The organism is Pseudomonas sp. Q12-87 (genome assembly GCF_001269755.1).
In the GTDB taxonomy this organism is placed as follows: domain Bacteria; phylum Pseudomonadota; class Gammaproteobacteria; order Pseudomonadales; family Pseudomonadaceae; genus Aquipseudomonas; species Aquipseudomonas fluorescens_S.
In genome coordinates, this window is record NZ_LHVI01000036.1 from 1 (window position 1) to 115,343 (window position 115,343).

A 115,343-nucleotide genomic window follows, 5' to 3' on the forward strand; every position below is an offset into this window, starting at 1 on the left:
ATTGAATGACCCACCGCATTCGCGAGCAAGCCCGCTCCCACATGGATATGTGACGCCTTGAGATATCCCTCAAACAAAAACGCCCGACCTTCACAGGCCGGGCGTTTTTGCGTGTCCTGCTGTATCAGGACTGGGTGCTTGGCGTCGATGGAGCCGGCGCGATAGTCGGGGTGGCCACTGGGGTCGGAGCCGAGGCGGAGTTCGCTGTGCTCGTCGGAGTAGCCGGTTTGGCGGCCGCGGTCGGCGCCTTGGGGGCGGCAGTTTTCGGTGCGGCCGCTTTTTTCACGGCAGGCTTTTTCGCTGCGGCGGGTTTGGCCGCTGCCTTTGCCGCAGGTTTGGCGGCGGGCTTAGCGGCGGGTTTAGCAGCCGGTTTGGCCGCTGCGGTTTTAGCAGCGGGTTTGGCGGCAGGCTTGGCTGCTGCTTTGACCGCTGGCTTGGCCGCTACCGGTTTGGCTGCTGCCTTGGCTGCAGGCTTGGCCGCTGCGGTTTTAGCCGCTGGCTTGGCCGCCGCTTTTGCCGCGGGCTTGGCGACGGTTTTTGCCGCAGCCTTGACCAATGGCTTGGCCGCCTTGGTGGCCGGTTTAGCCGCTGCAGTCTTGCTGGCCACCGGTGCGACTTTCGCCCCGGTAAGCTTTTCGATTTGCTTGGTCAGGGTATCGACCTTGCTGTGCAGCGCCTTCACTTCGTTACGGCTCGGCACGCCCAGGCGAGAGATCGCACTGTTCAGGCGCTTGTCGAAAGCCCCTTCCAGTTCACTCCACTTGACCAATGCCTGATCCTTCACACCGCCGATTCGCGACTTGGCGGACTCGGCAGAGCCCTTGGCGGCATCGACTTGTTTGCCAACTGCTGTCTTGGTGAGTTTTTCGGCTTTTTCGCCGTCCTTTACCAGGGACTCGAAGAGCTTGTTGCCGTCAGTGTCGATCTTCGAGTACACGCCTAAACCGGCAAGCCAGATTTTGCGGGAATATTTTTCAATCTTCCCGGCCCACGAGCTGCCTTCTTTTTCGGTGATTTTTTTACCAGCCATCCCGTTCTCCTTAATGTTTACGCGCGACACGTTCGAGCAATGCTGTCAGCTCATCGAGCTTAGCAGAGAGTGTCTCAACGTCATGTTTAGACGGAATGCCGATACGATTCAAGGCACTTGCAACACGGGCATCAAATACTTTCTCGACCTTATCGAGTTGTACTTCAACCCGAGCCTTGAAAGTACTGACATCGGTCTTGGCTTCAATCAATTCGCTGTTGGCCGCTTCAAGTTTTCCGGCAATCTTCTTTTTACCTTTGGTTTCAACAACTTCGCCGGCTTTTACCAACTCCTGGAAATACCCGCTGCCTTCCTGGCCGACCTTGGTGTAGGCGCCCAGGCCAGCCAGCCAGATCTTGCGCGCGTACGTTTTCACGTCGCCCAGCGTGGAAGATTCAACGTCGGTTTTTTTCTTCAGAATAACTTTGGCCATGGTGCACCTCACTGGAAGACAGGTTTGAGGAACTGCCCGCACATGGACGGGCTCAGGCACAAAGTAGTGACAATAATTAGAAAGGGCACCCTAACAACTGATACACATCCTGAGGGTGACAGACTTCATGTGGGAGCGGGCTTGCTCGCGAATGCGGTGGACCACTCACTATTGATGTCGACGGATCCACCGCTTTCGCGAGCAAGCTCGCTCCCACAGAGGTTGGTGGTGAACTTTAATTCTGCATTCGCCGCCCTTCCGATAAATCAGGCCAACGCTTTATCCAGCGCCTTCTCGATTTCCGCCTTGATCGTGCCGCTCATGGCTGACATCAACAGGCCCAGTTCCACATCGACGCGGATCGAGTCTTCGCCCACGTGCACTTCGCCCTTGACCCCGGAACGCTTGAGTTTCAAGGTGTCGCCCGCCCACTGCGGCTCCAGGCCATAGCTGTCGGACAGCTTCTGTGCCAGCTTGTCGGCTTTCTCTCGTGCCACTTCCTTGCCCAGGCCATGGGCACGTTCAACCGTTATACGGGCCATCGGGTGACTCCTGTTTGATCGGGACTTGCCGGTACGTTTCGGACACTGGCTGCGTCAAAACGTCCCGGCGGTAGCCCATCTTACCTTCAGCCTTGCCAAGACAAAGCCCTCTACCGGGATTAGAATGTCCCGCATTCTTTTTTGGTGACCGCGATATGACTGATCAGCGCAAAGGCAGCGATGCCGAACCCACCACTCACTTCGGCTTCAAGAACGTGCCGGAAAGCCAGAAGGCGGAAAAAGTCGCTGAGGTTTTCCACTCGGTAGCCGCCAAGTATGACCTGATGAACGACCTGCTCTCCGGTGGCATGCACCGCCTGTGGAAGCGTTTCGCGATCGAACTGTCAGGCGTGCGCAGCGGCAATCGCGTACTGGACATCGCTGGCGGCACGGGCGACTTGACCAAGAAGTTCTCCCACATCGTCGGGCCGACCGGCCAGGTGGTGCTCGCCGATATCAACGAATCCATGCTCAAGGTCGGTCGCGATCGCCTGCTGGATCTCGGTGTGGCCGGCAACGTCGAGTTCGTCCAGGCCGACGCTGAAAAACTGCCGTTCCCCGATAACCACTTCGACTGCGTGACCATCGCCTTCGGCCTGCGCAACGTCACCCACAAGGAAGACGCCCTGCGCTCGATGCTGCGGGTGCTCAAGCCCGGTGGCCGCCTGCTGGTGCTGGAGTTCTCCAAGCCGACCAACGCGCTGATGTCCAAGGCCTACGACGCCTACTCGTTCGCCTTCATGCCGCTGATGGGCAAGCTGATCACCAACGACTCGGAAAGCTATCGCTACCTGGCCGAATCGATCCGCATGCACCCGAACCAGGAGACGCTGAAGTCGATGATGGTCGACGCCGGTTTCGACCGGGTGACCTACCACAACATGACCGCAGGCATCGTCGCCCTGCACCGCGGCATCAAGCCCTGATGCTGCTCACCGGCCTGCTCGCCAGCGTGGAACTCGGTATCAACCGCGTGCTGCGCCTGGACGGCACGGCGCTCCCGCGCCTGGCGCACTTGAGCGGCAAGGTGATTGCCGTCGATTGTCGCAGCCCGGCGTTGCGGCTGTTCATCCTGCCCAGCGACGAAGGCCTGATGCTCGCCGCGCACTGGGAGGCCGATGCGGACTGCACCCTGCGCGCCCCGGCGTCGAGCCTGCTGAACCTGGCCCTGAACAAGGACAAGACCGCGGTGCTACACAGCCCCGAGGTGGCGCTGGACGGCGACAGCGGCGTGCTGCTGGAACTGGCAGCCATTCTCCAGGACCTGGAGCTGGACTGGGAATATGAAGTGTCGCGCTGGCTCGGTCCGGTGGCCACCCAGTTGCTCAGCGGCCACCTGCGCAGCCGCACCCGCTGGTACCGTCAAGGGTTCGCCAGCCTGGGACAGAATCTGAGTGAATACCTGGCCGAAGAATCGCGTACTCTCGTAGGCCAACGCGAAGCCGAAGCCCGCTTCAATGAACTGGACCAGATCAAACTCGACCTGGAACGTCTCGAGGCGCGCTTCGAGCGCCTTTCCCGATCCCTTGAAACCAAGCGATAACGCATGAAGCTGCTTGCCGTCCGCCGTTTGTTGCGCATCCAGCGCGTCGTGATCCGTTACCGCCTCGATGACTTGCTGTTCGCCCTGCCTTTGCCCTGGTTTCTGCTGGCACTGCGCTTCGTATTGCCGTGGCGCTGGTTTCCCCGCCGCACGCTGGACCTGAGTCGCGGCGCGCGCCTGCGTCTGGCCTTGCAGGACCTGGGCCCCATTTTCATCAAGTTCGGGCAGATCCTCTCGACCCGTCGCGACCTGCTGCCCGAAGACATCGCCGATGAATTGATGCTGCTCCAGGACCGCGTGCCGCCGTTCGACTCCAAGCTGTCCGTGGCGTTGATCGAAGCGCAACTGGGCAAGAAAATCAGCGAAGTCTTCAGCCGTTTCGATGTCGAGCCGCTGGCTTCGGCCTCCGTGGCCCAGGTTCACGCCGCGCAACTGAAAAGCGGCGAAGAAGTGGTGGTCAAGGTCATCCGCCCGGGCCTCAAGCCGATCATTGCCCAGGACCTCGCCTGGCTGTTCATCCTCGCCCGCGCAGCCGAGCGATTGTCCGCCGATGCACGCCTTCTGCACCCGGTGGATGTGGTCCAGGACTACGAAAAAACCATCTACGACGAGCTCGATCTGCTGCGCGAGGCCGCCAACGCCAGCCAGTTGCGCCGCAACTTCGAAGGCTCGCCGCTGCTCTATGTGCCGCAAGTCTATTGGGACTGGTGCCGCCCGAAAGTGCTGGTGATGGAGCGCATCTACGGCATCCAGGTCACCGACCTGGCGACCCTGGCCGACCAGCGCACCGACATGAAAATGCTCGCCGAGCGCGGTGTGGAGATCTTCTTCACCCAGGTGTTCCGCGACAGCTTCTTCCATGCCGACATGCACCCGGGCAACATTTTCGTCAGTACCGTGCAGCCGTGGAGCCCGCAGTACATCGCCATCGACTGCGGCATCGTCGGCAGCCTGACCCCGGAGGACCAGGATTACCTGGCCCGCAACCTGTTCGCCTTTTTCAAGCGCGACTACCGTCGTGTGGCACAGCTGCACATCGATTCGGGCTGGGTACCGGCAGAGACCAAGCTCAACGAATTCGAAGCGGCGATCCGTACCGTGTGCGAACCGATCTTCGAAAAACCGTTAAAGGATATTTCCTTCGGTCAGGTTCTGATGCGCCTGTTCCAGACCGCCCGGCGCTTCAACATGGAAGTCCAGCCGCAATTGGTGCTGTTGCAGAAAACCCTGTTGAATATCGAAGGCCTGGGTCGCCAGCTATACCCGGACCTGGACCTGTGGAACACCGCGCAGCCCTTCCTCGAACGCTGGATGCGCGAACGCGTCAGCCCACGCACCTTGCTAGGCAATGTGCAGAGCCAGTTCGAGCAGATCCCGCACCTGGCCAACATGACCCGCGACCTGCTCGAACGCATGTCCCAGCCCCACGCCCACGACCCGGCACCGCCCTGGCATCGACGCAAGGATGATTGGATCCTGCGCCTGCTTGGCGCGGCTCACCTGGGCGGCGGCGCGGTGTTGGCGACTGGCGGGCCGTTGAGCCAATTGGGCCACTGGCCGGCCGGTGTCATGATTGTGGTGGGTTTGTATCTGGTCGTTCGCCGATAGCACGAATCAGTTGCAAGCGATAAGCTGCAAGCCGCAAGTTCATGGGTTGAGCCTATCAACGCAAGCACGACACAGAATTGTTTTTACTTGCAGCTCGAAGCTAAAAGCTTGCCGCTGCCGTCAGGACTCAAAATGAAAAACTGGCAGGACGAGATCAAATGGGACGCTGACGGCCTGGTGCCGGCCATCGCCCAGGATCACAAGACCGGGCGCGTATTGATGATGGCCTGGATGAACCGCGAAGCGCTGGCCCTGACCGCCGCCGAGAACCGCGCCATCTATTGGTCACGTTCCCGTGGCAAGCTATGGCGCAAAGGTGAAGAGTCCGGGCATGTGCAGCATCTGCATGAGATGCGCCTGGATTGCGACGGCGACGTCATCATCCTGATGGTCGAACAAGTCGGTGAGATTGCTTGCCACACGGGCCGTCAAAGCTGCTTCTATCGCGTCTTCGAAAACGGTGACTGGAAAACCGTCGACCCGGTGCTCAAGGACCCGCACGCCATTTATTCAGGACATTCCCATGAGTGACACCCTGACCCGCCTGGCCCAGGTGCTGGAAGAGCGCAAGGGCGCCGCCGCCGACAGCTCCTATGTCGCCAGCCTGTACCACAAGGGTTTGAACAAGATTCTGGAAAAAGTCGGCGAAGAGTCCGTCGAGACCATCATCGCCGCCAAGGACGCCGCCATCAGCGGCGATTGCAGCGACGTGATCTACGAGACCGCCGACCTGTGGTTCCACAGCCTGGTCATGCTCGCCCAACTGGGGCAGCATCCGCAGGCCGTACTGGATGAACTGGACCGTCGTTTCGGTCTGTCCGGGCATGTCGAGAAAGCCTCACGCCCGTCCGCCTGATCAACTTTTGAGAGGAATAGCCCCATGGGTATTTTTGACTGGAAACACTGGATCGTCATCCTGGTAGTCGTGGTCCTGGTGTTCGGCACCAAGAAACTGAAAAACCTCGGCACCGATGTCGGCGAGTCGATCAAGGGCTTTCGCAAGGCTATGAACGATGATGAAAAACCGGCCGACCCGGCGACAACACAGGCTCAGCCCGTACAACCAGCCCAACCGGTACACCCACAGGCCACCCAGCCGGTGAACGCGCCGAACACCATCGACGTGCAGGCCCAGAAAGTCGAAGAGCCAATCCGCAAAGACTCGTGAGCACTGACTAATGTTTGGGATCAGCTTCACTGAACTGCTGCTCGTCGGCCTCGTCGCCCTGCTGGTATTGGGCCCCGAACGGCTACCGGGTGCTGCGCGCACCGCAGGTCTCTGGATCGGGCGGCTGAAGCGCAGCTTCAATGCGATCAAACAGGAAGTTGAACGTGAAATCGGTGCCGACGACATCCGTCGGCAACTGCATAACGAACACATCCTCTCCCTGGAGCAGGAAGCCCGGAAGATATTAAACCCGACCCAGCAGGAACCGACGCCAGTCGCGCCTGCAGTCGAGCCGACGATCGCGCCGCAAGCGCCAGTGGCCGAGCCGGCACCGGGGCTTGCAACCGAGCCCGTCAAAGCGGTGGACTCAGCCTCCACGGTGACGACGCCTGCCGCTCCCAACGACCCTACATTGCCGCCGCGAGCCCCATGAGCGATATTCCGGAACACGACCAGCCCATGCCGCTGGTATCGCACCTCACCGAGTTGCGCACCCGCCTGCTGCGTTGCGTCGCGGCGGTCTTCATCATTTTCGCCGGGCTGTTCTCGTTCACCCAGCAGATCTATACCTTCGTCTCCACACCGCTGCGCCAGTACCTGCCGGCGGGTGCGACGATGATTGCCACCGACGTCTCCTCGCCGTTCCTGACGCCGTTGAAGCTGACGATGATGGTCTCGCTGTTCCTGGCGATCCCGGTGATCCTGCACCAGATCTGGGGCTTCATCGCACCGGGCCTGTACAAGCATGAAAAACGTGTCGCCGTGCCGCTGCTGATCTCCAGCATCCTGCTGTTCTATACCGGCATGGCCTTCGCCTATTTCTTCGTGTTCCCCCTGATCTTCAAGTTCTTCGCCGCAGCCACGCCGGCGGGCGTGGAAATGATGACCGACATCACCAGTTACCTGGACTTCGTCATGACGCTGTTCTTCGCCTTCGGCGTGGCGTTCGAGATTCCCGTGGCCGTGGTGCTGCTGGTGTGGATCGGCGTGGTCGACGTCAAGTACCTGAAGAAGATCCGCCCCTACGTGATCATCGGTTGCTTCGTCGTCGGCATGATCCTGACCCCGCCGGATATCTTCTCCCAGACCCTGCTGGCCGTGCCGATGTGGCTGCTGTTCGAGATCGGCATCCTGTTCGGCGCCCTGGTGCGCAAGCGCAGTGAAGAGCCCGATGAGCAGCCCGCCGACGATCACAACGACCAGCCGCCAGCGACCCAAGCGTGAACCTGCTGCTGCTCGAAGAGGCCGATTTCATCGGCCCGGACCGAGTCGTGTTGAGCGATCGCCGGCTGACCCACATGCAGGACGTCCACCGCAGCGCCGTCGGCGACAGCCTGCGGGTCGGGCGTATTGGCGGCTTGATGGGCACCGCCCAGGTGCTGCGCCTGGAAGCCCGCGAGGCCGAGCTGCAGGTGAGCCTCGACCAACCGTCACCGGCCAAGCTGCCGTTGACGCTGGTATTGGCCCTGCCACGCCCGAAAATGCTCCGTCGAGTGTTCCAGACCATCGCCACCATGGGCGTGCCGCGCGTCGTGCTGGTCAACAGCTATCGCGTGGAAAAGAGCTTTTGGCAGACGCCATTCCTGGAGCCCGAGGCGATTCGTGAACAGTTGATCCTGGGCCTGGAGCAAGCCCGGGACAGCGTGCTGCCGGAAATCATCATCGAAAAACGCTTCAAGCCCTTCGTCGAGGACCGCCTGCCGGCCCTGGCAGAGGGCACCCTGGGGCTGGTCGGCCATCCTGGCAACTATCCGCCCTGCCCTCGCGCACTGACGGAGCCGGTTACGTTGGCCATCGGCCCGGAAGGCGGCTGGATTCCCTACGAGATCGACCTGCTGGCAAAGGCCGGCCTGCAACCGGTGCAGCTTGGCGAACGCATCCTGCGGGTCGAGACTGCGGTCACCGCGTTGCTCGCCCGCCTGTTCTGATTTCACTGGCTTATCAGCTTATTCCAAGCTGGCTCCCTCCGGTTTTTCCCTTTGGGCCTATAGTGCTTATACAAAAAGCAGTTTCGCCCTTCGAGGGAGTACCAGCATGTCCCGATGGCTAGGTAACGTAGGCGTCAATCGCAAACTCGGCTTCGGCTTCGGTCTTGTACTGGTCTTGACCTTGATGATCGCCTTCACCGGATGGATCGGCCTGGGCAAAGTGACTGCACGCGGCGATACGCTGGGGCTCATCGCCAGCCTGAACGATTTGACCAAGGACCTGCGCTCCGCGCGCATGGACTACTACGCGAACCGCGGTGAAAAGGGCCCCGGGGAAATCAACGATCTGCTCGGCAAATTGGAGCCCGGGCTCCAGGCCGCCCGCAAATCGATCGAGCAGCCAGCCGATGTGGCGATCGTCGACAAGCAACTGGCCGCGGTCGCTGATTACAAAGTGGCCTTCGCCGCATTGACCCGCGCCATGGCCACTCGCGAAGACGCACGCGGCAAACTGGGCGCCAGCGCCGACAACGCCGTGACCCGCGTCGCCAACGTTGAAAACGCCACGCGGCAAAGCGACAACCTGGCTCAATTCGACAGCGTGGTCAGCTTGAGCAAGGCGATTCAGCAAGCCCGCTATCAGGTTCGAGGCTACACCTACAGCGTCCAAGCCGATGCCGAGCAACCGGCCTTGGATGCCATCGACAATGCCTTGAAAACCCTCGGCAGCCTGCCGGCCCAACTGCCCGGTGAACACGCCGCCAACCTGCAACAGGCCAGCGAATCGTTCAAAAGCTATCGTGCCGCGGTCAGCCAATTCCAAGACGCCCAGACCGCCAGCGCGGCCGCCATCCAGCGCATGTCCGATTTGGGGGTTGTGCTACGTGGCGCCAGCCGGGATCTCACCCTGTCCCAGACGGCCGTGCGTGACCATGACGCCGCCGAGGCCGAGATCATCCTGGTCTCGGCCGCCACGCTGGCGTTTCTGTTAGGCGTGATTGCCGCCCTGGCGATTACCCGGCAGATCGTCGGGCCGCTGGAGCAGACCCTCAAGGTCGCCGAGCATATAGCGGCAGGCGACCTGACCCATAACCTCAGCTCCGAGCGGCGCGACGAGCTGGGCCAACTGCAACGTGCCATGCAGGGCATGACCGTGGGGCTGCGGCAGTTGATCGGCGGCATCAGCGAAGGCGTCACGCAAATCGCCAGCGCCGCCGAACAACTCTCCGCCGTTACCGAACAGACCAGCGCCGGGGTCAACAGCCAGAAAGTGGAAACCGACCAGGTCGCCACCGCCATGCATGAAATGACCGCCACGGTGCAGGAAGTGGCGCGCAATGCCGAGCAAGCGAGCGAAGCCACTACCGCCGCGGACCAACAGGCGCGCGAGGGCGAAAAGGTGGTCGGCGAAGCCATCGCCCAGATCGAGCGCCTCTCCAACGCGGTGGGCGATTCCACCGAAGCCATGGGCCACCTCAAGCGCGAAAGCGACAAGATCGGCAGCGTGCTGGACGTGATCAAGTCCGTCGCCCAGCAAACCAACCTGTTGGCCCTCAACGCCGCCATCGAAGCAGCCCGGGCCGGTGAAGCCGGGCGTGGGTTTGCGGTGGTGGCCGACGAAGTCCGCAGCCTGGCCCAGCGCACCCAGAAGTCCACCGAAGAGATCGAGCAACTGGTCCTAAGCTTGCAGACCGGTACCGAACAGGTCGCGACCAGCCTGGACAACAGCCGCAACCTGACCGACAGCAGCGTAGAGCTGACCCGCCGCGCCGGTGGCTCGTTGGGAAACATCACCCGCACCGTCTCGGCCATCCAGTCGATGAACCAACAGATCGCCGCCGCGGCCGAGCAGCAGAGCGCCGTGGCCGAAGAGATCAACCGCAGCGTCGTGAACGTGCGCGATGTGTCGGAACAAACCGCCGCCTCCAGCGAAGAAACCGCCGCCTCCAGTGCTGAACTGGCGCGTTTGGGGGCGCATTTGCAGACGCTGGTGGGTCGCTTCAGGGTCTAGAGACCCGTAGAGCAAGTCAATCCCCGTGGCGAGGGGAGCTTGCTCCCGCTTGGGCGCGCAGCGGCCACCCGTCGCGCCGGATTGCAACCCATTCGCAGCCACGCAATAACAGGCTCGCCAAGGAAGTCCTGCCGACCAACGCCCTACAGATCACAGCCAAATGGTCGATACGTTTTCTACAAAACCTATAAAAAGGCTCGAGGGACATATCATGTTCAGTTGGCTGACCGAAAAGCTGGGAAACGTAAGCGTCAATCGCAAACTGGGCTTTGGTTTTGGCCTCGTCTTGCTCCTCACCCTCCTGAGCACCTTCGCCGGCTGGAACAGCCTGAGCAGCGTGATCAGCCGCGCCGACAAACAGGCTTCCATCGCCAGTCTCAATGAGTTGGCCAAGGACCTGCGAGTCGCCAGTCTCGACTATGAAATGCGGCGCGGCGAACAAGGGCCGACAGCCGTCAACGAGTTCATGGGCAAGCTTCAGGAGAGCATCCAAGCTGCCCTCAAACGGTTTGTGCGTCCGGCGGATCAGGAGTTGCTGAATCAGCAACTGGCTAACCTCGATGAATACAAACGCGCCTTTACCGACCTGACACAAGCGACGCAGAACCGCGAATCGGCCCGATCCAAGCTTGGCGCCAACGCCGACAACGCCGTCGCCAAAGTGGCAAGCGTCGAAAATGCCTTGCGACAAGGCGACAGCGTCCCGCAATTCGACAGCGTGGTCGAGCTGAGCAAATTGCTCCAGCAAGCGCGCTACCAAGTTCGTGGCTACACCTATAGCGGCAAGGCCGATGCCGAGCAGCCAGCGCTGGATGCCATCGATAATGTCTTGAAAAACCTCGAAAGCCTGCCGGGCAAGCTCCCGGAACACACTTCCAACCTGCAACAAGCCACCGAATCGATGAAGGCTTATCGCGCGGCCGTCAGTCAGTTCCGCGAGTCGCAGGTTGCCAGCACCTCAGCCCTCAAGAAAATGCTCGATCAGGATGCCCGCCTCAATGAGCTGAACAGTAATTTGACTGCCTCACAGATTGAGAAACGCAACGAGGAGACGGATCAAGCGAAACAAACACTGATCGTCGTCACCGTCCTGGCGCTGGCGTTTGGCCTGATGGCCGCATGGATTATTACCCGGCAGATCGTTGTTCCCCTGCAACAGACCCTGGTTGCCGTCGAACGTGTCGCCTCCGGGGACCTGAGCCACAACCTGGTGGTCACCCGTCGTGACGAAATGGGCCAATTGCAAGGCAGCCTGCAGCGAATGGTGATCAGCCTGCGGCAACTGATCGGAGGTATCAGCGACGGCGTCACGCAAATCGCCAGCGCCGCCGAACAGCTTTCGACCGTCACCGAGCAGACCAGTGCCGGGGTCAACAGCCAGAAAGTGGAGACCGACCAGGTTGCCACGGCCATGCACGAAATGACCGCCACGGTGCAGGAAGTGGCGCGTAACGCCGAGGAAGCCTCCGAAGCCGCCGTCGCGGCGGACCAGCAGGCGCGTGAAGGCGAAAAAGTAGTCGGCGAAGCCATCGTCCAGATCGAGCGCCTGTCCAAGGAAGTGGGCAATTCCACCGAAGCCATGGGCCATCTCAAACGCGAGAGCGACAAGATTGGTAGCGTGCTGGACGTGATCAAGTCCGTCGCCCAGCAAACCAACCTGCTGGCCCTCAACGCCGCCATCGAAGCGGCCCGGGCCGGTGAGGCCGGGCGTGGTTTCGCGGTGGTGGCCGACGAAGTTCGCAGCCTGGCCCAGCGTACCCAGAAGTCCACCGAAGAGATCGAGGAGCTGATCCTCGGCCTGCAATCGGGCACCGAACAGGTGGCGACCACCCTGGACAACAGCCGCAACCTGACCGACAGCAGCGTCGAACTGACCCGCCGCGCCGGCGGCTCGCTGGAAAATATCACCCGTACCGTCTCGGCGATCCAGGCGATGAACCAACAGATCGCCGCCGCCGCCGAGCAGCAGAGTGCCGTGGCCGAAGAGATCAACCGCAGCGTGGTAAACGTGCGCGATGTGTCCGAACAGACTGCCGCCTCCAGTGAGGAAACGGCTGCGTCCAGTGCTGAACTGGCGCGACTGGGGGTGCATTTGCAAACGCTGGTAGGACGCTTCAAGGTCTAACTTTAAAAACACGCATACTTGGCCCAACGGTGCATCTGACGCCTATTTCCTTTAGATCCGTACCAACCGGCCGATATAACTCCCAGCATATAAATTCAACGCTGCAGGAGTAACGGTATGTTCCGATGGCTGGGTAACGTTGGCGTCAACCGCAAACTAGGTTTCGGCTTCGGCCTGGTGCTCTTCCTGACCGTGATGATCGCCTTCACCGGTTGGAGCGGCTTGGGTAACGTGATCAGCCGTGGCGACAAGCTGGGCTTCATTGCCAGCCTGAACGATTTGAGCAAGGACCTGCTCCAGGCCAGCGACGACTACAACACCACCCGTGGTGAAAAAGGACCGCAACAGGTCAATGACCTGTTGGGCAAGCTCGACGCCGGGCTGAAGACCGCTCGCCAGTTGATCGAACAACCGGCCGATGTGGCCCTGATCGACCAGGAACTGGCCGCAGTCGCTGAATACAAGAGCGCTTTCGCCATGATGGCCCAGGCCACCGTCAACCGCGAAGATGCCCGCAGCAAACTCGGCGCCAGCGCCGACAACGCCGTGGCCCGCGTTGGCGATGTGGAACAGGCACTGCTGCAAGGCGGCGATATCGCGCTGTTCAATAGCGTGGTGACCCTGAGCAAGGCTGTTCAGCAGGCGCGCTATCAGGTCCGCGGCTACACCTACAGCGGTAAGAGCGAAGCGCAGCAACCGGCGATCGTGGCCATCGACACGGTCCTCAAGCTGCTCGCACGCCTACCGGACCAATTGCCCGAGGAGCACGCCGCCAACCTGCAACAGGCTAGCGACTCGTTCAATCTCTATCGCGCGGCGGTCGCCCAGTTCCGTGACTCGCAGATCGAGAATGGTGCCGCACTCCAACGCATGACCGAGCAAGGCCAGGTGCTGATTGACGCCAGCCAGAAGCTGACCGTGTCGCAGACGGCTGTGCGTGATCATGATGCTGCCCAGGCCAAGACTGTCTTGATCACAGCCGCCGCGCTGGCCCTGTTGTTCGGCGTCATCGCGGCCCTGCTCATCACCGGACAGATCGTCGGCCCGCTCGGCGAGACCTTGAAGGTGGCTGAACGCGTAGCCGCAGGCGACCTGACCCACAACCTCACCTCCGACCGCCGCGACGAGCTTGGCCAGCTACAACGCGCCATGCAGAGCATGACCGTGGGTCTGCGGCAATTGATCGGCGGCATCAGCGAAGGCGTCACGCAAATCGCCAGCGCGGCCGAACAACTCTCCGCCGTTACCGAACAGACCAGCGCCGGGGTCAACAGCCAGAAGGTGGAAACCGACCAAGTCGCCACCGCCATGCACGAGATGACCGCCACGGTGCAAGAAGTGGCGCGCAATGCCGAGGAGGCTTCCGAAGCGGCCGTCGCGGCAGACCAGCAGGCCCGCGAAGGCGAAAAAGTGGTCGGCGAAGCCATTGCCCAAATCGAACGCCTGGCCCTCGAAGTGGGTAATTCCACCGCAGCAATGGGCGACCTGAAGCGCGAAAGCGACAAGATCGGCAGCGTGCTGGACGTGATCAAGTCCGTGGCCCAGCAAACCAACCTGCTGGCCCTCAACGCCGCCATCGAAGCAGCCCGGGCCGGTGAAGCCGGGCGAGGTTTCGCGGTAGTGGCCGACGAGGTCCGGAGCCTGGCCCAACGCACCCAGAAGTCCACCGAAGAAATCGAAGAACTGATTGTCGGCCTGCAGTCGGGCACTGAGCAGGTCGCGGCCATCATGGATAACAGCCGTAGCCTGACTGACAACAGTGTCGAACTGACCCGTCGGGCGGGTGGTTCACTGGAAAACATCACCCGCACGGTCTCGGCCATTCAGTCGATGAACCAACAGATCGCCGCGGCGGCCGAGCAGCAGAGTTCGGTGGCTGAGGAGATCAATCGTAGTGTGCTGAATGTGCGTGATGTGTCGGAGCAGACGGCGTCGTCCAGCGAGGAAACGGCCGCTTCGAGTGCTGAGCTGGCGCGGTTGGGGGGGCATTTGCAGGCGTTGGTGGGGCGGTTTCGGGTTTGATGCCTGAGGGGGCGGCTCACACCGTGGCGAGGGAGCTTGCTCCCGCTGGGTGACGCAGTCGCCCTTTTGGTATTGTGTGTATATCCGTTTCTGCGGTGACGGCGAACTTGGTTTCGCCCTTACGGCGACTCACTTTCGAAAAGCGCGAAAGTAAGCAAAGCGCTTCTGCCCCACCACTCGGTGCCTCGCCTAGGCTCGGCATGCCCTCACTCCGGCATTGCTCCGTGGGCCCGCCGCGAAGGGCCATCCATGGCCCAGCGCGGCTAACCCGGCATCCATGCCGGGTTGCCCACTGCGCAATGCCTGCGTTCGGCCAGCGTGGTTAACGGGGCGCCCGAGATCAACGTCCACCGCGAGGCGGCCTAGTAGCCGACCTGGTTCTTGATGGGGACCGCATTCCTCCTGTGGGAGCGGGCTTGCCCGCGAAGAGGCCGGCACATCCAACATCATCGCAAACTGACACACCGCCATCGCGAGCGAGCTTGCTCCCACATTCAACCTCCAGGGAAAACAAAATTCATGTCCAACACAGCCCCCCTGTGGGAGCGAGCTTGCTCGCGATGAGGCCGGCAGCCCAACATCTATGTGACTGAACCACCGCCTTCGCGAGCAAGCCCGCTCCCACAGTTGGATCGGGGTACACCCGCAAGAGACAGGCCGGCTACTGGCGCCTTCGCGGGCAAGCCCGCTCCACAGGAGAAACACAGTCCCACCCAAACCAGGTCGGCTACTAGGCCGCCTCGCGGCGGACGTTGATTTCGGCGCCCCGTTAACCACGCTGGCCGAACGCAGGCATTGTGGAGTGGGCATCCCGGCATGGATGCCGGGATAGCCGCGCTGGGCCATGGATGGCCCTTCGCGGCGGCCCACGGAGCAATGCCGGAGTGAGGGCATGCCGAGCCTAGGCGAGGCACCGAGTGGTGGGGCAAAAAGCGCTTTGGTTACTTTCGCGCTTTTCGAAAGTGACCCGCTGTAAGAGCCAGCCCTTTCAAGGTCTTTTGATTTTAGCTGCCTTGAGCACCCGATCCGTTGACACGTGGGCATTCGCGGCTTTGCCTTCCAGCCACTCCTTTGACTTGGGCACTTTCGGGCCTCGTTTGCTCTTGGCGACCGCTTTGGGCTGGATATTTCGAGCGAGTGCAAGCAGGTACTGAGTCAGTCCTGCAGCGGGGATCGGGATGCATAGATATTCTGGCAAGGCTATTTGCATCCCCTCGTAACCGCTGCGTACCTGTACCGTTAGGTGATAAATCGATGCTTCCCAATCGTCGGGCAGGGTCTGGCGATGAGCCTGCTCGACGCTGCGTTTGAGCACGGCCAGAACGTTGTAAGCCAACACGGCCGACGCAAATCCCAGCAGGGCTGCTTTAGGGTTGCCCAAGGTTTCGATTTCACTGTCCAACACCGCTTCCAGGCGCTGGAACATCCCTTCGATGCTCCAGCGACGGCGGTACAAATCGGCGATTTGCTCAGCACTGATAGAGTCGGGCAAGTTGCTCCAGAACAGCAGCGTGGTATCGCCGGATTCGGTGGGTTTTTGCAGGTTCAGTTCGACTCGTCGCCACTGGCGTCCACCTTTTACTTCGATGATTTGCTCGCGCACGCTGCCTGCCGCGACCGCGACAGGCACCTGCCAGACGCTTTCCTTAAGCAGGCGTGGATGTTTGCTCTGTTCGCGAATGATGAACGAGGCCCCGGTATCTTCGCAGGCCTCCATGACCGGGAGCGTGCAGTAGAGTCGGTCAGCCATCCACAGTTGTCCCGTACAGGCCTTTTCCAGCAAGGGCAGCACGCTGACGCGCTCGCTGGCATAGGCATCTTCACAAGGCTGAAGATCAACGACCTGATCCAGGTCGGGGTCGTAAACCACAACGGAAAAACCAGGCCGGGCGGCGCCGCGTTCACGGCGCAAAGCGCCCAGACGCTTTTCGCTGGAAGGCAGGTGGTTACCGTCAACGACCCGTAGTTGCCAGCCAGGCAAAATGGCTGAGTGCCCCAGTTCTTTTACCGTCGGTGCCAAACGCTCTGCGCTGCCGGTGACTAGGGCGCGCAGTAGCGCAGGCTCTGTGCGGCTGACCTTGTCATATAGCGCCGCCAAGCTGACAGGAAGGTCTTCCATCTGCCGCGCGGCGGCATGCAGCGAGGGTCGCAAGCCCAATGAAACAAGGGACATCAGTTCAACGATGGTTGAAAACAAAAGCTCACGTGGGTACTGCCGCTGACGGTGTTCTTCGAACACCTGATCGACCCATTCAGCAGGAACAGCCTGCTCCAATATCACTCTGGTCATGACACTGGCCGGTGCTTTTTTCTCAAACCGTGCTAGAACCTCTGCCCACATCGCTTTCGTCCACCCTGACTGGAGTTTTGCGGGATTTTATCAAAGACCTTGAAAGGGCTGGCTGTAAGAGCGGAACCCTAAGTAGCCGTTACCTAAATAACGGATATACACACGAAATTTGCCCTTCAGCACAGGGCTACACAGCCTTGCGCCATTGCCTACAACTACGCCAGAATCCGCCGGCTTGTGCGCCTTGGGCCTGGGCTCTAACGTTTGCGGGTCGCTGTCAGTTCAGCGATCGGGTTTAGCAGCCTGGACAATCCTAGACGCACGCTCTCCACATACGTGAGCAGGCTTTCGAGCCTTGCACAGTTATGTCATGGCGGTTGTGCGTGGGAGACCTACGGGTCTGCCGGGTTCTAGGGTCCCGGTCTGCTAACCCGCGTACAGTCGCCACCCTTCTCGTTTAGCAGCGAAATCTGGCGGCTCCACTACCCTAGGAGCGTCAACCATGTTCAAGGCCACACCCAACCCACCAGAACCCGAAACCGACCCCAAGAAACTCCAGGAAGCCACCGACCGCGCGCTCGATTTCTACCTCAAACCCAAACAGCCCCAATCCGAGAACGAACAGCCGCAGGGGCCGCTCTTTACCGTCGTGAACGGCATCGACACCGAAAGCCTCCTAGCCAACCTCAGCGAAACCCTGGCCTCAGCCGATGCCATGGTCAGCGACCTGGCATTCGACCTGGAAGGCTCACGACGCCATGTAGCCCTTGGCATCCAGCAACTGATCGAGCTAAGCGGCTTGCTGGCGAACCGGGTGCTGGATAACGTCAACACACCAGCCTGACCGCACCACACAATGTGGCGAGGGAGCTTGCTCCCGCTCGGCCGCGCAGCGGACGCCAAAAAGCGAGGGCGGCTGCGCCCCCCAGCGGGAGCAAGCTCCCTCGCCACAGGTCGTGTTCACAACAGCGCCCAACAAAAAGCCCCGCTTCCTTTCAGAAGCGGGGCTTTTTGTGTATCAGGCCAGTTGAGGCTGTACGCCCACGGGCTGAAGCGGTAGCAATGGCGCGTGAGGGTCAGCCTTTACCGACTCACGCCACGCCGCCAGCCACTCCGGATGTGCCTCGGCCCAGACCTGCTCATGCAGGCGGGACAGGGCCACCGGATCGCTCAGCAGCGCCAGGCGCTCGGCATTGTTGAGACCGGCAGGGCCAGCCTTCAAGGCGTGACGAACACGTTCGACCCGCAGCCATTCAATCGGCTCGGCCTTGCCGTGACGCGAAGTGGCCAATGCGTATGCCAAGGCGTTCTGTTGTGGATCGACCACCGCCCGGATGAAGCCGTCATTCAGCGCGTGCCAACGGTTTTCATGGGTGTACTGGTCCGTCGACAACAATTCCTGTGGCGGTGCGTATTCCTCGGGAATCAGGAACAGGCTTTCATCACGGGACTTCAAGCCCAGGCCAACGCGGCTGGAGATGACCGACACCGGGATCGACAGTATCAGCGACCCGACGATCGGCACCAGCCACCACAGGAAGCTGGGGTTCAGCCAGATCACCAGCAAGGCCCAGAAGAAGCCCAGCAGGGTTTGCGGACCGTGGCGCTTGGCCGCTTCGCTCCATGGTGTGGAATCGTCATCGCGTTTCGGCGAGTTCCAGGTCGCGGCCCAGCCCAGGAACGCGGCGAGCACGAAACGGGTGTGGAAGATCATCCGCACCGGCGCCAGCAACATGGAGAACAACATCTCCAGCAGCATCGACAGCGTCACCTTGAACTTGCCGCCAAACTCCTTCGCACCCTTGGCCCAGATCAGCACGATGCTCAACAGCTTGGGCAGGAACAGCAGGACAATGGTGGTCGAGAACAGGGCGATGGCCTTGTCCGGATGCCATTGCGGCCACAACGGATAAAGCTGGCGCGGTTCAAGGAAGTACTGCGGCTCCATCAGCGTATTCACCGCCAGCAGCGCGGTGGACAGCACCAGGAAGAAGAACCACAACGGTGCCGACAGATAAGACATCACGCCCGTCAGGAACACTGCACGGTGCACCGGGTGCATGCCCTTGACCAGGAACAGGCGGAAGTTCATCAGGTTACCGTGGCACCAGCGACGGTCACGTTTGAGTTCGTCCAGCAGGTTTGGCGGCAGTTCTTCGTAGCTGCCCGGCAGGTCGTAGGCAATCCAGACGCCCCAGCCAGCCCGACGCATCAACGCCGCCTCGACGAAGTCGTGGGACAGGATTGCCCCGGAGAACGCTCCTTTACCCGGCAACGGCGCCAAGGCGCAGTGGTCGATGAACGGCTTCATGCGAATGATTGCGTTGTGGCCCCAGTAGTGGGATTCGCCCAACTGCCAGAAGTGCAGGCCCGCAGTAAACAGCGGACCGTATACCCGTGTGGCGAACTGCTGCATGCGTGCATACAGCGTGTCCATGCCCGAGGCACGTGGCGCGGTCTGGATGATGCCGGCGTCCGGCGTGGCTTCCATCAGGCGCACCAGGCTGGTCAGGCATGTACCGCTCATGACGCTGTCGGCGTCGAGCACGACCATGTACTTGTAGTCGCTGCCCCAGCGACGGCAGAAGTCGTCGAGGTTACCGCTCTTGCGTTTCACACGGCGGCGACGGCGGCGATAGAAGATCTTGCCGAAGCCCCCGGTTTCCCGGCAGACATCCAGCCAGGCCTGCTGTTCGGCGACGCAGATATCGGTTTCGTTACTGTCGCTGAGGACAAAGAAGTCGAAGCGATCCAGGTCGCCAGTGGCGGCCACCGACTCGAAGGTCGCGCGCAGGCCGGCGAAAACCCGCGGCACGTCTTCGTTGCAGATCGGCATCACCAACGCGGTGCGGGCCTCTTTGGGAATCGGCTCGTTACCGGCGCTGGCACCGGAAATGCGGTATTTGTCATGACCGGTGAGCAGTTCCAGGAAGCCCATCAGCGCGGTCCAGAAACCCGCCGACACCCAGCAGAACAGGATCCCGAACAGAATCAGGATGCTGGTTTGCAAGGCATAGGGCAGCACTTGGGTGGCGGTTTGCAGCAGCGGCTGATGCAGGACTTCGTCCAGGTCGACGAACGACCAGCCCTGGTACGGCATTATGCCTTTCATGTACCAGCCGGCGACGATGGTCTGGCCGAGCATCAGGATCAGCAGGATGTAGCGACGGGTCGAACCGACGGTACGCCAGCGTGCATGGGGCAGCACGCGTTCATCCTTGGGCGGTTTCGGCGGGTTGGTGCGACCGGTCAGGCGCCGCCAGGCGCGCACCAGGATATTGGTGCGCCAGGGCTCCGGCACGACCTTGGTCCGGCGAATCGGCGGAGTCGCCTTCAGGCACACGCGGCCATTGGCATCGACCGCCAGCATTTCGGCGTCCTCGAGCTCTTCGGCAGTGCTCAGGGTCAAGCGACGACCCACCGAGGCTTGTGCCGCCTCGGCAGGAGCGTCGAAAGTCGAAGACGAAAGGCGCTCGTGCAACTCACTGAAGGACGAGCAGCCCGCCAGTTCGGCGCGCTGCTGGTCGGTCATGGGCAAATGGGCCAGGTACTCGCTGAGCGTCTCTGGCTGTACTGGAGTATTACTCATCGGCTGGCAACTGATAGCTCCAGGTCTCGGTCAGGACTTGTTCAGTCGGTTCCGGTTCCTGCTGGGTTGGGGTCGGTTCAACAGCGGCGTCCGCCGCCTTGACGGCCTTGGCGTCGTCTTTCGCTTTTTCGTTCGCGAGTTCTTTTTCGGTCTGCTGCCGGGCGACTTTATCGGCCTTGGCCAGGGTCGTGGTCACGGAGTGCGAGGCGGCCGGGGCTTCGACAGGCGTCAATGGGCGGACCAGCGCCGCGCGCATTTCAGTGGCCTGTTTCGAGTCCTTGATCTTCAGGCGCAGGGTCAGGCGCCAGCCCTTGGTTTCAGGGTTGTAGCGCACACTATTCTCGACGATCTCGCCGTTTTCGCCGATGCTCACCTGGCTACGCACATCGGCGTCTTCCGGCAGGGCTTGCAGCGAAGGTCCTTCGAAATCCACCAGGTAGGCGACGCTGCCGTCCGGCTGGCGAATCAGGTTGGACTGCTTCACGTCGCCAGTGGAACGCAGGGTCTGCTTGACCCAGGCACTGTCCGGCGAATGCAGGCTGGCTTCGTCGAGGGTCCAGTGCAGGCGGTAGCTGAAGTCCAGCGGCTGGCCTGGCTCAGGCAGTTTTTCCGGGCTCCAGAACGCAACGATGTTGTCGTTGGTTTCGTCAGCGGTCGGAATTTCTACCAGGTCGACGGTGCCCTTGCCCCAATCGCCTTTCGGTTCGATCCAGGCACTTGGACGCTTGTCGTAGCGGTCGTCGAGGTCTTCGTAGTGGCTGAAATCGCGGCCGCGTTGCAGCAGGCCGAAACCGCGCGGGTTTTCCACCGAGAAGTTGCTCACGGCCAGGTGTTTTGGATTGTTCAGCGGACGCCAGATCCATTCGCCATTGCCGGCATGGATCGACAGGCCGCTGGAATCATGCAGTTCGCGACGGTAGTTCAGCACCTTGGATGGTTGGTTGGCGCCGAACAGGTACATGCTGGTCAACGGGGCAACGCCGAGCTTGGTGACGCGATCACGCAGGAACATGCGCGACTTCACGTCGACAACGGTATCGGTACCCGGACGCAGGGTCAGGCGATAGGCGCCGGTGGCCCGTGGCGAATCCAGCAGGGCGAAGATCACCAGATGCTTGTCGGTCGGTTTCGGGCGCTGGATCCAGAATTCGCGGAAACGTGGGAATTCTTCACCGGATGGCAACGCGGTATCGATGGCCATGCCACGGGCGGACAAACCGTAGGTCTGGCCCTTGCCGATGACGCGGAAGTAGCTCGCGCCCAGCATGGTCATGATTTCGTCCTGTTTGTCGGCCTTGTTGATCGGGTACAACACGCGGAAACCCGCGTAGCCCAACTGCTCAGTGGCCTTTGGATCGAATTTCACATCGTCGAAATCAAAGCGCGAAGGGTCGTACTTGATCTCTTCGACGGTCGTCGCGGTGATTTCGTTGATTTTCACCGGCGTGTCGAAATGCATGCCCTGGTGATAGAAGGACAGCCTGAAAGGCGTCTTCTGGTCGGCCCATTCGGCTTTTTCGGTGCGGAAACGGATTTTTTGATAGTCAGCGAATTTCATTTCGCGGAATTCGTTCGGCAGATTGCTGCGCGGGGCTTCGTATTTTTGCCCGGCCAGTTCTTGAGCCTTCGCCGATACATCATCCAGGCTGAATGCCCACAGTTGGCCCGCGCCGAACAGGCAAAACAGGGCCGAGCCCGCTACCAGAGCGTTTCTAAACCGTTTGGCAGTCATTTTTGGTGCATTACAGGGACTAACAATCACGAGCAACCCTCGCCGAAAACAGATCAAAAAACCAACGGCCAGATAAAGTATCTGCAAGGTATCGGCATTGAAAAACCGATCTTGCGGAACACTCTTGCCAAGTTGGCGAGCATTGTTCCGACTCCTATGGGACAAAATGATTCCCCAAAGGGTCCAGGACAAGTCTCTACCTAAGTCAAATGGACCAGCGGACGCTGATCCCCCGTAGCGCGCGATTATCTAGTAGGCCGCGTGACAACGCATCAGGCGTAGCAAAGTATTTATCGAGAAAACTCCCTGTTTAGCCTCGAAACAGAACCGAAAAGTTGTTTCAAACGCTTTCAGGCCTGTAACAGGAAGGTTACCGGGCCGTCGTTGACCAGATGCACTTGCATGTTGGCGCCGAATCTACCTGATGCCACAGTGCCATGCACCTGTTTCGCCTGGTTTACGAGATAGTCGAACAACTCCTCGCCCAAGGCCGGAGGTGCGGCCGTCGAAAAGCTGGGGCGCAAACCGCTTTTGGTGTCCGCCGCCAGGGTGAACTGCGACACCAGCAGCAACCCACCGCCTACATCCGCCAAGGACAGGTTCATCTTGTCGTCGGCGTCACTGAATACCCGATAGTTAAGCAGTTTATGCAGGAGTTTGTCGGCGATGGCCCGGGTATCCCCAGGCTCGACTGCCACCAGCACCAGCAGGCCCTGGTCTATGGCGCCGACGATTTCGCCCGACACTTCGACCCGGGCGCCACTGACCCGTTGCAGCAGCCCCTTCATGCTTCTTCGGGCGGCAGGTCGAGCAGGCGCCGGGCCATTTGCGCTGCGGCGCGCACCAGTGCATCGGTAATGCCTGGCTCCGAGGCGGCGTGGCCGGCGTCGCGGATCACTTGCAGTTCACTGTTGGGCCAGTTCTGGTGCAATTCCCAGGCATTGTCCAGCGGACAGATAACGTCGTAGCGACCGTGCACGATGACGCCCGGCAGATGGGCGATCTTGCCCATGTCGCGAATCAGCTGGTTCGGCTGGAGGAAAGCGTTGTTGGTGAAGTAGTGGCATTCGATCCGGGCGATCGACAACGCGCGCTGCGGCTCGGAGAAGCGGTCGACCACCAGCGGGTTCGGGCGCAGGGTCGCGGTCCGGCCTTCCCAGGTGGACCAGGCCTTGGCCGCGTGCATCTGGGCGATCTGGTCGTTACCGGTCAGGCGCTTGTGGAAGGCGCTGAGCAGGTCGTCGCGTTCGTCCAGCGGGATCGGCGCGATATAGTCCTGCCAGTAGTCGGGAAACAGGCGACTGGCACCGGCCTGGTAGAACCACTCGATTTCCTGCGGGCGGCAAAGAAAGATCCCCCGCAGGATCAGGCCGTGTACCCGCTCCGGGTGGGTCTGGGCGTAGGCCAGGGCCAGGGTCGAACCCCAGGAACCGCCAAACAGCACCCATTTCTCGATGCCAAGGTGCTTGCGGATACGCTCCAGGTCTTCGACCAGATCCCAGGTGGTGTTGTTTTCCAGGCTGGCATGGGGGGTGGAGCGACCACAGCCACGCTGGTCGAAGGTGACGATGCGGTACAGGTTCGGATCGAAGTAGCGACGACTCTGCGCATCGCAGCCGGCACCCGGGCCGCCGTGAATGAACACCACCGGCAAGCCTTCCGGGGAGCCGCTTTCATCGACATAGAGCGTGTGGGTGTCATCGACAGCCAGATCGTGCCGGGCATGGGGTTTGATCTGCGGGTACAAAGTCTGCATTGCGCGCTCCGTAAGGGGTCGAGTCATCCCTGTGGGGACTTCTATTTAGTCTGCCGTCCGGCATCATAAACCCGAACGACATCAATGAGCATGTCCCCTGCGCAGTCAAAGCGTGTCAGCCAGGTACGCCAGCAGTGTGCGATACATCTGATCGACCTCGCGCACCTGGCCCCGCGCCCGTAGACAACCGTGGACCAGGCCTTCGCCAACATACAACACAGCGCCTGCTCCTGCGGCGTTCAGCCGCTCGCTGTAGAGCACGCCGTCATCGCGCAACGGATCCCATTGCGCCACGCCAATCCATGCCGGCGGCAGGCCGCTCAGGTTATCGGCCAGCAGCGGCATGGCGCCGGGCGACAAGGGGGCGTCGCCCAGATATAGCCGGTGATAGTCGTCAAGGTCGCGGCTGCTTAATAGAGGCGCATCGGCGCATTCACGGCGCGACGGCAGATGGGCCGGGCCACCAAGGGCTGGATAAATCAGCACCTGGGCCCGAGGCAACGTTTGCCCGGCATCGCGCAAGGCCAGGCATAACGCGGCAGCAAGATTGCCACCGGCACTGTCCCCCGCCACCAGCCGACGACGCGGGTCGATGGCAAAGGGCAAACTTGCCAGATGCCGCCACACCGCGAGGCAATCGTCCAGAGCGGCCGGAAACGGATGCTCCGGGGCCAGCCGATAATCCACCGCCACGACCAGCGCACCAAGAGTGGCGGCCAGTTCCATGCAGATGAAGTCGTGGGAGTCCAGGTCCCCCACCACCCAGCCGCCACCGTGCAAGTAGAGGATGCACGGCCAGCCTGGGAGCGGTGCCGCCGTTCGCGGGTGATAGGCCCGCACCGCCACAGCGGCCAGCTCGAAGTCCTCGACCACCAGCGTCTGCGGACGAGGCGGCGTGAACGCCCGGCACATCTGGCTGTAGGCCTGGCGCATGCCGGCGAGGCTGTCGTCCGGGCTGCTGAAGCTCAGGGTTTTGGCGATGAAGGCTGACATTGCCTGGGAGAGTGGATAAGCCATTGTGGTTTTGCCCATGGGCTTAAAGGAAACGGCTCAGAAGCTTTTGTGGCGAGGGAGCTTGCTCCCGCTGGGCTGCGCAGCGGCCCCAAAATTTTGCGAGCGCTACGCACTCGAGCGGGAGCAAGCTCCCTCGCCACATAGATCTGCGATGCCACTAAGCTGCATCAAGGCTTGAGGCTGGCCTGGACCGCCGCTACGCCATCCTTGCCATCGAAGCTGGTCACACCGGCCAGCCAACGCTGGAGATCTTCGGGGTGGTCGCGCAGCCATTGCCGGGCGACGTCCTGAGGCGTCTTGCGCTCCATGATCGGCACCATCAACTGGCTTTCCTGGGCTGCGGTGAAGGTCAGGTTTTCCAGCAACCGGTTTACGTTCGGGCAACGCTGGGCGTAGTCCGGCGCGGTCACGGTGGAGACGGTTGCGGCGCCTTCGTTCGGACCGTAGACGTCTTCGCTGCCGGTCAGGTAGCTGATGTTCATGTTGATGTTCATCGGGTGTGGGGTCCAGCCGACGAAAACCACGAACTCCTTGCGATTCACCGCCCGCTGCACCGCGGCGAGCATGCCCGCCTCACCGGATTCGATCAGCTTGAAGTCCTTGAGGCCGAAGTGGTTGGTCTCGATCATGGTCTTGATGGTGGTATTGGCCCCACTCCCAGGCTCAATGCCGTAGATCTTGCCACCCAGCTGATCCTTGAACCGCGCGATGTCGGCAAAGGTCTTGAGCCCTGCGGCAGCCACATAGTCGGGTACCGCCAATGTCGCCTGGGCATCGGCCAGGCTTGGCTTGTCCAATACCTTCACTTGGTTGGCGGCCAGGAATGGCGCGATGTTCTTGTCCATCGCCGGTTTCCAGTAGCCCAGGAAGATGTCGAGGCGCTTGTCGCGGATGCCGGCAAAGATGATCTGCTGCACGGCGCTGGTCTGCTTGCTGTCGTAGCCCAGCCCGGTGAGCAGCACATCGGCCATGCCGCTGGTGGCGATCACGTCAGTCCAGTTGACCACGCCCATGCGCACGGCCTGGCAGGACGCCGGCTCAGCGGCCATAGCCCCGGCGCTCATTAATGCAGTACCACAGAGGAACGACAGACAGCGTTTGAACAGTCTTTTCATCGCGAGGGTCTCGTGCGGCAGCGGATTATTGTGAGCCGGTGTCTTGGTGCACCGTGCCACAGACATTACGCAGCGCCGAGGGAGTGGAAGTGACCTGTGGCGACCCGGTTTTGCACGGTGGCGACAGGTTGATTGCGGTGAAGGCTGTTGTGGCGAGGGCGCTTGCTCCCGCTGGGCTGCGCAGCGGCCCCAAGATTTTGCGAGCGCTACGCACTCGAGCGGGAGCAAGCTCCCTCGCCACAACAGCTGCCTCGCCACAAATTAGTGTTTGTAGGTCTGCCGCCCCCACGCCAACAAGCCTTCGAGCAACGCCTTGAGTACCACCTGCGTCGGTTCCGCCAGGTCGGCGCGGTAGTTGAACGGTTCGAACTCTTCCATATAGGTGCTCTGGCACAGTTCCAGCTGCACGGCGTGGATGTCTTCAGCCGGATTGCCATAGTGCCGCGTGATGTGCCCGCCTTTGAAGCGCCCGTTGAGCACATGGGTGTACGCGCCGTGACGCGCACAAATGGCTTCGAGCTGGCTGGCCAGCGCCGGGTCGCAACTGGCGCCGTTGAATGTACCGAGGTTGAAGTCCGGCAGCTTGCCGTCGAACAGGTGCGGGATCACCGAGCGGATCGAATGCGCATCGAACAGCAAGGCATAGCCGAACTCAGCCTTGAGCCGCGCCAGTTCCTGCTGCAAGGCTTGGTGGTACGGCATCCAGACCTGTTGTAGATAAGTCGCCCGCTCCTCAACCGACGGCTCCAGCCCTTCGCGAAACAACGGCACGCCATCGAACAAGGTCGCCGGGTACAAGCCGGTGGTGGCGCCGACGTACATTGGTTTGTCATCGGCGGGACGGTTCAGATCGACGACGAACCGTGAATACTCGGCAGCCAAGGTGCTGGCGCCCAGTTCAGCAGCGAACTCATAAAGCCTGGGGATGTGCCAGTCGGTGTCCGGCAGGCTCTGGGCCTCGGGGATCAGCCCGGCCTGCACCGCCGGCGTCAGGCGCAGCCCGGCGTGGGGCATGCTGATCAGCATCGGCACGCGCCCTTGCTTGAAATTCAGGACCTTTTCCACAAGTGTTCTCCTCAATCGACTTCAACGCCGTGACGCACGACGCGTTTTTCCAGGTCACCACCGAGCCAGTAAGACAGGTCGGCCGGCCGGTCGATGTGCCAGGCGACAAAATCCGCCACCTTGCCGGCCTCCAGCGAACCGTGGGTAGCCGCCATGCCCAAGGCCTGGGCCGCGTGGATTGTCGCACCGGCCAAGGCTTCTTCAGGCGTCATCCGGAAACACGTGCAAGCCATGTTCAACATCAAGCGCAGCGACAACGCCGGCGACGTCCCGGGGTTGAGGTCGCTGGCCACGGCGATTTTCACGCCGTGCTTGCGCAAGGCGTCCATGGGCGGCAGTTGGGTTTCACGCAGGAAATAGAACGCGCCCGGCAGCAACACCGCCACCGTGCCGGATTCGGCCATGGCCCTGGCATCGTCCTCGGTCATGAATTCCAAGTGATCGGCCGACAGCGCCTGGTACCGCGCCGCCAGGCTTGAGCCGTGCAGCGACGACAGTTGCTCGGCGTGCAGCTTCACCGGCAGCCCCAATCGTTGCGCGGTGATGAACACCCGCTCGACCTGCGCCGGAGAAAACGCCAGGTATTCGCAAAAGGCATCTACCGCGTCCACCAAGCCTTCGGCCGCCAGGGCCGGGAGCATCTCGCAGCAGATATGCTCAATGTAGTCATCAGCGCGATCAGCGTATTCCGGCGGCAAGGCGTGGGCTGCCAGGCAGGTGCTGCGCACGCTGACCGGCAACTCGGCGCCGAGGCGACGGATGACACGCAGGATCTTGCGCTCGCTTGTCAGGTCCAGGCCGTAGCCGGACTTGATTTCAACCGTGGTTACGCCGTCACGCATCAGGCTTTTCAGGCGCTTGGCGGCGCTGGCGAACAACTCGTCTTCACTGGCAGCGCGGGTGGCGCGCACGGTACTGGCGATGCCGCCGCCGGCTGCGGCGATTTCGGCGTAGCTGGCGCCTTGCAGGCGCTGTTCGAATTCACCGCTGCGGTTACCGCCAAACACGCTGTGGGTGTGACAATCGATCAGCCCCGGCGTGACCCAGGCGCCCTTGAGATCGTTGACCGCCGGGTAGTCGCCCGTCGGCAGCTCGGTACGCGGACCGATCCATTGAATGTGCTCGCCTTGGGTGACGATGGCGGCGTCTTCGATGATCGAGTAGACGCCCTGGGCCATGGTGGCGGCGTGGCAGTTTTGCCAGAGGGTTTTCATCCCGGTTTCCTCGAATTATTCATGTTCGTATCGCGAGCAGGCTCGCTCCCACATGGAACGCGCAAGACTTGTGGGAGCGGGCTTGCTCGCGAAGACGGTGGCAGATTTTGCATTGATGCAAGCTGATCCACCGCTTTCGCGAGCAGGCTCGCTCCCACAGGGGTTTTGAGTACAGCAGAAAACCTTGTGGGAGCGAGCTTGCTCGCGATGAGGCCCTTACAGGCTCGGCAACAATTGCGCCGTGACCAGCTCGTTCAGGCAACGACTGGCCAACAGTTCAGTGGCTGCGTTGATGTCCGGCGCAAAGAACCGGTCCTTTTCATAAAACGGCACTTCTGCCCGCAAGAGAGCACGGACCTGTTCCAGCTTCGAGGAAGTCTTCAAGCCGCCCCGCAGGTCCAAGCCTTGGCAAGCCGCCAGCCATTCAACCGCCAGGATCCCACGGGTGTTCTCGGCCATTTCCCACAGGCGCTTGCCAGCGGCTGGGGCCATGGAGACGTGGTCCTCCTGGTTGGCGGACGTTGGCAGGCTGTCCACCGAATGAGGATGGGACAGCGCCTTGTTTTCGCTGGCCAGTGCGGCGGCAGTGACCTGAGCGATCATGAAGCCGGAGTTCACCCCGCCATTGGCCACCAGGAACGGCGGCAGTTGCGACATGTGCTTGTCCATCATTAACGAAATCCGGCGTTCGCTCAGGGAGCCGATCTCGGCAATCGCCAACGCCATGTTGTCGGCGGCCATGGCCACCGGTTCGGCGTGGAAGTTGCCGCCGGAGATCACGTCGCCCTCGGCGGCGAATACCAGCGGGTTATCCGACACCGCGTTGGCTTCGATCACCAGCACTTCGGCGGCCTGGCGGAACTGGGTCAGGCAGGCGCCCATCACTTGCGGCTGGCAGCGCAGGGAGTACGGGTCTTGGACTTTGTCGCAGTTCTGGTGCGAATCGGACACTTCGCTGCGCTCGCCCAGCAGCTCGCGGTAAGCGGCGGCGGCATCGATCTGGCCTTTCTGGCCGCGTGCGGCATGGATGCGTGCATCGAACGGCGAGCGCGAACCGAGCACCGCTTCCACCGTCAGGCTGCCCAGGGCCAGGGCGCCGGCGAACAGGTCTTCGCCTTCAAACAGGCCACGCAAGGCAAACGCGGTGGATACCTGGGTGCCGTTGAGCAGCGCCAGGCCTTCTTTCGCCGCCAGGGTCAGCGGCGCGAGGCCGGCCACTTTCAGTGCGTCGACCGCCGGCAGCCATTCGCCTTTGTAGCGGGCCTTGCCTTCGCCCAGCAGCACCAGGGACATGTGGGCCAGCGGCGCGAGGTCGCCGGAAGCGCCGACCGAACCTTTCAGCGGGATATGCGGGTAGACCTCGGCATTGATCAGCGCGATCAGCGCATCGATCACCTGCCGACGGATGCCGGAAAATCCGCGGCTCAGGCTGTTGACCTTGAGCACCATGACCAGGCGCACCAATGCATCGCTGATCGGTTCGCCCACGCCGGCGGCATGGGACAACACCAGGGAGCGCTGCAGGTTTTCCAAGTCTTCGCTGGCGATGCGGGTCGAGGCCAGCAGGCCGAAACCGGTGTTGATGCCGTAGGCGGTGCGGTTCTCGGCGAGAATCTGTTCCACGCAGGCGACGCTGGCTTCGATCTGCGCCGAGGCGCTGGCGTCGAGACTGAGGGTCACCGGCTGTTGGTAGATGTCACGCAATTGAGCCAGGCTCAGTTGGCCGGGGATCAGGTTCAAGGCAGTCATTTATTGCTCCTTTTGAGAGTTTTGTTGTTTAACCCGTCAGTCGCTCCGGAATGTTCCGTTATCCGTCACCCGCGCTTTTTGAGCGATGGCGCCTTGGCACGCTGACGCTTTTTTGATCAATTCAAATTCGGTAACACGCTGCGCAGCAGATTGGGGTCCTTGAGGACTTCGGCGGCACTGGCAATATCCGGCGCCAACCAGCGATCCTGGTCATAAGCCGGAACGCGCTGACGCAATAGTTTCCAGGCGATATCGGTGCCGGCGCCGAAGCGCTGCGTTTTAAGAAATTCAAACGCCTGGGCCGCCAGCAGATATTCGATGGCGAGGATCTGCGTGCAGTTTTCCAATGCCCTGTGCAGCTTGAGCGCGGCGTTGGTGCCCATGCTCAGATGATCTTCCTGCAGGCCCGAGGTGACGAAGTTGTCGAGCACGGCCGGTTGCGCCAGCTGGCGATTTTCTGCACACAACGACGCCGCCACGTATTGCACGATCATCATCCCCGAATTCACCCCAGGATTGGCCACCAGGAAGGCCGGCAAGCCGCTGACATGAGGATTGATCAGGCGATCGAGACGGCGCTCGGCGATGGAGCCGATCTCGGCCATGGCAATCGCCAGCAGATCAGCCGCCATCGCCACCGATTGGCCGTGGGGATTGGCCTGGGACATGACACGGAAATTTTCCGGCGTACCCAGCAACAGCGGGTTATCGGTGGCGGCGTTGAGTTCGGTTTCGATCTGCTGCCGCGCGTGGGCCAGCTGATCGCGAGCGGCGCCATGCACCTGGGGAATCGAGCGAATGCTCAAGGCATCCTGGGTGCGAATGCCCAGGCTTGAAGCGATGACTTCGCTGCCGTCCAGCAGGGCCCGCAAGTTGACCCCGACCTGTTGCATGCCCGGATGCGGCTTGAGGGCGATGATCTCGGCATCGAACGCGGCGATCTGCCCGCGCTGGGCTTCGAAACTCATGGCGCCGATTACATCGGCCCATTGGAGCAGTCGCGTGGCATCGGCCAGGGCCAGGCAGCTGAGACCGGTCATGCACGGCGTACCGTTGACCAGGCACAAACCGTCCTTGGCACCCAGCTGTACCGCTTGCAGGCCTTCGGCGGCCAGGGCCTGTTGTGCCGACACGATTTGCCCACGATAGCTGACGTTGCCCACGCCCAGCAGCGCGATGCTGATGTGGGCCATGTGGGTCAGGTAACCCACCGATCCCTGGGACGGCACTTGTGGCGTGATGCCCTGGTTGAGCAGCGCCAACAGGGCTTCCACTACCCGGCGATGAATGCCGGACTTGCCCTGGCTGTAGTTGAGGATGGCGGCGCAGAGAATCGCCCGGACCTGCTCATCGGCCAGCGGCGCGCCGACGCCACAGGCATGGCTGAGTAAGGTGTTGCGCGACAGTTGGCTGAGCTGTTCGTCCTTGAGCGAGACATTGCACAGGGCCCCCAGGCCGGTGTTGACGCCATAGGCGCGCTCGCCGCTTTCGACGATGCGCTGCACGATGGCCTGGGCATTGTCGATCCGCGCCCAGGCCTGGGCCGACAGCTCGAGCACCGCGCCGAAGCGGGCGACGGCGACCACATCCTGCCAACGTAACGGGGCGTCGGCGATTACGATTTTTTCAGCCTGGGACATCTTCAACCTCATGCTTGCAACCTGAACATAGATGCAGCTTTGCCGACGCCTTCGCGAGCAAGCCCGCTCCCACAGGGGTACGCATTCCAATGTGGGAGCGGGCTTGCTCGCGAAGAGGCCAGTCCAGTCACCCAAAAAACCTCAAACCACCGCTGCCCTTCGCTGCACAAACCGATCAACATATTCATCCGCCGGCGAGTGCAGGATTTCCCGGGGGGTGCCGACCTGGATCAGCTTGCCGTCCTTGAGAATCGCGATGCGGTTGCCGATGCGCACGGCCTCGTCGAGGTCGTGGGTGATGAAGACGATGGTCTTGTGCAAGGTCTTTTGCAGCTCCAGCAACTGATCCTGCATTTCGGCGCGGATCAGCGGGTCGAGGGCGCTGAAGGCTTCGTCCATCAGGATGATGTCGGTGTCCGCCGCCAGGGCACGGGCCAGGCCCACACGCTGACGCATGCCGCCGGAAAGTTGGTGCGGATATTTATTCTCGTAGCCTTTCAACCCCACGGTGTTGATCCAGTGCAGCGCTCGTTCGGCGCACACCTGCTTGCTCTCACCGCGCACTTTCAAGCCGTAGGCGACGTTGTCCAGCACGCTTTTATGCGGCAGCAGGCCGAAGCTCTGGAACACCATGCTGATCTTGTGCCGGCGAAATTCGCGCAACGCGTCCATGTCCAGTTTCAGGATGTCTTCACCGTCCACCAGGATCGCGCCGCTGGTAGGGTCGATCAGTCGGTTGAAATGGCGCACCAGGGTGGACTTGCCGGAACCGGACAAGCCCATGATCACGAAAATCTCGCCGGTGCCGATGCTCAGCGACAAATCGTTTACGCCGACCACGCAGCCGGTTTCGGCCAGCACCTGATCCTTGGTCTTGTTCTGGTGGATCAGCGCCAAGGCTTCCTTGGAGCGATTGCCGAAAATCTTGAAGACGTTCTTCACTTCGATCTTGCTGATGGCTGCGTTGCTCATTTGCTCACCTCATGCCGAGGACGACCATAGGCCTGGGTAATGCGGTCGATGACCACGGCGAGGATCACGATGGCCAGGCCGGCTTCCAGGCCGCGTCCGACGTTGAGGGTCTGGATGCCCACCAGCACGTCCTCGCCCAGGCCACGGGCGCCGATCATCGAGGCGATCACCACCATCGACAGGGCCATCATGGTGGTCTGGTTGATCCCGGCCATGATGCTCGGCAGGGCCAGCGGCAGTTGCACGCCGAACAGCTGTTGCCAGCGGTTGGCGCCGAAGGCGTTGATGGCTTCCATCACTTCGCCGTCCACTTGGCGAATGCCCAGGTCGGTCAGGCGAATCAAGGGTGGCGCGGCGTAGATCACCGTGGCGAAAATCGCCGGGACCTTGCCCAGGCCGAACAGCATCAACACCGGAATCAGGTACACGAAGCTTGGCATGGTCTGCATGATGTCCAGCAACGGCATCAGCACCGAACGCAGGCGATTGCTGCGCGCCGAAAGAATGCCCAGGGGAATGCCGATCAACACTGAAATCAGCGTCGCGACCAGCATCAGCGCGAGGGTCTGCATCAGTTTGTCCCACAGGCCCACCGCGCCCACCAGAAACAGCAGGCCGACGATCACCGCCGTGGCCACGACCTTGCGGGTGGCATGCCAGGCGATGCCGCCGACGATGGCCAGCATCAACCACCAGGGGGCCATGCGCAGCAGGCCTTCGAGGTTGACGATGGCCCACAGCAGCGTGTCGGATATCTGCCGGAACACATCGCCATAGTTGGTCACCAGAGCGTCGACCCAACCGTTGACCCAGTCGGCGATGGAGAAGGTAAAACTTTCGGGAAACATAAGAGACTCTCGATCAAGTGGATGCGGTGAACGTCCCGACCAGCCCCACGGTTGGCCGGGAAATATTCGACCTACAGAGCCGCGTCGATTTTCTTGGCAGCGTCGTCGCTTACCCAGGCGTGCCAGACTTCAGGATGTTCCTTCAGGAAGATCTTCGCCAGTTTCGGCGACTCGATCCGCTCCTTGGCCATGCGTCCAAGGTTCTGGTTCAAGATATCGATGGGCAGGTTGACCTTTTCCAGCACCGCTACCAGCTCCGGGGCTTGTTCGTGGAAGGTCTTGGACAGGCCGACCTTGATGTTCACGCTTTTATCCACGCCGGGTTTTTCTTCCAGTTTAACCAGGTCCACCTGGCCCATCAGCGGCGTTGGCGACCAGTAGTAGAACAGGATCGGCTCGCCACGCTTGTAGCTCGACAGCACTGCGGCATCCAGGGCCGGGCCGGTGCCTGGACGGAAGTTGGTGTAGGTTTTTTCCAGGCCATAGCTTTTCAGCATTTCGCTGTTGTCCAGCTCACAGGTCCAACCGGCCGGGCAATTATAGAAACGGCCCTTGGACGGTTCTTCCGGGTCCTTGAACACGGCAGCGTACTGGCCCAGGTCGGCAATGTTCTTCAGGCCCGGCGCCTTGGCTTCGAGCTTGCGCTTGGCGTCACCTTCAACCACGTAGCGCGGCACGTACCAGCCTTCGATGGCGCCCACGACCGGGGCGCCGACGCCAACCACTTTGCCGGCCTTCTCGGCCTTGTTCCAGACTTCGCTGCGGCCGACCCATTCTTCGGCAAATACCTGGATGTCGTTGCTGCTCAGGGCGTTCTCCATGGTGATGGAGTTGCCCGGCAGGCTGTCGGTCTTGCAGTCGTAGCCTTTTTCCAGCACCACTTGCAGGACATCGGTCAGCAGCATGGCGCTTTCCCAGTTCAGGCCGGCGAACTTCACCGGTTTACCCGACTCGCACCAACCCGCCGCTTGCGTGGCGCCGGCACTGGCCAGCAGGCCCATGGAAAGCAACGTGGTCAGCAGGGTCTTGTTCGTTTTCATTGTGTGACGCTCCTAATCAGTGAATTGGCTTACGGCAGTCAAGAGGCATCCAGCCCTGTCAACGTCCCATCAGACCGCTTGGATGCGGCCCGCCCTGCTCGGTTGTGCGTCAACCGCGTCCTGCTCGACCGGCAGGATCAATTGATCAGGTACAGCGCTGTGCCATTTCTTGGCGCAGACGTAATAGAGCGCCGCCGGAACCACCAGGCCGATGATCCAGGAAATATCCACGCCACCCATGGCTTCCACCAGCGGACCGGTATAGAACTTGGTGGCGATGAACGGCAATTGAACCAGGACACCGAAGACATAGATGCTGATGCCAAGGGGATTCCAACGACCGTAGCGACCGCTCGGGTCGGCCAGCGCCGGCACGTCATAGTGCTCGCGAGTGATGCAGTAGTAGTCCACCAGGTTGATCGCGCTCCAGGGCGTAAAGAATGCGAGCAAGAACAGGATGAAAGACTTGAACGCGCCGAGGAAAGAATGCTGGCCGAGCAGCGCGATCAGGGTCGCGGTACCGACGATGACCAGCACGAAGACCAGACGTTGCAAGCGCGTTACGTTCAGGTGGCCACGAAAACCGCTGATGATGGTCGCGATGCACATGAAGCTGCCGTAGGAGTTCAGCGTCGAGATGGTGACCTTGCCGAACGCGATGCTGAAATACAGCAACGCAGCGGTGGCGCCGGTACCCCCCAGGCCAACGATGTAGGCCACTTCATGACCGGCGAACTGCCCGTTGGCCGAAGCGGCGGCAAACACACCGAGGATCATCGCCACCTGTGCACCGATGACCGAACCGGCGCCAGCGGCAAAGAAAGTCTTTACCGAGGAAGTCTTGCTCGGCAGGTAACGCGAATAATCCGCCACGTAGGGGCCGAACGCGATCTGCCAAGAGGCCGCGAGCGACACCGCCAGCAGGAAACTGCTCCAGCTGAAATGGCGGATTTGCAGGAGTGCGCCAACGTCCGTCTGGCTGATCAGGCGAGCGAACAGGTAAACAAAGGCAATCACACCAATCACACTGGCGACACGGCCAATGAAGTGAATCACCCGATACCCGAGCACCGTGACCAGCACGATGACGCTGGCAAAAATGAGGATGCCAACACTGTCGCTGACGCTAAACAACTGGCCCAGCGCCTGGCCGGAAAGCACGGTTCCGGTTGCGGTGAAACCCAGGTACATCAGGCACACCAACACGATCGGGATCGCCGCGCCATAAACACCAAACTGCACCCGGCTGGAGATCATCTGCGGCAGGCCAAGCTTGGGCCCTTGGGCGGCATGCAACGCCATGACGCCACCGCCGAGCAGTTGGCCGATCAGCAAACCGATCAACGACCAGAACACATCACCGCCCAGCACCACCGCCAAGGCACCGGTGACAATTGCCGTGATCTGCAGGTTGGCCCCCATCCAGAGGGTGGACTGGCTCAACAGACGACCATGTCTCTCCGCTTCCGGGATGTAGTCGATCGAACGTTTTTCGATCAACGGCTTGCTGCTTGCGCGTGTGCTGGTGACAGCCATGGTTCAACCTCTGTGGATTGTTCTGGAATTCGTTTGCGCCGCGTCCCTGTGGGAGCGGGCTTGCTCGCGAATGCGGTGTGTCATTCAACACATGTGTCGGATGTAAAACCGCCTTCGCGAGCAAGCCCGCTCCCACAGAGGGATTGGGTTATTTGCCAGTGATCATCGGCAAGTTCAGCCCCTGTTCCTTGGCGCAATCAATGGCGATCTGGTAACCGGCATCGGCATGGCGCATCACGCCAGTGCCCGGGTCGTTGTGCAGCACGCGGGCAATGCGCTCGGCCGCTTCGTCGGTACCGTCGCAAACAATCACCATCCCCGAATGCTGGGAGAAGCCCATGCCGACGCCGCCACCGTGGTGCAGCGAAACCCAGGTCGCGCCGCTGGCGGTGTTGAGCAAGGCGTTGAGCAACGGCCAGTCGGAGACGGCATCGGAACCGTCCTGCATGGATTCGGTTTCACGGTTCGGGCTCGATACAGAGCCGGAGTCCAGGTGGTCACGGCCGATCACGATCGGTGCGGACAGCTCGCCGCTGCGCACCATTTCGTTGAAGGCCAGGCCCAGCTTGGCGCGCTGGCCCAGGCCGACCCAGCAGATACGCGCTGGCAAGCCCTGGAAACTGATGCGCTCGCGAGCCATGTCCAGCCAGTTGTGCAGGTGAGCATCGTCCGGGATCAGTTCCTTGACCTTGGCGTCGGTCTTGTAGATGTCTTGCGGGTCGCCCGACAGCGCGGCCCAGCGGAACGGACCAATACCGCGGCAGAACAGCGGACGAATGTAGGCCGGGACGAACCCTGGGAAATCGAAGGCATTTTCGACGCCCTCTTCCTGGGCCATCTGGCGGATGTTGTTGCCGTAGTCGAAGGTCGGCACGCCCATTTTCTGGAAGGCCAGCATGGCTTTGACGTGGACGGCCATCGATTGCTTGGCGGCCTTCACCACGGCAGCCGGTTCGGTCTTGGCCCGGGCACGGTACTCGTCCCAGGTCCAGCCGGCCGGCAGGTAACCGTTGAGCGGGTCGTGGGCGCTGGTCTGGTCGGTGACCATGTCGGGGCGTACACCGCGACGGACCATTTCCGGCAGGATTTCAGCGGCGTTGCCGCACAGCGCGATGGAAATCGCCTTGCCTTCGGCAGTGTATTTCTCGATACGGGCCAGGGCGTCGTCCAGGTCGGTGGCCTGCTCGTCGACGTAGCGGGTCTTGAGGCGGAAATCGATGCTCACCTGTTGGCATTCGATGTTCAGCGAGCAAGCACCGGCCAAAGTGGCGGCCAAGGGTTGCGCACCGCCCATGCCGCCCAGACCGGCGGTCAGGACCCAGCGACCCTTGAGGTTGTTGTCGTAGTGCTGGCGACCGGCTTCGACGAAGGTTTCATAGGTGCCTTGGACAATGCCCTGGCTGCCGATGTAGATCCAGCTGCCGGCGGTCATCTGGCCGTACATGGCCAGGCCCTTGGCATCCAGTTCGTTGAAGTGTTCCCAGGTGGCCCAGTGCGGCACCAGGTTGGAGTTGGCGATCAGTACGCGTGGCGCGTTGGAGTGGGTCTTGAACACGCCGACCGGCTTGCCGGATTGCACCAGCAGGGTTTCGTCGTCATTCAGGTTGGTCAGGCTTTCCACGATTTTGTCGTAGCACTCCCAGTTGCGCGCCGCGCGGCCGATGCCACCGTAGACCACCAGCTCCTTGGGGTTCTCTGCCACTTCCGGGTCGAGGTTGTTCATCAACATGCGCAGCGGTGCTTCAGTCAGCCAGCTCTTGGCGGTCAGCGTGTTACCGCGTGGGGCGCGAATTTCAACGTCACGGTATTTTTCGGGTTTGCGGGTAGCGTCGGTCACAGCAAAAACTCCTCAGCGATCAATCCAGACCAGCCCGGGCAGTGGGCAGCGATTTAGCGAACGTTGCGTAGAAGATCGGTGACTCATACGCATACGTCTTTACTTGTATGTACAAGCATATGCAATCAAGCGGCCAACTTGTTGGTGAGGTGTTCAAGAATAATTCGAGGCGTGGCTGTAAGGCGCTGACTAGAGGGGTCTAGCAGGCGGATGAAATTTCTGGAGGGTTTTTTACGAAGGCGTCGGGGCGGGCAGGAATGCGTGATATTGCGTCACGCTGGGGCATTCGGTAACAAGTTGGTGCGCTTGGAGGGAACAATGAGGTGGGCTTTTTGTGGCGAGGGAGCTTGCTCCCGCTGGGTGGCGAAGCCGCCCCAAGCATTTGTGCTGAAACAAAGAACTTGGGCCTGCTGCGCAGTCCAGCGGGAGCAAGCTCCCTCGCCACAGGGGATCCAGGCTGAAGTTAGCGAGCCGTCAGTTCGATCACGCAACATTGGCCATGGGTGGAGATATCCAGCAGCCCGGTGTTACCACTCAATTGCAAACAGTCGTAGAGGCCCAGGTTCACGTCGGACTCACCGAGCCTGACCGCCAACCCCGGAGCCGCGCTGAACACCAGCACCGTCCCCGCTTCGCTGAAGAACCGCTGCTGGCCTCCCAGCCATTGCAACCGTGCGCGGTAACGCTGCGGCGCGTAAATCAGGTTGAAGTCGCGAATCGGCCCGCCCAGCAGCGAGCATTGGACATGGCTTTCGCCGCTGAACGCGAAGGGGTCCAGTGGACGCAACGGCCGGGTGGCCTGGCCATCGACATTCAGGGTCATGCCGTCACCCTGCAAGACGCTGATGATCCGCTCGTAACCGGCGAAGGTGGAGAAGCCCCCCGACTCAGCGATGTCGGCAATCGACAGACGCCAGCCGAAACCCTCCAGGCCGGTACCGGCATCGCGGGTGATTTCTTCGGTGCTGCCGCCACCGTTTTTCCACGGCATGCGTGGGTAATCCGCAGCGCGTAAAACCTTCAAGTCGCTCATTTATGAAAACGCCCTTCCAGACGATGACGGGAACCGGGGTGGATCAGGCGCGCGGCAGTCACTGGCTGACGACCGGACCAGGTGCGGCGGCGGATCAGCAGGCATGGCTCGCCCTTTTCGATCTGCAGCAGCTTGCATTCGCTCGGCTCGGCCAGGATTGCCTCAACCACATGCTCGCCTTCGGTCAGCGGCGCGACCTGGTTCAGATACGCGTAGGGCGTTTGCAGGGTGAAGTCCTGCTTGAGGTATTCGGGGGCCACCAGCGCGTTGACGAAACGGTCCTCGATTTGCACGGGAATGTCGTTTTCAAAATGCACGATCAGCGAGTGGAACACCTTCTGGCCTTCGCGCATATCCAGGGCCAGGGCCCGTTCGGAACCGGCGGCCTCTTCTTCCAGGGTGATGACCTGGCAAGTATGGCGATGACCACGGGAGGCGATTTCGTCGGCGATGTTATGCACTTCGAACAACGCGGACTGGCTCTTGGGCTCGGCCACGAACGTGCCGACACCTTGCATGCGCACCAGCAGGCCATCGGCGGTCATTTCCCGCAGGGCACGGTTGATGGTCATGCGGCTGAAACCCAACTGGCTGACCAGCTCGCTTTCCGACGGCACGCGGTAATGCGGCGGCCAGTTTCCACTGTCGATCTGCTGGGTGATCATCTGTTTGACGCGGGCGTACAAGGGCGCCGGAGTGTCGCCCATGTTTGCGGCCAGCGGCGGTTTGGCAGGCGGAGTCGGCACGGCGGTTCCCTGTTCTGCGAATAAGGTTGCTAGCTTGCCGGAGTTTACCGGCCAGGCAAACGTCTGTATATGTATATACAAATTACGCACGATGAGGTTGAACCATGTCCGCCTTCTTTGCCGAACGCGCGCTGCTGCCTAGTGGATGGGCCAATGATGTACGCCTTGAAGTCAACGCCCAGGGCGTCCTGACTCATATCCAGGCCGACTCCCTTGCAGACGGCGCCGAACGGCTGGGCGGTCCGCTGCTGCCGGGCATGCCGAACCTGCACTCCCACGCCTTCCAGCGGGCCATGGCCGGGCTGGCGGAAGTGGCAGGCAATCCCAACGACAGCTTCTGGACCTGGCGCGACCTGATGTACCGTCTCGTCGGAAAAATCAGTCCCGATCAACTCGGCGTTATCGCCCGGCAGCTGTACATCGAAATGCTCAAGGCCGGTTACACCTCGGTCGCCGAATTCCATTATGTGCATCACGACACCGATGGCGCGCCCTACGCCGATCCGGCGGAACTGGCCTTGCGCATCAGTCACGCCGCCAGCGCCGCCGGCATCGGCCTGACCTTGCTGCCGGTGCTCTATAGCCACTCCGGTTTTGGCGGCCAGGCGCCCAATGCCGGGCAGCGGCGCTTCATCAACAGCACTGAAAACTATCTGAAGCTTCAGGCGCGCTTGCAACCGATCCTGGCCGGGCAACCGGCCCAGGAATTGGGTTTGTGTTTTCACTCGTTGCGTGCAGTAACTCCTGGGCAGATCCAAGAGGTCCTGGCGGCGAGCGACCGCGATTGCCCGGTGCATATCCACATCGCGGAGCAGCAAAAGGAAGTCGATGACTGCCTGGGCTGGAGCGGTGCCCGCCCGCTGCAATGGCTGTACGAAAACGTAGACGTCGACCAACGCTGGTGCCTGGTCCACGCCACCCACGCCAACGCCCAGGAAGTCAGCCTCATGGCCAAGAGCCGGGCGATTGCCGGCCTGTGCCTGACCACCGAAGCCAACCTGGGCGATGGGATTTTCCCGGCGGTGGATTTCCTCGCCCAGGGCGGCCGCCTGGGGATCGGTTCCGACAGCCATGTGTCATTGAGCGTGGTGGAAGAGTTGCGATGGCTTGAGTACGGCCAGCGGTTGCGGGACCAGCGGCGCAACCGGTTGTACCGCACGGATCAGCCGATGGTCGGACGCACCTTGTTCGATGCCGCGTTGGACGGTGGCGCCCAGGCTTTGGGACAACCGGTCGGCGCCCTGGAAATCGGCAAGCGCGCCGACTGGCTGGTACTCGACGGCAACGATCCGTACCTGGCGACGGCCCAGGGCGACGGGATCCTCAATCGCTGGCTATTTGCCGGTGGCGATCGCCAGGTGCGCGATGTAATGGTCAGCGGACGGTGGGTTGTACGTGAGGGGGGCCATGCCGGCGAAGAGGAAAGCGGCCGGGCGTTCACCCAGGTTTTGCGCGAACTGTTGGGCTGACACCGATAGTGAAGAGCGCCCCCGCAAACGACAACGGGGGCGCTACCTCAACGACTGACGACCGCCGGGGATTTATCGGCAATCCGGGCTTGCCTCAGCGAGTGTTCAATGATGACCGCTTCGATGTTACGAACGCTGATGCCCAGCCGCTTCTTCGCCACGACCAGCCCATAGGCCGCCAACTCGTCAGTGGCGATGTCGCTTGCCGCAGGAGGAACCTTCACCATAAGCACTCCGCCACTCAGCAGGTTCACCTGCAAATTGAGACGTTGCCCACTGGCCATTGCGACTGAACCTTCGACCGAGCCGCCACCGGAGCCTTGCAGCACAGGCGTTTGGTGGCTCCCCCCGTCGATCAGTTCCAGCGTAAGGCTATTGCCCAAGTCGGTCGCCGAATACTGCCCTTCCCCACTAAGCGGTTCGCCGGCACGGGTGCGGTAAAGCGCCAGGCTTTTTTGCACCGCAGGCTCGGAGACACCATCGGCCAGGGCCAAGCTCATCCTGCCATTGCCGTTGAGTACAGCATCCTGCAGAGCCAGCTCGTTAACACCGACAAAATTAGCAGCAACATTCGTCAGGTCCGGAGTATCGCTGAACAAGGCTGTAGACGGGATCGACTGCGCAGGGGACTGTACCTCTACAGCCACCCAGTCTCCGGGGCGATTGATAGCGACTTGGGTGCCATTCGCTCCCGGCGCAACGTTGATCAGCCCAACCGGGGTGTGAAAAGACGGCTCGATACTGGCCGTGGCCACTTGCAGTTGGTCAGCCAATTGATAATTGGCCGCATCGTCGCCGTGCAACAGCAGGTTAATCACACTCACCGTCTTTCCCTGACCGACCTGCGGCGTGTCAAAGAGCGCCTTGCCTGTGGCCCCGACGCCATCGCCAGCAATCACACCATCAAGAGCGACGGCCCGAATGGTCGCGGTATTTGCACCGTCGGAAAGTTTATCGGCGATATCTACCGTCGCATTCAATAGCTTGCGGCCGATATCAGCTGTGCCGATCCGGGCAGCGGTGTCGAATGCATAGTTGTTCGCCTCGACACCGGTCAAGGCAACGCCCGAGCCACTGACCGCTTTGTTCTGGCCGGCGTTTTTGTCGACAAAAGTGCCGGTGGTGCCACTGGCATTCACGTTGCCGGCATCACCGCTCACGACGCCGATCAGCGCTAAGTTGCTCAGGCTGGCCGTGGTGCCGCCGTCGTAGGTTTTGTCGGCCACGTTGGCCGTGGCGGTCAAGACTTTGCGGTTGATATCGGCCGAGCCGATCTGCGCAGCGGTGTCGAACGCGTAGTTGTTCGCCTCGACACCGGTCAAGGCAACGCCCGAGCCACTGACCGCTTTGTTCTGACCGGCGTTTTTGTCGACAAAGGTGCCGGTGGTACCACTGGCATTTACCTTGTCGGCATCACCGCTCACGACGCCGATCAGCGAGAGGTTGCTCAGGCTGGCCGTGGTGCCGCCGTCATAGGTTTTGTCGGCCACGTTGGCCGTTGCGGTCAAGACTTTGCGGTCAATATCGGCTGTGCCTATCTGTGCGCTGGTGTCGAACGCATAGTTGCTCGCCTCGACACCGGTCAAGGCAACGCCCGAGCCACTGACCGCTTTGTTCTGGCCGGCGTTTTTGTCGACAAAGGTGCCGGTGGTACCACTGGCATTTACCTTGCCGGCATCACCGCTCACGACGCCGATCAGCGCGAGATTGCTCAGGCTGGCCGTGGTGCCGCCGTCATAGGTTTTGTCGGCCACGTTGGCCGTGGCGGTCAAGACTTTGCGGTCAATATCGGCTGTGCCGATCTGTGCGCTGGTGTCGAACGCATAGTTGCTCGCCTCGACACCGGTCAAGGCAACGCCCGAGCCGCTGACCGCTTTGTTCTGGCCGGCGTTTTTATCGGCAAAGGTGCCGGTGGTGCCACTGGCACTCACGTTGCCGGCATCACCGCTCACGACGCCGATCAGCGTGAAGTTGCTCAGGCTGGCCGTGGTGCTGCCGTCATAGGTTTTGTCGGCCACGTTGGCCGTTGCGGTCAAGACTTTGCGGTTGATATCGGCTGTGCCGATCTGTGCGCTGGTGTCGAACGCATAGTTGCTCGCCTCGACACCGGTCAAGGCAACGCCCGAGCCGCTGACCGCTTTGTTCTGGCCGGCGTTTTTGTCGACAAAGGCGCCGGTGGTGCCACTGGCATTCACCTTGCCGGCATCGCCACCGACGATGCCGATCAGCGCGAGGTTGCTCAGGCTGGCCGTGGTGCTGCCGTCATAGGTTTTGTCGGCCACGTTGGCAGTAGCAGTCAAGACTTTGCGGTCGATATCGGCCGAGCCGATCTGCGCGCTGGTGTCGAACGCGTAGTTGTTCGCCTCGACACCGGTCAAGGCAACGCCCGAGCCGCTGACCGCTTTGTTCTGGCCGGCGTTTTTGTCGACAAAGGTGCCGGTTGTGCCACTGGCATTCACGTTGCCGGCGTCACCGCTCACGACGCCGATCAGCGCGAGGTTGCTCAGGCTGGCCGTGGTGCTGCCGTCGTAGGTTTTGTCCGCCACGTTGGCCGTTGCGGTCAAGACTTTGCGGTCGATATCGGCTGTGCCGATCTGCGCGCTGGTATCGAACGCGTAGTTGTTCGCCTCGACACCGGTCAAGGCAACGCCCGAGCCGCTGACCGCTTTGTTCTGGCCGGCGTTTTTGTCGACAAAGGTGCCGGTTGTGCCACTGGCATTCACGTTGCCGGCGTCACCGCTCACGACGCCGATCAGCGCGAGGTTGCTCAGGCTGGCCGTGGTGCCGCCGTCGTAGGTTTTGTCGGCCACGTTGGCCGTGGCGGTCAAGACTTTGCGGTCGATATCGGCCGAGCCGATCTGCGCGCTGGTGTCGAACGCATAGTTGCTCGCCTCGACACCGGTCAAGGCAACGCCCGAGCCACTGACCGCTTTGTTCTGGCCGGCGTTTTTGTCGACAAAGGTGCCGGTGGTGCCACTGGCACTCACGTTACCGGCGTCACCGCTCACGACGCCGATCAGCGCGAGGTTGCTCAGGCTGGCCGTGGTGCTGCCATCGTAGGTCTTGTCGGCCACGTTGGCAGTGGCGGTCAGAACCTTACGGTCGATCTGGCCAACATTTCCGCTGACACTGGAGGCATCGACTTGATAGCCGAATATCCTGACAGCACCATTGGTCGCTTCGGACACTTCGACGTTGTCCACCGTCACCCGCTTGCCCGCACCCGCATTCTTATCCGCGTAAGAGGCACTGCCGAACGAAAGGACGTCGATGGTATCCCCATCGATTGCCCCGGTCATAGCAAAGTTGGGGTTCGTCACCGCCGCGGTGGCGTTTGCATCATAGGTCTTGCTCACCTGACCCTGCAGTTCGACATGGACCTTGGGCGCAAAACTGTAGAGGTGGCCATTGCCCGTACCCAGCACCGCGTCGCCAAATTGCGCTGCGTACTGTTTGAACGCGGCAGCCAGCGCTCCGCGGATATCATCCAGCGGGCTGGTGGAATAGGTCAGCCATCGACCGTTGTTGGCAGTCAATGCGCCGGCACCGGCCTGGTTGACGAAATTGCGCGCGGCGACCAATACGACGGCATCGCCAGTGCCCTGTGCGCTCACGGTGCCGCCGTTGCCGATGACCACGTCCCCGGTGCCCGCTTGAGCAAGGATGTGCCCGTTCGCATGGGTGTTGCGCAATTGTCCATCGATCTGGATGTCGCCATTGAGCAGACTCAGGTTACTGCCGGCACTAAAGCCGAAGCCAGAGGCATCCACCGAGGTGGTGCCGGTGCCATCAGCACGGCCGATAGTGAGGTTATTGGCCCCCTGCAGCTTGCTGATATCCGTAGCCGGCCCGTTCGCGTCCAGCAGAATGCCGACACCGGCATTGCCGCTGATGCTTTTCAACTGGATATCCGTGGTCGCGTTGAAGGGTTCCAGGCGGATGCTGGCAGTACTCAGGTTTTGCAGCGTCGCCTGGGTGAAGTCGATGTTTTTGGCACGCAGCGTTAGCTGGCCGGTGCCGGTGTCCAGCTTGAGCAGGTTGGTGAAGTTGATCGCCCCGTCTGTATAGATCGAGGCCCCGGAAAGCATGGTCATGGGCGTACTGAAATTGACGTCGCCGCTCAGGCTGAGCAAGCCTGCCAAACGTTTCTCTCCGGTGGAGGCGCCTAGCGCTTTGCTGCCCATCGCGTCGCCGAAATACAGCCGACCTGCGCCGAGCGTGACATTGCTGTTAAGTGTGGCGATGCTGTCAGCGTTTGCGGCAGTTCCGAACGACATGTAGAGGTTGCCGCCGTGGGTGGTGATAGGCGTATTGATGGTCAATGCGCCACCGCCGCCGCTATCGGAATCGCTGGACAGCCTGACGTAACCGCCTTCGGTGGTCAGCGCGCCGGCAATGGTCAACCCGTCGGCGCCGAGTAAGGTGATGCTACCCGCTCCAGGCGTACCGCTACCGATCGACGCGACATTGTGAGTGGGCAGACTGGCCACCGCGGGGTTTACGCCCGCTCCCGACGCAGAAAGTTTGAACACATTGATAATAGAGCCGGTGGCAGTGCCGCCCGCTTGCATGTAGATACTGCCCGTACCGGAAACCGCAAGCGTGTTGTTCGGGTTGGCGAAGGTAATGGTTGAGTTGCTGCCACCGAGCGCCTCGGCACGGAAGCTGACGTTGTTTTGCATGGAGATGACGCCGTCTCCACCATTGAGATTCAGATCGGCAAAGTTGATGTTGCTGGTTGCCTGCATCAGCACGTTAGCCAACTGAGCTTCAAGCGTCTGTTCGAATACCGTCACGTTACCGGTGCCGGAGGACCAGTTGCCACTGACACCATTCCCGCCGGAAACGGTGATGTTGGTCGGGTCGAGCAACAGATCACCCGTGCGCCCCTTGGCTGCACGGGCATCGGTCGTGCCGGCATACTGCAGTGTCTGCTTGCCGGACACTTCGGCCTTGCCGCCGTTGCCGCCCTGGGCACCACCACGGACAGAGATATCGCCAGCAAAACGGTTTTCCCCGTCAGCCCAGAACACGGCGGTACCGCCGTCGCCGCCCAGGGTCGCATCCGCGTTCACCTTGACGTTACGCCCCACCGTCACCTGCCTGGCGTTGGCCACGCCGGCATCCTGGCCTTGCCAGCCGCCACCGACCTTGATCGTACCGCCACCGCTCGTCCCGCTGGCCTTGAGGGTTGCATCGGCAATGGCGATACGCTCACCCGTCACCACGACATCGCCGCCCCGGCCGTGCTCGGAGGACGCATCGAGCGTACCGGCAACCTGGGTCAGACCGCCCTCGCTATCACCGTCAAGCAGGATGCGGCCACCGCGCGTCACCAGACCTTTGGCCTCGATGAGGCCGGTGTTGTTGACCACGCTGTTCAATGCGGCATCGGCGGAGCGTGCGCTCAATGCAACCATGCCGCCATCGGCGCTGATATGACCTTCGTTCCGGACCAAGGCATCGAGCACACCCCGGTCGATGTTGACGCTCACCAGGCCGTCGCCCTGGAAATCGAGGCTGACTTTATCGCCTGCGGCCAGCACGGTGCTCCCGCCTGGGGTACGGATTGTTCCGCTGTTGCCAACCTGTGGGCCAATCAATGCGACCACACCACCCGGCGCCGCATTGACCGTGCCTTGGTTGAGCACCGTCCCTGCACCGGCACCACCACTCAAAGCGGTTTTGCCGGCAAGAAAATCCTGATCACTGGTCTTCAGGGAGGACGCCACCAGACCGCCAACATTGACTTGGGCGCCTTTGCCAATCACCACCCCATTAGGGTTGAGCAGCCACACCTGGCCATTGGCGTCGAGCTTACCCAGGATCTGACTGGCGTTACCGCCGCCTATGACGCGGTTGAGCGCGACACTCTGCGCACTTGGCTGACGGAACGTGACGCTGGCATCGGCAGCAATATCGAAACTGTTCCACTGGGTGATGAGTTTGCCGGTGTGTTGGTCGATGACCATATGGCTGCCGTTCTGCGAGATCGCTCCACTGCCACCGACTATGGACCCGCCAGTGGGTAGCTCGGCCGCTTGAACCACCCCGCTACCGAGCAGGCCAACGACGGCGAGCACACCGACTACTCCAGCGCGTTTGCCCCTTGAGGTGGAATGCTCCGCGACGGCAACAAATACCTGATCGGCATCGCTCCAGACAAGGCGATAAAGATGGTTCAACGAAGCGCGCTTCATGGGAGCTCCTAAACTCATGGAGGCCGTACCAGGCCTGATCAGAACGCGTATGAGACCTGGACCCAGGCGCGCCATCGACTGTCGCGGCCGTCCGCGTCCAGCCCGGACTCTCCCCGTCCCGGGTTGTTGCCTAGCGTGCGCGCCACAGCGGTACGGACACTGAAATCGTTCGCCCATACATTGGCGCCCAGGCCGACGGCGTGCAGGTCATAGCGATTGGTCTCGCCAGCGTTGTTGATCGAGCCCGGCCAAGGGTTCTCGTTCAGCCAGACACGGCCAGTGTCGAAAAAACCAAGGCCCTGCATCGTGACGCTTGGCAGACCCAGATCGATGTTGCGGCGCAGCTCGAGGGTGGCCAGCCAGCCCTGATCGGCGGAGGCTTCGCCGACCGGATAGGCGCGAACACCAGCAGGGCCACCCAGCAGGAATTTTTCCGAGGAGTCGAGGTTGTCACCGGCCCATTGCGCCGAAACACCGCCGAACAACGTCCATGGACTAGCGACCCCTAGGCTCTGCAAGCGGGAAACGCGCAGGTTGAACTTACGGAAGCTCCCGTCGCTTTGGGCACTTACGCTGTCGACAAACTGATCATCGCGGTTACCGGACAGATCCAGTTCGCCAAGGGTCAACGCCACCATGGCATCCGTCACACCGCCACCTGCGAAACTGTCGAAGCGGTTACCGCTCAGGGCAACGATAAAATTATTCAGCTCACGATCACGCAGGTTGGTACCCAGGCCACGGTCCTCGAGCGCCTTATATTCATAGGTCGCGGACAGATTGAGATTCTGCAGGCGTGAGCGAATCAACGGATAGCTGAGCCCCAGCGAACCGCTACGGGCAGTGCCACGCAGATCCAGCGGACGGAATTGCTCCTGGTCCACCTCATACCGCAGATAAGAGGCCGAGGCATTGAGGCGCAGACCAGAGGCCGTCAGCGGCACATTGTAAGAGCCGCCAACGATGTCGCTGCCGGTACTTTTGCTCAAGCCGATGCCCAGTTGGTCACCGATACCCAGTGGGTCGTTGACGTTTACTTGTGCGTTGGCACGAGCAGTACCGGTACTGCGATTGCCGTAGTTATCCATCGAAACCCCGCCGTCGAACAGGGCGCCCTGCTTGGTGTTGATCAACAGACGGCTGGTGCCGGGCTCGGTGCCGCGCTCAAGCGCAGACTGGGCGTTAACGCCGGGCTGATCATTGATCAGCAGCAAGGCCCGCTCCAGATCTTCGACTTGCAGCACCTTGCCTTCCGGGAGCGCAGCATCGGCGATTTGCCGCAAGCGATCGTTGCTGCTGCGGGTATTGCCGTTCAGTTCGATGCGTGAGGTGCCCGACTGCAGCCGCCCCTTGACCAAGGCGATCTGCAACTTACCCTCAGTCAGATCCTGACGGGGCAGATAGGCGCGGGCCAGCACATAGCCGCGCCCGCGAAGGTAGCGGGTGAGATCGTCGGCCAACTGCTGCAGACCTGCATGATCGAATGTCTTCCCCAAGACCGGCCTGACCAGCGCTTGAAGACTCTCCGCTTGCGCCAGCTCAGTATCACCACTGAAGTAAATCTCTTTGAGCTGCACGCGAAGCCCGGAAGCTGCGGGACGGCTCCTGTCGGAGGGGAGTTCCAACGCCGGCGTTGGTTCGGTAGAGCGAGGCTCGGACGGCAGTGTTTGCCGATGCTCGTTCAGTAACTGTCCTGCATCGGGAATACTCAGCGCGAACACGAACGGCGCAGCACTGGCCCCAACCAGCGCCACGGCGTAACACAGCAGACGCTTGCCCAGGCGAGCGGAACCCTTGTAAGGAACGGGCATCGTACAACTCCGTGGAAATAGGGATACCAGCCACCGTGCCTCAGCCCGACAGGGGTAAAACGCGTAGAGTTCAATACATTGCCAACGTCCCGACTCTGCCTGACCGGACCGATGCTTTGGCGGAGCGCAAAAAAACGCTCATCCACGCAACAGCGACGAACATGACGCGCGCAACCGAAGCGCGCAGGTGGCCTGCGATATATCCAGGAAGGGTTATTGAAGACTCTGCGCAATTTATCGGCACAGTCGAGCAGATCTTGAAATTCAGAATCGGGGCGCCCGCAGAGCGCCCTATCGATACGTGCAAATCATCAGGCCGGTTCAAGACCGCCCAGGCACGTTTGATTCAAGACGGTAGTTTATTCCGACGTCTTGGCCATCTGCCGATCGGAGGCGCGCCAGATCAACCGTGAGGTGTCATATCCCTGCTGGCGCGCCTTGCTCAGCAGTTCTTCACGCACATCGACCTTGACCGTTGGCGTGCGGGACAGCAGCCACAGGTAGCGACGGCTCGGATCGCCGACGATGGCGGTCTTGTAGTCATCGCTGACGTACAACACCCAATATTGCCCCTTCGCCACGCCCGGCACGATCCGAGAGAACCAATTGTCGAACTCGACCCAGAGCTTGTCGGTTTTGCCCGGCACTTGTGGTGTGGCGGTGCCCCTGGCTTCTTCCCATTGCCAGTCCGACGTCAGGCAGCGGTTGAACACATCCACATTGCCGTCAGGCTTGAGGGTGTAGTGGGCTTCGGATTGCGCGCAGTTGCGCTGGAAGTACATCGGCAGGCGGGCCAACTCATACCAAGTCCCTTGGTACCGCTTGAGATTGACACTGTTTACAGTCTTGGGCGCCAACGGATCTTCGCCAGAAGTGGCACAGCCGGCCAATATCAGGCCAGCCAGAAGCACAAAAACTAACCGCATCATTATTTTATTCTCCCGTGGGCACTTGGCCCCGGTTTACTTCAGGCCTTGGCCGGAAAACATCAACACTTTGTCACCGGCGTACTGGACGCTGATAAAGCTTTTCTGGTCGCCCCAGGTGCAGCTGGACATGCCGAGCGCGCCCGAACAGTCAGTCGGTTTCCCCAGCAACGTCTCGACTTCGGCCTTGGGCATCCCGGCCGACAGCTTCGAATAATTTTCCTGGTTGACCTTGCTGCATGCGGTCAACACGACGCACATAAAGAGCAGGGCGATAGATCGCAGCGACATGGTGTAACTCCTGGAGCGGAAGGGAGGTGGCAGGGTGCCAACCTGATCCTTAGAAGAGAAAACCCCTATCTGGTTCCCTGACGAATCCAGTATTTATCGGCGGTGCAGAGGTGTTTCACGGATGAATCACAGAGTTTGTGACACGGTCGTGCCTTTCGTCGGGAACGGGGGCCGGGAACCTGATGAGCCGGGCTTGTGCGCCGATAAAAAGTAACAGCGTAAAAACCAATGCTATGGCAAATTGACACCCCTTTCCTGACCCGTCCCTCCGCGGTAGCGTTCTTAATGACCAGAAACATGAAATTCAGCCACAAAATTCTGTTGGCTGCCGCCCTTGTGGTGGCCGTCGCGTTCGCCTGTTTCATCCTGTTCAACGACTATCGCCAACGGCAAAGCCTGAACATCAGTACCGAGACGTCCATGCAGGAACTCGGCAGCCTGACCAGCCGCAATATCCAAACCTGGGTTGATGGTCGCATTCAGTTGGTGCAATCGCTGGCCCAGCAAATCGCGGCAGACGGCAGCAGTGCCGACAGCCTCAAGAGCGCCGTGGGTCTGCCGGCGTATACCGGCAACTTCCAGCTCAGCTACTTTGGCGGTACGGACGGTGTGATGTTCTCGGTCCCTGCCGGTAACCGTGCAGCCGATTACGACCCTCGTGCCCGTGGCTGGTACAAAGCTGCCAACAATGCACAACAGGCTATCGTTACCGAACCTTACATTGCCGCCTCGTCGGGCAAGCTGGTGGTCACCGTGGCGACTCCGGTGCAGCACCAAAACCAGATGATTGGCGTGGCCGGTGCAGACATCGACTTGTCGAGCATCAGCGCCATCATCAACTCCCTGAATTTCGGCGGCCACGGCTACGCCTTCATCGTCAGTGCCGAAGGGAAGATCCTGATCCATCCTGACAGCAAGCGCGTGCTCAAGACACTGGCCGAGGCCTACCCCAACGGAGCGCCGCAAGTCAGCCCGGGCATGAAGGAAGTCGAACTCGACGGCAAAGCCCAATTCATCTCCTTCACCCATGTAAATGGCGTACCGGGCGCCGACTGGTACGTGGCTCTGGTGCTCGACAAAGACACTGCCCTGGCCATGCTCAGCGAATTCCGCACCTCGGCGCTGATCGCTATGACCATCGCCGTGGTATTCATCATCGCCCTGCTGGGCATGCTGATCCGTGTATTGATGCAACCGCTGCTGACCATGGGTCGCGCCATGCATGACATTGCCGAAGGCGAAGGCGACCTGACACGGCGCCTGACCATCCACGGCCAGGACGAATTCGGCGCACTGGGCACCTCGTTCAACCGCTTCGTCGAGCGTATCCATACATCGATCCGCGAAGTCGCCTCGGCCACCGGCCAGGTCAATGAAGTCGCCTTGCGCGTGGTCAGCGCCTCCAATTCCTCGATGTTCAATTCCGATCAGCAAGCGTCGCGCACCAGCAGCGTGGCCGCGGCGATCAATGAGTTGGGCGCCGCCGCCCAGGAAATCGCCCAGAACGCAGCCCTCGCCTCGCAACATTCCAGCGATGCCCGCAGCCTGGCCGAAGAAGGTCAACAGGTGGTGGATAAAACCATCACAGCCATGCAGCAGCTGTCGGCCAAGATCAGCGACTCGTGCGGCAATATCGAAACCCTGAACAGCAACACAGTGAACATCGGCCAGATCCTGGAAGTGATCACCAGCATTTCCCAGCAAACCAACCTGCTGGCCCTGAACGCTGCAATCGAGGCCGCCCGCGCCGGTGAAGCCGGACGCGGCTTCGCGGTGGTGGCCGATGAAGTGCGCAACCTGGCGCACCGCACTCAGGATTCGGCGCAGCAAGTGAAGAAGATGATCGAAGAGTTGCAAGTCGGCGCACGGGAAGCGGTGGTGACCATGACCGACAGCCAGCGCCAGAGCGAAAGCAGCGTCGGCATCGCCAACCAGGCCGGCGAACGCCTGGGCAGCGTGACCCAGCGCATCGGTGAAATCGATGGCATGAACCAGTCCGTCGCCACCGCCACCGAAGAACAGACCGCTGTGGTGGAGTCGATCAACGTCGACATCACCGAGATCAACACCCTGAACCAGGAAGGCGTGGAAAACCTGCAAGCCACCTTGCGCGCCTGTGCCGACCTCGAACAGCAAGCGGCGCGGTTGAAGCAGTTGGTGGGTAGTTTCAGGATCTAATACCTGGACTGGCCCCATCGCGAGCAAGCTCGCTCCCACCCACAAGATTCTTTGTACGATAAAGATCCACTGTGGGAGCGAGCCTGCTCGTGATGACGACGTGTACGCTCAGCAGGGAAAACATTTGGTCAGCTTGCCCAGACGAAAAGACTGAATTAAGACTAAACTCAGTCCACTCAACTTTTCGGGGGCTTACGTTATGAAGCTGTCATCCCAGATCAAACCCATCAGCTATTTGAAAAGCCACGCCGCTGAAATCGTAAAGACCATCACCGAGAGCCGGGAGCCTTTAGTCATTACCCAAAACGGTGAAGCCAAGCTGGTCGTCATGGATGTCAAAAGCTTTGAAGAGCAAGAAGAGACCATGGCGTTACTAAAGCTGCTGGCTATCGGCAACCGGGAAATCGAAGAGGGTAATTTTCGGGATGCTGAGGACGTTTTCGCTGAGCTAGACCGGGCTGACCTCAAGTGAGTTTGAAGATTGTCATTCTTCAATCGGCTGAAACCGATCTCACAGAGCTTCGCACCTATTTGATCGGGCGCTTCTCCCCTCAAACATGGCAAAGCACCTATACCGGCCTGAAAGCAGCTATCCGTCATCTGGCAACCCTGCCCTATTCAGGATCCATTCCTGAAGAGATAGAAAGGCTCAATCTCGGTCAGTATCGGCAGGCCCTTTCAGGAATGAACAGGATAATCTATGAAGTGCGAGGCCAAACGATCTACATCCATATCATCTGTGACAGCCGCAGGAGCTTGCCCGCACTGCTGATGAAACGCCTGCTTCGAAGCAGCGCTTGAAACTTCGCTAAAAACGGGACCCAGGTTTACCCAGGAACTCCATCTCCTCAGCCGTGGACTCGCGCCTCAGCATCGCATTGCGATGGGGAAAGCGTCCAAACCGGGCAATGATTTTCTGATGCCGCTCGGCATAATCCAGGTTGTCTTCAAACACCGCACGATCCGCCTCGGGCTGTTCCCGGACCAGGTCGATGAACCGCGACACGGCCTCGTTCTGCACCGCCAGGTTTTCGCAGTGCTCGAGCACTAGGTAGATGAAAACCCGCTGGATGGGTTTGAGTTGCCGGTCGAAACCCGCCGCCAAGCCTTGGGCGACCAACGCTTGGGCACGCAGGTCACCGGAAAAGGCCTTGGGGGTGTCGCGAAAGATCATTCGCGGAAATTGATCGAGCAGCAGCACCAGGGCCAGCCAACCTTCCGGGTGTTGCGCCCAGTCGGTCAATCCGCCGGCCAAGGCCTGCTCGACCTGATCGCCAAAGCGCTCGCGCGCCTGGCGATCATGGCGCTTGCCAAACCACAGCTTGCCCTTGTCAGCGGCTATTTCGTCCGGTGTGCTGGCTGAACCAAACCACCATTCGAGCAACGGCTGCCAGGGCTGGGCCATGATTTATTCCTTGTGGTAAGCCGTTGCGCGTGCCACTTCTTCCTTCGAGCCGAGGAACACGGCGACACGCTGGTGCAGGCCTTCGGGCTGGATGTCGAGGATGCGCTGGTGACCGTCGGTGGAAGCACCGCCGGCCTGTTCAACCAGGAACGACATCGGGTTGGCTTCGTACATCAGGCGCAGCTTGCCTGGCTTGGATGGCTCGCGGCTGTCGCGTGGGTACATGAACAACCCACCACGGGTCAGGATACGGTGCACATCGGCAACCATCGCCGCAACCCAGCGCATGTTGTAGTTCTTCTTCAGCGGACCTTCTTCGCCCGCCAGCAATTCTTCGACGTAGCGTTTTACCGGAGCTTCCCAGTGACGCTGGTTGGACATGTTGATGGCGAATTCCTGAGTGGTTTCAGGAATGGTGATGTCTTCGTGGGTCAATACGAAGCTGCCCATTTCGCGGTCCAGGGTAAAACCCTTGACGCCGTGGCCCAAGGTCAACACCAGCATGGTTTGAGGGCCGTAGATGGCGTAACCGGCAGCGACCTGCTCGGTGCCTGGCTGCAAAAAGGCCTTTTCATTCAAGGCTTCGTTCTGGCTCAGGTATTCGTTCGGGCAACGCAGTACCGAGAAGATGGTGCCGACCGGCGCGTTGATGTCGATGTTCGACGAACCGTCCAATGGGTCGAATACCAGCAGGTAGGCACCTTTAGGGTATTTGCCTGGGATCTGGTACGCGTTGTCCATTTCCTCGGACGCCATGCCGGCCAGGTGACCGCCCCATTCGTTGGCTTCGAGCAGGATTTCGTTGGAAAGCACGTCGAGCTTCTTCTGCACTTCGCCCTGCACGTTCTCGGTGCCCATGCTGCCCAGGACGCCACCCAATGCGCCTTTGGATACGGCGTGGCTGATCTCCTTGCATGCACGCGCCACCACTTCGATCAGAAAGCGCAGATCGGCAGGGGTGTTGTTGCTACGGGTCTGCTCAATCAAATAGCGACTCAAGGTAACGCGGGACATGGACGGCTCCGAAGAATAGGGGGCGGAAAAACCAGCGCAGTTTAGCGCGAGTCGGGACTTAATTCCTCCTATGAGACGGGGAATGGAGGATTGAGTTCACGGGGTGGCGGTTCGCCTGTGGATTTTAGGTGGTCGGCGGACCGCTTTCGCGAGCAAGCCCGCTCCCACATTGGAATGCGGGTTTCTGTGGGAGCGGGCTTGCTCGCGAAAGAGACGACTCGGTTTGTCTATTGTCCCGAACTTAGGATTTGACCGGCGGCTTGCGCAGCAAGCTGAACGCCATTGCCGCAAGAAACAGCACGCTGAGCAGCAGCACGGCCCACAAACCGATCTTCTTCCAGTTGGTATCCACCGTGGCAGGCGTGGTTACGGCTGCCGTCGCCGGTGTCGAAGTGGCCGTGCCGCTCACCGTCGCCGTGCCCAGCGTCGCCAGGCGCGACGGTTTGTAGTCGGGCACCAGGGTTGTCAGCGGCAAGCTCGCCGCTTTCACCGTTGCACTGCCCAAGGCGAGGCTGAAAGGCCCTTCGCCGCGCGCCAGGAACACCACCTGGGTCGGACGCACGGCAAAGCGCAGGGCTGGGGCTTCGGCACCGAGGCCGCCGCCACGCTCGTCTACCGTGAGCTTCAATTGCTGGACGGTCTGGCCGGACAACTGCAACTGGTTTTGCAGCACGTCTTGGCCGTTCTGGGTCAGGCGATACAGCAAGCCACTGCCCATCGGCTGCCAGGGAAGGCTGCTTTCACGGCGTCCGGCCAGGGTCACCGGCGCGAGGCTGTTGGCCTGGCTCAACTCGACTTGCACCTGCTCGATATTCAGGCCCATGGGCAACTGCCAGGCGTATTCACCCCCCTTCACCGTACTGCCCGCCAACGGCTGCGACCAGACCAACGGCAACGGCAGGCTTTCGCGGCTGGCGCTGTGCAACTGGGCCGAAGTCAGCACCGGCGCGGAGGCCGGAGAATCCCACAACAACCGCAGATAACGCGCCGATTGCCCTGGCAGCTCCACCTCATGCTGTTCGACCCGCTCGTCGGCGAAGGTCAAGCGCGCCACCTGTCCTTCGCCCCACGACTGCCAGTGTTGCAAGTCGTCGCTGGCCTCGATGGTGAAGCGCTGGAAGCCGTCGCGTTCGCTGGTCCAGTCCAGGACCAATTGCTGCAACGGTGCCTTGATCGCGCTGGCGTCCAGCAACCAGCCACGCAACTCTTCCTCCCCCGCCTCGAGCCGGCTGGAGGGCTGGACTTCCACCAAGGTGCCATTGGCATTCGATTGCACCCGGACGCTGGGGGCGCGCTCGTTGTCATCGGCGGCGTTGTACAACGGAAACCACTTCACGTTTGTAAGGGTACGGTTTTCCCGGCTCTGGGCCGACTCGCGAACCAAGGCGTAGGCCTGGGCCTGCCCAGCGGCGTTGAAAACCCGCAAGTCGCTCAGGTCGGTCTGCCGCGCTTGCAACTGAACGTCCAGCGGCAATGGCAGGCGATACCACGGCCCCTCGCCGCTCAAGGACAACGGCACCTGATGGGTGAAATCCGCCGGCTGCTCCTGGGCCGTAGCCGTCATTGTCACCCACAACCCGACCACTCCCAGCCCGATGCGACTCAACATACGACTCAAGATGACACTCCCTCACTGACAGGCATTGGCGGTTCGGCCGGGACGGCCGTTTCTGGGCGCTTGGGCGGCAGCGGCGCGAAGTAGCCCACCACCAGCAGCAATACACCTACGCCGATAAACGACACGATCCGCGCCAGACCGCCACGGTTGCTCAATTCGACAAAGAACAGCTTCGCCACGACCACGGCGATCAGCGCCGCGCCAACCAGCCACACCTCACGGCGGTGCCGCAGATGCCCGCCAATCATCAGGCCCAGGGCTATCAGCGTCCAGACGATGGACAGCCCGGCCTGCACGAACATCGACTCGAGCAACGCGTCCAGCTCGTATGGCACCCCCATCCACTGGTGGGCAGTGCGCATCACCAGCGCGGTGAAGAACGCGAACAGCGACACACCGGCGATCAACTGGGCGATGTGCCCGACACGATTCCAACGGTTCGTCGATTGCTCCACGGCGTTGCGAGCCCACACATAGATACCGAACAAGGCGAACAGCAGGCCCAGCTCCAAAGGATTGAGCAACGGCACGTAAGGCAGTGGCTCTGAGTTGCCATCACTGAAGGTGTTGGTCAGCCAGAACCAACCGAGCATCAACAGCGCCATGGGCGCCGCCGCATAGACGCGATATTCCCTTGGTTGTGCCGAAACCGGCCACGGCAAACTACGCGGCGCGGCCATCAGCACCAGATAAAGGCCTGGCAGGATCGCCCAGGCCAGCCAGCGCCAAGCGTTGTACTGCTCAGACAGCAACAGCAGGCCGTAACGCAACTCCAGCATCAATACCGCCATCAGCAACCAGCAACCGAGTACGTGAGCCGTACTGCGCGCCTGGGTGGGCAGCGTTGGCGCCAGGCGCTTGAGAGAGAGGAAATGCACGGCAAATACCGCCAACCAGGCCAGCCAGCCGAAATTCGCGGCCGGGTGATAGTGGCTGTGCCCCGTCGCCACCAGCACGCAGCCCGCCGCCGGGATCAACAGGGTGCACAGCAGCCCCATCGCCGGCCATTTCAACCGCAGGGACAGGACCGTCCACAGCGCCACGCTGATCGCCGCGACCAGCAGCAGCAAGCTGCCCTGCAGGTTCGCCGGGGCAAAGCGCAGCACTTCACTGACCCACGCCAGCGCCCACCAACCGCCGCCCCAGACCAACAGCAACTGGGACAAGCGTTGCAGGTTCAAGGCATCGAATACCGTCGCCGAATGGCCGCGCTGCAGTCGCCATGCGCCCACCAGCGCCGCCAGCCCCAGCACCAGCGGCGTCCAGAATCCGCCATGGGCCAGGGGCCGCAGACCTTCGGCATTGAGCGGCCCCAACAGGGCCGGTCCGGCGGTAAGGAACGCTGCGCCGCCCAACAATTGCAGCAACAGGCCGAACATGAAGCTCATGCGCTGTTTCAGGTACAGGCTCAGCCAGATGATCAGCAAACCGCTGGCCGCCCACACACCGCTGGCTGTTTGCCAAGGCAGGACGAACAGCACAGCGAGGTTGATCAGCACCAGCCCCGCCAGCAACACCACGGACAAACCGCGCAGCAATCGAGCATCGTTGCGCACCATGTCGTCGCGCGCCGCCAACAGCATGCCGCCGATCAGCGCCAGGCCGATCAGCGAGGCACTGAGCAAGCCGCTCCAGCCGGCGCTGAACACCGCAGCCGAGTCTCCCTCGGCGCCTTGCAGGCGCAGCAGGAACAACGCGCCGCCCAACAGTTGCACCGCGAACGCGGTAAACAGGAAGGTCCGCGATTGCAGGCGCAGGCCGACAAACAAAGTCACCAGCCCAGCCAAGGCCCAGGCAATGGCGGTGCCGTGGGTGAAGAAAAACATCGGGGCCAGTAGATAGAGGAAACCCAGCCCCAACACGGCCAGCACCGGCTGGCCTCGGCGCTCCCAAGCCGCCGCTTGTTCAGGCGACGCCTTGCGCAGTTGGAAGAAGGTGAACAACAAGGCGCCGCCGAGCATCAATGCCCCCAACGGTGAGCCGTCGAGCAGGCTGCTTTCGCCGGAGCGCAATTCGCTGAGGAAGGCCAGCGCCGAGCCCAGTTGCAAGAGCAAGGCAAAGGCTCGCGCCAGAGGCCGTTGCTGGCGAAGGCCCAGCCAGAAGATCCCCGCGCCCTCAACGGCCCAGGCCGCTGCGGTCCAACGGGCATCGAGCCCCAAGGGGATCGCCAGGCTGGAAAAAATCACCCCCAGGGCCAGGCAGGTTTCGGCCAGCAGCAAGGCGCGGCCACCCATCAGCACACGGGCCAGGCCCATGTAGATCATGCCCAGGGCCAGGGCGCTGAAGGCGGCGGCAAATTCCAGATGCTGCACCAGCGCGAACTGCAACCCGAAGCCCACCAGCGGCGGGCCGAACAGCATCGTGCCGTCCACGTAATCGCCCTTGCGCGCCGACCAGCGCAGCACGGCGTCGCGACTGCCGTCTTCGGGTGCGTCGTTCATTTCCAACAGTTTGCGGCGCGTGAACAACAAGCCAATCGCCAGGTACATCAGGAAAAACAGGACCAGGAACGGCTCGGTGCTCCAAAGGAGTTGCGGCGCGTAGGAGCGCAGGCCCCAGGCGAAACCGATGCCGAAGGTGCCGATGAAGCCAATCAGGTTGAGCAAGCGCCAGGCCTTGAACCAGGCGATGGCGAGGATGCCGGCATTGAGCAGGATGAAATAGCTGAACAGCGCGACGTGATTACCGCTGCCGGTGGAGGTCAGGATCGGTGCGGCGAACCCGCCCAGCGCCGCGGCCGCCGCCAAGCCCAGGGCGTTTTGGGTGACCGCCAGGATCGCCGAGAACACCGTGACGGCGACCAGCAAGCCCAGGGCAGCTTTTGAATCGAGCAGCGGGTGCAGGCGCATGGCGGCGAATACCGTCAGGTACAACACCGCGATGCCCGTGCCTTGCAGCATCAACGCGTAGTCATTCTTGCGCTGGCGCAACCACCAGCCCAGACCCAGCAGGCCCAGCGCGCAGGCCGCAACGCCGGCGTAACGCAGCTCGATCGGCACCACCATGCCTTCGGTGGCATAACGCAGCAGGAACGCCAGGCCGAGGAACAACAACACCACGCCGACTCGCAGCACGGTGTTGCCGCCGAACAGCCAGTTGCGCGCACCCAACATGGCGCGGTCGAGCAGGTTCGGGCCACGGGGCGCCGCTGGTTCCAAGACTTGCGGTTTAACGGGCGCAGGGCCGAATTCACGGGCGGCGGGCCTGGAGGTCGCGGGCGCAGGGGTCCAGATATCGTCGGGCAACGGCTGGCTGGCTTGGGTGGCCATCGCAGGCGCAGGTTCAAGCTCGGGCGGCAATTCCCAAAGCAGCGCTGGCTCAGGCTCCGCCTCTTGTGCAGGCTTGGCTGGCGCTTCGGGGCTGGTGGCCCGGGCCGCGACGGGTCGCGACACAGGCTCACTCGAGCCAGGGACCGCTGCGCGTTCGAGGACCAGCAGGCGCGCCTCGAGCGTGATCAAGCTACGCTGAGCTCCTTGCAACAAATCCTGTTGTTTGGCGAACTGGGCCCCAAGACGCCCCAGCCGATACGCCTGGGCGATGCCAAGCCCCACCAATGCGCCTATCAGCGCATCGGCGAACGACTCGTCCACCACCCAGCCGAGTGCCAGGCCCAACAGCATCAAGATCCATTGCATGGTCGATATCCCTAAGCGGCCCGTTGCGGGCATGACCGGGCTAGTGCCTGGCTCAGCTTAGTGGAAGAGCACAACCCTTGTGGGAGCGGGCTTGCTCGCGAATACGGTGTGTCAATCGCCGAAACTTTAAATGACACATCGCATTCGCGGGCAAGCCCGCTCCCACATTTGGTTTATTGACTTCTCCAGTACTGAGTCCGGCCACACCCCCCGGCGAAACTGGCGCTTAGTATATCGACGAAGCCCAACCGCCGTTGGGCTTCGCTCACATTTCTTGCAGCAAAGGCTACTCCAGGGCCTTCCAGATGTCGGTGGCGTATTCACGAATGGTCCGGTCCGAAGAGAACCAGCCCATGCGCGCAGTGTTGAGCACCGCCGAACGCCACCATTGCTTGGAGTCGTGCCAGCGCTCTTCGACCTTGGCCTGGGCGCTCCAGTACGAGTCGAAGTCGGCGCAAACCAGGAACCGGTCATAGTCCACCAGCGAGTCCACCAGCCCGGTATAGCGCATCGGATCGTCCGGCGAAAACACACCGCCGCGAATCGCTTGCAACACGTCGCTCAAGCGATGGGAGGCGGCAATGTCCGGTGCGGCGCTGAATTCACCGTTGCGCTTGCGGGCCTCGACCTGCTCGGCGGTCAGGCCGAAGATGAACATGTGCTCTCCGCCCACCCGGTCGTGCATCTCGACGTTGGCGCCGTCCATGGTGCCGATAGTCAGCGCACCGTTGAGGCCAAACTTCATGTTGCTGGTACCCGACGCTTCGAAACCAGCGGTGGAGATTTGCTCCGACAAGTCCGCTGCCGGGATGATGCTCTCGGCCAGGCTAACGTTGTAGTTGGGCAGGAACACCACTTTGAGCAAGCCACGCACGGTCGGGTCGTTGTTCACCACGCGGGCGATGTCGTTGGTCAGCTTGATGATCAGCTTGGCCTGGTGATAGCTGGCAGCGGCCTTGCCGGCGAAGATCTTCACCCGCGGCACCCAGTCCACTTCCGGCTCGGCGCGAATCGCCTGGTACAGCGCCACGGTGTGCAACAGGTTGAGCAGTTGGCGTTTGTATTCGTGGATCCGCTTGACCTGTACGTCGAACATCGCCGCCGGGTTCACCGCGATGCCCAGACGCTCATGGATCAGGTAGGCCAGGGCTTTCTTGCTGTGCAGCCGCTGTTCGGCGAACTGTTTGCGGAACGCCGGTTTGTCGGCGAACGGCTCCAGCTCGATCAGGCGCTCCTCGGGGTTGTCGAGCACGCTCGGGCCGAGGGCATCGACCATCATTGACGTCAGTTCGGCGTTGGCCTGGAACAACCAGCGGCGGAAGGTGATGCCGTTGGTCTTGTTGTTGATCCGCTCCGGATAGAGTTTGTGCAGCTCGGAGAACACCGTGCTGCGCATCAGTTGGGTGTGCAGCCCGGACACACCGTTGACGCTGTGGGAGCCGAGGAACGCCAGGTTACCCATACGCACCCGACGCCCGTTGTCTTCTTCGATCAGCGACACCGAGCGCAGCACGTCGAAATCATGCACGCCCTTGGCCCGCAGCGAATCGATGTGCTGGGCGTTGATCAGGTAAATGATCTGCATGTGCCGGGGCAACATGCGCTCCATCAATCCTACCGGCCAGGTTTCCAGCGCTTCGGGCAGCAGCGTGTGGTTGGTGTAGGACAGCGTGTCCTGGGTGATCTGCCAGGCGGCGTCCCACGCCACGTCGTAAACGTCCACCAATTGACGCATCAGCTCGGCCACGGCAATCGACGGGTGCGTGTCGTTGAGCTGGATTGCTGCGTGGTCGCCCAGGGTCAGCACCGAGGTGTGCATGTTGCGATGGCGGCGCAGCAGGTCTTGCAACGAGGCGGCGACGAAGAAATATTCCTGGCGCAGGCGCAGTTCCTGGCCAGCTTCGGTGCTGTCGGCCGGGTATAGCACGCGGGAAATACTTTCGGCACGAGCGACTTCGGCCACCGCGCCCAAGTGGTCGCCGGCGTTGAATCGCTCCAGGTGCAGGTCTTCCACGGCCCGGGCACGCCACAAGCGCAGGGTGTTGACGCTGGCACCACGCCAGCCCACCACTGGGGTGTCATAGGCAATGGCCCGCACGGTTTCGGCCGGGGACCAGACTTGCCGGGTCTTGCCGGCCTCATCGGTCACGGTTTCGACGCTACCGCCAAAGCCGATCGGGTAGACCACCTCCGGCCGCTCGAACTCCCACGGGTTGCCGAAGTCCAGCCAATGCTCGGTTTGTTCCTGCTGCCAGCCGTCGACGATGGCCTGGCGGAACAAGCCATGCTCGTAACGAATGCCGTAGCCATGGCCGGCGATACCCAGGGTGGACATGCTCTCCATGAAGCACGCCGCCAAGCGGCCGAGGCCGCCGTTGCCCAACGCCGCATCCGGCTCCAGCAGGCGAATGCGCTCCAGGTCCACGCCCAGCTCGGTCAAGGCTTCGCGGGCGGTGTCCAGCAGGCCGAGGTTGCTCAGGCTGTCATAGAGCAGGCGCCCGATAAGAAATTCCAGGGAAAGGTAATACACCCGCTTCTGACCCTTGCGATAGATCTGTCGCGTGTGATCCATCCAGTGTTCGACCATGTGGTCGCGGGCGGCGAGAGCAATGGCTTCGAACCAATCGTGATCAAACGCATGATCGGGGTCCTTGCCGACGGCATAAGTGAGTTTGGTCAACACGGCGTCGCGAAATGCCGCAACTTCAGCTTCGCGAACAAGTGGTTCTTGAGTCATTGGTGAGACCTCGAACGAGCATGGAATTGTCTGAGCCTAGTCGGTCTGACAGACGGTACAGCCTCTTGGTTCGGTGGATTTGCACAGGTAACGGGGAATCGCCGCCAGGCAATTGCCGCTTGAGCGAATGAATGCAGGGGCCGTGCCGCTCCCGCAGGATTTTGCCGTAACGAGAAAAAAACCGGCGGAAGGTCGTTCAAAATTTCACCAGTCCCGGTATGATCGCGCGCCCTGATGCACGCTGGTACACCTTGATGATGAAGCCCAACCTGATCGCCGCCGCGGAGATCGACCGACTCGATACCTGGGCCAAGTACTCCGCCCCGATGTGCGGTTCCTGCGTGTCGAGCTGCTGCACGCTGCCGGTGGAGGTCAAGATCAAGGACCTGATCCGGATCGGCATCGTCGATGAGTTCGAACTGGGCGACCCGCCAAAGAACATCGCCAAGCGCCTGCAAAAGGAAGGCATCGTCGAGCGCTATAACCAGAAGTCGGAAATCTTCACCCTCCAGCGCATGAGCAACAATGACTGCCTTTATCTGGACCGCAAGAGCCGGCTGTGCACCATTTACGAGAAGCGCCCGGACACCTGCCGCAATCACCCGCGGGTGGGGCCACGGCCGGGGTATTGCGCGTACAAGCCCAAGGAAGTGGAGCGCGAGCGTAATCCGCGGACGCTGGACAAGTTCTAATCTGTTGCTGATTTTTTTAGCGCCTGATCCATCGCCTTCGCGAGCAAACCCGCTCCCACAGTTGGTTGATGCCGGATACAAAATCTGTGTCCGCTGAAGATCCACTGTGGGAGCGGGCTTGCTCGCGAAGGGGCCCTGACAAGCACCGCACAAATTCCAGGCATAAAAAAACGCCCCCGATCTCACGACCGGGGGCGTTTTTTCAAGCGTTAACTAAGTCGAAACTCAGTTGCCGCTTTTCTTGGCAGCGCGGGTACGCTCGCTTTCGCCCAGGATCTTCTTGCGAAGACGGATGGACTTCGGCGTCACTTCGCACAGTTCGTCTTCCTGCACGAACTCCAGCGCCTGCTCCAGGGTGAACTTGACCGGCGGAACCAGGGCGATGGTTTCGTCCTTGCCCGAAGCACGCATGTTGTCGAGCTTCTTGCCTTTGGTCGGGTTCACGCCCAGGTCGTTGTCGCGGCTGTTGAGGCCGACGATCTGACCTTCGTAGATGTCCTGGCCGTGTTCAACGAACAGCTTGCCACGGGCTTGCAGGGTTTCCAGCGAGTAGGTCAGTGCCTTGCCGGTCGCAACCGATACCAGCACGCCGTTCTGACGGCCGGACATGTCGCCGGACTTCATCACGTCGTAACGATCGAAGATCGAAGTCAGGATGCCGCCACCGGAGGTCAGGGTCAGGAACTCGTTACGGAAACCGATCAGGCCACGGGCCGGGATGTTGTACTCAAGGCGCACACGGCCCTTGCCATCCGGAACCATGTTGGTCAGGTCGCCTTTACGCAGGCCCATTTGCTCCATGATCGCGCCCTGGGATTCTTCCGGCAGGTCGATGGTCACGTTTTCGTACGGTTCGTGCTTGACGCCGTCGACCATGCGGATGATCACTTCAGGACGGCCAACGCCCATTTCGAAGCCTTCGCGACGCATGGTTTCGATCAGTACCGAGAGGTGCAGCTCACCACGGCCGGAAACCTTGAACTTGTCGGCCGAGTCGCCTTCTTCAACGCGCAGGGCAACGTTGTAGAGCAGCTCCTTGTCCAGACGCTCCTTGATGTTACGGCTGGTCACGAACTTGCCTTCTTTACCGCAGAATGGCGAGTCGTTGACCTGGAAAGTCATGGAAACGGTTGGCTCGTCAACGGTCAACGGCTTCATCGCTTCGACGTTCAGTGGGTCGCACAGGGTGTCAGAGATGAACAGTTGCTCGAAGCCGCTGATGCAGACGATGTCGCCGGCCGCTGCTTCTTCAACGTCGATACGGTGCAGGCCGTGGTGACCCATCAGCTTGAGGATACGACCGTTGCGCTTCTTGCCGTCGGCGTCGATAGCCACCACCGGGGTGTTCGGCTTGATGCGACCACGGGCGATACGGCCAACGCCGATCACACCCAGGAAGCTGTTGTAGTCCAGTGCCGAGATTTGCATCTGGAACGGGCCGTCACGGTCGACTTTCGGTGCTGGTACGTCGTCGACGATCGACTGGTACAGCGGGGTCATGTCTTCAGCCATGGCGGTGTGGTCCAGACCGGCAATACCGTTCAGGGCCGAGGCGTAGACGACTTTGAAGTCCAGCTGTTCTTCGGTGGCACCCAGGTTGTCGAACAGGTCGAAGATCTGGTCCAGAACCCAGTCCGGACGTGCGCCTGGACGGTCAACCTTGTTGATGACCACGATCGGACGCAGGCCGGCTTCGAAAGCCTTCTTGGTCACGAAACGGGTTTGCGGCATAGGGCCGTCCTGGGCGTCGACCAGCAGCAGCACGGAGTCGACCATCGACATCACGCGCTCTACTTCACCACCGAAGTCAGCGTGGCCCGGGGTGTCCACGATGTTGATGTGGTAGCCGTTCCAGTTGATGGCGGTGTTTTTCGCCAGGATGGTAATACCACGCTCTTTTTCCTGGTCGTTGGAGTCCATCACGCGCTCGTCGTTGAGCTCGTTGCGCTCCAGGGTGCCGGATTGACGCAAGAGTTTGTCTACCAGGGTGGTCTTACCATGGTCAACGTGAGCAATGATGGCGATGTTGCGTAGATTTTCGATCACTTGTGTATCTCGATCAGAGGATTCGGTGTGCTGACAAGTCTTGGCAGCGATTAACAGTAGCGTCCGCGAAAGCCGTTACAGCTTCACGGCGGCGTCGGGGGGCCGGTGACGCAGGCCACAGGCAAACAGCCCCGGGCACTTAGCTCGGTCGATAAACGCGCACATTGGCATGCCCCTCACTGAGCAAATGGTGGGCATGCAGGCGACTCATCACGCCTTTGTCGCAATACAACAGGTACTGGCGAGTAGGGTCCAGTTCCTTGAAACGCGCGTTCACTGCATAGAACGGCATCGTTTGTACCTCGATGCCAGCGATGCTCAGCGGGTCGTCTTCAGCGTCGTCCGGGTGACGGATGTCGATAATGATCTGACCGGCCAGCGCCTCGCTGACTTCTTCAATTTGTATGTCCTGGCCCAATTCGTCGATGACCCGATCGATCGGCACCAGCCTGGCGTTTTCGAGCGCACGCTCGAGCACCGCCATGTCGAACTCTTTCTCTTCGTGCTCCACCCGCCCGCGCTTGGCTGCCGTCTTCGGGTTGACCGAGATGACGCCGCAGTACTCGGGCATGTGCCTGGCGAAATCGGCAGTGCCGATTTCAATGGCCGTGTCGATGATGTCCTGCTTGTGGCTGGCGATCAGTGGACGCAAGACCAACTTCTCGGTCACGCAGTCGATCACCGACAGGTTCGGCAACGTCTGGCTCGACACCTGGGAGATCGCCTCGCCGGTCACCAGCGCATCGATCTGCAGGCGGTCGGCGATTCGCGAAGCGGCGCGCAACATCATACGCTTCAAAATGACGCCCATATGACTGTTATCGACTTTGCCGAGAATCTCGCCCAGGACTTCTTCGAATGGCACACTCACAAATAACACGCGTTGGGAGCTGCCGTACTTCTTCCAGATGAAGTGCGCCACTTCCATCACGCCCAGTTCATGGGCGCGCCCGCCGAGGTTGAAGAAGCAGAAATGGCTCATCAACCCGCGCCGCATGATCTGATAGGCCGCCACGGTGGAGTCGAAGCCGCCGGACATCAGCACCAGGGTCTGCTCCAGCGAACCCAGCGGATATCCGCCGATGCTGTCGTGCTGGCTGTGAATCACGAACAGCCGCTGGTCGCGGATTTCGATGCGAACTTCGATTTCCGGGTCTTTCAGCGAAATACCGGCGGCGCCGCACTGTCGGCGCAACTGGCTGCCGACGTACTTCTCCACGTCCATCGAACTGAACGGGTGTTTGCCGGCACGCTTGCAACGCACCGAAAAAATCTTGCCGGCCAGGGCGTCACCATAATGCAGCATGCATTTGGCGAGAATGTCATCGAAATCCCCCAGCGGATATTCATCGACCTGCAGGAAATGCGCGATACCCGGCATGCAGCTCAGGCGCTCGGTCATTTCCTTCAGGATCTTCGGCTCGCTGACGCGGGTTTCCAGCTCGAGGTTGTCCCACACGCCGTTCACCACCACAGCCGGGTCCAGGTCTCGGAGCACGGCACGGATGTTCTTGGCCAACTGGCGGATGAAACGCATCCGTACCGGGCGGCTCTTGATGGTGATCTCGGGGAAGACTTTTACGATTAGTTTCATGAAAACAGCGCGCGAACGGCCAGCCGAAAAAGGGGGGCGCGGATTATAGCGGAAATTGCTCAAGGTTTAACCAGTTTCTGTACAGATGGTTTTGCACGCACCAAAACAGGTCATTAACGCCGAGACACGCCACATTGCAGTGCGTAATTGTTCGACGATCCCGGTTTTCGCCCTTCAAAAGCGTGGATTTGGTGCAAAAAACCCATGCTGGGGCACTGGCATGCAAATTGCTCCCTTGTGAGGCAGGTTGCCTTGGCAGAGTATTCGCGCCGGCATCACCCATATCTAAGGGCACTCCACTACCCGCCCGAAGCCACCCGGAGGACATATGTCGAAGTCGGTTCAACTCATCAAAGATCATGACGTCAAGTGGATTGATCTGCGCTTCACTGACACCAAAGGTACTCAACATCACGTGACCATGCCGGCCCGTGATGCGCTGGACGACGAATTCTTTGAAATCGGCAAAATGTTCGACGGCTCCTCCATCTCCGGCTGGAAAGGCATCGAAGCTTCCGACATGATCCTGATGCCGGACGACGAAACCGCGGTCCTGGACCCGTTCACCGAAGAGCCGACCCTGATCCTGGTCTGCGACATCATCGAACCTTCGACCATGCAAGGCTATGACCGCGACCCACGCGCCATCGCCCACCGTGCCGAGGAATACCTGAAGTCCACCGGTATCGGCGACACCGCTTTCTTCGGCCCGGAGCCTGAGTTCTTCATCTTCGACGAAGTGAAATTCAAGTCCGATATTTCCGGCTCGATGTTCAAGATTTTCTCCGAGCAAGGTTCGTGGATGTCCGACCAGGACGTGGAAGGCGGCAACAAAGGCCACCGTCCAGGCGTGAAAGGCGGCTACTTCCCAGTTCCACCGTTCGACCACGACCACGAAATCCGTACCTCCATGTGCAACGCACTGGAAGAGATGGGCCAGACTGTCGAAGTTCACCACCACGAAGTGGCAACTGCCGGCCAGAACGAAATCGGCGTGAAATTCAACACGCTGGTCAAGAAGGCTGACGAAGTCCAGACCCTGAAGTACTGCGTACACAACGTTGCCGATGCATACGGTCGTACCGCAACCTTCATGCCTAAGCCTCTGTACGGCGACAACGGTTCGGGCATGCACGTCCACATGTCGATTTCCAAAGACGGCAAGAACACCTTCGCCGGCGAAGGCTATGCCGGTCTGTCGGACACCGCCCTGTACTTCATCGGCGGTATCATCAAGCACGGTAAGGCCCTGAACGGCTTCACCAACCCGTCGACCAACTCCTACAAGCGTCTGGTACCAGGTTTCGAAGCTCCGGTCATGCTGGCCTACTCGGCTCGCAACCGTTCCGCCTCGATCCGTATTCCTTACGTGAACAGCCCTAAGGCACGCCGTATCGAAGCGCGCTTCCCGGATCCGGCTGCCAACCCATACCTGGCCTTCGCTGCACTGATGATGGCCGGCCTGGACGGTATCCAGAACAAGATCCACCCTGGCGATGCTGCCGACAAAAACCTGTATGACCTGCCGCCTGAAGAGGCCAAGGAAATTCCACAGGTGTGTGGCAGCCTGAAAGAAGCCCTGGAAGAGCTGGACAAGGGCCGTGCGTTCCTGACCAAGGGCGGCGTATTCAGCGATGACTTCATCGACGCTTACATCGCACTGAAAAGCGAAGAAGAAATCAAGGTTCGTACCTTCGTACACCCACTGGAATACGAGCTGTACTACAGCTGCTGATCCGGTAGCGTCGCAACACGCGGCGTGAATAAAGAGAGGCCTCCTTCGGGAGGCCTTTTTTATGGGTGCAGGTTACGTGCATGATGGCTAGTCGCTCCCCCATCGAAGACGAGACTGCCCATGACTTTGCGCTTCAAACTCGGCCTTGCGCTCTGCGCCACGCTGTCGGCCGCCACCGCCCAAGCCTCCCCAGCCCCCGCCGACCTGACTCCGCTGCTTAACGCCATCGGCGAACGCCTGGCCATCGCCGATCAAGTGGCGCTGAGCAAATGGGACAGCCATAAACCGGTGGAAGATCGTCAGCGCGAGCGTGAGGTCATTGCCGCCGCCGTCGCCCAGGCGCCGAACTACAAGCTGAGCGGCGAAACGGTGGAAGCGTTTTTCAGCGCCCAGATAGAAGCGAACAAATTGGTGCAATACATCAACTTGTCCGACTGGAGCCTGGAAGGAAAGGCCCCGGACCTTCCGCGTCCGGACTTGGTGAAAGAGATTCGGCCGAAACTCGACCTGTTGCAAAAACGCCTGTTGCAGCAACTGGCCGACTTCGCCCCCTACCGCACCGACCCACAATGCCCGCAGTGGCTGGCCCAGGCCACCCACCATAACAAGCAGCACCCCGTGCACCGGCTCGCGCTTATCCGGGCGACCGCAGAGCTGTGCATCGCGCCAAAAGCCTGAGCCAAGCGACGCATATCCCGTGTGGGAGCGGGCTTGCTCGCGAAGGGGCCAGTACCGCCAACATCCAAGTGACTGACACACCGCTTTCGCGAGCAAGCCCGCTCCCACAGAGGTTGCGCGCAACAACTTGGGCCAATGCCCCTCCCTGACCTATGCTGAAACCCAACACTTTTAGTTTTCGGTCGATTTTATGGGTCGTGGTTTTACAGCATTGTTGCTGCTGTTGGCGCTGCCTGCCGGCGCGCAGATCTACAAGTACACCGACGCCGACGGCAACACCGCCTACAGTAACCAACCTCCCCAGGGCGTACCGGCCCAGGCGGTGGAACTGCCGCCGCTCAATAGCATTGAGCGCCAGGCTCCCGCCGGACCGGGCGCTCCGCCAGCCCCTGCGGACAGGGACGAGCCGGGCAACGCCTACAAGACACTGGAACTGACGGACATCCCGACCGACGAGGCGCTACGCGCCAACAACGGCACCTTCACCGTAGGTGTCCGGACCCAACCGCGCCTGCAAAGCCCTCACCAATTCCGGCTGCTCCTGGACGGGCAACCCTACGGCCAGCCGACCAATGTCCCACGCCTGCAACTGGTGAATGTCGATCGGGGCGAGCACAGCCTGGCGGTCCAGGTCATAGATGGGGATAACCTCGTGCAACAGAGCGAGACCGTTATGTTCACCGTCCAACGGGTGCACCAGCCATGATTCGCTGGCTGTTAGCGCTGGCGCTGTCGCTGGCCGCGCTGCCTGGGGTGGCGCAGGTCTATACCTACATCGACGCCCAGGGCAATCGCGTCTTCACCGACCAGCCGCGCCCCGGCAATGCGAAAAAAATACAACTTTCACCCGGCAACCGAATGCCGACGCCGCGCACCAGCACAAACTCGGCACCCACCGCCCAAGCCCAACCCGAGCCGCTGTTTCATTACGAAATGCTCCGGCTATTGATTCCGGAGCCGGACGCGACGATACGCAGCACCGAAGGACAGCTGATTGTCACGGCAACCAGCGAACCCAGCCTGAAGAAGGGCCACCGCTATCGCCTGCTGCTCGACGGCCAGCCGACCGGCGCGCCGGGGCCGAGCCCGGTATTTGCCCTGAGCAATGTCGACCGGGGCACTCATCATCTGGCGGTGGAAATCCTCGATGAGCAAGACCGCATCGTCGAACGTACCGCCAACCAGCCGTTTCACATGCAGCGCATGTCCCTGGCGCAAAAGCGCCGCGTCAAACCCTGCGCCTTGGCCGATTACGGCCAGCGCCCGGAATGCCCCCTCGCCGAAAAACCTGAAGAAGAAAAAAGCAGCATCCTGCCCTTCTTTTAAGACCGTTCAGGTTGGCGCACTATATTGGTGCGCCTAATCGCACCCTTCCCAGTTTACCCACCCATTTTGGTTCGAAAATACCCGTAAAAACTGGCAAAACGCCACGCAAACGGGCGAATAACGCCTTTTTGAGGCTCTAAACGCTTCTTTTCGGAGCCTTGGTTTGGTTTTTGCATTTTCCTCGCATCAGCGCATTAATCGCGCGCGCAATTGGGGATCCGTCCCCCGTTGTTACGCTCCAAAAGAGGTCCTGATGACCATTAGCGACGCACTACACCGCTTGCTACTCGACAATCTCACCACCGCGACCATCCTGCTCGATGCCGAACTGCGCCTCGAGTACATGAACCCGGCGGCGGAGATGCTCCTGGCCGTCAGCGGCCAGCGCAGCCACGGACAGTTCATCAGCGAGTTGTTCACCGAATCCGCCGAAGCGCTCAATTCCTTGCGCCAGGCCGTTGAACAGGCCCATCCGTTCACCAAGCGCGAAGCGATGTTGACCGCCCTGACCGGTCAGACCCTGACCGTGGACTATGCGGTCACGCCGATCCTGAACAACGGCGCAACCTTGCTGCTACTGGAGGTTCATCCGCGTGATCGCCTGCTGCGTATCACCAAGGAAGAAGCCCAGTTATCCAAGCAGGAAACCAGCAAGATGCTGGTGCGTGGCCTGGCCCACGAGATCAAGAACCCCCTTGGCGGGATTCGCGGTGCAGCGCAACTGTTGGCCCGCGAGCTGCCGGAAGAGAGCCTCAAGGACTACACCAACGTCATCATCGAGGAAGCCGACCGCTTGCGAAACCTGGTGGATCGCATGCTCGGTTCGAACAAGCTGCCGTCGCTGGCGATGTGCAATGTCCATGAAGTGCTGGAGCGCGTCGGCAGCCTGGTGGAAGCGGAAAGCCAGGGTTGCATCACCCTGGTGCGCGACTATGACCCGAGCATTCCAGACGTGCTGATCGACCGCGAGCAAATGATCCAGGCCGTGCTGAACATCGTGCGCAACGCGATGCAAGCCATCAGCAGCCAGAACGAGCTGCGCCTGGGCCGCATCAGCCTGCGCACCCGCGCCATGCGCCAATTCACTATCGGCCATGTGCGCCATCGCTTGGTGACCAAGATCGAGATCATCGACAACGGCCCGGGCATCCCTGCCGAGCTGCAGGAAACCATTTTCTTTCCCATGGTCAGTGGCCGCCCGGACGGTACCGGGCTCGGCCTTGCCATTACCCAGAACATCATCAGTCAGCACCAGGGCTTGATCGAATGTGAAAGCCACCCCGGCCACACCACTTTCTCGATCTTCCTGCCACTGGAACAAGGAGCCACATCGACATGAGCCGTAGTGAAACCGTGTGGATCGTCGATGACGACCGTTCAATCCGATGGGTCTTGGAAAAAGCCTTGCAACAGGAAGGCATGACCACCCAGAGCTTCGACAGCGCCGATGGGGTGATGAGTCGCCTGGCCCGTCAGCAGCCCGACGTCATCATCTCTGACATCCGCATGCCTGGCGCCAGCGGCCTGGACCTGCTCGCGCGGATTCGCGAACAGCATCCGCGTTTGCCGGTGATCATCATGACCGCCCATTCCGACCTGGACAGTGCCGTGGCGTCGTACCAGGGCGGCGCCTTCGAATACCTGCCCAAGCCGTTCGATGTCGATGAGGCGGTCTCGCTGGTCAAGCGCGCCAACCAGCACGCCCAGGAACAACAGGGTCTGGAGGAAGTGCCCGCCCTGGCCCGCACCCCGGAAATCATCGGCGAAGCGCCGGCGATGCAGGAAGTGTTTCGCGCCATCGGCCGCCTGAGTCATTCCAACATCACCGTGCTGATCAACGGCGAGTCAGGCACCGGTAAGGAATTGGTGGCCCATGCGCTGCACCGCCACAGCCCACGGGCGGCATCGCCGTTCATTGCGCTGAACATGGCGGCGATTCCCAAGGATCTGATGGAGTCCGAGCTGTTCGGTCACGAAAAAGGCGCGTTCACCGGCGCGGCCAATCTGCGGCGCGGGCGTTTTGAACAGGCCGACGGCGGCACGTTGTTCCTTGATGAAATCGGCGACATGCCGGCCGACACCCAGACCCGCTTGCTGCGCGTGCTGGCGGACGGCGAGTTTTACCGCGTGGGCGGGCATACACCGGTCAAGGTCGACGTGCGCATCATCGCGGCAACCCACCAGAATCTGGAAACCCTGGTTCACGCCGGCAAGTTCCGTGAAGACTTGTTCCACCGCCTTAACGTGATCCGCATCCATATCCCGCGCCTGGCGGACCGTCGCGAAGACATCCCGACCCTGGCCCGTCACTTCCTCAGCCGCGCGGCCCAGGAACTGGCGGTAGAGCCCAAGCTGCTCAAGAGCGAAACCGAGGAATACCTCAAGAACCTGCCGTGGCCGGGCAACGTGCGTCAGCTGGAAAACACCTGCCGCTGGATCACGGTGATGGCTTCGGGTCGTGAAGTGCACATCAGCGACCTGCCGCCGGAGTTGTTGAGCCTGCCCCAGGATTCGGCACCGGTGACCAACTGGGAACAAGCCCTGCGCCAGTGGGCCGACCAAGCCTTGGCCCGCGGTCAATCGAGCCTGCTCGACAGCGCCGTGCCGAGTTTCGAGCGGATCATGATCGAAACCGCCCTCAAGCACACCGCCGGCCGCCGCCGCGACGCCGCCGTGTTGCTGGGCTGGGGCCGCAATACCTTGACTCGCAAGATCAAGGAATTGGGGATGAAGGTTGATGGTGGGGATGATGACGACAGCGAAGAGGGCTGAGCAGCCTTTGGCTCCTCGCCCCTTGTGGGAGCGGGCTTGCTCGCGAAAACGGTGTATCAGACAAATTGGTATCGACTGACCCACCGCATTCGCGAGCAAGCCCGCTCCCACATTGGATCTTCATGCACCGCATCAATGCACTGCGAACCGCAATTGCGCATGCACAATGAGCTAAAACCAATCGACCTAGTTCGAAAATAACCGCACAAATAAAAACAAAAGCCCCGTAATACGGGGCTTTTCGCACTGTCGGCGGATATTTTGTGACAAACCATTAAAAACTGGCACGCCCCCTGCAATAACTCAATCACTACCCAGTTTCGGGGACCTTGGTACAGGCAGGCCGGGGATTCCCCATTTTATACCGGGCTCATCGAGCCCACTGTTTTGGGGGCCTTGATACAGGCAGGTCAAGGTTTCCCTTCTTTACACCCAGGGCAGTGCCAGCCGCACGCCCTCCCGTTTTGGGGACCTTGGTACAGGCAGGCCGGGGATTCCCTCTTTTATTGCTCCTGGAGACGGACCTCCACCCGCCAGCGGTCATCGACCTCACTGGCGGTCCATTCCCCGCGCAACGGGCGCGCCGCCACCAATGTCAGCAACAACCCCTTGTCGCTCAAACGCACCCGCCAATTCACATCCTTGCCATTGACCTTGAGCTGGCCATTCTGCGGCCGGCCCTGCGCGTCGAACAACAGCGCCACCGAGCCATCGATGACCTCCCCATGCAACTTGGGCTCGTTGTTGAACCAGGCCACCAACTCGCCTTCCGTTACCTCGATCTGCTGCAATTCGTTTGGCTCGGGCGTGGTCAGGCGCCCAATCATCAGCCCGACCATCACGCCTACGATCGCCAGCGACCCCATCACCCGAGGCATTAGCTTCGAACGCCGATCGGTTTGCGGCGTAGAATGCCGCTCATCTTTATCTGCGGAGCCGTGCATGTTTCACGTCATCCTTTTTCAACCGGAAATACCGCCCAATACCGGCAACGTCATCAGGTTGTGCGCCAACAGCGGCTGCCACCTGCATTTGATCGAACCGCTGGGCTTCGAGATGGACGACAAGCGCCTGCGCCGTGCCGGACTCGACTACCACGAGTATGCCACTTTGCAGCGTCATGCAGACCTCGCCAGCTGCCTGGAAAGCCTCGGGCATCCGCGCCTGTTTGCTTTCACCACCAAGGGCTCGCGGCCATTCCATGACGCCAGTTTCGTCGCCGGCGATGCGTTCCTGTTCGGCCCGGAAAGCCGTGGCCTGCCGGCCGAGGTGCTGGACGCCCTGCCCGCCGAGCAACGCCTGCGCCTGCCGATGCGCGAAGGCTGTCGCAGCCTGAACCTGTCCAACACGGTGGCGGTGGCGGTCTACGAGGCGTGGCGGCAGAACGGATTTCAGTAACACCACATAACAAATGTGGGAGCGGGCTTGCTCGCGAATAGGGAGTGTCAGTTGACATCAATGTCGCCTGACACACCGCTTTCGCGGGCAAGCCCGCTCCCACAGGGTTTGCGTCGACTTATTGAACGGTCGCAGCGCCTTCCTGCTGCATGCGCTGCAATTCTTGCGCGTACAGGGCGTCGAAGTTCACCGGGGCCAGCATCAGGGCCGGGAACGAACCGCGGGTCACCAGGCTGTCCAGGGTCTCGCGGGCATACGGGAACAGGATGTTCGGGCAGAACGCGCCCAGGGTGTGGCTCATCGAAGCCGCGTCCAGGTTCTTGATCAGGAAGATCCCGGCCTGCTGCACTTCGGCGATGAAAGCGACTTCGTCACCGTTTTTCACGGTCACCGACAGGGTCAGCACCACTTCGTGGAAATCATCTTCCAGGGCTTTCTGGCGAGTGTTCAGGTCCAGGCCTACGCTCGGCTCCCATTGCTGGCGAAAGATCGCCGGGCTTTTCGGGGCTTCGAAGGACAGGTCACGTACGTAGATACGCTGCAAGGAGAATTGCGGTGCGGCTTCTTCTTCGCTGGCAGCTGTGTTCTGTTGGTCAGTCATCGCAGATCCTTCTTACTTTCAGGTTCTATTGAGTAGGGAATTCAGGCCTTGAGCATCGCGTCGAGCTTGCCGGCGCGCTCCAGGGCGAACAGATCATCGCAGCCGCCCACGTGCGTGCTGCCGATCCAGATCTGCGGCACAGATGTACGTCCGGCCTTCTGGGTCATTTCGGCGCGCAATTGCGGCTTGCCGTCGACCTTGATCTCTTCGAAAGCCACGCCTTTGTTCTGGAGCAGGAACTTGGCTCTGGAGCAATAGGGGCAGTAATCGCTGGAATAGACAACAACGTGGGGCATTTTCACTTCACCAGGGGCAGATTGTCGGCTTTCCAGCTTGCAACGCCACCGGACAGCTTGGCGGCGGTGAAGCCGGACTTCATCAGTTCACGGGCCAAGGTGCCTGCATGCTGGCCTTGGGCGTCCACCAGGATCACTGTCTTGGCCTTGTGTTTTTCCAGTTCACCGGCCCGTGCGATCAGTTTGTCCTGGGGAATGTTCAGCGCCCCGACAATGTGACCGGCGGCGTAATCCTTGCTCGGGCGAATGTCCACCACCACGCCGGCGTCCTTGTTGACCAGCGCGGTCAGTTCGCCAGTGCTCAGGCTGCGGCCGCCGCCCTGCATCGTGTGAGCAACCAGCAACGCCAGCAGCACGACGAAAATACCGACGAGAATGTAGTGGTTAGTGGCAAATTGAATCAGGTGAGCAACCATCGAAGGAGGTTCCAGGGCGTTAAAATGTCGGCCAGTATACACAGCACACAAGGCCGGCCAAACCCCGCCCGGCGGTGACGCCACCGGAACTTACCTTTAAACTGCCCGTCCCTTTTCCATCGTCTTCTTTCAACCAGCCACGAGTGGATTCCATGACTACCACGCCTAAACCTTTGGTCCTGATGATTCTCGACGGCTTCGGTCACAGTGACAGCCACGAATCCAACGCTGTGTATTCGGCCAACAAGCCCGTGCTGGACCGCTTGTGGGCCACCGTGCCGAACGGCCTGATCTCCGGCAGCGGCATGGACGTCGGCTTGCCGGACGGCCAGATGGGCAACTCCGAAGTCGGCCACATGAACCTCGGCGCAGGCCGCGTGGTGTATCAGGACTTTACCCGGGTGACCAAATCGATCCGCGACGGCGAGTTCTTCGAAAACCCGACCATCTGCGCCTCCGTGGACAAAGCCGTCGCCGCCGGCAAGGCCGTGCACTTCATGGGCCTGTTGTCCGACGGTGGCGTTCACAGCCACCAGGACCACCTGATTGCCATGGCCGAACTGGCCTTCAAGCGCGGCGCCGAGAAAATCTACCTGCACGCCTTCCTCGATGGCCGCGACACGCCTCCTAAAAGCGCCACCTCATCGATCGAACTGCTGGATGCCACATTCCAAGCCCTGGGCAAGGGCCGCATCGCCAGCATCGTCGGGCGTTATTTCGCCATGGACCGCGACAACCGTTGGGACCGCGTGTCCCAGGCCTATAACCTGATCGTCGACGGCCAGGCCGAATTCAATGCGGCCACCGCCCAGGAAGGCCTGCAAGCCGCCTACGAACGCGGCGAAAGCGACGAATTCGTCAAGGCCACCACCATCGGTGAGCCGGTCAAGGTCGAAGACGGCGACGCGGTGGTGTTCATGAATTTCCGCGCCGACCGTGCCCGCGAGCTGACCCGTGTGTTTGTCGAGGACGATTTCAAGGAATTCAACCGCGCGCGCCAACCGAAACTCGCCGGCTTCGTGATGTTGACCCAATACGCGGCCAGCATCCCTGCCCCATCGGCCTTCGCCGCCGGCAGCCTGGACAACGTGCTGGGCGATTACCTGGCAAAGAACGGCAAGACCCAGCTGCGTATCGCCGAAACCGAGAAATATGCCCACGTGACGTTCTTTTTCTCCGGTGGCCGCGAAGAACCTTTCCCGGGCGAAGAACGCATCCTGATCCCCTCGCCGAAAGTCGCTACCTACGACTTGCAGCCTGAGATGAGCGCGCCGGAAGTGACCGACCGCATCGTCGACGCCATTGAAAACCAGCGTTACGACGTGATCGTGGTCAATTACGCCAATGGCGACATGGTCGGCCATAGCGGTGTGTTCGACGCGGCGGTCAAGGCCGTGGAATGCCTGGACACCTGCGTCGGTCGCATCGTCGAGGCCCTGGAAAAGGTCGGCGGCGAAGCGCTGATCACGGCTGACCACGGCAACGTCGAGCAAATGTCCGACGAATCCACCGGCCAGGCCCACACCGCCCACACCACCGAGCCGGTGCCGTTCATTTATGTCGGCAAGCGCGACTTCAAGGTCCGCGAGGGTGGCGTGCTGGCTGACGTGGCACCGACCATGCTGATGCTGCTGGGGATGGAAAAGCCGGCCGAGATGACCGGAACTTCGATTCTGGTCTGAACCAGCGCAAATCGAGTGTGGGAGCGGGCTTGCTCGCGAATGCGGTGTATCAGACACATAACTGTCGACTGGCACGCCGCATTCGCGAGCAAGCCCGCTCCCACACGGGGTTTGCAGTGTTTTTCCGGCCAGTTATCACACAGCCCCAAATGGGCGTTTTTTTTGCAGCGTGGGGCGGGCATACTAGGCCGTCCCTTTCCCTGGTGTCGCCCGCCTCTATGCTTCGCGTCCTGATAGCCCTCGTTCTGACCTGCCTGCTCCAACCGGCCTTTGCCGACGAGCGCGCGCAAACCCAACAGCAGTTGGAAGCCACGCGCCAGGACATTGCCGAGCTGAAAAAGCTGCTGGGCAAGTTGCAGGAAGAGAAATCCAGCGTACAGAAAGACCTGCGCGGCACCGAAACCGAGATGGGCAAGCTGGAGAAGCAGGTCGAGGCCTTGCAAAAAGAGCTGAAGAAAAGCGAATCCGAGCTGCAGCGGCTCGATGGAGAGAAAAAAAAACTCCAGGGCGCGCGCACTGAACAGCAAAAGCTGATCGCCATCCAGGCCCGGGCCGCCTACCAGAACGGCCGCCAGGAGTATCTCAAGCTGCTGCTCAACCAGCAGAATCCCGAGAAATTCGCTCGCACCCTCACTTATTACGATTACCTGAGCCAGGCCCGCCTGGAACAGCTCAAGAACTTCAACGAAACCCTGCGTCAACTGGCCAATGTCGAAAAAGACATCGAACTGCAACAAGCCCAGTTGCTGGTGCAGAAAAGCAGCCTCGACAGCCAGCGCGACGAACTCGAAAAGGTTCGCAAGGAACGTCAGGTGGCGCTGGCCAAGCTCAATGACGACGTGAAGGCCCGCGACAGCAAGCTCAAGGCCCGCGAGCAGGATCAGGCTGAGCTGGCAAACGTGTTGAAAACCATCGAGGAAACCCTGGCCCGCCAGGCTCGTGAGGCAGAAGAAGCGCGCCAGAAAGCGCTGATCGCCCAGCAGGAAGCCGAAAAAAAGCGTTTGCGTGAGGCCCAGGCCGAAGCGGACGCAGGCGATGCCCCGCGCAAGCCGGCGAAAACCAGTCCTGGCGCACTGGTTTCCAGCGATGGCGAAACCTTTGGCGGTGCTTTTGCCTCAGCCCGAGGCAAACTTCCATGGCCGGTCAATGGTCGATTACTTGCCCGCTTCGGTGAAACCCGTGGCGACGACACCCGCACCAAGTGGGACGGCGTGATGATCAGCGCCTCCGCCGGCAGCCAGGTGCATGCCGTGCATGGCGGGCGCGTGGTGTTCGCCGACTGGTTGCGTGGCGCCGGCCTGTTGGTGATCCTGGATCACGGCAACGGTTATTTAAGCCTGTATGGCCACAACCAGACGCTGCTCAAGTCGGCGGGCGATGTGGTCAAGGCCGGCGAGTCCATCTCCACGGTCGGTAACAGTGGCGGGCAGGACACGCCAGCGCTGTATTTCGCTATTCGTCAGCAGGGTCGCCCCAGTGACCCGGCCCAATGGTGTCGTGCGCAAGGATAAGCGCGCCCATCCTATTAAGGAGTTCGTTCGACATGCTGCATTTGTCCCGCCTCACCTCGCTGGCCCTGACGATCGCCCTCGTGATCGGTGCGCCGCTGGCTTTCGCCGCCGACCCGGCCCCGTTGGCCCCCGCCGCCTCGGCCGCGACCACCAAGGCCCCGCTGCCGCTGGATGAGCTGCGCACCTTTGCCGAAGTCATGGACCGGATCAAGGCCGCCTACGTGGAACCGGTGGACGACAAGACGCTGCTGGAGAACGCCATCAAAGGCATGCTCAGCAACCTTGACCCGCATTCGGCCTATCTGGGGCCGGACGATTTTGCCGAGCTGCAGGAAAGCACCAGCGGCGAGTTCGGGGGCCTGGGCATCGAGGTCGGCAGCGAAGACGGCTTCGTCAAAGTGGTATCGCCCATCGACGACACGCCCGCTTCCAAGGCTGGCATCCAGGCGGGCGACTTCATCGTCAAGATCAACGGCCAGCCGACCCGCGGCCAGAGCATGACCGAAGCGGTCGACAAGATGCGCGGCAAGATCGGCCAGAAGATAACCCTGACCCTGGTGCGAGACGGCGGTACGCCGTTCGACGTGACCCTGACCCGAGCAGTCATCCAGGTCAAGAGCGTGAAGAGCCAGCTGCTGGAATCGGGCTATGGCTATATCCGCATCACTCAATTCCAGGTCAAGACCGGCGAAGAAGTCGCCAAGGCCCTGGCCAAGATGCGCAAGGACAACGGCAAGAAACTCAACGGCCTGGTCCTGGACCTGCGCAACAACCCCGGCGGCGTATTGCAGTCGGCTGTGGAAGTGGTGGATCACTTCATCACCAAGGGCCTGATCGTCTACACCAAGGGCCGCATCGCCAACTCCGAGCTGCGCTTCTCGGCCACCGGCAACGACCTGAGCGAAGCCGTGCCGCTGGTGGTGCTGATCAACGGCGGCAGCGCCTCGGCATCGGAAATCGTCGCCGGCGCCCTGCAGGACCAGAAACGCGGCGTGGTCATGGGCACTACCAGCTTCGGCAAGGGCTCGGTGCAAACTGTCTTGCCGTTGAACAACGACCGCGCCTTGAAGATCACCACCGCGCTGTACTTCACGCCTAACGGCCGCTCCATCCAGGCCCAGGGCATCGTTCCGGACATCGAGGTGCGCAAGGCCAAGATCACCAACGAGCAGGACAGCGAATACTTCAAGGAAGCCGACCTGCAAGGCCACCTGGGCAATGGCAACGGCGGTGCCGATAAGCCGACCGGCTCCGGCACCAAGGCCAAGCCGATGCCGCAGGATGATGATTACCAGTTGGCCCAGGCCTTGAGCTTGCTCAAAGGATTGAACATCACGTCCGGCCGCTGAGATGGGCCTGCGTTTTACCTTCGTCCTGTTGTGCCTGCTGGCGGGGGCCGTTAACGCGGCGCCCGCCGCACCCTCCTCGCCGCACAAGGCTTACCTGAGCCTGATCATCGATGACCTGGGGCAAAACCTGCCCCGGGACAGACGAGTACTGGCCCTGCCCGGGCCGGTCACCGCCGCGATCATGCCCGACACACCCCACGCCGCCGAATTCGCCCGCGAAGCCCATCGCGCCGGCAAACTGGTCATGCTGCACATGCCCATGGACCCCGCGACCGGGCCGTTCGCCTGGCATCCGGAACTGTCCATCGAAGAATTGGGCAAGCGCCTCGACGCCGCGTTTGCCGCCGTGCCCTACACCAGCGGAATCAACAACCACATGGGCAGCCGCATGACGGCCCAACCCGAAGCGATGGCGTGGCTGATGGCGAATTTGCAGCAGCGCCACAAGTTTTTCGTCGACAGCCGCACCAGCGCCCAGACCGTCGCCGCCGCCGAGGCGCAGAAGATTGGCCTGGCCAGCGTCTCGCGGGATGTGTTCCTGGATGACGAACGCACCGAAGCCGCCATCGCCCACCAGCTCCAGACCGCCATCGACCTGGCCCGCCGACAGGGCTCGGCAGTGATGATCGGCCATCCCTACCCGCAAACCCTCGCGGTGCTCGAACGCGAGCTGCCCCGGCTCAAGGCCCAGGGCGTCGAGTGGATCGACATCAAGTCGATGATCAGCTTGCGCAGCAATCAGGCGATGGCCGGACATGGGAAAGATGGGGTTTATCGACCGCGATAACCATGCCGCCGCCATCGCGAGCAAGCTCGCTCCCACAGTAGTTCTGCATCGGGCGCAAGATTTGTGTTCACAGCAGATCCCCTGTGGGAGCGAGCCTGCTCGCGATGACGGCGGCACATTCAATATCTCTGCAAGCTGACCCACCGCTTTCGCGGGCAAGCCCGCTCCCACAGTAGTTCTGCATCGGGCGCAAGATTTGTGTTCACAGCAGATCCCCTGTGGGAGCGAGCCTGCTCGCGATGACGGCGGCACATTCAATATCTCTGCAAGCTGACCCACCGCTTTCGCGGGCAAGCCCGCTCCCACAGTAGTTCTGCATCGGGCGCAAGATTTGTGTTCACAGCAGATCCCCTGTGGGAGCGAGCCTGCTCGCGATGACGGCGGCACATTCAATATTTCTGCAAGCTGACCCACCGCTTTCGCGGGCAAGCCCGCTCCCACAGGTTTGTGTATCTAGTACCGATCCAGCGCTCAGAGATACCGCGCCATGATCGCATCCACTGCACCTTCCTTGCGCAGCGCATCCAGGGCCGTTTGAAGGCGAGCGACCACGTCGTCGGGCACGTCCTTGTTCAGCGCCAGGTACAGCTCGGCGCTGTTGAATCGCAGCACCGTCTTGAGGTCACTCACCCCTTCCTGACGCGCCAGGTAACGTCCGGCCGGGTCACCGGTTGCCCAGAGGTCGATCTGGCCATTGACCAGCTTCTTCGCATTGTCCTGGTCGCGTAGCACGACAATCGGCTTCAATCCCTGCTTAGCCAATGTCTCGGCAATCGCGTCGCCCTTGTAGGCGCCGATCTTGAATCTGCGCGCCTGCTCCAGCGAATCGAGGGAAATCTGGCTGTCGGCCTTGGCCAGCATGACCCAATCGTCCGGACCAATGGGGCCAACCCATTTGAAGAGTTTCTCGCGCTCTGGCAATCGGGCCATCACGAAAACGCCATAGCCGGGGTTTTCCAGGGCGAGCTTGTAGATCCGCTCCCAGGGGAAACGCAGCGTCAGGCTGTAGGTGATGTCGGCGCGCTTGAATATCTCGCGGACGATGTCCACGGCGATGCCATGGATGTTTTCGTCCTGGGCGAAGTTCTTGCCGTTCTTGGCCATGTTGTATGGCGGGAAGTTTTCCGTCAGCAACACCAGCGATGTATCAGCGGCGCGGGCGGCGCCAGCGAGCAGCAACGAGGCACCGGCGAAGGCGAGAACGAGGCGTTTGAGCATGTCGGGCTACCGCAATCCATGGTGTGCCCAAGAGTGCCTTGGGCCCGCCATGGTGTCCAGCGGTCAGCGAACGCAGATACCGCGATGAGCCATGTAGGCCTTGGCTTCCGGCACGGTGTATTCGCCGAAGTGGAAGATGCTCGCCGCCAGGACCGCGCTGGCGTGGCCTTCGATAATCCCGTCGGCCAAATGCTGCAGGTTGCCGACGCCGCCGGAGGCGATGACCGGGATGCCCAGCGCATCGCTGATGGCGCGAGTGACGCCCAGGTCGAAACCGTTTTTCATGCCGTCCTGGTCCATGCTGGTGAGCAGGATTTCACCGGCGCCCAGGCCTTCCATCTTCTTCGCCCATTCAACAGCGTCGAGGCCCGTGGGCTTGCGGCCGCCGTGGGTGAAGATTTCCCAGCGCGGGGTTTCGCCCGGTCCGGAAACCTTCTTCGCATCGATGGCCACCACAATGCATTGCGAGCCGAAGTGCTGGGCCGCTTCGCCGACGAACTCGGGGTTGAACACCGCCGCGGTGTTGATGGAGACCTTGTCCGCACCGGCGTTGAGCAGGTTGCGGATGTCCTGCACGGTGCGCACGCCACCGCCCACAGTCAGCGGGATGAACACCTGGCTGGCCATGCGCTCGACGGTATGCAGCGTGGTATCACGGCCGTCGACGCTGGCCGTGATGTCGAGGAAGGTAATCTCGTCCGCGCCCTGCTCGTCGTAGCGACGGGCGATCTCCACCGGATCGCCGGCGTCACGGATGTTCTCGAACTTCACACCCTTGACCACCCGGCCGTTGTCCACGTCCAGGCAAGGGATGATGCGTTTGGCCAGCGCCATGGTGAGTCCTCAGCCTTTGTAGGAATCGCAGAAGGCCTGGGCCTCGGCGACGTCCAGGGTGCCTTCGTAGATCGCGCGACCGGTGATCGCACCAATGATGCCCGGGGCCCTGGCGTCGAGCAGCGCCTTGATGTCACCCAGGTTGTGGATACCGCCGGAAGCGATGACCGGGATCTTCGTGGCGGCGGCCAGGGCGGCGGTGAACGGAACGTTGCAGCCCTGCATCATGCCGTCCTTGGCGATGTCGGTGTAGACGATGGCAGACACGCCGTCGGCCTCGAAACGCTTGGCCAGGTCGATCACCTGAACGGTGCTGACTTCAGCCCAGCCGTCGGTGGCGACGAAACCGTCCTTCGCATCGAGACCAACGATGACCTTGCCCGGGAAGGCGCGGCAGGCTTGGGCGACGAACTCGGGCTCTTTCACGGCCTTGGTGCCAATGATCACGTAGCTCACGCCGGCCTTGACGTAGTGCTCGATGGTTTCCAGCGAGCGAATACCGCCACCGATCTGGATCGGCAGGTTCGGATAACGCTTGGCGATGGCCGTGACGACTTCACCGTTGACCGGTTGCCCTTCAAAGGCGCCGTTCAGGTCAACCAGATGCAGGCGACGGCAGCCGCCCTCCACCCACTTGGCGGCCATGCTCACCGGGTCATCGGAAAACACCGTGGAGTCTTCCATGCGGCCCTGGCGCAGACGTACGCAAGCGCCGTCCTTGAGATCGATAGCGGGGATAATCAGCATCTGGCAAACCTTCAAATACGAATATTCAGCTTGGCTCGAAAATCAATTTTTCTCGAGCGCCCACAAGTCGCTTTCAATGCTTTCGAACCTTTCTTTAAGGTGCGTCTGCACGTCGAAAATCGCCCTGTTGTAATAGTGCGGCGCGATTTCGCGGGTAAACAAGTCAAGAATTTCCGCCGCTTCGAACGAACCCAGGTCCAGTTCGAAACGTTCCTCCATGAACCGCTGGATCTTGCGGTTCGCCTCACTCTCCTGCTCGGGCGTGAGGGTGAGGATCGGCGGTTTCTTGCGAGCCATTACCAGCGACCGTCCCACGCCGCGAAGTTTTGCAGCAGTTGCAAGCCGTGTGTATGGCTCTTCTCGGGGTGGAACTGCACGGCGAAGCGCGAACCGTCGGCCAGGGCCGCGGCGAAATCGACGCCATAGTGACCGCTGCCCACCACCTGCCGCGCATTGCCGGCCGCGATGTAGTAGCTGTGCACGAAATAGAAGCGCGCCAGGTCCGGAATGTTGTGCCACAGCGGGTGATCCACCGTCTGCTTCACTTCATTCCAGCCCATGTGCGGGACTTTCAGGTGCTCGCCATCTTCATGCAGGCCCTTGCCGAAAAACTTCACCTGGCCCGGGAACAGGGAGATGCAATCAACGCCGTCGTTTTCTTCGCTGCGTTCGAGCAAGGCTTGCATGCCCACGCAAATGCCGAGGAACGGACGGTCCTGGCTGACTTCATGCACCAGCGAGTCGAAACCCAGCCGACGAATCTCGGCCATGCAATCGCGAATCGCGCCAACGCCGGGGAACACCACCCGGTCAGCTTCGCGAATCACATCGGCATCGCTGGTAATCAGCACCTTGCCGGCACCCACGTGCTCGAGGGCCTTGGCCACCGAGTGCAGGTTACCCATGCCGTAATCGATCACCGCAACCGTCTGCATTACAGAACGCCCTTGGTCGAAGGCATTTGCCCGGCCATGCGGTCATCGAGCTCTACGGCCATGCGCAGCGCGCGGCCGAACGCCTTGAACACGGTTTCGATCTGGTGATGGGTGTTGTGCCCGCGCAGATTATCGATGTGCAAGGTCACGTTGGCGTGATTGACGAAGCCCTGGAAAAATTCCTGGAACAGGTCGACATCGAAGCCGCCTACGGTGGCGCGGGTATACGGCACATGCATTTGCAGGCCCGGACGACCGGAGAAGTCGATGACCACGCGCGACAGCGCTTCATCGAGCGGCACATAGGCATGGCCGTAACGCCGGATGCCTTTTTTGTCGCCGATGGCTTTGGTAAAAGCTTGTCCCAGGGTGATGCCAACGTCTTCCACCGTGTGGTGGTCGTCGATATGCAGGTCGCCCTTGCTGACGATATCCAGGTCGATCAGCCCGTGACGGGCGATCTGGTCCAGCATGTGCTCAAGAAAAGGCACGCCGATATCGAATCGGGCCTTTCCGGTGCCATCCAGGTTGATCGAGGCTTTGATCTGGGTTTCCAGAGTGTCGCGCTCGACAGACGCCTTACGTTCGGCCATCACCAGCTCCGCAAAATCATTGGGCGAAAAAGGCAGCCATTATAGGGGCGCGAGCGGCAAACAGAAACAAAAGAGGTGACTCACTGACGGGCTGAACGCCGTGTCGGCGGCGATAGACATGTGCATACAAGTATTTGCCTTCACCTAAAACAACTGTGGGAGCGAGCTTGCTCGCGAAGAGGGCGTGTCAGTCAACATAAGTGCCGACTGACCCACCGCTTTCGCGAGCAAGCCCGCTCCCACAGGGTTTGCCCTGGCCCGACGGGTCAGGGCAAGTTTTTAGTGGAACAGCACCGCGGTCTTCTGCAGGGTCACCCACACGCCCCACGCCAACGGAATGCCCACCACCAGCCAGGCGGCGATTGCCAGGGGCTTGGTGCCCGGTGCGGCTTTCCATTCCAGAGAGGTAGTGCTGTCGGCACCCTTGTCATGACCCAGCGCCTGTTCGGCGGCCAGTTCGGCGTCGGTCATGAAGTACTTGTCGGCGACCGGGCGAACCAGCAGATTGCACAGGAAGCCCAATACCAGCAGGCCGGCAAGGATGTACAAGGTGATGTCATAGGCCGCGGCACGTTCCACACCGATGCTCAATTGATACTCACGCAAGTAGTTGACCAATACCGGACCCAACACGCCTGCCGCAGCCCATGCGGTCAGCAAGCGACCGTGGATCGCGCCGACCATTTGCGTACCGAACAGGTCCGCCAGGTAGGCCGGCACGGTGGCGAAACCGCCGCCGTACATCGACAGGATGATGCAGAACGCGGCCACGAACAGCGCGACGCTGCCCAGGTGCCCCAGGTTCGGGATCAGCGCATACAAGGCAAAGCCCAGGGCGAAGAACACGAAATAAGTGTTTTTGCGGCCCAGGTAATCCGAGAACGACGCCCAGAAGAACCGGCCACCGATGTTGAACAGGCTCAGCAGACCCGTGAAACCGGCCGCGATGGCCGCGATCTGGCCCAGCTGTGTAGCGTCCAACTGACCGAACGGCAGGTCGTTGCCGAGCAGTTTGCCGCCGAACACTTCCTGCAACAGTGGCGAAGCCATGCCCAGGATGCCGATACCGGCCGATACGTTCAGGCACAGCACCAGCCATACCAGACGGAACTGCGGGGTTTTCCAGGCGACGTTCACGTGAACGTGGCGATGGGTGATCATCGCGTTCGCGGCTTTCTTCGGCGCCGGGGTCCAGCCTTCAGGCTTCCAGCCGGTCGGCGGGACGCGGTACGACAAGGCGCCACCGATCATGAACACGAAGTAGATCGCGGCCATGACCAGGAAGCTCTGCCATACGCCCACGCCAGTCGGCGAGGCGAAGTGGCTCATCAGCGCTGCGGCCAGCGGAGCACCGACCATCGCACCGCCGCCAAAGCCCATGATCGCCATGCCGGTCGCCATGCCGCGCTTGTCCGGGAACCACTTGATCAGCGTCGACACTGGCGAGATGTAGCCCAGGCCCAAGCCGATACCACCGATGACCCCGGAACCGACCCACATCAGCCAGATCTGGTGGGTATAGATACCCAGCGCGGAAATCAGCAGGCCACCGCACCAGCACAATGCCGATACAACGCCAGCCTTGCGCGGCCCGGCGTGTTCCAGCCAGCCACCCCAAATGGCTGCCGAGCAGCCCAGGAAGATGAAGAACAGGGTGTAGATCCAGCCGAGCATCGAGATCGGCCAGTCACACTGGGATGAAAAGACTTGCGAGATGAAGCTCATGTCCGGTGCGCAGGCCACAGGCTTGGTGACGCCCAAGGCTTTGGACAGCGGCAACCAGAACACCGAGAAGCCATAGGCCATGCCGATACAAAGGTGGATAGCCAGTGCAGCCGGCGGAACCAGCCACCGGTTGAAGCCAGGCTTGGCGATGATGCGTTCCTTGGAGAGGAACGCAGGCTGGTCGGCGACGCCGCCCGCCGTAATGCTCGTGCTCATTTGTGTATCCCCCAGTTATTAGAATGGTTCGCCAGCCACGCATCACCCTCAACCTTATTTGCACGCAGGCATGGCTGTATTTTTAGGTGAAGCTCCATATTGGTGCGACGTCAAGTCGCAGAAAGACGTGCGAACGAGTAAAGGTTACCATTTGCCCGTGACAGAAAAACCAAAGTGCTATCACGTTTTTTGTGTCATTCGTCTTATCGCGCCGTTGGCCATTTTCTATAGGGGGCCAGCTGTTTATTTTTCCGGCCTTTGCAATATAGAGCTGTTTTTCAGGTGATTGTGGAACGGCGCTGGAAAACGATGACCCAACGCTCCATCGATTGCCGGCGTTATACTCCCAGGCAAATTTTGAACTCAACCTGTAAGGATTCGCCCATGAAAGCGTTCGGCAAAATCCTGGGTCTGGTACTTCTCGGGCTGTTGCTGATCATTGTGGCCCTGGGCTTTGCCCTGACCCATCTGTTCGATCCCAACGACTACAAAGAAGAGATCCGCCAGATAGCCCGCGACAAAGCCCACATTGAGCTGACCCTCAATGGCGACATCGGCTGGAGCCTGTTTCCATGGCTGGGTCTGGAATTGCACGACGCCAGCGTAGCCACCCTGGCCAATCCGACACAGCCTTTCGCCGACTTGCAGATGCTTGGCCTTTCGGTGCGGGTGATACCGCTGTTGCGCCGGGAAGTGCAGATGAGCGATGTCCGGGTCGAAGGCCTGAACCTGCGCCTGAACCGTGACAAAAACGGTCACGGCAACTGGGAAGACATCGGCAAGGTGCCCACGGCTGCGACGACCGCGAACACGCCAGCACCAGCCGAACAGCCAGCCCCACCTGCCAGCCCCCCAGCGGAGAAAACGGCCCAGCCGACCCGCTTGGACATCGACAGCCTGACCGTGAATAACGCCCGGGTCGAATATACCGACGAGCGCACCGGCAAGCTGCTCACTGCCGAAAGCATCCAGCTGAGCACTGGCCCGGTCCATGATTCCACCAACATCCCGGTCACCCTCACCGCATTCCTGTCCAGCAGCCAACCGGCCGTGCGCGTGCGCACCGAAGTCACCGGTGAACTGCGCTTCGAGCGCGCCTTGCAACGCTACAAGTTCGAAGACCTGAAACTGTCTGGCGAAGCCACGGGCGACCCGTTGCAGGGCAAGACCCTGAATTTCGCCGCCCAGGGTCAATTATTCCTGGATAAAGCGGCCAACGTCGCCGAATGGACCGGCATCAAGCTGTCGCTCAATCAGTTGCGCGCCTTGGGCGAGCTGAAGGTCAACGACCTCGACAAGACACCACAACTGAACGGTGGATTGTCCATCGCCCCGTTCGACCTGGCGAACTTCGTTGACAGTGTCGGCCAGAAACTGCCCGCCATGGCCGAAGGCAGCCTGAGCAAAGTCGAATTGGTCACCCGCATTGCCGGCACGCCGACCAGCGTCGACTTCAATGACATCAACCTGAAGATCGACGACAGCAGCTTCAGCGGTCGCATTGCCGTGGAGGATTTTGCCAAGCAGTCCCTGCGCGCGCAGCTCAAGGCCGACACCTTCAACGTCGACCGCTACTTGCCGCCGAAATCCGCCGAAGCCGACAGCTCCAAGGCGGCCCGTGAGGCCGAAGTCAGCAACACCGAAGCCAGTGCCATGGCGGGCGCCGGCAGCACACCGCTGCCCAGCGCCCCGACCCAGGGTGCGTGGAGCAATGACCGGCTGTTTCCGGTGGAGCGTCTGAGCAAGCTGGACCTCGATGCCGACCTGACTTTCGGTCAACTGACCCTCGACAAGCTTGCGATTCAGAACGCCGCGCTCAAGGCGACAGGCCTTGCCGGTTTGTTGACCTTGGAACACCTGCGAGGCGATCTGTATGGCGGCAACTTCGAAGCCAAGGGCACGCTGGACGTGCGCCAGCCCACACCGCAGTTGAGCCTGCAAACCCGCATCAACCGGGTGCCAGCCGAAAAAATCATCGAAAGCCAGGGCAAGAATCCGCCGGTCAAAGGACTGGTCACGCTCAACAGCGCGGTAACCGCCAGCGGCAATAGCCAGAAGGCGCTGATCGACAGCCTCAACGGCAACGCCGGGTTCGTCATCAACGATGGCATGCTGCTCAATGCAAACCTTGAGCAGCAACTGTGCAAAGGCATCGCCACCCTGAATCGCCAAGCCCTCAGTGGCGAACCCCGAGGCAAGGACACGCCGTTCCAGCAACTCGATGGCAACCTCACCTTCCATAATGGCGTCGCCAGCAACCCCGACCTGAAAGTCCGCGTCCCCGGCATGAGGGTCAACGGTAACGGCGACATCGACCTGCGGGTCCTGGGCATGGACTATCGCGTCGGCGTCATCGTCGAAGGCGACAAGAGCGACATGCCCGACCCCGCCTGCCAGGTCAACGAACGCTACGTCGATATCGAATGGCCGTTGCGCTGCCGTGGCCCGCTGGAGTTGGGTGCGAAGGCATGCCGCCTGGACAACGATGGGCTGGGCAAGGTCGCGGCGAAACTGGCCGGCGACCGTCTCGGCGACAAGATCGATGAAAAACTCGGCGACAAGGTCAGCCCCGAACTGAAAAATGCGCTCAAGGGGTTATTCAAGCGATGAGGGCCGAGCAGTTTTCCAGCGCCGTACTGGACTGGTTCGACCGCCACGGGCGTCATGACTTGCCGTGGCAACAAGGCATCAACCCGTATCGGGTGTGGGTCTCGGAAATCATGTTGCAGCAGACCCAGGTCAGCACCGTGCTCAATTACTTCGACCGGTTCATGGCCTCACTGCCCACCGTCGAAGCCCTGGCCGCCGCGCCGGAGGATGAAGTGCTGCACCTGTGGACCGGGCTGGGCTACTACACCCGGGCGCGCAACCTGCAAAAAACCGCGAAAATCGTGGTCGAGCAGTACGGAGGGGAGTTTCCCCGGGACGTGGAAAAACTCACCGAGCTGCCGGGGATCGGTCTATCCACTGCCGGGGCCATTGCCAGCATCAGCATGGGCCTGCGGGCGCCGATCCTCGACGGCAACGTCAAGCGGGTCCTGGCACGCTTCACCGCCCAGGAAGGCTACCCGGGCGAGCCCAAGGTCGCCAAACAGCTCTGGGCCACCGCCGAGCGCTTCACGCCCCAGGATCGCGTCAACGCCTACACCCAGGCGATGATGGACCTGGGAGCAACGCTCTGCACCCGCAGCAAGCCCAGCTGCCTGCTCTGCCCGCTGAAACAAGGCTGCGAGGCCCACATGCTGGGCCTGGAAACGCGCTACCCGATTCCCAAGCCACGCAAGGACGTACCGAAAAAACGCACCCTGATGCCAATGCTCGCCAACCACGAAGGCGCGATCCTGCTTTACCGTCGCCCTTCCACCGGTTTGTGGGGCGGCTTGTGGAGCCTGCCGGAACTCGACGACCTCGACGACCTGCAGCACCTGGCCCTGCAACACTCGCTGGAGCTGGGCAGGCAGCAAGAAATGCCGAGCCTGGTACACACCTTCAGCCACTTCCAGTTGGCGATCGAACCCTGGCTGGTCCGGGTCCGGGAAACCGCTCATCACGTGGCCGAGGCCGACTGGCTCTGGTATAACCTCGCCACCCCGCCGCGCCTGGGCCTTGCCGCCCCGGTCAAAACCTTGCTCGAACGCGCGGCCGCCGTATTGAACGCAGGAGAGTTGCAATGACCCGCACCATCATGTGCCGCAAGTACAAAGAACAACTCGAAGGCCTGGAACGCGCACCATTCCCGGGTGCCAAGGGCCAGGACATCTACGACAACGTCTCGGCCAAGGCCTGGGCCGACTGGCAAAAACACCAGACCCTGCTGATCAACGAAAAGCGCCTGAACATGATGAACGCCGAAGACCGCAAGTACCTTCAGGGCGAAATGGACAAGTTCTTTTCCGGCGAAGAATACGCCAAGGCCGAAGGCTACGTGCCGCCGTCCGAATAAGTGGTTCAGGCCGGGGCGGATCGTAACCGACGGTAATAATTAAATATTTTTTGAAATCATGCTTGACGCCCCCCTGAAAAACCCGTTTAATGCGCCCCGTTGCCCAGATAGCTCAGTCGGTAGAGCAGGGGATTGAAAATCCCCGTGTCGGCGGTTCGATTCCGTCTCTGGGCACCAAATACCGAAAACCCCGATCAAGAAATTGATCGGGGTTTTTTATTGTCTGCGGTTTCTTGCGATGGCGACTGATCTATTTTAGGCCGCCCCCCCCTATAGATCAGTCGGCAGAAGTGTTGCGGCTCGTTTCCGTCTTTGATCGCCGCATCGTGAGCGATTAACCTTTCTCCACGCTGATCCGACGGGCTCTCCCATTTGGGATCGCCTTTTTGCGCCACACGCAGCGAGAGTTTGCGTCACACGCAGAATCTGCGTAATACTGCGCCCAACAACTAACCCTCGTGACCGGTGTGGCATGACCATCTGGTTGGAGGGGGAAAAAGCCGGCGCAAGCCGGTTTTTTCATTTCTGGAGCAAGGGATATGCAGGGAGTGCCCGATTTCGAACCTCTGCGCACTCGTATTTACATTGATGGCTATAATTTCTACTACGGTTGCCTGAAGGGAACCTCCTACAAATGGCTCGACCTGCTGTCACTTTTTGAAAAACACCTTTTGCCATCAGTGCTGGTCAAGGACACTAACAACCTCGTCAGGCAATCAGCCCTGCTCGCCTGCCCCTCGATAAAATTCTTTACAGCCAAAATCATCGAAACCGTGGCGCGAGCACCTGACTCGGTTTCATCCCAAGCCCGCTATCACACTGCTCTACGCAAGCTATACGGCAACCGTATTGACTTGGTGGAGGGCTATTACGCGGTCAACAAGATGAAGGTGAAAGTTGTCGATGCCAGCCACCCAAATCGCGCGCCTCGTGAATGTGAAGAAATCCAGGCCTGGAAAGTTGAGGAAAAGCAGAGTGACGTAAACCTGTCTCTACAGGCCTATCACGACGCAATGACTGGGGAGATCGATCATGCTGTTTTCGTCACGAACGACACGGATATCGCCCCAGCCCTTCAGATGATTCGTAGCTACACCCCTGTCCGGGTGGGCGTAGTCATTCCAACGACAAATCACGAACGAATCCCCAATACCGAACTGGCCGAATCAGCTCATTGGGTGCGAACCCATATCACTCGTGCAGAGCTCGCGGCATGCCAGCTCCCCCGAGTAATTCCCGGGCGAAAAGCGACGGTTAAGCCCGAATCCTGGTATCCCCGTCCTGATCTACTTCATCAGGTCCTCAAGCTGGCAATCCCCATCCGAGGTGATCGTGGCAAGGCGTTCAAATGGATGGAACAACCGAATAGCCATCTAGATGGCCAACGGCCCATTGAATTGGTAGAAACAGAGGAGGGAACCCAGCAAGTCTTGAGTTACATCCAGGACTGGATAGCTCATCAAACCAAACTCCAAGACAGTGTTTAGACGCCATCAAAGAGTGGAAAGGAAGGCAGCCAAAGCTTCCTCTTCCGGCGAGTTCTTCCTCTGCCCAACCGACTCAGTTACATTCCCTCATGTTGCTCCCCTTTCCCTACAGACGAGTCGACATGGACATCACCGGCATCCCCTTTGGCACCACCGATTGGTCAACCATCGAGCCCACCGAACACAAGGGCGTTACCGGAACCGCTTACTGGCGCACCCGGCAGTTCGGGAACATCCGGGTGCGGATGGTGGAATATACGGCGGGGTATCTGGCCGATCACTGGTGCACCAAGGGGCACATCCTGTTTTGCCTGAAAGGCGAGCTGCACACGGAATTGGAGGATGGGCGGCAGTTCGTGCTCAAGGCTGGCATGAGCTATCAAGTGGCCGACCAGGCCGAGCCTCATCGATCTTCCACCGAGCTGGGCGCAACCTTGTTCGTGGTGGATTGAGGTTCGAAGCGTCGGCCGTGAAGCTGTAGGATAGATGGCCTTATTTACATGCCAGGAATCGACTCATGTCATCGGCGGACAAACAGCAGAAACGCAACCAGCGCGCCAAGGCGAAAGCCAAGAAAAACCGGATTCAACGCGCCGCTGCGCCGAACGATTTCCTGGACCCGAACGATGAGCGCATCGATCTGGAGACGGTGGATCTGTCGGAACTGTTCCAGGTCATGAACGCAGCCGAAAAGATCAGCCAACAGGCCATGTGTGCGGTTTTCCTGGGGCATCCTCTGCTGGCGCTGGTGTTGGAGCAGGAAGGCGAAGAAGAAGCCACTGATTTCATCATTACCGCCCTGATCGAATACCGGCGCATGACCAAAGGCGTCGATGAGCAGACCGCGCTGGACTGGGTCGAGAGCAAGCAATTCCAGGCCGATTATGTGGCCGCCTCCCAGGCGCTGGCGCAAGGCTAGGCCTGAGCGTCGTCCCGCCAGACACTTTTTGGCGGGGGGCGCTTGCGGTGGACGACACGCTGCTGGGATAACTCCTACAAACCAGGTTCAAGCGACATATAGCGGCGTCATCCCCATCCTGCGTTGACTACCTATATTTCCTCCAAGCCAATCAGCCCCGTCCTGCATCATCGAAAATGCCTCTGGAGCATGCTTTGGGTCCGCCCCCTTTAATGGCTGGACGCATCGATGACTTCTATTTCGCCTCAGGATGACCCACAACTCGCGCCACTGATCACCGAGCTCGGCGAACTGATCCGCCAGGCTCGCCAGAAGGTCCTGCGCGCCGTTGATACGCTCCAAGTACAGACGTGCTGGCAGATCGGGCGACACATCATTGAATTCGAACAGGGCGGGGCTGAACGAGCGGCGTATGGAAAACGCCTGCTGCCGTCGCTGGCGAAGGTGCTGACGGCTCGGTTTGGCAAGGGGTTTGATGAACGCAACCTGCGTCACATGCGAGACTTTTATCAGAAATTCCCGATTTGGGACGCAGTGCGTACCGAATTGAGTTGGACCCATTACCGCACGCTTTTGCGCGTGGAGCACGACGACGCCCGGCGCTGGTACATAAGTGGTCATCCAAAACTGGTCCACCCGCGCCCTCGAACGCCAGATCGGCACCTTCTATTACGAACGTCTGCTCACCAGCCGCGACCGGCCGGCGGTGGAGCAGGAGGCTGTGGTCAACACGAGGGAATTGAACCTCGGCCCCAGGGATATCGTCAGGGATCCGGTAGTTCTGGAGTTCCTCGGCCTACCCAATGCCGGCATCGTCCTGGAAACAGAACTGGAACAGGCCCTGATCGACCAACTGCAGGGTTTTCTTCTGGAGCTGGGCAAAGGCTTCGCCTTCATCGCTCGTCAACAACGCATCAGCACCGAAAGCAAAGATTTCTACGTCGACCTGGTCTTCTACAACTACCTGCTCAAGCGCTTTGTCATCGTCGACCTCAAGCGTGGCGAACTGAGCCACCAAGACATCGGGCAAATGGATATGTACGTGCGCCTCTACGAAGATCTCAAACGCAGCCCCGAAGACAAACCCACCGTCGGCATCATTCTCTGTGCCCAGAAAGACGAATCGGTGATGCGTTATTCGGTATTGCAGGGCAATGAGCAGTTATTCGCCAGCCAGTACAAGCTGGTGCTCCCCACGGAAGAAGAACTGCGCACCGAGCTGGACCGTGAACGGGCACGGCTTGAGCACATGACAACCGGGCCAGGTTTGTAGATTTCCAAGGGGATTGTCCAGGCTCATGGCGGTAAACTGCACGCCGAAAGCCAGCCAGGCCAGGGCAGCGAGTTCCGCTTCACTGTGCCGAAAATCGACTGAGCCGTGCGCCGCCCCTTCAACAATTGGAAACCGAAGCCCAATGGCCTCACTGAACAAACAGCAAAAACGCGCCAAGCGCGCCAAAGACAAAGCCAAGCAGATCCGCATGACCGGGCGTAAATCCACCCCGATGTACGGTGACCCGGCCTACGCCACCGCCCAGCCTCCGGTCTATGTGCTGGAACTGTTCGCCAAGCTGCGCGAAGCCGAAGCCATCAGCCGCAGCGAAATGCTCGACACGTTGCTCGCCTCGCTGAGCGTGATGATCAGCGAACGCCCAGGGCTGCTCGATCTGAAAAACGCCGAGAACGAAAGCATGGCGGCGACCAACCTGGCCGCCGACATGCTGGTGGACTACCGCATGTGGGTCGATGAAATGGACCGCGAGACGGCACAGCGCTGGCTCAGCACGCCGGAGTTCATCAAGGACTTCAGCGAAGCATTGGACCGGTATCGTCAGTCCATGAAAGAGCCCGCCGGCGAATAAGCCGACCGGTTATTCGTCGCCGTTCCAATGGAACACCAGGTTGCGTGCAGCGCCGCTGCCAACTTCGGCGGTGTCGCGCCGCTCCTCACCGTTGCGCGTCGCCAGCACGGTGTACTTGCCCGGCGGCAGTTGGACATATACGAGCGGCCCCGCGTCGCTGAGCGTTAGTAGCGTCTGCCCTGATGCATTCTGGACGACGACATCCACATCCGGGATGTATTTGTTTTCCGGCCCGACCGCGAAGGTCATGTGCAGGTTGTAGCCCTGGGCCTGCCCGATTGCCCGGGCTTCATCCTCACCAATCCCGCCGGACAGGTAGCTGATACCGTTCTGCTGCATGGGCTGGACCTGGACACCTGTGTTGTCTATGGGCGCTAGGTTGGTGGCATTGAGCCCGATGGGGAACAGCAGGATACTGATGGCGATGAAAGGTAATACAAAATAATGAATGAGCTTCATGGCGAGGACTCCAGGTTCTGGAAACAACTCACATGAGTTCTTTTTGGAGCACCATTGCGCGTTAAGGTTTAGATCGATTGGGACTATTCCTGATAATCGAATCCACGCTCAGTACCACCCCGGACCGCGCATCGAGAATAGGATTACTGTGGCAACGCCAGGGTTGTAACTTGGGTAGCATGGCGTTAGAAAACAGCTCCATCGCCCCTGTGGGAGTGAGCTTGCTCACGATGAGGCCATCAACCTCAGCTCTTCGTTGGCTGCTCTACCGCTATCGCGAGCAAGCCCGCTTCCACAGGCTTTATCGATTTTTGTTCAATAGATAACGGAACCACGCCCATGGCCTCCGCGAACAAGCAACAGAAACGCGCCAAGCGCGCAAAAGCAAAAGCCAAGCAAATACGCGTCAGTCGTACAAAACCTGCTGCCACCACGTTTGGTCTTCCCGAATACGACGATCCATATGTAATGGATGCCCTGCACGACGAATTCGCAGAACGCCCAAGAGACTTCTTGTCGTTGTTTTATGAGATGCACGACGCCGAAGAAGAGTCGGGGCGCATTGACATGATGGTCAGGATGATCGGACTACTCCTTGCAATGACGAATGAACAGCCCGAGCTGCTGCATAATGAAAATGCTGAAAACGAAGCCATGGCGGTCCAGACTCTGGCCGAAAATACCCTGGTCGCTTACCGAAGGTGGGCTGACGACATTGATCAGGAAGCAGCGGAGCATTGGCTTCACAGCCCTGAAGTACAGACGGATTTCGAAACTGTACGAGCCAGTTTCAAAGAGGTTCTCAAAATACTGTGGGATCTCGAGGATGCTCCCGAATAACCCAACAGACTTTTGATTGTGGCACGCTCATCCGGTTAACCCTTCCAACCCCCGTCCAAAGCTGGCACCATCGCGCCTTTTTTTACGCGACTCCCCGGGCTTTTCACCGGTAAATACGGTTCAAACGGCCGTTCGGTTGTTGATGGCGCGACAGACTGCTGTGCCGATGCGACAACCTGCCACACATCACCGGTTTACCGCCCGTAGCGCTGTTGGCTGCCATTCGGACGCATGCTAGCTTGGCCGCCTCGCCACGGAAGGCAGCCAACAGCAAGGGAGCACACACCATGAGGACCGCACATGGCCCAGGCCACGCCCGCGCTTGAAATCCGCAACCTGCACAAACGCTACGGACAGCTTGAGGTGCTCAAGGGCGTCTCGCTGACCGCCCGTGACGGCGATGTGATCTCGATCCTGGGCTCATCCGGGTCCGGCAAGTCCACGTTCCTGCGCTGCATCAACCTGCTGGAAAACCCTAACCAAGGGCAAATTCTGGTGGCCGGCGAAGAGCTCAAGCTCAAGGCTGCAAAAAACGGTGAGCTGATGGCCGCCGACGGCAGGCAGATCAATCGCATGCGCAGCGAGATCGGTTTTGTATTTCAAAACTTTAACCTTTGGCCGCACATGAGCGTGCTCGATAACATCATCGAAGCCCCACGCCGGGTGCTTGGCCAGAGCAAGGCCGAAGCCGTCGAAGTGGCCGAAGCCCTGCTCGCCAAGGTCGGCATCGCCGACAAGCGCCACGCCTATCCTGCCGAGCTGTCCGGCGGCCAGCAGCAACGTGCGGCCATCGCCCGCACCCTGGCGATGCAGCCCAAGGTAATTCTGTTCGACGAGCCCACTTCTGCCCTTGACCCGGAAATGGTCCAGGAAGTACTAAGTGTGATCCGCGCCTTGGCCGAAGAGGGGCGCACCATGCTGCTGGTGACTCACGAAATGGGCTTTGCCCGCCAGGTTTCCAGCGAAGTGGTGTTCCTCCATCAAGGCTTGGTCGAGGAGCAGGGATCGCCACAGCAGGTCTTTGAAAACCCACTTTCGGCGCGCTGCAAACAATTCATGTCCAGCAACCGCTAACGGAGCAGTACACATGCAGACCTACAGGAAATTTCTTTTGGCCGCAGCCGTCAGCCTGGTCGTTTCGGCCAGCGCCACGGCCGCTGACAAACTGAAGATGGGCATCGAAGCGGCCTACCCGCCATTCAACAACAAGGACGCCAGCGGCCAAGTCGTCGGGTTCGACAAAGACATTGGCGACGCCCTGTGCGCCAAGATGAAAGTTGAATGTGAAGTGGTCACGTCCGACTGGGACGGCATCATCCCGGCCCTGATGGCCAAGAAGTTTGATTTCCTGATTTCTTCGTTATCCGTCAACGACGAGCGCAAGCAAGCCGTGGACTTCACCGACCCGTACTACTCCAACAAACTGCAATTCATCGCGCCGAAAAACGTCGAATTCAAAACCGATAAAGATTTTCTCAAAGGCAAGGTTATCGGGGCACAGCGCTCGACCCTCGCCGGCACTTGGCTGCAAGACGAACTGGGCGACGATATTACCGCCAAGCTCTACGACACCCAGGAAAACGCCTATCTCGACCTGACTTCCGGCCGCCTTGACGCGATCCTGGCGGACAAATATGTGAACTACGACTGGCTGAAAACCGAAGCCGGCCGTGCCTACGAATTCAAGGGTGACCCGGTGGTAGAGGGCGACAAGATCGCCATTGCCGTGCGCAAGGGCGATCCTCTGCGCGAAAAATTGAATGCCGCTTTGAAGGAAATCGTCGCCGACGGCACCTATAAGAAAATCAATGACAAGTACTTCCCGTTCAGCATCTATTGATCCTGACGTGCCTGGCCGGTGCGGCTCCACAGCTGCGCCGGCCCTTAGCAAAGCCTGCCGCGATATGAACACACACCCATGATGATCGATCTCTACGGATTCGGCCCGGCGCTCGCCGCTGGCGCGCTGATGACCGTCAAACTCGCGCTCTCGGCCCTGTGCCTGGGGCTGGTACTCGGTCTGCTTGGCGCCTTGGCCAAGACCTCACCGCACAAGCCGCTGCAATGGCTTGGCGGCACTTATTCGACATTGGTCCGCGGCATTCCGGAATTGCTCTGGGTACTGCTGATCTATTTCGGCACCGTCAATCTGATGCGCGCCTTGGGCGAATACCTGGGCGATCCCGAGCTTGCCCTCAACGCTTTCGCCGCCGGCGTCATCGCCCTGGGCCTGTGCTTTGGCGCCTACGCCACGGAAGTGTTTCGCGGCGCGATCCTGGCGATTCCCAAGGGTCACCGTGAGGCCGGCGTCGCCTTGGGCCTGTCAAAGTGGCGGATCTTCACCAAGCTGATCATGCCGCAAATGTGGCGCATCGCCCTGCCCGGCCTGGGCAACCTGTTCATGATCCTCATGAAAGACACCGCGCTGGTCTCGGTGATCGGCCTGGAAGAAATCATGCGCCACGCGCAAATCGGTGTGACCGTGTCCAAACAACCGTTCACCTTCTACATGGTGGCAGCGTTCATGTACCTGGGGCTGACGGTGCTCGCCATGATCGGCATGCACCTGCTGGAACGACGCGCCGCCCGCGGTTTTACCAGGAGCACCCAATGAACTGGGAAGTCATCATCAAGTGGTTGCCGAAACTGGCCCAGGGCGCCACGCTGACCTTGGAACTGGTAGCCATCGCCGTGATTGCCGGCCTGCTGCTGGCGATCCCACTGGGCATCGCCCGTTCTTCGCGGCTGTGGTACGTGCGGGCCTTGCCCTATGCCTACATTTTCTTTTTCCGTGGCACGCCGCTGTTGGTCCAGCTGTTCCTCGTCTACTACGGCCTGGCGCAATTCGACGCCGTGCGCAGCAGCGCGTTGTGGCCGTACCTGCGCGATCCGTTCTGGTGTGCCACCGCCACCATGACCCTGCACACTGCCGCCTACATCGCCGAGATCCTGCGCGGCGCAATCCAGGCCATTCCCCGTGGCGAGATCGAAGCCGCACGGGCCCTGGGCATGTCGCGGCCCAAGGCGCTGTTCTACATCATGCTGCCCCGCGCCGCGCGCATCGGCCTGCCGGCCTACAGCAACGAAGTGATCCTGATGCTCAAGGCCAGCGCGCTGGCGAGTACCGTGACCCTGCTGGAACTCACCGGCATGGCCCGCACGATCATTGCGCGGACTTATCTGCCGGTGGAGCTCTTCTTTGCAGCCGGCATGTTCTACCTGTTGATGGCATTCCTGTTGGTGCAAGGCTTCAAGCAGCTGGAGCGCTGGTTGCGCGTCGATGCCTGCCAAGGACGCTGACGGCAGCGTGCTGACGGGCCCAGCCTTGCTGGCCCGTTTCACAGCGCTGGACGCATTCCTCACGGCGCATCAAGCGCTGTGGAAACCGCGCCCGTTCACCCATCTGCACCTGCCCTGGGAAACCTCCTACCCGGAACTGGCCCAATGGCTACGTCAGCGCTCACTGGAGGCTGCGGAAAGCGACCATCATCAACCCTGGTTGATTCAAGACGCGCCAGCACCCTTTCCTGAACTGGCGGCAACTTCCCGTACATTGAGTGCTGTCGCAGCATTGCCGGACAGAACCCTCGAAGCGCCTGTCTATCGCCTCAACGTCGACGTGCCCGGGCGCAAATGGCAACAGATCGAAGCCTTCGCCAGCCGCCTGCACTTCGCCAACGAACCGACCCACTGGCTGGACTGGTGCGGCGGCAAAGGCCACCTTGGGCGACGCCTGGTGCACGGTTCACAAAGCCTGACGTGCCTGGAATACGATCCGGCCCTGATCGCCAGCGGCGAGCAACTGAGCCGACACCATCACCTGCCCGCCGTACACCTGCAGCAAGACGTGATGGCGGCGGATGCAGCCCAGGCGATACGCCCTGAACACACGCCCGTCGCCCTGCATGCCTGCGGCGATCTGCATGTGCGACTCATGCAGTTGGCGAGCGCCGCCGGTTGCGCGCAGTTGGCTATCGCCCCGTGCTGCTACAACCGCATCAACGCTGAGCGTTACCAGGCATTGTCCGACCCCGGCAAAGGCTCTGCCCTACAACTCTCCCTTGATGATCTGAGCCTGCCACTGACGGAAACCGTCACCGCCGGTGCCCGCATACGTAGGCAACGGGACCAATCCATGTCTCGGCGCCTGGGGTTTGACCTGTTGCAACGGCAAATCCGGGGGCGCGATGACTACCTGCCCACGCCTTCATTGCCCAGCGCCTGGCTGGAAAAATCCTTCGCCCAATACTGCATCGACCTGGCAGCTTTGAAAGACTTATCCACAGTCGGCACGCCTGATTGGGCGGCGCTGGAAGCCACAGGCCAGCAACGCCTGGCCCAGGTGCGCAACCTGGAACTGGTACGGGGCCTGTTCCGACGCCCCCTGGAGCTTTGGCTGGTGTTGGACCGGGCACTTTTCCTTAGGGAAAAAGGCTATGAGGTTCGCCTTGGCACCTTCTGCGAAACGCCCCTGACGCCTCGAAACCTGATGCTGCTGGCAGAGCGTCACTAAGGCCTGACAGCCTGTGGATAACTCTGTTGATGAAATCCAGCTGGATCCAAGAAATTCATGATTTCCTGACCAAAACAAGGCTGGTCATTTTTTGTTCATATGGATAAAAAACCATGAAAACAGCCATTTGCGACGAAACGAGAAACTGGTCACAAAATCGTAAGACGTCGCCCACAGCGTCCTTTCCGTTGTGCATAAGCATCTAAGCAAAACGACATAACCGCCGAATTCAGTGCTCCCCCGCGCCAATAATTGCGTCCACCGCGTCCGTGCTATACAACAGCCCCACGTATCGTGATTGACACAATGCCGACACACTCAAGGACTGGCCGTGACGTTCATTTCCTACGCTCAAAATTTCGAAGACATACGCCTGTGGCGCGTCCTTCAGTCGGTGGAAGACGGCTTTTACCTCGACGTCGGCGCCAACCATCCGACAGATGACTCCGTCACCCGGGCGTTCTACGAACGTGGCTGGCGCGGTATCAATATCGAGCCCGTCCAGGCCTACCACGACGCGCTCAACCAAGAACGCCCCCACGACATCAACCTGCAATGCGTGGCCGGCGAAAACGCTGACAGCCTGACCTTCTACACCATCGCCGACACCGGCCTGTCCACGGTCGAAGCCAGCGTCGCCCAACAACACCGCGACGCCGGCATGGACGTGCGCAAGCAGACCGTCCAGTCCCGCACCCTGGCCTCGATCTGCGAGCAATACGCCCAGGATCGCCCCATCCACTTCCTGAAAATCGACGTCGAAGGCCACGAAGAAACCGTGCTGCGCGGTATGGATTTCAGCCGCTGGCGCCCATGGATCATCCTCATCGAAACCCCATGGGCCCGCGACCAGACCTGGGAAACCCTGGTCACCGAAGCCGGCTACCAGCCCATCCTCTTCGATGGCATCAACACCTACTACCTCGCCGAAGAACACCTGGCCCTCAAACCCGCCTTCGACATCCCGCCTTGCAACCTCGACGGCTTCCAGCTCTGCAAAGGCCACAAACTCAGCCACCCCGTCAGCGACACAACCCCACAACTCACCGCCGCCCTGCAACGGGCCGAACAGGCTGAAGCCCAACTCCACGCCATCCAAAACAGCCACGCGTGGCGAGCCCTGAACAAACTGCGCAACCTGCTGCATCGCGCCTGAGTCGGACCTAAGCAAAAATAGTCAGAATTCAGGGGTTTACAGAACGCGCCCAATCGCTATAATCGTCGCCCACACGCCGGTATAGCTCAGTTGGTAGAGCAACTGACTTGTAATCAGTAGGTCCCGGGTTCGACTCCTGGTGCCGGCACCATTTAAGGTTCCAGAGAAGGCTTTCAAAATCTCTGAACCCCTCGAAAAACCCGCCTTCTGGCGGGTTTTTTCGTTTTGGCGTTCCATCGGTTTCCGTCAGGAACTGGTGGATTCCAACCGTTTTAGGGGTAGTGTTAGGGGTAAGGTAATTCGATAAAGGGGGAGTACCCTTATGTCGCGCACCACTGCTCCACTCTCCGATTCGGCTTGCCGCTCAGCCAAGCCCACCGACCGCGCTTACAAGCTTTTCGACGGCGACGGCCTCTACCTTCTAGTCCAACCCAATGGCCGTAAAGGCTGGCGTCTCAGGTATATCAAGCCTGATGGACGCGAAGGACTGACCTCGTTCGGCAGCTATCCCGTGGTCGGCCTCGCCGATGCGCGCAACAAGCGCCTGGAGGTCAAGCGGATGCTGGCGAATGGCATCGACCCCATAGAGACCAAACACCAAGCCAAGACGCAGGCCGCAATCAAAGGCCGAACCTTTGAAAGCGCCGCACTGGACTGGCACAAAGCGATGTCTGCCAAATGGGCTCCGGGCCATGCCAAGACCGTCCTGAGCCGCCTCAAAACCCATGTCTTCCCGCTGATCGGCGCTCGCTCCATTGTCGATCTGGACACCCATGACCTGATGCAACCTCTGGAAGCGATCCAGAAGCGCGGCACGATTGACGTCGCTTTAAGGGTACAAAACTACCTGCAAAGCATCATGCGCGAGGCGAAGCGTGCTCGACAGATCGCGGCAAACCCGGCCTCCGACCTTGAAGGTTTGATCAAAGCTCCGAGGGTGATTCACCGCCCTGCTTTACCTTTATCGCGTCTGCCTGAATTGCAGGAGCGTATCGACACCTACAGAGGCCGCGCACTTACCCGGCTGACGGTCATGCTCTCGCTGCATGTGTTCGTCCGCTCCAGCGAACTGCGCTTCGCCCGCTGGAGCGAGTTCGACCTCAAGCGCGGCACCTGGGAGATACCGGACACTCGACCCGCGTTGGACGGAGTACCCTTTTCAACAAGGGGTACGAAGATGGCCGGGGACATCCACCTTGTACCCTTATCGCCGCAAGCCGTGACCCTGCTTGAACAAATCCACGTCCTCACCGGCAAATTCGACTTGGTGTTTGCAGGCGATGCCAAGCCCTGGAAGCCCATGTCTGAAAACACGATGAACAGCGCACTCAGAAAGATGGGGTACAACACCAAAGCCGAAATATGCGGGCATGGGTTTCGGTCGATGGCCTGTAGCGCGCTGATTGAGTCAGGCTTGTGGTCGGAGACAGCCATTGAACGGCAGATGAGTCACAAGGAGCGGAATAACGTCCGAGCTGCTTACATCCACAAGGCCGAGTTCATCGAGGAGCGCAGGCTGATCATGAACTGGTGGAGCCGGTATCTGGAGGCCAACCGGCAGGAGCATGTCACCCCGCACGAATTTGCAAACCAGACCGGGACGAACGTCACGCGGCTCAAGGCGAAAAGCCACTTGAGGGAGTAGGCCGTTAGCCTACTCCTCGTCCTGCCCACCAACGTACGCTTTGTACGCCTGCCTTTCATGAGTCGGCTTGGACGGAAATGCCAACTGAATCTGCCTACTTTTCACCATTCCATTCAGGTACTGCTGACGGAGGGCATCTGGACTGCGCTTTACCAAATTAGCCAACACGTTGAGCGTCAGATAGTGCTCCTTGCATAGGGTGATAATCACCTGTTGCATACGATCCTTTTGCATGCGCTCTCGATTGCGCGGCTCCTCAGCCAGTATTTCGAGCTTTTCTCGAAACCCTACATCAAGCCTGTCCAAATCATCGATCAGCGGCGCGTCAATATGATCGCTCAACAAGCAGCCATCATCGTTTCGCTGCATATCCAGCTCGACCTTATGTTCGGAGCTACCTGCGTTATGTTCGGAGCTAGCCCCGTTATGTTCGGAGCTGCCGGCGTAATGTTCGGAGCTCTGTAGCGGACCTGCGAACACTTGCTCCGGCGTAGGCAGTTGCTCACCCGGCAGGTGATAAATCATGCCCCGTGAGCGCCCGTCGGGCACAAGGAATCCCTCGCGTACCAACCGCGCAAGCAGTTGGCTCAAGTCATGAGCATGAGTATCACAAATCTCAAGAAGACGATTATGGCTGACCACCCGCTCAATCGCGGCCGTGGCCAAAATCAACCTGGCAGTATGTTCCAAGCTCTCGAAACGAACCCCAAATCGCTCTCGTAACTGCTCCACCACCCCTTCAGGAAGCAAGTCCAACATGCGAAGCTCAAGAAGGGTTTGCTCGGGCTCGGGCTTTTCATAAAGGGCTGGCGGTCGCCAATGCTGGCTGCGCCACCCGCTGTAGATTTTTGGAACCCCAGAACCACCACGCTCGCCAAGGCCTATAAGAAGAAACATTTGGTGCATTAGCCTGTTCCGGCAATCGCTGGTACCACCTTGCAACACCTGCTCAAGGGGTAAACGCAAGCCGCCAGGATTGCGAAAGCCAAACAAGTCAGGACGCTTCACGACTAACACAGAAACCCGTCCGGTATAGTCGGCATGGACCAAGGTATTAACCAAAGCCTCGCGCAGAGCTTCATGTACCGGTGTGTCATCCTGGCGCTGATCACCTTTGAGAACGAACGGTACCTTTAGGTCCTCAACCAACTTGCGATAAACCCGCCGGTAGAAATCAAACAGATTTCCTGACCAGGTTCCATCAGGGACGAGTCTATCCACCCAACGTAGTTCTGTTTTGGCGTGCGGCCGCTCCTGATAGTCCACAAAGTAATGCGGCACACTCTCTTGGATCGAAAGCCAGCGTCCGAACATCAGTAAACCTGCCAGAGTCAGCCCTTCGACTCCGTTCGCTCGGTCCTTTCGCCAGCCGCCTATCTGTCGAAGAAACTCAATCCCTTGGTGCTCCAGCGCTGGATGGCCTGGCTTTATGTCGCTAAGCATCTGGCGGTAGATACGCAGACTGTCCGGATCGATGTCTGCGAAGTCGTAATTTGGCAAAATCCGCTCGTCCCGACAGTCCTCCACTTGCTCTGCGAACATGCGGCGAACATCTTCCTCAGAGCAACGCCGATCACCCTCATGTAATCGACGATAAGTGTTACCTAGCGGCTGACCATTGAGAAATACTGGCTTCTGCTTACGCGAAGCCGCCGGGATTTTCACTTCAAGTACCTGCTTGCCCTCCAACTCTCTGACGACCACCTCCCGGTCAGTCAGCAGATTGACACTGACCTTGGCCGGATTGTTGAGGGTATTGAACAGGTCAGTACGTACTTTCTCGATATTTGATAGGCCTGCAACGCTGAACCGCCCATCCTTCTCGCGCACGCCAAGCAGTACTACCCCACCCTGAGTGTTAGCAAAAGCGGAGTAGGTTAACCAGAAATCCTTAGGCAACTCTCCCTTCCCATCCTGCCCCTGAGCGAGCTTGCATTCGAGCTCGACAGATTCAACCAGCGAGGGCAGGTCTTCAAGGGTGTGGGGATTGAGTGACATCAAAGACTTCCTAAATGATCAGCCTGCTTCACGTAGCTGCAAAAGGTCGAAGAAAAGACATACGTGCGGGGGATTGTACTCAGTCTTCCATAGTCGCACGCAACTCGACGAGCGGAGACTGATCATGAACTGGTGGAGCCGATTCCCAGTCACCCACCAGCAGGAGGATGTCACTCCTCACGACTCTGCACGAATGTCACATGGCCAAAAGCCAATCGCGGCGCAGCAAAGTAAGCGTACGTTCTCGAAATCTCGATGATCCGCTTGTCCACGCGGGTCCATCCAAGCGGGGCTGCAAAGCCGCCCTGCTTGGATGGACCTCACTTAAAAAATCTAAAGCCCACGCAACTGTCTGTGGAAAACCACTGATTTCCACCGGTGGATAATTTCATCCACAGCCGCAGAACTCCCGAAAATTCGAGCCTTGACCCGAATTATCCACAGGCGTAGAAAAGATCGGGCAAAGCGCTGTCGTTGACAGCAACCCAGGTAGTCAGAACCTTTAAGGCTACGCCACACGGTGGTGGTTCTCCCAAAGTGCGATTAGCGTCCGGCGGCTCGCACGGTCACAGCGATGTGATGGATGCCTACTTTTATCAGTGTGCCCACTGCGGCAACTCATCCCCTTTCATAGCTGCCCTGCAGCAACCTATCCGCTTGTCCATTTCCTTGCGCCAACCTGCGCCCGTCTCTTTCTTCCGGAAAGAGACGGGCGCTCCTACCGCTGCTGCAGCCCAACTCGTACAAGGCTTTGCGGCATTCCCTCTCGTGACAATCGGCGTGACAAACACCGAAGTCACCAGCATCAGCGATGCCGATGATGGTGCCGCAGCCCACGGAATGGACTGCACCTGACTGACAGTCAGGCATGCCCCGGTCACCGCATCACTACCTTCACTCGACTCAGGATCTCGCGGCATTGGTCTCGTCAGCCAGTGCAGCCTCCACCCGCCCACTTCTTTGGAAGTGTTCAGGAGGTCAGATCATGAGATGCCCAACCGCCAGTCCTGCGTTAGAGGACAACCCTCACAGGTCGCAGGGGCCTTGATCCCTGATAACACTCAACATTCGTGGCGGGATGACGTGAGGAAGGTTTGAAACTTTTTGGCTTCGAGAGGAGTTCGATCATGGCACTGGTAGGTAAACGTGGCGGGCGCAATTTTGGCTATGGCCGGCAACTGAGTTATGCCGGGCCGCAGGCGTTAAAAGACATGTTCGGCGGAGGGCATTACGGGACCGTCAAAGCGCACAGTGATCGTTGGCTGGCATTTGTACGATGGTGTCGGTCTGAGGATGGGCCCGGGTTTAACGATGCGAGGCAAATTGATTGGCGGACCTTGCTGGACTACGCCGGTCATCTGCGTCACCAAGTTGAACAAGGCGCTATCAGCATCGCCACCGCGCAAAACCGGTTGTCCAGCGTAAACCGAACCATGGCCGCACTTCGCGGTGATCAGTATGTGAAAGTGCCGAGTCCGAGCAAGACGCTGGGAATGCGGCGGAACAGTGTTCGTCGCTCGGTGCCGCAAGGCCAAGACTGCGAACACGTGAAGCGGATCGTCGACGTGCTCTGCGAACACCAAATGCCGCGTGCGGCGGCCATCGCCCAGCTGGCGCGAGCCACCGGCATGCGCTTGCGCGAGGCCATCTTGGCCGACCTTCCGCGCCTGCGAAGAGAAGCCGAACACTACGAAAAGATCAACATCCAGGATGGCACCAAAGGTGGCCGCGGCGGCGGAACCGCGCCTCGGTGGATCAGGGTGGATGACCATATTCGCGAAGCGCTCAGGTACGCCGAACAGGTCTCTCCCGACTGTAGCCGCAACCTGCTGGCACCGAACGAGAGCTACCTCGATTTCCAACCGAGTGTCATACGCCCCGCCCGAGACATCCTCCATACGCACAACCTCAAAGGCTTCCACGAATTGCGCGCGGCTTATGCATGCGAACGCTATGAGCAGATCACCCATCACCTAGCGCCCATCAACGGTGGCAGGGGCAGGCGCCTCGATCCATGCCTTGATCGAGAGGCACGCTTTCAAATCAGCTATGAGCTGGGACACGGTCGAATCGACGTGGTATCGGCGTACATCGGTGGTCGGGTATGAATAAACCATTCGATATGGAGATCTTCTTGGCTGGGGCACTGACTGGAGCACATGCCACACGAGAACGTCACATCCGCCAGGCCAAGACTATTCAAGCAGCCATTTCTGAACGCTGGAACCGAGATAATCCATGGACATGGCAAAGAAAGCATCTCGTTTGGTTTTTGAACCACCACATGAACTCAAACTCGAAATCGACGCGCTACTACTACCTGCTGACCACAAGCCTGATCACTCTGCGCCTAGGAAAATCCTGGAATTTTCAACGTTAGCCGAATGCCAGCAACTGCGCGCTCTGTATCCCTAACTGGCAGATTGAGCCAGCCAACAATTTGATTGGGATTAGGGCGGACCTCTTGAGCCCCTGAACCTAACCTCTGTTGTTTGATAACCTCTATGTTTTACTGATGGACTGAGGGTTGTAGCTCGAGGCTACAGGCTTCACCTGAGACGTAGAGGCTGAAGGCGGTGATAGACACTAGTCTGGTGGCGAAGCTAAGGGCTGAGAATGCAAGATTGGTTGCCTTGCTGGATGCTCATGGCATCGAATGGCGTCCGCCTGCTGAGCCAGTCAAGATAGCGATTGTCCAAGCAGAACAATCACAGCAACTCGATACTGATGGAAAGCTTGCCCTATTCCGAAGCTTGTTTCGTGGTAGGACGGACGTTTATCCCATCCGCTGGGAAAGCAAGGCAGGCAAATCAGGATACGCACCCGCTTGCGCAAACGAATGGAAGCCTGGTGTTTGTGAGAAGCCCCGAATTAAGTGTGGCGACTGCGGTAACCGCCAGCTGCTTCCGCTGACCGATGAGGTGGTCTATCGCCATCTGGCGGGCGAAGTGGTCGTTGGTATCTACCCCCTACTCTCTGATGACACTTGTTATTTTTTGGCAGTCGACTTCGATGAGGCCGAATGGCGTGATGATTCCAAAGCTTTTGTACAGTCATGCCATGAGTTGAACGTCCCGGTGGCGCTGGAAATATCGCGCTCAGGCCAAGGGGCTCATGGCTGGATTTTCTTTGAGCGTAATGTTCCTGCCTGCGATGCGCGCCGCCTCGGTGCCGCAATCATCAGTCATGCCTGTGAGCGCACCCGCCAGTTGGCGCTCAGCTCCTATGATCGACTGTTTCCAAACCAGGACTATATGCCCAAAGGCGGCTTTGGAAATCTCATCGCGCTCCCTTTACAAAAGCGGGCCAGGGCCCAAAACAATAGCGTTTTTGTAGACGACTCGCTTGAGCCTCATCCTGATCAATGGGCCTTCCTGGCATCGATTCAGCGCATGAGTCCAGAAGATATCCAGCCCGTTATTATCCAGGCGATGGGTAATCGGGACCCTCTAGGGGTCGCCTATGTCGATGACGACGGTGATGCAGAACCTTGGAAAGATCGTGAATCGAGATCACGTAAATTGACATGCCCGTTGCCTGCTGCTGTCAACATCACGCTGGCTAACTTAATTTACTTTGAAAAGTCGGAATTGCCACAGCCATTGGCAAACCAGCTTGTCCGGCTCGCTGCCTTTCAAAATCCTGAGTTCTACAAAGCTCAGGCCATGCGCATGTCAGTGTGGAACAAGCCAAGGATTATCGGCTGTGCCCAGAACTTCCCCAAACATATTGCGTTACCACGTGGCTGTTTGGATGCTGCGCTGGAGCTTTTAGAGGAAAACGGGGTTACCCCTATTCTTAAAGACGAACGCTTCGCGGGCGACCCCATCGACGTGAGCTTTCTCGGGACCCTGCGTTCTGACCAAGAGGCTGCTGTCAGCGCAATGCTAAGTCATGACACCGGTATCCTCTGCGCACCGACAGCTTTCGGTAAAACAGTGAGTGCTGCTGCGTTGATTGCCGCACGTGGCATTAACACGTTGGTGCTTGTGCATCGGACAGAACTATTAAGGCAGTGGCAAGAGCGCTTGCAGGCGTTCTTGAGAGTCGGGAATGGTGTCGTTGGTACTCTTGGGGGCGGAAAAGCGAAACTTACAGGCATCATCGACATTGCCGTAATGCAGTCGTTATCGCGAAAAGGCGAGATCAGCGATCAGGTAAAAAAATTACGGCCAGATCATCGTTGATGAGTGTCATCACCTATCAGCAGTGTCATTCGAGGCACTACTGAGAAGCGCTACAGCGCGGTACGTACTGGGACTCACTGCAACCCCAGTGCGCCGAGATGGGCAGCAGCCCATTATTTTCATGCAGTGCGGACCGATCCGACATTCTGCTGCTCGACCTGCGAGTGCGCCCCATGACCTCTCCGTCGTGCCTCGATTGCTGCCCAAACCAATAGTGGTCCCCGACGGCTTTGGGATTCAGGACGTTTTTCGGCGTCTAGCCGACGACTCTGAGCGGACAGCCAAAATCGTCTCGGAGATTGAGCTGGCGTACAACGAGGGTAGAAAAATTCTAGTGTTAACGGAGCGGACGGAACATGTGGATGCCCTTGAATTAGAATTGAAGCAGCGCGTGCATAACCTTTTCACGCTTCATGGGCGAGTGCCTAAGAAACAGCGAACTTCCCGTATGCATGATCTTGAGTCCCTTCCCCCTGATGCTCCACGAGTGCTGCTGGCAACAGGAAAACTAGTAGGTGAAGGCTTCGATCATCCGCCGTTGGACACGCTGGTGCTGGCAATGCCCATCTCATGGAAGGGTATCCTTCAGCAATATGCGGGACGATTGCATCGATCGCATGCCGAAAAGGCCGACGTGAGAGTGATCGACTTCGTTGACGAGGGTAATGTCGCGCTGATGAGGATGTGGGATAAGCGCCAGGCGGGTTACAAAGCGATGGGCTACCGCATGGCTGATTCCATGGCCACCATGGACCTACTCTAACTCTAACGTGATTGACAGTTGACACAGCAACGGCCCAACTCTCATAGACGAATGACCGGCCGCTGTGGGGGCAACTCCGGCCCTTCGCCGTTAGTCACGTCAAGCAAGATCCTCAGGCGCGCGAGGTCCTTGAGGTAGTTTTAGAGGTAGAATCGCACAGGTCTTTAAGTATTAATCAGCTAACTCAATAACTTATTAGATCGTTCGACTCCTGGTGCCGCACCATACAAAACGAAGCCCTCGCAGAAATGCGGGGGCTTTGTTGTTTCTGATGCTTGAAATTTCCAGAAAACAGATACGACCCACACCGCCTTGTCAGCATCGACAGACCAAACCTTGCTTGCGCGCCGGCTCGTTACAATTTCACGTTAGTGCGACGTTGACGGCCCCTTACACCCACCTATAATGCACCCCAACACACCCGCCAAGCCTAGGTTGACCCAGTCAGCAAGCTCAAATCGTGCGGGTTTTTTTTGCCTGGAGAAAACTACATGAGGCCCTTCGACAAACCGGCTCTCAGCGTAGAACAGCAATTGGAACTGCTAAAGCAACGAGGCTTGCACATCGCCAACGATGATCGGGCCATGCGTTTTCTTGAAGTGGCCACGCTGTTTCGCCTGAGTCCTTACATGCGCCCTTTTCAAGAGCCAGACCCTGAACATACTTTCAAGCCAGGCAGCACACTGAAGGCAATCGTCGACATCTACCGCTTCGATGGTTCGTTGCGGCGCATTACCATGGACGCCATCGAACGTGTCGAAGTCGCCATACGAGCGACTATCAGCAATCATATGTGCCCAAAGTATGGGGCTGACTGGATAGCTGACTCGTCAGTCTTCTCCTCGTCATACTACACCCCGATCTGTTGCGTCCGTTGCGGGAGCAAATGAATAAGGAGCGCAGCAAACTCAGACGTGATATTGACCGCATCAAAAAGGGTCGACAAGCCGATGGGCTTCAGCACCAGCGGATCGAAAACCGCATGCGCGACAATTATTTTCGATATTACGGTGCAACCTATGCCCACCCTGAGTTGCCGCCCGCTTGGGCGATCATGGAAGAGCTGAGCCTTGGGACGGTATCTGCTCTCTTCAATGCCATAGGCAAAAGCGCCGACAAGAAAGCTATTGCCACCCGCTTCAGCCTGCCCTTCGAAGTATTAGCCTCCTGGCTACACACGTTGACCTTCATTCGCAACTGTTGTGCTCACCACTCCAGACTATGGAACCGAGAGCTTTCGATTCGACCGTCCTTGCCTAAAGAATGGACCATCCCAACGGCTCCTGCTAACCGACCTCAGCCCAAACAGCGGTTATACATCGTATTGACGATGCTGGCCTACCTAACCGACTTGATCAGCCCAGACAGCCAATGGAAGCTTCGCCTGGCCGAAATCATGGATCGGCAGGAAGTGGATTATTTGAGACTCATGGGGTTTCCAGATAAATGGAAGGATCAGCAGCAATGGCGCCGAGCGTAAAAAGCTAGAAACAGAACAGGATTAATGTTTTGAGTTCCGCTGCGAGGACAACGCCAGGGAGTTGGTGTCCGGTCTGTAGGGACAAGTCCAACTCCCGGTTTTCCTACCCCGTGCATGGCCGCCACCCAATCCCGTAGGAAGGACGGTTGCGGCTCTCACAGTCAAGGAGCCAGGCAATGCCGAATCCGCAAGACCTCAAAACCGTAGGCCTAACCTTCTTCTCCTACCACTCCGACCGCCCTCTCTTTCGCGTCAACAGCGGCATACCCGTAGGCGAAGCCCTAACCCACGCTTCCAACCTCCTCCACGTTGCCAAGGTCCTGGCCGAGGGCGCGGCGATGATTCGAGGTACGGATCGTTATGCCTGGGCTTCACTCAGACCAACCGAGCCCCGCCATCGATGTTCAACGTGGCGCCGTTCATAAACGTATTGGTCATCAAGAAAACGGTAGCCGCGCCTGCTTCAGCGGCGGTGCCCACACGATGCAACGGCAAAGCTTGTTCCCATGCGCGGACGTACGCATCGCGCCCCTCGCCCAGGGCTTTGCTGAAAATGGGGGTGTTGATCGGGCCTGGGGACAGGGTGTTGACGCGAACGGGCGCCAGTTCCAGAGCCAAGCCACGGGCCAGTGCTTCCATGGCTGCCGAAGCAGCAGCGAGCACAGCGGTGCCGTGGGCATTGGGCCGATCGGCCAAGCAGCCGGAGACAAAGGTGATGGAACCGTCCTTGGACAACCGATTGCCGAGCGCGCGAATGGCGTGCACAGAGGCCCATATCCGCTCTTCAAACGCCCGGCGCAGGTGATCGATTTCCGCATCCAGCACCTTGCCCGCCACAAATGTCCCGGCGAGTAGAACCAGATGATCCACGTGTGGGATGTCCGCCAAGGCGGCATAGATGGCTTCGCTATGGGTGACATCAGCGGCACGCCAGCCGGCGAGCCCGTGCTCCAGGGCTGCTTGTTCGGCACGTTCGGCGTTGGAGCCGATTACTATCACGAGTGCCCCGGCAGCTTTGGCTTGAATCGCCGCGGCTAAACCAATGCCGGACGTGCCGCCGAAAATCACCACGGTGCGGCCTTCCAATTGGGCTGGAAGCGGTTGGGTAAATGCGTTTTGTGTAGCTGTGGAATGGGTCATGGTCTCTCTCCTTGAACGCCCTGATGGCGTCGATGGGCAAAGACTAAAGGCGCGAGCCAATATTGATAATTAGGGCATAAGTCGCTTTACTGATGCCATGAAGGAACAAATTGGGTTGGACCGCCTTACAGGTCTCATTGCCTTTGCTCGCGCAGCCTCCTTGGGCAGCTATACCGCTGCAGCGCGCGATTTATCGGTGTCGCCGTCTGCCATCAGCAAGAGCGTGCAACGCCTGGAGCAGCATTTCGAGCTGAGTTTGTTCAGCCGTACCACCCGCTCGCTCACTCTGACAGCGGAAGGACGAGACCTGTACGAACGAGCGTTACGGATTTTGCGCGAGGTGGAGGACATTGAGCAGGCTGCTGCTGCCTCGCGCGCTGAGCCCTCCGGCACCTTGAAAGTGACAGCGCCACCACCTATCGGACTGAACATATTGGCGCCGGCGATTCCCAGGTTTCGCCAGCGCTACCCCAAGCTCGCCATCGACCTGCGCTTGGGCGATCAGTTTGCGGACATCGTCGAGCAAGGCATCGATGTGGCCGTGCGCGTGGGCGACCTGACCGACTCGCGACTCATCTCTCGTAGACTGGGGCCGCATCGAATTTGCGCTTTTGCCTCGCCAGCCTATTTAGCCGAACGCGGCACGCCGCTGGAGCTCAGTGATCTGGCCGACCACGACTGCGTGAATTTTCGCTACCAGAGTTCGGGCCAGGCGTTGCGCTGGCCATTCAGCGTGGGAGATCGAATAGTGGAAATCGCACCCGACGCCTCCATCATCATCGACGCCAGCGATGCGGTAGCCGCGGTGCTCGCAGCGGGCGGTGGCATTGGCATTTCACCCACCTATGTCGCGGCGCCTTATGTCGCTCGGGGAGAACTGAAGCCGCTCTTTCCACAGTTCGCCGTCGACCGCTCCTCCATCACAGCCTT

The 115,343-nt window shown here is 60.2% G+C and carries 95 protein-coding genes, 2 tRNA genes and 4 pseudogenes (1 of these 101 running past the window's edge); 55 read left to right on the forward strand and 46 right to left on the reverse strand.

From position 1 onward, the window contains the following. Positions 1–124: 124 nt before the first annotated feature. The 3 genes from AD663_RS25955 to AD663_RS25965 all read right to left on the reverse strand — a co-directional run bounded on the left by AD663_RS25955 (position 125) and on the right by AD663_RS25965 (position 2,005). Positions 125–1,030: a phasin family protein gene (locus AD663_RS25955; RefSeq protein WP_003186654.1), complete on the reverse strand. Its 906-nt coding sequence runs from the start codon at positions 1,028–1,030 to the stop codon at positions 125–127. Between the two features lie 10 nt (positions 1,031–1,040). After that, on the reverse strand, positions 1,041–1,463 hold the full coding sequence (locus AD663_RS25960) for a phasin family protein (protein ID WP_003186656.1): 423 nt from the start codon (positions 1,461–1,463) through the stop codon (positions 1,041–1,043). Positions 1,464–1,729: 266 nt separating this feature from the next. Beyond that, on the reverse strand, positions 1,730–2,005 hold the full coding sequence (locus AD663_RS25965) for a polyhydroxyalkanoic acid system family protein (RefSeq protein WP_003186659.1): 276 nt from the start codon (positions 2,003–2,005) through the stop codon (positions 1,730–1,732). A 155-nt stretch (positions 2,006–2,160) separates the two neighbouring features. On the opposite strand from AD663_RS25965, the gene ubiE reads away from it, so the two are divergent. The 13 genes and pseudogenes from ubiE to AD663_RS26025 all read left to right on the forward strand — a co-directional run bounded on the left by ubiE (position 2,161) and on the right by AD663_RS26025 (position 14,410). Further along, the gene (gene ubiE / locus AD663_RS25970) at positions 2,161–2,931 is read left to right on the forward strand and encodes a bifunctional demethylmenaquinone methyltransferase/2-methoxy-6-polyprenyl-1,4-benzoquinol methylase UbiE (RefSeq protein ID WP_003186661.1); all 771 of its coding nucleotides are present in this window, start codon (positions 2,161–2,163) and stop codon (positions 2,929–2,931) included. Then, a pseudogene (locus AD663_RS25975) lies at positions 2,931–3,555 on the forward strand (SCP2 domain-containing protein). Before ubiE ends, AD663_RS25975 begins: the two are co-directional and overlap by 1 nt. Beyond that, positions 3,552–5,156 (forward strand): ubiquinone biosynthesis regulatory protein kinase UbiB, encoded by a 1,605-nt coding sequence (gene ubiB / locus AD663_RS25980; protein WP_003186667.1) that lies wholly within the window; start codon positions 3,552–3,554, stop codon positions 5,154–5,156. The pseudogene AD663_RS25975 and the gene ubiB overlap by 4 nt, the downstream one beginning before the upstream one ends. A 132-nt stretch (positions 5,157–5,288) precedes the next feature. Beyond that, a complete protein-coding gene (gene hisI / locus AD663_RS25985; protein ID WP_003186669.1) occupies positions 5,289–5,687 on the forward strand; it encodes a phosphoribosyl-AMP cyclohydrolase in 399 nt (132 codons plus the stop codon). Beyond that, positions 5,680–6,012: a phosphoribosyl-ATP diphosphatase gene (locus tag AD663_RS25990; protein ID WP_003186671.1), complete on the forward strand. Its 333-nt coding sequence runs from the start codon at positions 5,680–5,682 to the stop codon at positions 6,010–6,012. Before hisI ends, AD663_RS25990 begins: the two co-directional genes overlap by 8 nt. Positions 6,013–6,036: 24 nt before the next feature. Then, positions 6,037–6,324 carry a twin-arginine translocase TatA/TatE family subunit gene (locus AD663_RS25995; protein ID WP_003186674.1) on the forward strand — a complete coding sequence of 96 codons (288 nt, stop codon included), beginning with the start codon at positions 6,037–6,039 and terminating at the stop codon, positions 6,322–6,324. Positions 6,325–6,334: 10 nt separating this feature from the next. Continuing rightward, on the forward strand, positions 6,335–6,757 hold the full coding sequence (gene tatB, locus AD663_RS26000) for a Sec-independent protein translocase protein TatB (protein WP_053214769.1): 423 nt from the start codon (positions 6,335–6,337) through the stop codon (positions 6,755–6,757). Continuing rightward, on the forward strand, positions 6,754–7,548 hold the full coding sequence (gene tatC / locus AD663_RS26005) for a twin-arginine translocase subunit TatC (protein ID WP_053214770.1): 795 nt from the start codon (positions 6,754–6,756) through the stop codon (positions 7,546–7,548). The genes tatB and tatC overlap by 4 nt, the downstream gene beginning before the upstream one ends. Continuing rightward, positions 7,545–8,252, forward strand: coding sequence for a 16S rRNA (uracil(1498)-N(3))-methyltransferase (locus tag AD663_RS26010; protein ID WP_053214771.1), 708 nt, complete (start codon positions 7,545–7,547; stop codon positions 8,250–8,252). The genes tatC and AD663_RS26010 overlap by 4 nt, the downstream gene beginning before the upstream one ends. A gap of 106 nt (positions 8,253–8,358) precedes the next feature. Continuing rightward, the gene (locus tag AD663_RS26015; protein ID WP_053214772.1) at positions 8,359–10,263 is read left to right on the forward strand and encodes a methyl-accepting chemotaxis protein; all 1,905 of its coding nucleotides are present in this window, start codon (positions 8,359–8,361) and stop codon (positions 10,261–10,263) included. A gap of 211 nt (positions 10,264–10,474) precedes the next feature. Then, a pseudogene (locus AD663_RS29750) lies at positions 10,475–11,533 on the forward strand (methyl-accepting chemotaxis protein); the annotation flags it as partial. A 141-nt stretch (positions 11,534–11,674) separates the two neighbouring features. After that, positions 11,675–12,388, forward strand: a complete 714-nt coding sequence (locus AD663_RS29755) for a methyl-accepting chemotaxis protein (protein ID WP_371261251.1) — start codon at positions 11,675–11,677, stop codon at positions 12,386–12,388. Positions 12,389–12,505: 117 nt separating this feature from the next. Next, on the forward strand, positions 12,506–14,410 hold the full coding sequence (locus AD663_RS26025; protein ID WP_053214774.1) for a methyl-accepting chemotaxis protein: 1,905 nt from the start codon (positions 12,506–12,508) through the stop codon (positions 14,408–14,410). Positions 14,411–15,398: 988 nt separating this feature from the next. Here AD663_RS26025 and AD663_RS26030 read toward each other — a convergent pair. Beyond that, on the reverse strand, positions 15,399–16,700 hold the full coding sequence (locus AD663_RS26030) for an IS4 family transposase (protein WP_083455125.1): 1,302 nt from the start codon (positions 16,698–16,700) through the stop codon (positions 15,399–15,401). Positions 16,701–17,202: 502 nt separating this feature from the next. Between AD663_RS26030 and AD663_RS26035 the strand changes: the two genes are divergently transcribed. Beyond that, a complete protein-coding gene (locus AD663_RS26035; protein WP_053214775.1) occupies positions 17,203–17,544 on the forward strand; it encodes a DUF6124 family protein in 342 nt (113 codons plus the stop codon). A gap of 174 nt (positions 17,545–17,718) precedes the next feature. Here the strand turns inward: AD663_RS26035 and mdoH are convergent, their stop codons facing one another. The 17 genes from mdoH to hutC form a co-directional block, all read right to left on the reverse strand. Beyond that, on the reverse strand, positions 17,719–20,289 hold the full coding sequence (gene mdoH / locus AD663_RS26040) for a glucans biosynthesis glucosyltransferase MdoH (protein WP_003186690.1): 2,571 nt from the start codon (positions 20,287–20,289) through the stop codon (positions 17,719–17,721). Next, positions 20,282–22,021, reverse strand: a complete 1,740-nt coding sequence (locus AD663_RS26045) for a glucan biosynthesis protein G (RefSeq protein WP_371261247.1) — start codon at positions 22,019–22,021, stop codon at positions 20,282–20,284. Before AD663_RS26045 ends, mdoH begins: the two co-directional genes overlap by 8 nt. Positions 22,022–22,371: 350 nt before the next feature. Next, positions 22,372–22,809: a D-aminoacyl-tRNA deacylase gene (gene dtd, locus AD663_RS26050; protein WP_003186693.1), complete on the reverse strand. Its 438-nt coding sequence runs from the start codon at positions 22,807–22,809 to the stop codon at positions 22,372–22,374. Next, on the reverse strand, positions 22,806–23,777 hold the full coding sequence (pip, locus tag AD663_RS26055; protein WP_003186695.1) for a prolyl aminopeptidase: 972 nt from the start codon (positions 23,775–23,777) through the stop codon (positions 22,806–22,808). The genes dtd and pip overlap by 4 nt, the downstream gene beginning before the upstream one ends. Positions 23,778–23,882: 105 nt before the next feature. Next, the gene (locus tag AD663_RS26060; RefSeq protein WP_053214854.1) at positions 23,883–24,794 is read right to left on the reverse strand and encodes an alpha/beta hydrolase; all 912 of its coding nucleotides are present in this window, start codon (positions 24,792–24,794) and stop codon (positions 23,883–23,885) included. Between the two features lie 164 nt (positions 24,795–24,958). Further along, complete coding sequence (locus AD663_RS26065; RefSeq protein ID WP_053214776.1) at positions 24,959–25,906, reverse strand: choline ABC transporter substrate-binding protein; 948 nt, start codon at positions 25,904–25,906, stop codon at positions 24,959–24,961. Positions 25,907–26,167: 261 nt separating this feature from the next. Beyond that, on the reverse strand, positions 26,168–26,971 hold the full coding sequence (gene hutG / locus AD663_RS26070; RefSeq protein WP_053214777.1) for an N-formylglutamate deformylase: 804 nt from the start codon (positions 26,969–26,971) through the stop codon (positions 26,168–26,170). Positions 26,972–26,982: 11 nt separating this feature from the next. Beyond that, positions 26,983–28,185 (reverse strand): imidazolonepropionase, encoded by a 1,203-nt coding sequence (hutI, locus tag AD663_RS26075; RefSeq protein ID WP_053214778.1) that lies wholly within the window; start codon positions 28,183–28,185, stop codon positions 26,983–26,985. A 216-nt stretch (positions 28,186–28,401) separates the two neighbouring features. Beyond that, entirely contained in the window at positions 28,402–29,934 is a 1,533-nt protein-coding gene (hutH, locus tag AD663_RS26080) for a histidine ammonia-lyase (protein ID WP_003186702.1), read from the reverse strand. Between the two features lie 116 nt (positions 29,935–30,050). Then, a complete protein-coding gene (hutH, locus tag AD663_RS26085; RefSeq protein ID WP_053214779.1) occupies positions 30,051–31,574 on the reverse strand; it encodes a histidine ammonia-lyase in 1,524 nt (507 codons plus the stop codon). Positions 31,575–31,715: 141 nt separating this feature from the next. Continuing rightward, positions 31,716–32,546, reverse strand: coding sequence for a glycine betaine/L-proline ABC transporter ATP-binding protein (locus AD663_RS26090; protein WP_003186704.1), 831 nt, complete (start codon positions 32,544–32,546; stop codon positions 31,716–31,718). Continuing rightward, on the reverse strand, positions 32,543–33,394 hold the full coding sequence (locus AD663_RS26095; RefSeq protein WP_003186705.1) for a proline/glycine betaine ABC transporter permease: 852 nt from the start codon (positions 33,392–33,394) through the stop codon (positions 32,543–32,545). The genes AD663_RS26090 and AD663_RS26095 overlap by 4 nt, the downstream gene beginning before the upstream one ends. A 71-nt stretch (positions 33,395–33,465) precedes the next feature. Continuing rightward, positions 33,466–34,434 carry an ABC transporter substrate-binding protein gene (locus AD663_RS26100; protein ID WP_003186706.1) on the reverse strand — a complete coding sequence of 323 codons (969 nt, stop codon included), beginning with the start codon at positions 34,432–34,434 and terminating at the stop codon, positions 33,466–33,468. Positions 34,435–34,503: 69 nt separating this feature from the next. Further along, the gene (locus AD663_RS26105) at positions 34,504–35,970 is read right to left on the reverse strand and encodes a cytosine permease (protein ID WP_053214780.1); all 1,467 of its coding nucleotides are present in this window, start codon (positions 35,968–35,970) and stop codon (positions 34,504–34,506) included. Between the two features lie 148 nt (positions 35,971–36,118). Then, complete coding sequence (hutU, locus tag AD663_RS26110; protein WP_003186708.1) at positions 36,119–37,807, reverse strand: urocanate hydratase; 1,689 nt, start codon at positions 37,805–37,807, stop codon at positions 36,119–36,121. A 463-nt stretch (positions 37,808–38,270) separates the two neighbouring features. Then, on the reverse strand, positions 38,271–38,840 hold the full coding sequence (locus tag AD663_RS26115; protein ID WP_003186709.1) for a HutD family protein: 570 nt from the start codon (positions 38,838–38,840) through the stop codon (positions 38,271–38,273). Further along, complete coding sequence (gene hutC, locus AD663_RS26120) at positions 38,837–39,547, reverse strand: histidine utilization repressor (protein WP_172680643.1); 711 nt, start codon at positions 39,545–39,547, stop codon at positions 38,837–38,839. Before hutC ends, AD663_RS26115 begins: the two co-directional genes overlap by 4 nt. A 143-nt stretch (positions 39,548–39,690) precedes the next feature. On the opposite strand from hutC, the gene AD663_RS26125 reads away from it, so the two are divergent. Continuing rightward, positions 39,691–41,055: a formimidoylglutamate deiminase gene (locus tag AD663_RS26125; RefSeq protein WP_053214782.1), complete on the forward strand. Its 1,365-nt coding sequence runs from the start codon at positions 39,691–39,693 to the stop codon at positions 41,053–41,055. 47 nt (positions 41,056–41,102) lie between these two features. Here the strand turns inward: AD663_RS26125 and AD663_RS26130 are convergent, their stop codons facing one another. From AD663_RS26130 to AD663_RS26145, 4 genes are all read right to left on the reverse strand, one after another. Then, positions 41,103–47,255 carry a YDG domain-containing protein gene (locus AD663_RS26130; RefSeq protein WP_053214783.1) on the reverse strand — a complete coding sequence of 2,051 codons (6,153 nt, stop codon included), beginning with the start codon at positions 47,253–47,255 and terminating at the stop codon, positions 41,103–41,105. 38 nt (positions 47,256–47,293) lie between these two features. Further along, complete coding sequence (locus AD663_RS26135; protein WP_003186713.1) at positions 47,294–49,066, reverse strand: ShlB/FhaC/HecB family hemolysin secretion/activation protein; 1,773 nt, start codon at positions 49,064–49,066, stop codon at positions 47,294–47,296. A 359-nt stretch (positions 49,067–49,425) separates the two neighbouring features. After that, entirely contained in the window at positions 49,426–49,995 is a 570-nt protein-coding gene (locus AD663_RS26140; protein WP_003186714.1) for a lipocalin family protein, read from the reverse strand. 33 nt (positions 49,996–50,028) lie between these two features. Continuing rightward, positions 50,029–50,283, reverse strand: coding sequence for a hypothetical protein (locus tag AD663_RS26145; RefSeq protein WP_003186715.1), 255 nt, complete (start codon positions 50,281–50,283; stop codon positions 50,029–50,031). Positions 50,284–50,568: 285 nt separating this feature from the next. Here AD663_RS26145 and AD663_RS26150 point away from each other — a divergent pair, with 285 nt between their 5' ends. The 3 genes from AD663_RS26150 (at position 50,569) to AD663_RS28740 (ending at position 53,262) form a co-directional block, all read left to right on the forward strand. Further along, positions 50,569–52,461, forward strand: a complete 1,893-nt coding sequence (locus tag AD663_RS26150; RefSeq protein WP_218187229.1) for a methyl-accepting chemotaxis protein — start codon at positions 50,569–50,571, stop codon at positions 52,459–52,461. Positions 52,462–52,660: 199 nt separating this feature from the next. Further along, positions 52,661–52,933 carry a type II toxin-antitoxin system Phd/YefM family antitoxin gene (locus tag AD663_RS26155; RefSeq protein WP_003186717.1) on the forward strand — a complete coding sequence of 91 codons (273 nt, stop codon included), beginning with the start codon at positions 52,661–52,663 and terminating at the stop codon, positions 52,931–52,933. Then, complete coding sequence (locus AD663_RS28740) at positions 52,930–53,262, forward strand: type II toxin-antitoxin system RelE/ParE family toxin (protein ID WP_083455205.1); 333 nt, start codon at positions 52,930–52,932, stop codon at positions 53,260–53,262. Before AD663_RS26155 ends, AD663_RS28740 begins: the two co-directional genes overlap by 4 nt. Before the next feature lie 7 nt (positions 53,263–53,269). Here AD663_RS28740 and AD663_RS26160 read toward each other — a convergent pair whose 3' ends face one another. The 5 genes from AD663_RS26160 to AD663_RS26180 form a co-directional block, all read right to left on the reverse strand. After that, on the reverse strand, positions 53,270–53,866 hold the full coding sequence (locus AD663_RS26160) for a DUF924 family protein (protein WP_053214785.1): 597 nt from the start codon (positions 53,864–53,866) through the stop codon (positions 53,270–53,272). 3 nt (positions 53,867–53,869) lie between these two features. Then, positions 53,870–54,880: a class 1 fructose-bisphosphatase gene (locus tag AD663_RS26165; protein ID WP_003186720.1), complete on the reverse strand. Its 1,011-nt coding sequence runs from the start codon at positions 54,878–54,880 to the stop codon at positions 53,870–53,872. Between the two features lie 241 nt (positions 54,881–55,121). Beyond that, a complete protein-coding gene (locus tag AD663_RS26170) occupies positions 55,122–56,489 on the reverse strand; it encodes a DUF3999 domain-containing protein (protein WP_003186721.1) in 1,368 nt (455 codons plus the stop codon). A gap of 5 nt (positions 56,490–56,494) precedes the next feature. Beyond that, complete coding sequence (locus AD663_RS26175; RefSeq protein ID WP_053214786.1) at positions 56,495–60,133, reverse strand: DUF2339 domain-containing protein; 3,639 nt, start codon at positions 60,131–60,133, stop codon at positions 56,495–56,497. A 286-nt stretch (positions 60,134–60,419) separates the two neighbouring features. Next, positions 60,420–62,870, reverse strand: a complete 2,451-nt coding sequence (locus AD663_RS26180; protein WP_003186723.1) for a glycogen/starch/alpha-glucan phosphorylase — start codon at positions 62,868–62,870, stop codon at positions 60,420–60,422. Positions 62,871–63,124: 254 nt separating this feature from the next. Between AD663_RS26180 and AD663_RS26185 the strand changes: the two genes are divergently transcribed. Beyond that, positions 63,125–63,562: a YkgJ family cysteine cluster protein gene (locus tag AD663_RS26185; RefSeq protein ID WP_003196865.1), complete on the forward strand. Its 438-nt coding sequence runs from the start codon at positions 63,125–63,127 to the stop codon at positions 63,560–63,562. Between the two features lie 225 nt (positions 63,563–63,787). Here the strand turns inward: AD663_RS26185 and typA are convergent, their stop codons facing one another. Further along, positions 63,788–65,608, reverse strand: a complete 1,821-nt coding sequence (gene typA / locus AD663_RS26190) for a translational GTPase TypA (protein WP_003186725.1) — start codon at positions 65,606–65,608, stop codon at positions 63,788–63,790. Between the two features lie 139 nt (positions 65,609–65,747). Next, positions 65,748–67,202 carry a tRNA uracil 4-sulfurtransferase ThiI gene (thiI, locus tag AD663_RS26195; protein WP_053214787.1) on the reverse strand — a complete coding sequence of 485 codons (1,455 nt, stop codon included), beginning with the start codon at positions 67,200–67,202 and terminating at the stop codon, positions 65,748–65,750. A 328-nt stretch (positions 67,203–67,530) separates the two neighbouring features. Here thiI and glnA point away from each other — a divergent pair, with 328 nt between their 5' ends. From glnA to ntrC, 6 genes are all read left to right on the forward strand, one after another. Next, positions 67,531–68,937 (forward strand): glutamate--ammonia ligase, encoded by a 1,407-nt coding sequence (gene glnA, locus AD663_RS26200; RefSeq protein ID WP_003186728.1) that lies wholly within the window; start codon positions 67,531–67,533, stop codon positions 68,935–68,937. Positions 68,938–69,057: 120 nt separating this feature from the next. Next, a complete protein-coding gene (locus AD663_RS26205; protein WP_003186729.1) occupies positions 69,058–69,615 on the forward strand; it encodes a chorismate mutase in 558 nt (185 codons plus the stop codon). Between the two features lie 190 nt (positions 69,616–69,805). Further along, positions 69,806–70,321, forward strand: coding sequence for a DUF4124 domain-containing protein (locus AD663_RS26210; RefSeq protein ID WP_053214788.1), 516 nt, complete (start codon positions 69,806–69,808; stop codon positions 70,319–70,321). Beyond that, complete coding sequence (locus tag AD663_RS26215; RefSeq protein WP_053214789.1) at positions 70,318–70,941, forward strand: DUF4124 domain-containing protein; 624 nt, start codon at positions 70,318–70,320, stop codon at positions 70,939–70,941. The genes AD663_RS26210 and AD663_RS26215 overlap by 4 nt, the downstream gene beginning before the upstream one ends. Before the next feature lie 253 nt (positions 70,942–71,194). Next, positions 71,195–72,280 carry a nitrogen regulation protein NR(II) gene (gene glnL, locus AD663_RS26220; protein WP_003186732.1) on the forward strand — a complete coding sequence of 362 codons (1,086 nt, stop codon included), beginning with the start codon at positions 71,195–71,197 and terminating at the stop codon, positions 72,278–72,280. Next, entirely contained in the window at positions 72,277–73,713 is a 1,437-nt protein-coding gene (gene ntrC, locus AD663_RS26225; RefSeq protein ID WP_003186733.1) for a nitrogen regulation protein NR(I), read from the forward strand. Before glnL ends, ntrC begins: the two co-directional genes overlap by 4 nt. Before the next feature lie 503 nt (positions 73,714–74,216). Here the strand turns inward: ntrC and AD663_RS26230 are convergent. Next, on the reverse strand, positions 74,217–74,657 hold the full coding sequence (locus AD663_RS26230) for a hypothetical protein (protein ID WP_003186734.1): 441 nt from the start codon (positions 74,655–74,657) through the stop codon (positions 74,217–74,219). Here AD663_RS26230 and trmL point away from each other — a divergent pair. Next, positions 74,656–75,111, forward strand: coding sequence for a tRNA (uridine(34)/cytosine(34)/5-carboxymethylaminomethyluridine(34)-2'-O)-methyltransferase TrmL (trmL, locus tag AD663_RS26235; protein WP_003186735.1), 456 nt, complete (start codon positions 74,656–74,658; stop codon positions 75,109–75,111). The genes AD663_RS26230 and trmL overlap by 2 nt on opposite strands. Positions 75,112–75,229: 118 nt before the next feature. Here the strand turns inward: trmL and secB are convergent, their stop codons facing one another. Genes secB through AD663_RS26250 form a run of 3 tightly spaced genes read right to left on the reverse strand, consistent with a single transcriptional unit; the run spans position 75,230 to position 76,424 of the window. Beyond that, positions 75,230–75,712 (reverse strand): protein-export chaperone SecB, encoded by a 483-nt coding sequence (gene secB, locus AD663_RS26240; protein ID WP_003186736.1) that lies wholly within the window; start codon positions 75,710–75,712, stop codon positions 75,230–75,232. Positions 75,713–75,753: 41 nt separating this feature from the next. Next, the gene (grxC, locus tag AD663_RS26245; protein ID WP_003186737.1) at positions 75,754–76,008 is read right to left on the reverse strand and encodes a glutaredoxin 3; all 255 of its coding nucleotides are present in this window, start codon (positions 76,006–76,008) and stop codon (positions 75,754–75,756) included. A gap of 2 nt (positions 76,009–76,010) precedes the next feature. Beyond that, the gene (locus AD663_RS26250; RefSeq protein ID WP_003186738.1) at positions 76,011–76,424 is read right to left on the reverse strand and encodes a rhodanese-like domain-containing protein; all 414 of its coding nucleotides are present in this window, start codon (positions 76,422–76,424) and stop codon (positions 76,011–76,013) included. A 152-nt stretch (positions 76,425–76,576) separates the two neighbouring features. Here AD663_RS26250 and gpmI point away from each other — a divergent pair, with 152 nt between their 5' ends. The 4 genes from gpmI (at position 76,577) to AD663_RS26270 (ending at position 81,753) form a co-directional block, all read left to right on the forward strand. Continuing rightward, positions 76,577–78,106 carry a 2,3-bisphosphoglycerate-independent phosphoglycerate mutase gene (gpmI, locus tag AD663_RS26255; RefSeq protein WP_003186739.1) on the forward strand — a complete coding sequence of 510 codons (1,530 nt, stop codon included), beginning with the start codon at positions 76,577–76,579 and terminating at the stop codon, positions 78,104–78,106. Positions 78,107–78,324: 218 nt separating this feature from the next. After that, complete coding sequence (locus AD663_RS26260) at positions 78,325–79,617, forward strand: murein hydrolase activator EnvC (RefSeq protein WP_053214790.1); 1,293 nt, start codon at positions 78,325–78,327, stop codon at positions 79,615–79,617. Between the two features lie 32 nt (positions 79,618–79,649). Beyond that, positions 79,650–80,966, forward strand: coding sequence for a S41 family peptidase (locus AD663_RS26265; RefSeq protein WP_053214791.1), 1,317 nt, complete (start codon positions 79,650–79,652; stop codon positions 80,964–80,966). Between the two features lies 1 nt (position 80,967). After that, positions 80,968–81,753: a divergent polysaccharide deacetylase family protein gene (locus tag AD663_RS26270; RefSeq protein ID WP_053214792.1), complete on the forward strand. Its 786-nt coding sequence runs from the start codon at positions 80,968–80,970 to the stop codon at positions 81,751–81,753. Between the two features lie 471 nt (positions 81,754–82,224). Here the strand turns inward: AD663_RS26270 and AD663_RS26275 are convergent, their stop codons facing one another. The 7 genes from AD663_RS26275 to AD663_RS26305 form a co-directional block, all read right to left on the reverse strand. Then, positions 82,225–82,971: an ABC transporter substrate-binding protein gene (locus AD663_RS26275; protein ID WP_003186745.1), complete on the reverse strand. Its 747-nt coding sequence runs from the start codon at positions 82,969–82,971 to the stop codon at positions 82,225–82,227. Positions 82,972–83,034: 63 nt separating this feature from the next. After that, entirely contained in the window at positions 83,035–83,805 is a 771-nt protein-coding gene (gene hisF, locus AD663_RS26280; RefSeq protein WP_003186747.1) for an imidazole glycerol phosphate synthase subunit HisF, read from the reverse strand. Positions 83,806–83,814: 9 nt separating this feature from the next. After that, positions 83,815–84,552: a 1-(5-phosphoribosyl)-5-[(5-phosphoribosylamino)methylideneamino]imidazole-4-carboxamide isomerase gene (hisA, locus tag AD663_RS26285; RefSeq protein ID WP_003186748.1), complete on the reverse strand. Its 738-nt coding sequence runs from the start codon at positions 84,550–84,552 to the stop codon at positions 83,815–83,817. Between the two features lie 42 nt (positions 84,553–84,594). Further along, positions 84,595–84,849 carry a DUF2164 domain-containing protein gene (locus tag AD663_RS26290; RefSeq protein ID WP_003186749.1) on the reverse strand — a complete coding sequence of 85 codons (255 nt, stop codon included), beginning with the start codon at positions 84,847–84,849 and terminating at the stop codon, positions 84,595–84,597. Continuing rightward, entirely contained in the window at positions 84,849–85,487 is a 639-nt protein-coding gene (hisH, locus tag AD663_RS26295) for an imidazole glycerol phosphate synthase subunit HisH (RefSeq protein WP_025211340.1), read from the reverse strand. Before hisH ends, AD663_RS26290 begins: the two co-directional genes overlap by 1 nt. Beyond that, positions 85,487–86,080 (reverse strand): imidazoleglycerol-phosphate dehydratase HisB, encoded by a 594-nt coding sequence (gene hisB / locus AD663_RS26300; protein WP_003186751.1) that lies wholly within the window; start codon positions 86,078–86,080, stop codon positions 85,487–85,489. Before hisB ends, hisH begins: the two co-directional genes overlap by 1 nt. Positions 86,081–86,359: 279 nt before the next feature. Further along, a complete protein-coding gene (locus tag AD663_RS26305; RefSeq protein WP_053214793.1) occupies positions 86,360–88,021 on the reverse strand; it encodes an OFA family MFS transporter in 1,662 nt (553 codons plus the stop codon). A gap of 384 nt (positions 88,022–88,405) precedes the next feature. Between AD663_RS26305 and AD663_RS26310 the strand changes: the two genes are divergently transcribed. The 9 genes and pseudogenes from AD663_RS26310 (at position 88,406) to AD663_RS26350 (ending at position 96,232) form a co-directional block, all read left to right on the forward strand. Next, positions 88,406–90,631: an AsmA family protein gene (locus AD663_RS26310; RefSeq protein WP_053214794.1), complete on the forward strand. Its 2,226-nt coding sequence runs from the start codon at positions 88,406–88,408 to the stop codon at positions 90,629–90,631. Further along, positions 90,628–91,695 (forward strand): A/G-specific adenine glycosylase, encoded by a 1,068-nt coding sequence (mutY, locus tag AD663_RS26315; RefSeq protein ID WP_053214795.1) that lies wholly within the window; start codon positions 90,628–90,630, stop codon positions 91,693–91,695. Before AD663_RS26310 ends, mutY begins: the two co-directional genes overlap by 4 nt. Then, positions 91,692–91,964, forward strand: coding sequence for an oxidative damage protection protein (locus AD663_RS26320; protein ID WP_053214796.1), 273 nt, complete (start codon positions 91,692–91,694; stop codon positions 91,962–91,964). The genes mutY and AD663_RS26320 overlap by 4 nt, the downstream gene beginning before the upstream one ends. Before the next feature lie 101 nt (positions 91,965–92,065). Then, positions 92,066–92,141 (forward strand) — tRNA-Phe (locus tag AD663_RS26325). A 362-nt stretch (positions 92,142–92,503) separates the two neighbouring features. Further along, positions 92,504–93,451, forward strand: coding sequence for an antitoxin Xre/MbcA/ParS toxin-binding domain-containing protein (locus AD663_RS26330; RefSeq protein ID WP_053214797.1), 948 nt, complete (start codon positions 92,504–92,506; stop codon positions 93,449–93,451). Between the two features lie 122 nt (positions 93,452–93,573). Next, positions 93,574–93,903 (forward strand): DHCW motif cupin fold protein, encoded by a 330-nt coding sequence (locus tag AD663_RS26335; protein WP_003186757.1) that lies wholly within the window; start codon positions 93,574–93,576, stop codon positions 93,901–93,903. A 65-nt stretch (positions 93,904–93,968) separates the two neighbouring features. Next, positions 93,969–94,370: a hypothetical protein gene (locus AD663_RS26340; RefSeq protein WP_053214798.1), complete on the forward strand. Its 402-nt coding sequence runs from the start codon at positions 93,969–93,971 to the stop codon at positions 94,368–94,370. A gap of 228 nt (positions 94,371–94,598) precedes the next feature. Continuing rightward, positions 94,599–95,643, forward strand: a pseudogene (locus tag AD663_RS26345) (YhcG family protein). A 142-nt stretch (positions 95,644–95,785) separates the two neighbouring features. Then, the gene (locus tag AD663_RS26350) at positions 95,786–96,232 is read left to right on the forward strand and encodes a hypothetical protein (protein ID WP_003186760.1); all 447 of its coding nucleotides are present in this window, start codon (positions 95,786–95,788) and stop codon (positions 96,230–96,232) included. Positions 96,233–96,241: 9 nt separating this feature from the next. Here the strand turns inward: AD663_RS26350 and AD663_RS26355 are convergent, their stop codons facing one another. Further along, positions 96,242–96,691, reverse strand: coding sequence for a hypothetical protein (locus AD663_RS26355; protein WP_053214799.1), 450 nt, complete (start codon positions 96,689–96,691; stop codon positions 96,242–96,244). A gap of 339 nt (positions 96,692–97,030) precedes the next feature. Between AD663_RS26355 and AD663_RS26360 the strand changes: the two genes are divergently transcribed. The 9 genes from AD663_RS26360 to AD663_RS26400 all read left to right on the forward strand — a co-directional run bounded on the left by AD663_RS26360 (position 97,031) and on the right by AD663_RS26400 (position 104,845). Further along, positions 97,031–97,531 (forward strand): hypothetical protein, encoded by a 501-nt coding sequence (locus AD663_RS26360; RefSeq protein WP_003186762.1) that lies wholly within the window; start codon positions 97,031–97,033, stop codon positions 97,529–97,531. A gap of 300 nt (positions 97,532–97,831) precedes the next feature. Beyond that, the gene (locus AD663_RS26365) at positions 97,832–98,605 is read left to right on the forward strand and encodes an ABC transporter ATP-binding protein (RefSeq protein ID WP_003186763.1); all 774 of its coding nucleotides are present in this window, start codon (positions 97,832–97,834) and stop codon (positions 98,603–98,605) included. 13 nt (positions 98,606–98,618) lie between these two features. Continuing rightward, entirely contained in the window at positions 98,619–99,371 is a 753-nt protein-coding gene (locus AD663_RS26370) for an ABC transporter substrate-binding protein (protein WP_003186764.1), read from the forward strand. A 78-nt stretch (positions 99,372–99,449) separates the two neighbouring features. Beyond that, positions 99,450–100,145, forward strand: a complete 696-nt coding sequence (locus AD663_RS26375; protein WP_003186765.1) for an ABC transporter permease — start codon at positions 99,450–99,452, stop codon at positions 100,143–100,145. After that, positions 100,142–100,831, forward strand: a complete 690-nt coding sequence (locus tag AD663_RS26380; protein ID WP_053214800.1) for an ABC transporter permease — start codon at positions 100,142–100,144, stop codon at positions 100,829–100,831. Before AD663_RS26375 ends, AD663_RS26380 begins: the two co-directional genes overlap by 4 nt. Then, a complete protein-coding gene (locus tag AD663_RS26385; protein ID WP_053214801.1) occupies positions 100,812–102,044 on the forward strand; it encodes a methyltransferase in 1,233 nt (410 codons plus the stop codon). Before AD663_RS26380 ends, AD663_RS26385 begins: the two co-directional genes overlap by 20 nt. A gap of 331 nt (positions 102,045–102,375) precedes the next feature. Next, positions 102,376–103,200 (forward strand): FkbM family methyltransferase, encoded by an 825-nt coding sequence (locus AD663_RS26390; RefSeq protein WP_053214802.1) that lies wholly within the window; start codon positions 102,376–102,378, stop codon positions 103,198–103,200. A 75-nt stretch (positions 103,201–103,275) separates the two neighbouring features. Then, positions 103,276–103,351: transfer RNA gene (locus AD663_RS26395), tRNA-Thr, on the forward strand. 171 nt (positions 103,352–103,522) lie between these two features. Further along, positions 103,523–104,845, forward strand: coding sequence for an integrase arm-type DNA-binding domain-containing protein (locus AD663_RS26400; RefSeq protein WP_053214803.1), 1,323 nt, complete (start codon positions 103,523–103,525; stop codon positions 104,843–104,845). A gap of 9 nt (positions 104,846–104,854) precedes the next feature. On the opposite strand, the gene AD663_RS26405 is transcribed toward AD663_RS26400, so the two are convergent. Then, positions 104,855–106,843 carry an RNA-binding domain-containing protein gene (locus tag AD663_RS26405; protein ID WP_053214804.1) on the reverse strand — a complete coding sequence of 663 codons (1,989 nt, stop codon included), beginning with the start codon at positions 106,841–106,843 and terminating at the stop codon, positions 104,855–104,857. A gap of 1,127 nt (positions 106,844–107,970) precedes the next feature. Between AD663_RS26405 and AD663_RS26410 the strand changes: the two genes are divergently transcribed. From AD663_RS26410 to AD663_RS28765, 6 genes and pseudogenes are all read left to right on the forward strand, one after another. Next, complete coding sequence (locus tag AD663_RS26410) at positions 107,971–108,951, forward strand: integrase domain-containing protein (protein ID WP_053214805.1); 981 nt, start codon at positions 107,971–107,973, stop codon at positions 108,949–108,951. Continuing rightward, positions 108,948–109,223, forward strand: coding sequence for a hypothetical protein (locus tag AD663_RS28760; protein WP_080932528.1), 276 nt, complete (start codon positions 108,948–108,950; stop codon positions 109,221–109,223). Before AD663_RS26410 ends, AD663_RS28760 begins: the two co-directional genes overlap by 4 nt. Before the next feature lie 196 nt (positions 109,224–109,419). Further along, a pseudogene (locus AD663_RS26415) lies at positions 109,420–111,793 on the forward strand (DEAD/DEAH box helicase family protein). A 491-nt stretch (positions 111,794–112,284) separates the two neighbouring features. Then, the gene (locus AD663_RS29480) at positions 112,285–112,683 is read left to right on the forward strand and encodes an Abi family protein (protein ID WP_256217266.1); all 399 of its coding nucleotides are present in this window, start codon (positions 112,285–112,287) and stop codon (positions 112,681–112,683) included. Continuing rightward, positions 112,680–113,273, forward strand: coding sequence for an Abi family protein (locus AD663_RS29485; RefSeq protein ID WP_256217267.1), 594 nt, complete (start codon positions 112,680–112,682; stop codon positions 113,271–113,273). The genes AD663_RS29480 and AD663_RS29485 overlap by 4 nt, the downstream gene beginning before the upstream one ends. Positions 113,274–113,449: 176 nt before the next feature. Beyond that, the gene (locus AD663_RS28765) at positions 113,450–113,698 is read left to right on the forward strand and encodes a DUF3077 domain-containing protein (RefSeq protein WP_083455209.1); all 249 of its coding nucleotides are present in this window, start codon (positions 113,450–113,452) and stop codon (positions 113,696–113,698) included. On the opposite strand, the gene AD663_RS26425 is transcribed toward AD663_RS28765, so the two are convergent. Continuing rightward, positions 113,649–114,413, reverse strand: coding sequence for an SDR family oxidoreductase (locus AD663_RS26425; RefSeq protein WP_003186774.1), 765 nt, complete (start codon positions 114,411–114,413; stop codon positions 113,649–113,651). The two genes, AD663_RS28765 and AD663_RS26425, sit on opposite strands and share 50 nt — an antisense overlap. 97 nt (positions 114,414–114,510) lie before the next feature. Here AD663_RS26425 and AD663_RS26430 point away from each other — a divergent pair, with 97 nt between their 5' ends. After that, on the forward strand, positions 114,511–115,343 hold the 5' portion of the coding sequence (locus tag AD663_RS26430) for a LysR family transcriptional regulator (protein ID WP_003186775.1). It continues 124 nt past the right edge of the window; only the first 833 of its 957 coding nucleotides appear in the window; the start codon lies at positions 114,511–114,513; the stop codon falls past the right edge of the window.

Excerpts from the sequence above, each read along its gene's own strand:
- AD663_RS25955 (WP_003186654.1), bottom strand. The coding sequence starts at position 1,030 with ATGGCTGGTAAAAAAATCACCGAAAAAGAAGGCAGCTCGTGGGCCGGG.
- AD663_RS25960 (WP_003186656.1), bottom strand. The coding sequence starts at position 1,463 with ATGGCCAAAGTTATTCTGAAGAAAAAAACCGACGTTGAATCTTCCACG.
- AD663_RS25965 (WP_003186659.1), bottom strand. The coding sequence starts at position 2,005 with ATGGCCCGTATAACGGTTGAACGTGCCCATGGCCTGGGCAAGGAAGTG.
- ubiE (WP_003186661.1), top strand. The coding sequence starts at position 2,161 with ATGACTGATCAGCGCAAAGGCAGCGATGCCGAACCCACCACTCACTTC.
- ubiB (WP_003186667.1), top strand. The coding sequence starts at position 3,552 with ATGAAGCTGCTTGCCGTCCGCCGTTTGTTGCGCATCCAGCGCGTCGTG.
- hisI (WP_003186669.1), top strand. The coding sequence starts at position 5,289 with ATGAAAAACTGGCAGGACGAGATCAAATGGGACGCTGACGGCCTGGTG.
- AD663_RS25990 (WP_003186671.1), top strand. The coding sequence starts at position 5,680 with ATGAGTGACACCCTGACCCGCCTGGCCCAGGTGCTGGAAGAGCGCAAG.
- AD663_RS25995 (WP_003186674.1), top strand. The coding sequence starts at position 6,037 with ATGGGTATTTTTGACTGGAAACACTGGATCGTCATCCTGGTAGTCGTG.
- tatB (WP_053214769.1), top strand. The coding sequence starts at position 6,335 with ATGTTTGGGATCAGCTTCACTGAACTGCTGCTCGTCGGCCTCGTCGCC.
- tatC (WP_053214770.1), top strand. The coding sequence starts at position 6,754 with ATGAGCGATATTCCGGAACACGACCAGCCCATGCCGCTGGTATCGCAC.
- AD663_RS26015 (WP_053214772.1), top strand. The coding sequence starts at position 8,359 with ATGTCCCGATGGCTAGGTAACGTAGGCGTCAATCGCAAACTCGGCTTC.
- AD663_RS29755 (WP_371261251.1), top strand. The coding sequence starts at position 11,675 with ATGCACGAAATGACCGCCACGGTGCAGGAAGTGGCGCGTAACGCCGAG.
- AD663_RS26025 (WP_053214774.1), top strand. The coding sequence starts at position 12,506 with ATGTTCCGATGGCTGGGTAACGTTGGCGTCAACCGCAAACTAGGTTTC.
- AD663_RS26030 (WP_083455125.1), bottom strand. The coding sequence starts at position 16,700 with ATGACCAGAGTGATATTGGAGCAGGCTGTTCCTGCTGAATGGGTCGAT.
- AD663_RS26035 (WP_053214775.1), top strand. The coding sequence starts at position 17,203 with ATGTTCAAGGCCACACCCAACCCACCAGAACCCGAAACCGACCCCAAG.
- mdoH (WP_003186690.1), bottom strand. The coding sequence starts at position 20,289 with ATGAGTAATACTCCAGTACAGCCAGAGACGCTCAGCGAGTACCTGGCC.
- AD663_RS26045 (WP_371261247.1), bottom strand. The coding sequence starts at position 22,021 with ATGACTGCCAAACGGTTTAGAAACGCTCTGGTAGCGGGCTCGGCCCTG.
- dtd (WP_003186693.1), bottom strand. The coding sequence starts at position 22,809 with ATGAAGGGGCTGCTGCAACGGGTCAGTGGCGCCCGGGTCGAAGTGTCG.
- pip (WP_003186695.1), bottom strand. The coding sequence starts at position 23,777 with ATGCAGACTTTGTACCCGCAGATCAAACCCCATGCCCGGCACGATCTG.
- AD663_RS26060 (WP_053214854.1), bottom strand. The coding sequence starts at position 24,794 with ATGGCTTATCCACTCTCCCAGGCAATGTCAGCCTTCATCGCCAAAACC.
- AD663_RS26065 (WP_053214776.1), bottom strand. The coding sequence starts at position 25,906 with ATGAAAAGACTGTTCAAACGCTGTCTGTCGTTCCTCTGTGGTACTGCA.
- hutI (WP_053214778.1), bottom strand. The coding sequence starts at position 28,185 with ATGAAAACCCTCTGGCAAAACTGCCACGCCGCCACCATGGCCCAGGGC.
- hutH (WP_003186702.1), bottom strand. The coding sequence starts at position 29,934 with ATGACTGCCTTGAACCTGATCCCCGGCCAACTGAGCCTGGCTCAATTG.
- hutH (WP_053214779.1), bottom strand. The coding sequence starts at position 31,574 with ATGTCCCAGGCTGAAAAAATCGTAATCGCCGACGCCCCGTTACGTTGG.
- AD663_RS26090 (WP_003186704.1), bottom strand. The coding sequence starts at position 32,546 with ATGAGCAACGCAGCCATCAGCAAGATCGAAGTGAAGAACGTCTTCAAG.
- AD663_RS26095 (WP_003186705.1), bottom strand. The coding sequence starts at position 33,394 with ATGTTTCCCGAAAGTTTTACCTTCTCCATCGCCGACTGGGTCAACGGT.
- AD663_RS26100 (WP_003186706.1), bottom strand. The coding sequence starts at position 34,434 with ATGAAAACGAACAAGACCCTGCTGACCACGTTGCTTTCCATGGGCCTG.
- AD663_RS26105 (WP_053214780.1), bottom strand. The coding sequence starts at position 35,970 with ATGGCTGTCACCAGCACACGCGCAAGCAGCAAGCCGTTGATCGAAAAA.
- AD663_RS26115 (WP_003186709.1), bottom strand. The coding sequence starts at position 38,840 with ATGAGCGACTTGAAGGTTTTACGCGCTGCGGATTACCCACGCATGCCG.
- hutC (WP_172680643.1), bottom strand. The coding sequence starts at position 39,547 with ATGGGCGACACTCCGGCGCCCTTGTACGCCCGCGTCAAACAGATGATC.
- AD663_RS26125 (WP_053214782.1), top strand. The coding sequence starts at position 39,691 with ATGTCCGCCTTCTTTGCCGAACGCGCGCTGCTGCCTAGTGGATGGGCC.
- AD663_RS26130 (WP_053214783.1), bottom strand. The coding sequence starts at position 47,255 with ATGAAGCGCGCTTCGTTGAACCATCTTTATCGCCTTGTCTGGAGCGAT.
- AD663_RS26135 (WP_003186713.1), bottom strand. The coding sequence starts at position 49,066 with ATGCCCGTTCCTTACAAGGGTTCCGCTCGCCTGGGCAAGCGTCTGCTG.
- AD663_RS26140 (WP_003186714.1), bottom strand. The coding sequence starts at position 49,995 with ATGATGCGGTTAGTTTTTGTGCTTCTGGCTGGCCTGATATTGGCCGGC.
- AD663_RS26145 (WP_003186715.1), bottom strand. The coding sequence starts at position 50,283 with ATGTCGCTGCGATCTATCGCCCTGCTCTTTATGTGCGTCGTGTTGACC.
- AD663_RS26150 (WP_218187229.1), top strand. The coding sequence starts at position 50,569 with ATGACCAGAAACATGAAATTCAGCCACAAAATTCTGTTGGCTGCCGCC.
- AD663_RS26155 (WP_003186717.1), top strand. The coding sequence starts at position 52,661 with ATGAAGCTGTCATCCCAGATCAAACCCATCAGCTATTTGAAAAGCCAC.
- AD663_RS26160 (WP_053214785.1), bottom strand. The coding sequence starts at position 53,866 with ATGGCCCAGCCCTGGCAGCCGTTGCTCGAATGGTGGTTTGGTTCAGCC.
- AD663_RS26165 (WP_003186720.1), bottom strand. The coding sequence starts at position 54,880 with ATGTCCCGCGTTACCTTGAGTCGCTATTTGATTGAGCAGACCCGTAGC.
- AD663_RS26170 (WP_003186721.1), bottom strand. The coding sequence starts at position 56,489 with ATGTTGAGTCGCATCGGGCTGGGAGTGGTCGGGTTGTGGGTGACAATG.
- AD663_RS26175 (WP_053214786.1), bottom strand. The coding sequence starts at position 60,133 with ATGCAATGGATCTTGATGCTGTTGGGCCTGGCACTCGGCTGGGTGGTG.
- AD663_RS26180 (WP_003186723.1), bottom strand. The coding sequence starts at position 62,870 with ATGACTCAAGAACCACTTGTTCGCGAAGCTGAAGTTGCGGCATTTCGC.
- AD663_RS26185 (WP_003196865.1), top strand. The coding sequence starts at position 63,125 with ATGATGAAGCCCAACCTGATCGCCGCCGCGGAGATCGACCGACTCGAT.
- thiI (WP_053214787.1), bottom strand. The coding sequence starts at position 67,202 with ATGAAACTAATCGTAAAAGTCTTCCCCGAGATCACCATCAAGAGCCGC.
- glnA (WP_003186728.1), top strand. The coding sequence starts at position 67,531 with ATGTCGAAGTCGGTTCAACTCATCAAAGATCATGACGTCAAGTGGATT.
- AD663_RS26205 (WP_003186729.1), top strand. The coding sequence starts at position 69,058 with ATGACTTTGCGCTTCAAACTCGGCCTTGCGCTCTGCGCCACGCTGTCG.
- AD663_RS26210 (WP_053214788.1), top strand. The coding sequence starts at position 69,806 with ATGGGTCGTGGTTTTACAGCATTGTTGCTGCTGTTGGCGCTGCCTGCC.
- AD663_RS26215 (WP_053214789.1), top strand. The coding sequence starts at position 70,318 with ATGATTCGCTGGCTGTTAGCGCTGGCGCTGTCGCTGGCCGCGCTGCCT.
- glnL (WP_003186732.1), top strand. The coding sequence starts at position 71,195 with ATGACCATTAGCGACGCACTACACCGCTTGCTACTCGACAATCTCACC.
- ntrC (WP_003186733.1), top strand. The coding sequence starts at position 72,277 with ATGAGCCGTAGTGAAACCGTGTGGATCGTCGATGACGACCGTTCAATC.
- trmL (WP_003186735.1), top strand. The coding sequence starts at position 74,656 with ATGTTTCACGTCATCCTTTTTCAACCGGAAATACCGCCCAATACCGGC.
- AD663_RS26230 (WP_003186734.1), bottom strand. The coding sequence starts at position 74,657 with ATGCACGGCTCCGCAGATAAAGATGAGCGGCATTCTACGCCGCAAACC.
- secB (WP_003186736.1), bottom strand. The coding sequence starts at position 75,712 with ATGACTGACCAACAGAACACAGCTGCCAGCGAAGAAGAAGCCGCACCG.
- grxC (WP_003186737.1), bottom strand. The coding sequence starts at position 76,008 with ATGCCCCACGTTGTTGTCTATTCCAGCGATTACTGCCCCTATTGCTCC.
- AD663_RS26250 (WP_003186738.1), bottom strand. The coding sequence starts at position 76,424 with ATGGTTGCTCACCTGATTCAATTTGCCACTAACCACTACATTCTCGTC.
- gpmI (WP_003186739.1), top strand. The coding sequence starts at position 76,577 with ATGACTACCACGCCTAAACCTTTGGTCCTGATGATTCTCGACGGCTTC.
- AD663_RS26260 (WP_053214790.1), top strand. The coding sequence starts at position 78,325 with ATGCTTCGCGTCCTGATAGCCCTCGTTCTGACCTGCCTGCTCCAACCG.
- AD663_RS26265 (WP_053214791.1), top strand. The coding sequence starts at position 79,650 with ATGCTGCATTTGTCCCGCCTCACCTCGCTGGCCCTGACGATCGCCCTC.
- AD663_RS26270 (WP_053214792.1), top strand. The coding sequence starts at position 80,968 with ATGGGCCTGCGTTTTACCTTCGTCCTGTTGTGCCTGCTGGCGGGGGCC.
- AD663_RS26275 (WP_003186745.1), bottom strand. The coding sequence starts at position 82,971 with ATGCTCAAACGCCTCGTTCTCGCCTTCGCCGGTGCCTCGTTGCTGCTC.
- hisF (WP_003186747.1), bottom strand. The coding sequence starts at position 83,805 with ATGGCGCTGGCCAAACGCATCATCCCTTGCCTGGACGTGGACAACGGC.
- hisA (WP_003186748.1), bottom strand. The coding sequence starts at position 84,552 with ATGCTGATTATCCCCGCTATCGATCTCAAGGACGGCGCTTGCGTACGT.
- AD663_RS26290 (WP_003186749.1), bottom strand. The coding sequence starts at position 84,849 with ATGGCTCGCAAGAAACCGCCGATCCTCACCCTCACGCCCGAGCAGGAG.
- hisH (WP_025211340.1), bottom strand. The coding sequence starts at position 85,487 with ATGCAGACGGTTGCGGTGATCGATTACGGCATGGGTAACCTGCACTCG.
- hisB (WP_003186751.1), bottom strand. The coding sequence starts at position 86,080 with ATGGCCGAACGTAAGGCGTCTGTCGAGCGCGACACTCTGGAAACCCAG.
- AD663_RS26305 (WP_053214793.1), bottom strand. The coding sequence starts at position 88,021 with ATGAGCACGAGCATTACGGCGGGCGGCGTCGCCGACCAGCCTGCGTTC.
- AD663_RS26310 (WP_053214794.1), top strand. The coding sequence starts at position 88,406 with ATGAAAGCGTTCGGCAAAATCCTGGGTCTGGTACTTCTCGGGCTGTTG.
- mutY (WP_053214795.1), top strand. The coding sequence starts at position 90,628 with ATGAGGGCCGAGCAGTTTTCCAGCGCCGTACTGGACTGGTTCGACCGC.
- AD663_RS26320 (WP_053214796.1), top strand. The coding sequence starts at position 91,692 with ATGACCCGCACCATCATGTGCCGCAAGTACAAAGAACAACTCGAAGGC.
- AD663_RS26330 (WP_053214797.1), top strand. The coding sequence starts at position 92,504 with ATGCAGGGAGTGCCCGATTTCGAACCTCTGCGCACTCGTATTTACATT.
- AD663_RS26335 (WP_003186757.1), top strand. The coding sequence starts at position 93,574 with ATGGACATCACCGGCATCCCCTTTGGCACCACCGATTGGTCAACCATC.
- AD663_RS26340 (WP_053214798.1), top strand. The coding sequence starts at position 93,969 with ATGTCATCGGCGGACAAACAGCAGAAACGCAACCAGCGCGCCAAGGCG.
- AD663_RS26350 (WP_003186760.1), top strand. The coding sequence starts at position 95,786 with ATGGCCTCACTGAACAAACAGCAAAAACGCGCCAAGCGCGCCAAAGAC.
- AD663_RS26355 (WP_053214799.1), bottom strand. The coding sequence starts at position 96,691 with ATGAAGCTCATTCATTATTTTGTATTACCTTTCATCGCCATCAGTATC.
- AD663_RS26360 (WP_003186762.1), top strand. The coding sequence starts at position 97,031 with ATGGCCTCCGCGAACAAGCAACAGAAACGCGCCAAGCGCGCAAAAGCA.
- AD663_RS26365 (WP_003186763.1), top strand. The coding sequence starts at position 97,832 with ATGGCCCAGGCCACGCCCGCGCTTGAAATCCGCAACCTGCACAAACGC.
- AD663_RS26370 (WP_003186764.1), top strand. The coding sequence starts at position 98,619 with ATGCAGACCTACAGGAAATTTCTTTTGGCCGCAGCCGTCAGCCTGGTC.
- AD663_RS26375 (WP_003186765.1), top strand. The coding sequence starts at position 99,450 with ATGATGATCGATCTCTACGGATTCGGCCCGGCGCTCGCCGCTGGCGCG.
- AD663_RS26380 (WP_053214800.1), top strand. The coding sequence starts at position 100,142 with ATGAACTGGGAAGTCATCATCAAGTGGTTGCCGAAACTGGCCCAGGGC.
- AD663_RS26385 (WP_053214801.1), top strand. The coding sequence starts at position 100,812 with ATGCCTGCCAAGGACGCTGACGGCAGCGTGCTGACGGGCCCAGCCTTG.
- AD663_RS26400 (WP_053214803.1), top strand. The coding sequence starts at position 103,523 with ATGTCGCGCACCACTGCTCCACTCTCCGATTCGGCTTGCCGCTCAGCC.
- AD663_RS26405 (WP_053214804.1), bottom strand. The coding sequence starts at position 106,843 with ATGTCACTCAATCCCCACACCCTTGAAGACCTGCCCTCGCTGGTTGAA.
- AD663_RS26410 (WP_053214805.1), top strand. The coding sequence starts at position 107,971 with ATGGCACTGGTAGGTAAACGTGGCGGGCGCAATTTTGGCTATGGCCGG.
- AD663_RS28760 (WP_080932528.1), top strand. The coding sequence starts at position 108,948 with ATGAATAAACCATTCGATATGGAGATCTTCTTGGCTGGGGCACTGACT.
- AD663_RS29480 (WP_256217266.1), top strand. The coding sequence starts at position 112,285 with ATGAGGCCCTTCGACAAACCGGCTCTCAGCGTAGAACAGCAATTGGAA.
- AD663_RS29485 (WP_256217267.1), top strand. The coding sequence starts at position 112,680 with ATGAATAAGGAGCGCAGCAAACTCAGACGTGATATTGACCGCATCAAA.
- AD663_RS28765 (WP_083455209.1), top strand. The coding sequence starts at position 113,450 with ATGCCGAATCCGCAAGACCTCAAAACCGTAGGCCTAACCTTCTTCTCC.
- AD663_RS26425 (WP_003186774.1), bottom strand. The coding sequence starts at position 114,413 with ATGACCCATTCCACAGCTACACAAAACGCATTTACCCAACCGCTTCCA.